Source organism: Streptomyces sp. NPDC110618, from assembly GCF_055657065.1.
On sequence record NZ_JBVKBN010000016.1, the window covers coordinates 1 to 111,704 of the forward strand.

The 111,704-nt window shown below is 71.5% G+C and carries 113 protein-coding genes, 2 tRNA genes and 4 pseudogenes (1 of these 119 running past the window's edge); 40 read left to right on the forward strand and 79 right to left on the reverse strand.

The window, feature by feature from the left end:
• Nucleotides 1-88: 88 nt before the first annotated feature.
• Nucleotides 89-2,044 (reverse strand): acetate--CoA ligase, encoded by a 1,956-nt coding sequence (gene acs, locus ACZ7L7_RS25195; RefSeq protein WP_453605346.1) that lies wholly within the window; start codon nt 2,042-2,044, stop codon nt 89-91.
• 228 nt (nt 2,045-2,272) lie between these two features.
• The gene (locus ACZ7L7_RS25200) at nt 2,273-4,723 is read right to left on the reverse strand and encodes a SulP family inorganic anion transporter (protein WP_472077237.1); all 2,451 of its coding nucleotides are present in this window, start codon (nt 4,721-4,723) and stop codon (nt 2,273-2,275) included.
• Nucleotides 4,724-5,064: 341 nt separating this feature from the next.
• Between ACZ7L7_RS25200 and ACZ7L7_RS25205 the strand changes: the two genes are divergently transcribed.
• The gene (locus ACZ7L7_RS25205; RefSeq protein ID WP_285514249.1) at nt 5,065-6,339 is read left to right on the forward strand and encodes a polysaccharide deacetylase family protein; all 1,275 of its coding nucleotides are present in this window, start codon (nt 5,065-5,067) and stop codon (nt 6,337-6,339) included.
• A gap of 19 nt (nt 6,340-6,358) precedes the next feature.
• Here ACZ7L7_RS25205 and ACZ7L7_RS25210 read toward each other — a convergent pair whose 3' ends face one another.
• A complete protein-coding gene (locus ACZ7L7_RS25210; RefSeq protein WP_471431097.1) occupies nt 6,359-7,339 on the reverse strand; it encodes an ATP-binding protein in 981 nt (326 codons plus the stop codon).
• Nucleotides 7,340-7,439: 100 nt separating this feature from the next.
• On the opposite strand from ACZ7L7_RS25210, the gene ACZ7L7_RS25215 reads away from it, so the two are divergent.
• On the forward strand, nt 7,440-8,264 hold the full coding sequence (locus tag ACZ7L7_RS25215) for a Fic family protein (RefSeq protein ID WP_285514247.1): 825 nt from the start codon (nt 7,440-7,442) through the stop codon (nt 8,262-8,264).
• Nucleotides 8,265-8,656: 392 nt separating this feature from the next.
• Here the strand turns inward: ACZ7L7_RS25215 and ACZ7L7_RS25220 are convergent, their stop codons facing one another.
• A complete protein-coding gene (locus tag ACZ7L7_RS25220; RefSeq protein ID WP_471431100.1) occupies nt 8,657-9,490 on the reverse strand; it encodes an HAD family hydrolase in 834 nt (277 codons plus the stop codon).
• Nucleotides 9,491-10,070: 580 nt separating this feature from the next.
• Between ACZ7L7_RS25220 and ssd the strand changes: the two genes are divergently transcribed.
• Entirely contained in the window at nt 10,071-11,162 is a 1,092-nt protein-coding gene (ssd, locus tag ACZ7L7_RS25225; RefSeq protein ID WP_472077240.1) for a septum site-determining protein Ssd, read from the forward strand.
• Nucleotides 11,159-11,770: pseudogene (locus ACZ7L7_RS25230) on the forward strand (ATPase, T2SS/T4P/T4SS family); the annotation flags it as partial. The gene ssd and the pseudogene ACZ7L7_RS25230, both read left to right, overlap by 4 nt.
• Before the next feature lie 223 nt (nt 11,771-11,993).
• Here ACZ7L7_RS25230 and ACZ7L7_RS25235 read toward each other — a convergent pair.
• Both ACZ7L7_RS25235 and ACZ7L7_RS25240 read right to left on the reverse strand, forming a co-directional pair.
• Nucleotides 11,994-12,380, reverse strand: a complete 387-nt coding sequence (locus ACZ7L7_RS25235) for a hypothetical protein (protein ID WP_472077242.1) — start codon at nt 12,378-12,380, stop codon at nt 11,994-11,996.
• Nucleotides 12,377-12,715, reverse strand: coding sequence for a hypothetical protein (locus tag ACZ7L7_RS25240; protein ID WP_472077244.1), 339 nt, complete (start codon nt 12,713-12,715; stop codon nt 12,377-12,379). Before ACZ7L7_RS25240 ends, ACZ7L7_RS25235 begins: the two co-directional genes overlap by 4 nt.
• A 142-nt stretch (nt 12,716-12,857) precedes the next feature.
• On the opposite strand from ACZ7L7_RS25240, the gene ACZ7L7_RS25245 reads away from it, so the two are divergent.
• Nucleotides 12,858-13,613: a GntR family transcriptional regulator gene (locus ACZ7L7_RS25245; protein ID WP_472077246.1), complete on the forward strand. Its 756-nt coding sequence runs from the start codon at nt 12,858-12,860 to the stop codon at nt 13,611-13,613.
• A 78-nt stretch (nt 13,614-13,691) separates the two neighbouring features.
• Here ACZ7L7_RS25245 and ACZ7L7_RS25250 read toward each other — a convergent pair whose 3' ends face one another.
• The 35 genes from ACZ7L7_RS25250 to ACZ7L7_RS25420 all read right to left on the reverse strand — a co-directional run bounded on the left by ACZ7L7_RS25250 (nt 13,692) and on the right by ACZ7L7_RS25420 (nt 40,103).
• On the reverse strand, nt 13,692-14,951 hold the full coding sequence (locus tag ACZ7L7_RS25250; RefSeq protein WP_472077247.1) for a hypothetical protein: 1,260 nt from the start codon (nt 14,949-14,951) through the stop codon (nt 13,692-13,694).
• A 12-nt stretch (nt 14,952-14,963) separates the two neighbouring features.
• On the reverse strand, nt 14,964-15,224 hold the full coding sequence (locus ACZ7L7_RS25255) for a hypothetical protein (protein WP_472077249.1): 261 nt from the start codon (nt 15,222-15,224) through the stop codon (nt 14,964-14,966).
• Nucleotides 15,221-15,406, reverse strand: coding sequence for a hypothetical protein (locus tag ACZ7L7_RS25260; protein ID WP_472077250.1), 186 nt, complete (start codon nt 15,404-15,406; stop codon nt 15,221-15,223). The genes ACZ7L7_RS25255 and ACZ7L7_RS25260 overlap by 4 nt, the downstream gene beginning before the upstream one ends.
• Before the next feature lies 1 nt (nt 15,407).
• Nucleotides 15,408-16,124 carry a peptidoglycan recognition protein family protein gene (locus tag ACZ7L7_RS25265; RefSeq protein ID WP_472077252.1) on the reverse strand — a complete coding sequence of 239 codons (717 nt, stop codon included), beginning with the start codon at nt 16,122-16,124 and terminating at the stop codon, nt 15,408-15,410.
• A gap of 64 nt (nt 16,125-16,188) precedes the next feature.
• Nucleotides 16,189-16,692 (reverse strand): hypothetical protein, encoded by a 504-nt coding sequence (locus ACZ7L7_RS25270; RefSeq protein WP_472077254.1) that lies wholly within the window; start codon nt 16,690-16,692, stop codon nt 16,189-16,191.
• An 11-nt stretch (nt 16,693-16,703) separates the two neighbouring features.
• The gene (locus ACZ7L7_RS25275) at nt 16,704-17,981 is read right to left on the reverse strand and encodes an alkaline phosphatase D family protein (RefSeq protein WP_472077255.1); all 1,278 of its coding nucleotides are present in this window, start codon (nt 17,979-17,981) and stop codon (nt 16,704-16,706) included.
• 11 nt (nt 17,982-17,992) lie between these two features.
• Entirely contained in the window at nt 17,993-20,623 is a 2,631-nt protein-coding gene (locus ACZ7L7_RS25280; RefSeq protein ID WP_472077257.1) for a hypothetical protein, read from the reverse strand.
• Between the two features lie 147 nt (nt 20,624-20,770).
• On the reverse strand, nt 20,771-22,660 hold the full coding sequence (locus ACZ7L7_RS25285; protein WP_472077259.1) for a phage tail tape measure protein: 1,890 nt from the start codon (nt 22,658-22,660) through the stop codon (nt 20,771-20,773).
• Nucleotides 22,644-22,967: a phage tail assembly protein T gene (locus tag ACZ7L7_RS25290; RefSeq protein ID WP_472077261.1), complete on the reverse strand. Its 324-nt coding sequence runs from the start codon at nt 22,965-22,967 to the stop codon at nt 22,644-22,646. Before ACZ7L7_RS25290 ends, ACZ7L7_RS25285 begins: the two co-directional genes overlap by 17 nt.
• Nucleotides 22,968-23,017: 50 nt before the next feature.
• The gene (locus ACZ7L7_RS25295; protein ID WP_472077263.1) at nt 23,018-23,428 is read right to left on the reverse strand and encodes a hypothetical protein; all 411 of its coding nucleotides are present in this window, start codon (nt 23,426-23,428) and stop codon (nt 23,018-23,020) included.
• A 14-nt stretch (nt 23,429-23,442) separates the two neighbouring features.
• Nucleotides 23,443-23,877 (reverse strand): phage tail tube protein, encoded by a 435-nt coding sequence (locus ACZ7L7_RS25300; RefSeq protein ID WP_472077265.1) that lies wholly within the window; start codon nt 23,875-23,877, stop codon nt 23,443-23,445.
• 28 nt (nt 23,878-23,905) lie between these two features.
• Complete coding sequence (locus tag ACZ7L7_RS25305; RefSeq protein WP_472077410.1) at nt 23,906-24,325, reverse strand: DUF3168 domain-containing protein; 420 nt, start codon at nt 24,323-24,325, stop codon at nt 23,906-23,908.
• Between the two features lie 2 nt (nt 24,326-24,327).
• Nucleotides 24,328-24,705 carry an HK97-gp10 family putative phage morphogenesis protein gene (locus tag ACZ7L7_RS25310; protein ID WP_472077267.1) on the reverse strand — a complete coding sequence of 126 codons (378 nt, stop codon included), beginning with the start codon at nt 24,703-24,705 and terminating at the stop codon, nt 24,328-24,330.
• 3 nt (nt 24,706-24,708) lie between these two features.
• Nucleotides 24,709-24,882, reverse strand: coding sequence for a hypothetical protein (locus ACZ7L7_RS25315; protein ID WP_472077269.1), 174 nt, complete (start codon nt 24,880-24,882; stop codon nt 24,709-24,711).
• The gene (locus ACZ7L7_RS25320) at nt 24,882-25,220 is read right to left on the reverse strand and encodes a hypothetical protein (protein ID WP_472077271.1); all 339 of its coding nucleotides are present in this window, start codon (nt 25,218-25,220) and stop codon (nt 24,882-24,884) included. Before ACZ7L7_RS25320 ends, ACZ7L7_RS25315 begins: the two co-directional genes overlap by 1 nt.
• Complete coding sequence (locus ACZ7L7_RS25325; RefSeq protein ID WP_472077273.1) at nt 25,213-25,578, reverse strand: phage head completion protein; 366 nt, start codon at nt 25,576-25,578, stop codon at nt 25,213-25,215. Before ACZ7L7_RS25325 ends, ACZ7L7_RS25320 begins: the two co-directional genes overlap by 8 nt.
• Nucleotides 25,575-26,171: a head-tail connector protein gene (locus ACZ7L7_RS25330; RefSeq protein WP_472077275.1), complete on the reverse strand. Its 597-nt coding sequence runs from the start codon at nt 26,169-26,171 to the stop codon at nt 25,575-25,577. Before ACZ7L7_RS25330 ends, ACZ7L7_RS25325 begins: the two co-directional genes overlap by 4 nt.
• 19 nt (nt 26,172-26,190) lie before the next feature.
• Nucleotides 26,191-26,784 carry a hypothetical protein gene (locus ACZ7L7_RS25335; RefSeq protein WP_472077277.1) on the reverse strand — a complete coding sequence of 198 codons (594 nt, stop codon included), beginning with the start codon at nt 26,782-26,784 and terminating at the stop codon, nt 26,191-26,193.
• Nucleotides 26,784-27,155: a hypothetical protein gene (locus tag ACZ7L7_RS25340; RefSeq protein WP_250754004.1), complete on the reverse strand. Its 372-nt coding sequence runs from the start codon at nt 27,153-27,155 to the stop codon at nt 26,784-26,786. The genes ACZ7L7_RS25335 and ACZ7L7_RS25340 overlap by 1 nt, the downstream gene beginning before the upstream one ends.
• Before the next feature lie 16 nt (nt 27,156-27,171).
• Nucleotides 27,172-28,023: a major capsid protein gene (locus ACZ7L7_RS25345; protein ID WP_250754002.1), complete on the reverse strand. Its 852-nt coding sequence runs from the start codon at nt 28,021-28,023 to the stop codon at nt 27,172-27,174.
• A gap of 19 nt (nt 28,024-28,042) precedes the next feature.
• Nucleotides 28,043-28,837, reverse strand: a complete 795-nt coding sequence (locus ACZ7L7_RS25350; protein WP_472077279.1) for a hypothetical protein — start codon at nt 28,835-28,837, stop codon at nt 28,043-28,045.
• Nucleotides 28,838-28,883: 46 nt separating this feature from the next.
• On the reverse strand, nt 28,884-29,849 hold the full coding sequence (locus tag ACZ7L7_RS25355) for a hypothetical protein (protein WP_472077281.1): 966 nt from the start codon (nt 29,847-29,849) through the stop codon (nt 28,884-28,886).
• Nucleotides 29,846-31,345, reverse strand: a complete 1,500-nt coding sequence (locus ACZ7L7_RS25360; RefSeq protein ID WP_250753996.1) for a phage portal protein — start codon at nt 31,343-31,345, stop codon at nt 29,846-29,848. Before ACZ7L7_RS25360 ends, ACZ7L7_RS25355 begins: the two co-directional genes overlap by 4 nt.
• Nucleotides 31,346-31,360: 15 nt before the next feature.
• Entirely contained in the window at nt 31,361-32,998 is a 1,638-nt protein-coding gene (locus ACZ7L7_RS25365) for a hypothetical protein (RefSeq protein ID WP_472077283.1), read from the reverse strand.
• Nucleotides 32,982-33,473, reverse strand: a complete 492-nt coding sequence (locus ACZ7L7_RS25370) for a hypothetical protein (protein WP_472077285.1) — start codon at nt 33,471-33,473, stop codon at nt 32,982-32,984. Before ACZ7L7_RS25370 ends, ACZ7L7_RS25365 begins: the two co-directional genes overlap by 17 nt.
• Nucleotides 33,474-34,196: 723 nt before the next feature.
• Nucleotides 34,197-34,397, reverse strand: coding sequence for a hypothetical protein (locus ACZ7L7_RS25375; RefSeq protein ID WP_472077287.1), 201 nt, complete (start codon nt 34,395-34,397; stop codon nt 34,197-34,199).
• A 20-nt stretch (nt 34,398-34,417) separates the two neighbouring features.
• Nucleotides 34,418-34,876: a hypothetical protein gene (locus tag ACZ7L7_RS25380; RefSeq protein WP_472077288.1), complete on the reverse strand. Its 459-nt coding sequence runs from the start codon at nt 34,874-34,876 to the stop codon at nt 34,418-34,420.
• A gap of 16 nt (nt 34,877-34,892) precedes the next feature.
• Nucleotides 34,893-35,354 carry a Panacea domain-containing protein gene (locus ACZ7L7_RS25385; RefSeq protein WP_472077290.1) on the reverse strand — a complete coding sequence of 154 codons (462 nt, stop codon included), beginning with the start codon at nt 35,352-35,354 and terminating at the stop codon, nt 34,893-34,895.
• Nucleotides 35,355-35,728: 374 nt separating this feature from the next.
• Nucleotides 35,729-37,813 (reverse strand): FtsK/SpoIIIE domain-containing protein, encoded by a 2,085-nt coding sequence (locus tag ACZ7L7_RS25390; RefSeq protein WP_472077292.1) that lies wholly within the window; start codon nt 37,811-37,813, stop codon nt 35,729-35,731.
• An 84-nt stretch (nt 37,814-37,897) separates the two neighbouring features.
• Entirely contained in the window at nt 37,898-38,074 is a 177-nt protein-coding gene (locus tag ACZ7L7_RS25395; RefSeq protein WP_472077294.1) for a hypothetical protein, read from the reverse strand.
• Between the two features lie 5 nt (nt 38,075-38,079).
• Nucleotides 38,080-38,403 carry a hypothetical protein gene (locus ACZ7L7_RS25400; protein ID WP_472077296.1) on the reverse strand — a complete coding sequence of 108 codons (324 nt, stop codon included), beginning with the start codon at nt 38,401-38,403 and terminating at the stop codon, nt 38,080-38,082.
• Nucleotides 38,400-38,576: a hypothetical protein gene (locus ACZ7L7_RS25405; RefSeq protein WP_472077298.1), complete on the reverse strand. Its 177-nt coding sequence runs from the start codon at nt 38,574-38,576 to the stop codon at nt 38,400-38,402. The genes ACZ7L7_RS25400 and ACZ7L7_RS25405 overlap by 4 nt, the downstream gene beginning before the upstream one ends.
• Nucleotides 38,577-38,581: 5 nt before the next feature.
• The gene (locus tag ACZ7L7_RS25410) at nt 38,582-39,523 is read right to left on the reverse strand and encodes a hypothetical protein (RefSeq protein WP_472077300.1); all 942 of its coding nucleotides are present in this window, start codon (nt 39,521-39,523) and stop codon (nt 38,582-38,584) included.
• On the reverse strand, nt 39,520-39,945 hold the full coding sequence (locus ACZ7L7_RS25415; protein WP_472077302.1) for a hypothetical protein: 426 nt from the start codon (nt 39,943-39,945) through the stop codon (nt 39,520-39,522). Before ACZ7L7_RS25415 ends, ACZ7L7_RS25410 begins: the two co-directional genes overlap by 4 nt.
• Entirely contained in the window at nt 39,942-40,103 is a 162-nt protein-coding gene (locus tag ACZ7L7_RS25420; RefSeq protein ID WP_472077304.1) for a hypothetical protein, read from the reverse strand. Before ACZ7L7_RS25420 ends, ACZ7L7_RS25415 begins: the two co-directional genes overlap by 4 nt.
• A 160-nt stretch (nt 40,104-40,263) precedes the next feature.
• Between ACZ7L7_RS25420 and ACZ7L7_RS25425 the strand changes: the two genes are divergently transcribed.
• Entirely contained in the window at nt 40,264-40,446 is a 183-nt protein-coding gene (locus tag ACZ7L7_RS25425; protein WP_472077306.1) for a hypothetical protein, read from the forward strand.
• Nucleotides 40,447-40,451: 5 nt separating this feature from the next.
• On the opposite strand, the gene ACZ7L7_RS25430 is transcribed toward ACZ7L7_RS25425, so the two are convergent.
• The 12 genes from ACZ7L7_RS25430 to ACZ7L7_RS25485 form a co-directional block, all read right to left on the reverse strand.
• Nucleotides 40,452-41,081, reverse strand: coding sequence for a hypothetical protein (locus ACZ7L7_RS25430; protein WP_472077308.1), 630 nt, complete (start codon nt 41,079-41,081; stop codon nt 40,452-40,454).
• Nucleotides 41,078-41,338, reverse strand: coding sequence for a hypothetical protein (locus ACZ7L7_RS25435; RefSeq protein WP_472077310.1), 261 nt, complete (start codon nt 41,336-41,338; stop codon nt 41,078-41,080). The genes ACZ7L7_RS25430 and ACZ7L7_RS25435 overlap by 4 nt, the downstream gene beginning before the upstream one ends.
• Nucleotides 41,338-42,603, reverse strand: a complete 1,266-nt coding sequence (gene dnaB / locus ACZ7L7_RS25440) for a replicative DNA helicase (protein WP_472077412.1) — start codon at nt 42,601-42,603, stop codon at nt 41,338-41,340. The genes ACZ7L7_RS25435 and dnaB overlap by 1 nt, the downstream gene beginning before the upstream one ends.
• 68 nt (nt 42,604-42,671) lie before the next feature.
• Nucleotides 42,672-43,448, reverse strand: a complete 777-nt coding sequence (locus tag ACZ7L7_RS25445) for an ATP-binding protein (RefSeq protein WP_472077312.1) — start codon at nt 43,446-43,448, stop codon at nt 42,672-42,674.
• Nucleotides 43,448-44,440 (reverse strand): hypothetical protein, encoded by a 993-nt coding sequence (locus ACZ7L7_RS25450; RefSeq protein WP_472077313.1) that lies wholly within the window; start codon nt 44,438-44,440, stop codon nt 43,448-43,450. Before ACZ7L7_RS25450 ends, ACZ7L7_RS25445 begins: the two co-directional genes overlap by 1 nt.
• Nucleotides 44,441-44,596: 156 nt before the next feature.
• Entirely contained in the window at nt 44,597-44,965 is a 369-nt protein-coding gene (locus tag ACZ7L7_RS25455; protein WP_472077315.1) for a hypothetical protein, read from the reverse strand.
• Nucleotides 44,962-45,279 (reverse strand): hypothetical protein, encoded by a 318-nt coding sequence (locus tag ACZ7L7_RS25460; protein WP_472077317.1) that lies wholly within the window; start codon nt 45,277-45,279, stop codon nt 44,962-44,964. Before ACZ7L7_RS25460 ends, ACZ7L7_RS25455 begins: the two co-directional genes overlap by 4 nt.
• Nucleotides 45,276-45,584, reverse strand: a complete 309-nt coding sequence (locus ACZ7L7_RS25465; protein WP_472077319.1) for a hypothetical protein — start codon at nt 45,582-45,584, stop codon at nt 45,276-45,278. The genes ACZ7L7_RS25460 and ACZ7L7_RS25465 overlap by 4 nt, the downstream gene beginning before the upstream one ends.
• A complete protein-coding gene (locus ACZ7L7_RS25470; protein WP_472077321.1) occupies nt 45,581-45,790 on the reverse strand; it encodes a hypothetical protein in 210 nt (69 codons plus the stop codon). Before ACZ7L7_RS25470 ends, ACZ7L7_RS25465 begins: the two co-directional genes overlap by 4 nt.
• Entirely contained in the window at nt 45,783-46,181 is a 399-nt protein-coding gene (locus ACZ7L7_RS25475) for a hypothetical protein (RefSeq protein WP_472077323.1), read from the reverse strand. The genes ACZ7L7_RS25470 and ACZ7L7_RS25475 overlap by 8 nt, the downstream gene beginning before the upstream one ends.
• Nucleotides 46,178-46,846, reverse strand: coding sequence for a DUF6907 domain-containing protein (locus tag ACZ7L7_RS25480; protein ID WP_472077325.1), 669 nt, complete (start codon nt 46,844-46,846; stop codon nt 46,178-46,180). The genes ACZ7L7_RS25475 and ACZ7L7_RS25480 overlap by 4 nt, the downstream gene beginning before the upstream one ends.
• 19 nt (nt 46,847-46,865) lie before the next feature.
• Nucleotides 46,866-47,168 carry a helix-turn-helix domain-containing protein gene (locus ACZ7L7_RS25485; protein ID WP_472077327.1) on the reverse strand — a complete coding sequence of 101 codons (303 nt, stop codon included), beginning with the start codon at nt 47,166-47,168 and terminating at the stop codon, nt 46,866-46,868.
• 172 nt (nt 47,169-47,340) lie between these two features.
• Between ACZ7L7_RS25485 and ACZ7L7_RS25490 the strand changes: the two genes are divergently transcribed.
• Entirely contained in the window at nt 47,341-48,210 is an 870-nt protein-coding gene (locus ACZ7L7_RS25490; protein ID WP_472077328.1) for a helix-turn-helix domain-containing protein, read from the forward strand.
• Here ACZ7L7_RS25490 and ACZ7L7_RS25495 read toward each other — a convergent pair.
• Nucleotides 48,205-49,704 carry a recombinase family protein gene (locus ACZ7L7_RS25495; protein ID WP_472077330.1) on the reverse strand — a complete coding sequence of 500 codons (1,500 nt, stop codon included), beginning with the start codon at nt 49,702-49,704 and terminating at the stop codon, nt 48,205-48,207. The two genes, ACZ7L7_RS25490 and ACZ7L7_RS25495, sit on opposite strands and share 6 nt — an antisense overlap.
• Nucleotides 49,705-49,740: 36 nt before the next feature.
• On the opposite strand from ACZ7L7_RS25495, the pseudogene ACZ7L7_RS25500 reads away from it, so the two are divergent.
• The 6 genes and pseudogenes from ACZ7L7_RS25500 to ACZ7L7_RS25525 form a co-directional block, all read left to right on the forward strand.
• A pseudogene (locus tag ACZ7L7_RS25500) lies at nt 49,741-50,355 on the forward strand (ATPase, T2SS/T4P/T4SS family); the annotation flags it as partial.
• Nucleotides 50,356-50,467: 112 nt separating this feature from the next.
• Nucleotides 50,468-51,334 (forward strand): type II secretion system F family protein, encoded by an 867-nt coding sequence (locus tag ACZ7L7_RS25505; protein WP_352230225.1) that lies wholly within the window; start codon nt 50,468-50,470, stop codon nt 51,332-51,334.
• Nucleotides 51,331-52,113, forward strand: a complete 783-nt coding sequence (locus ACZ7L7_RS25510; protein ID WP_285514242.1) for a type II secretion system F family protein — start codon at nt 51,331-51,333, stop codon at nt 52,111-52,113. The genes ACZ7L7_RS25505 and ACZ7L7_RS25510 overlap by 4 nt, the downstream gene beginning before the upstream one ends.
• Before the next feature lie 63 nt (nt 52,114-52,176).
• Nucleotides 52,177-52,395, forward strand: coding sequence for a DUF4244 domain-containing protein (locus tag ACZ7L7_RS25515; protein WP_471431104.1), 219 nt, complete (start codon nt 52,177-52,179; stop codon nt 52,393-52,395).
• Nucleotides 52,382-52,738: pseudogene (locus ACZ7L7_RS25520) on the forward strand (TadE family type IV pilus minor pilin); the annotation flags it as partial. The gene ACZ7L7_RS25515 and the pseudogene ACZ7L7_RS25520, both read left to right, overlap by 14 nt.
• Before the next feature lie 281 nt (nt 52,739-53,019).
• Nucleotides 53,020-53,220, forward strand: a pseudogene (locus ACZ7L7_RS25525) (Rv3654c family TadE-like protein); the annotation flags it as partial.
• A gap of 323 nt (nt 53,221-53,543) precedes the next feature.
• Here the strand turns inward: ACZ7L7_RS25525 and ACZ7L7_RS25530 are convergent.
• Nucleotides 53,544-56,069, reverse strand: coding sequence for a DEAD/DEAH box helicase (locus tag ACZ7L7_RS25530; protein ID WP_472077332.1), 2,526 nt, complete (start codon nt 56,067-56,069; stop codon nt 53,544-53,546).
• 82 nt (nt 56,070-56,151) lie between these two features.
• On the opposite strand from ACZ7L7_RS25530, the gene bldG reads away from it, so the two are divergent.
• The 13 genes from bldG to ACZ7L7_RS25595 all read left to right on the forward strand — a co-directional run bounded on the left by bldG (nt 56,152) and on the right by ACZ7L7_RS25595 (nt 73,700).
• Nucleotides 56,152-56,493: an anti-sigma factor antagonist BldG gene (gene bldG / locus ACZ7L7_RS25535; RefSeq protein ID WP_003975386.1), complete on the forward strand. Its 342-nt coding sequence runs from the start codon at nt 56,152-56,154 to the stop codon at nt 56,491-56,493.
• Between the two features lie 112 nt (nt 56,494-56,605).
• Nucleotides 56,606-57,037, forward strand: a complete 432-nt coding sequence (locus tag ACZ7L7_RS25540) for an ATP-binding protein (RefSeq protein WP_285514239.1) — start codon at nt 56,606-56,608, stop codon at nt 57,035-57,037.
• A gap of 498 nt (nt 57,038-57,535) precedes the next feature.
• Complete coding sequence (locus ACZ7L7_RS25545) at nt 57,536-59,950, forward strand: sodium-translocating pyrophosphatase (RefSeq protein WP_285514238.1); 2,415 nt, start codon at nt 57,536-57,538, stop codon at nt 59,948-59,950.
• A 197-nt stretch (nt 59,951-60,147) separates the two neighbouring features.
• Nucleotides 60,148-60,738 (forward strand): small secreted protein, encoded by a 591-nt coding sequence (locus tag ACZ7L7_RS25550; protein WP_285514237.1) that lies wholly within the window; start codon nt 60,148-60,150, stop codon nt 60,736-60,738.
• Between the two features lie 37 nt (nt 60,739-60,775).
• Entirely contained in the window at nt 60,776-62,302 is a 1,527-nt protein-coding gene (locus tag ACZ7L7_RS25555) for a DUF7059 domain-containing protein (RefSeq protein WP_472077334.1), read from the forward strand.
• 373 nt (nt 62,303-62,675) lie between these two features.
• Entirely contained in the window at nt 62,676-62,873 is a 198-nt protein-coding gene (locus ACZ7L7_RS25560) for a hypothetical protein (RefSeq protein WP_471592670.1), read from the forward strand.
• Nucleotides 62,874-63,119: 246 nt separating this feature from the next.
• On the forward strand, nt 63,120-65,939 hold the full coding sequence (gene topA / locus ACZ7L7_RS25565) for a type I DNA topoisomerase (protein ID WP_453605768.1): 2,820 nt from the start codon (nt 63,120-63,122) through the stop codon (nt 65,937-65,939).
• 111 nt (nt 65,940-66,050) lie between these two features.
• Nucleotides 66,051-69,386, forward strand: coding sequence for a dTMP kinase (tmk, locus tag ACZ7L7_RS25570; protein ID WP_472077337.1), 3,336 nt, complete (start codon nt 66,051-66,053; stop codon nt 69,384-69,386).
• A gap of 114 nt (nt 69,387-69,500) precedes the next feature.
• The gene (locus ACZ7L7_RS25575) at nt 69,501-70,706 is read left to right on the forward strand and encodes a DNA polymerase III subunit delta' (RefSeq protein WP_285514232.1); all 1,206 of its coding nucleotides are present in this window, start codon (nt 69,501-69,503) and stop codon (nt 70,704-70,706) included.
• A gap of 170 nt (nt 70,707-70,876) precedes the next feature.
• The gene (locus ACZ7L7_RS25580) at nt 70,877-72,490 is read left to right on the forward strand and encodes an alpha/beta hydrolase (protein ID WP_285514231.1); all 1,614 of its coding nucleotides are present in this window, start codon (nt 70,877-70,879) and stop codon (nt 72,488-72,490) included.
• A 107-nt stretch (nt 72,491-72,597) separates the two neighbouring features.
• Nucleotides 72,598-72,674: transfer RNA gene (locus tag ACZ7L7_RS25585), tRNA-Thr, on the forward strand.
• Nucleotides 72,675-73,113: 439 nt separating this feature from the next.
• Nucleotides 73,114-73,521, forward strand: coding sequence for a hypothetical protein (locus tag ACZ7L7_RS25590; RefSeq protein ID WP_285514230.1), 408 nt, complete (start codon nt 73,114-73,116; stop codon nt 73,519-73,521).
• A 93-nt stretch (nt 73,522-73,614) separates the two neighbouring features.
• Nucleotides 73,615-73,700 (forward strand) — tRNA-Ser (locus tag ACZ7L7_RS25595).
• A 44-nt stretch (nt 73,701-73,744) separates the two neighbouring features.
• Here ACZ7L7_RS25595 and ACZ7L7_RS25600 read toward each other — a convergent pair.
• From ACZ7L7_RS25600 to ACZ7L7_RS25655, 12 genes are read right to left on the reverse strand one after another with little or no spacing between them, the layout of a single operon-like run.
• A complete protein-coding gene (locus ACZ7L7_RS25600) occupies nt 73,745-75,013 on the reverse strand; it encodes an MFS transporter (protein WP_472077339.1) in 1,269 nt (422 codons plus the stop codon).
• The gene (locus ACZ7L7_RS25605; protein ID WP_472077341.1) at nt 75,010-76,167 is read right to left on the reverse strand and encodes an ATP-grasp domain-containing protein; all 1,158 of its coding nucleotides are present in this window, start codon (nt 76,165-76,167) and stop codon (nt 75,010-75,012) included. The genes ACZ7L7_RS25600 and ACZ7L7_RS25605 overlap by 4 nt, the downstream gene beginning before the upstream one ends.
• A 2-nt stretch (nt 76,168-76,169) precedes the next feature.
• Nucleotides 76,170-76,844, reverse strand: a complete 675-nt coding sequence (locus ACZ7L7_RS25610) for a metallophosphoesterase family protein (protein WP_453603120.1) — start codon at nt 76,842-76,844, stop codon at nt 76,170-76,172.
• The gene (locus tag ACZ7L7_RS25615; RefSeq protein WP_471431118.1) at nt 76,841-78,043 is read right to left on the reverse strand and encodes an ATP-grasp domain-containing protein; all 1,203 of its coding nucleotides are present in this window, start codon (nt 78,041-78,043) and stop codon (nt 76,841-76,843) included. Before ACZ7L7_RS25615 ends, ACZ7L7_RS25610 begins: the two co-directional genes overlap by 4 nt.
• On the reverse strand, nt 78,040-78,381 hold the full coding sequence (locus tag ACZ7L7_RS25620) for a glutaredoxin domain-containing protein (protein WP_285514225.1): 342 nt from the start codon (nt 78,379-78,381) through the stop codon (nt 78,040-78,042). Before ACZ7L7_RS25620 ends, ACZ7L7_RS25615 begins: the two co-directional genes overlap by 4 nt.
• Entirely contained in the window at nt 78,381-79,523 is a 1,143-nt protein-coding gene (locus ACZ7L7_RS25625; protein WP_285514224.1) for a pyridoxal-phosphate-dependent aminotransferase family protein, read from the reverse strand. Before ACZ7L7_RS25625 ends, ACZ7L7_RS25620 begins: the two co-directional genes overlap by 1 nt.
• A complete protein-coding gene (locus ACZ7L7_RS25630) occupies nt 79,520-79,984 on the reverse strand; it encodes a YjbQ family protein (RefSeq protein WP_285514223.1) in 465 nt (154 codons plus the stop codon). The genes ACZ7L7_RS25625 and ACZ7L7_RS25630 overlap by 4 nt, the downstream gene beginning before the upstream one ends.
• A complete protein-coding gene (locus ACZ7L7_RS25635; RefSeq protein ID WP_285514222.1) occupies nt 79,981-81,222 on the reverse strand; it encodes a hypothetical protein in 1,242 nt (413 codons plus the stop codon). Before ACZ7L7_RS25635 ends, ACZ7L7_RS25630 begins: the two co-directional genes overlap by 4 nt.
• A complete protein-coding gene (locus ACZ7L7_RS25640; protein WP_453603115.1) occupies nt 81,219-82,172 on the reverse strand; it encodes an isocitrate lyase/phosphoenolpyruvate mutase family protein in 954 nt (317 codons plus the stop codon). Before ACZ7L7_RS25640 ends, ACZ7L7_RS25635 begins: the two co-directional genes overlap by 4 nt.
• Complete coding sequence (locus ACZ7L7_RS25645) at nt 82,169-83,254, reverse strand: beta/alpha barrel domain-containing protein (protein ID WP_472077345.1); 1,086 nt, start codon at nt 83,252-83,254, stop codon at nt 82,169-82,171. The genes ACZ7L7_RS25640 and ACZ7L7_RS25645 overlap by 4 nt, the downstream gene beginning before the upstream one ends.
• The gene (locus ACZ7L7_RS25650; RefSeq protein ID WP_453603111.1) at nt 83,251-83,955 is read right to left on the reverse strand and encodes a thiamine pyrophosphate-dependent enzyme; all 705 of its coding nucleotides are present in this window, start codon (nt 83,953-83,955) and stop codon (nt 83,251-83,253) included. The genes ACZ7L7_RS25645 and ACZ7L7_RS25650 overlap by 4 nt, the downstream gene beginning before the upstream one ends.
• 2 nt (nt 83,956-83,957) lie before the next feature.
• Nucleotides 83,958-84,482, reverse strand: a complete 525-nt coding sequence (locus ACZ7L7_RS25655; protein WP_285514218.1) for a thiamine pyrophosphate-binding protein — start codon at nt 84,480-84,482, stop codon at nt 83,958-83,960.
• 905 nt (nt 84,483-85,387) lie between these two features.
• Here ACZ7L7_RS25655 and ACZ7L7_RS25660 point away from each other — a divergent pair.
• The 7 genes from ACZ7L7_RS25660 to ACZ7L7_RS25690 all read left to right on the forward strand — a co-directional run bounded on the left by ACZ7L7_RS25660 (nt 85,388) and on the right by ACZ7L7_RS25690 (nt 93,139).
• On the forward strand, nt 85,388-86,830 hold the full coding sequence (locus tag ACZ7L7_RS25660; RefSeq protein WP_472077348.1) for a PLP-dependent aminotransferase family protein: 1,443 nt from the start codon (nt 85,388-85,390) through the stop codon (nt 86,828-86,830).
• Between the two features lie 77 nt (nt 86,831-86,907).
• Nucleotides 86,908-88,692 carry a class II fructose-bisphosphate aldolase gene (locus tag ACZ7L7_RS25665; RefSeq protein WP_093722582.1) on the forward strand — a complete coding sequence of 595 codons (1,785 nt, stop codon included), beginning with the start codon at nt 86,908-86,910 and terminating at the stop codon, nt 88,690-88,692.
• Nucleotides 88,689-89,171, forward strand: coding sequence for a YbaK/EbsC family protein (locus tag ACZ7L7_RS25670; RefSeq protein WP_285514215.1), 483 nt, complete (start codon nt 88,689-88,691; stop codon nt 89,169-89,171). Before ACZ7L7_RS25665 ends, ACZ7L7_RS25670 begins: the two co-directional genes overlap by 4 nt.
• Before the next feature lie 31 nt (nt 89,172-89,202).
• Complete coding sequence (locus tag ACZ7L7_RS25675; protein WP_285514214.1) at nt 89,203-90,126, forward strand: DMT family transporter; 924 nt, start codon at nt 89,203-89,205, stop codon at nt 90,124-90,126.
• Nucleotides 90,127-90,231: 105 nt separating this feature from the next.
• Nucleotides 90,232-91,239 (forward strand): DUF389 domain-containing protein, encoded by a 1,008-nt coding sequence (locus ACZ7L7_RS25680; RefSeq protein ID WP_453603105.1) that lies wholly within the window; start codon nt 90,232-90,234, stop codon nt 91,237-91,239.
• 181 nt (nt 91,240-91,420) lie between these two features.
• Nucleotides 91,421-91,891: a cation:proton antiporter regulatory subunit gene (locus tag ACZ7L7_RS25685; RefSeq protein WP_471431126.1), complete on the forward strand. Its 471-nt coding sequence runs from the start codon at nt 91,421-91,423 to the stop codon at nt 91,889-91,891.
• A 6-nt stretch (nt 91,892-91,897) separates the two neighbouring features.
• Nucleotides 91,898-93,139 (forward strand): cation:proton antiporter, encoded by a 1,242-nt coding sequence (locus ACZ7L7_RS25690; protein ID WP_285514211.1) that lies wholly within the window; start codon nt 91,898-91,900, stop codon nt 93,137-93,139.
• A gap of 275 nt (nt 93,140-93,414) precedes the next feature.
• Here ACZ7L7_RS25690 and ACZ7L7_RS25695 read toward each other — a convergent pair whose 3' ends face one another.
• The 6 genes from ACZ7L7_RS25695 to ACZ7L7_RS25720 form a co-directional block, all read right to left on the reverse strand.
• Nucleotides 93,415-94,470, reverse strand: coding sequence for a PucR family transcriptional regulator (locus ACZ7L7_RS25695; protein ID WP_285514210.1), 1,056 nt, complete (start codon nt 94,468-94,470; stop codon nt 93,415-93,417).
• Nucleotides 94,471-94,525: 55 nt separating this feature from the next.
• Nucleotides 94,526-95,746, reverse strand: coding sequence for a cation:proton antiporter (locus tag ACZ7L7_RS25700; RefSeq protein WP_453603102.1), 1,221 nt, complete (start codon nt 95,744-95,746; stop codon nt 94,526-94,528).
• A gap of 537 nt (nt 95,747-96,283) precedes the next feature.
• A complete protein-coding gene (locus tag ACZ7L7_RS25705) occupies nt 96,284-97,816 on the reverse strand; it encodes a potassium/proton antiporter (RefSeq protein WP_453603100.1) in 1,533 nt (510 codons plus the stop codon).
• A 25-nt stretch (nt 97,817-97,841) separates the two neighbouring features.
• Complete coding sequence (locus ACZ7L7_RS25710) at nt 97,842-98,153, reverse strand: DUF3040 domain-containing protein (protein WP_453603098.1); 312 nt, start codon at nt 98,151-98,153, stop codon at nt 97,842-97,844.
• 162 nt (nt 98,154-98,315) lie between these two features.
• Entirely contained in the window at nt 98,316-99,614 is a 1,299-nt protein-coding gene (locus tag ACZ7L7_RS25715) for an ArsB/NhaD family transporter (RefSeq protein ID WP_285514206.1), read from the reverse strand.
• Nucleotides 99,611-99,793: a hypothetical protein gene (locus tag ACZ7L7_RS25720; protein WP_453603094.1), complete on the reverse strand. Its 183-nt coding sequence runs from the start codon at nt 99,791-99,793 to the stop codon at nt 99,611-99,613. The genes ACZ7L7_RS25715 and ACZ7L7_RS25720 overlap by 4 nt, the downstream gene beginning before the upstream one ends.
• A gap of 312 nt (nt 99,794-100,105) precedes the next feature.
• Between ACZ7L7_RS25720 and ACZ7L7_RS25725 the strand changes: the two genes are divergently transcribed.
• The 3 genes from ACZ7L7_RS25725 to ACZ7L7_RS25735 all read left to right on the forward strand — a co-directional run bounded on the left by ACZ7L7_RS25725 (nt 100,106) and on the right by ACZ7L7_RS25735 (nt 105,137).
• Complete coding sequence (locus ACZ7L7_RS25725; RefSeq protein ID WP_472077353.1) at nt 100,106-101,053, forward strand: HAMP domain-containing sensor histidine kinase; 948 nt, start codon at nt 100,106-100,108, stop codon at nt 101,051-101,053.
• A gap of 89 nt (nt 101,054-101,142) precedes the next feature.
• Nucleotides 101,143-101,802, forward strand: a complete 660-nt coding sequence (locus tag ACZ7L7_RS25730; protein ID WP_472077355.1) for a response regulator — start codon at nt 101,143-101,145, stop codon at nt 101,800-101,802.
• A gap of 380 nt (nt 101,803-102,182) precedes the next feature.
• Entirely contained in the window at nt 102,183-105,137 is a 2,955-nt protein-coding gene (locus ACZ7L7_RS25735) for an AfsR/SARP family transcriptional regulator (RefSeq protein ID WP_472077357.1), read from the forward strand.
• Here ACZ7L7_RS25735 and ACZ7L7_RS25740 read toward each other — a convergent pair.
• Together ACZ7L7_RS25740 and ACZ7L7_RS25745 are read right to left on the reverse strand one after the other, a co-directional pair.
• Nucleotides 105,119-106,810: a bifunctional 3'-5' exonuclease/DNA polymerase gene (locus ACZ7L7_RS25740; RefSeq protein WP_453603087.1), complete on the reverse strand. Its 1,692-nt coding sequence runs from the start codon at nt 106,808-106,810 to the stop codon at nt 105,119-105,121. The two genes, ACZ7L7_RS25735 and ACZ7L7_RS25740, sit on opposite strands and share 19 nt — an antisense overlap.
• A 48-nt stretch (nt 106,811-106,858) precedes the next feature.
• A complete protein-coding gene (locus ACZ7L7_RS25745; RefSeq protein WP_472077359.1) occupies nt 106,859-107,314 on the reverse strand; it encodes a DUF3515 family protein in 456 nt (151 codons plus the stop codon).
• A gap of 288 nt (nt 107,315-107,602) precedes the next feature.
• Between ACZ7L7_RS25745 and ACZ7L7_RS25750 the strand changes: the two genes are divergently transcribed.
• Complete coding sequence (locus ACZ7L7_RS25750) at nt 107,603-108,751, forward strand: DUF2786 domain-containing protein (protein ID WP_472077361.1); 1,149 nt, start codon at nt 107,603-107,605, stop codon at nt 108,749-108,751.
• Between the two features lie 102 nt (nt 108,752-108,853).
• Here ACZ7L7_RS25750 and ACZ7L7_RS25755 read toward each other — a convergent pair whose 3' ends face one another.
• The 4 genes from ACZ7L7_RS25755 to rpmB form a co-directional block, all read right to left on the reverse strand.
• The gene (locus ACZ7L7_RS25755; RefSeq protein WP_453603083.1) at nt 108,854-109,372 is read right to left on the reverse strand and encodes a DUF4232 domain-containing protein; all 519 of its coding nucleotides are present in this window, start codon (nt 109,370-109,372) and stop codon (nt 108,854-108,856) included.
• Between the two features lie 100 nt (nt 109,373-109,472).
• Nucleotides 109,473-109,958 carry a hypothetical protein gene (locus ACZ7L7_RS25760; RefSeq protein WP_453603081.1) on the reverse strand — a complete coding sequence of 162 codons (486 nt, stop codon included), beginning with the start codon at nt 109,956-109,958 and terminating at the stop codon, nt 109,473-109,475.
• A 93-nt stretch (nt 109,959-110,051) separates the two neighbouring features.
• On the reverse strand, nt 110,052-110,357 hold the full coding sequence (gene rpsN / locus ACZ7L7_RS25765) for a 30S ribosomal protein S14 (protein ID WP_453603079.1): 306 nt from the start codon (nt 110,355-110,357) through the stop codon (nt 110,052-110,054).
• The gene (gene rpmB / locus ACZ7L7_RS25770) at nt 110,357-110,593 is read right to left on the reverse strand and encodes a 50S ribosomal protein L28 (protein ID WP_285514196.1); all 237 of its coding nucleotides are present in this window, start codon (nt 110,591-110,593) and stop codon (nt 110,357-110,359) included. The genes rpsN and rpmB overlap by 1 nt, the downstream gene beginning before the upstream one ends.
• A gap of 61 nt (nt 110,594-110,654) precedes the next feature.
• Between rpmB and rpmG the strand changes: the two genes are divergently transcribed.
• The 3 genes in view from rpmG to ACZ7L7_RS25785 are tightly spaced (at most 5 nt apart) and all read left to right on the forward strand, a layout consistent with a single transcriptional unit that may run on beyond the window.
• Entirely contained in the window at nt 110,655-110,819 is a 165-nt protein-coding gene (gene rpmG / locus ACZ7L7_RS25775) for a 50S ribosomal protein L33 (RefSeq protein ID WP_044382365.1), read from the forward strand.
• A 5-nt stretch (nt 110,820-110,824) separates the two neighbouring features.
• On the forward strand, nt 110,825-111,082 hold the full coding sequence (locus ACZ7L7_RS25780; protein WP_285514195.1) for a type B 50S ribosomal protein L31: 258 nt from the start codon (nt 110,825-110,827) through the stop codon (nt 111,080-111,082).
• Nucleotides 111,082-111,704, forward strand: the 5' portion of a protein-coding gene (locus ACZ7L7_RS25785) for a CobW family GTP-binding protein (RefSeq protein WP_472077365.1). Its footprint extends 502 nt past the window's final position; only the first 623 of its 1,125 coding nucleotides appear in the window; its start codon is at nt 111,082-111,084; the stop codon falls past the right edge of the window. Before ACZ7L7_RS25780 ends, ACZ7L7_RS25785 begins: the two co-directional genes overlap by 1 nt.

The following is a 111,704-nucleotide window of genomic DNA, read 5'->3' on the forward strand; positions in this document are numbered from 1 at the left end:
GGCCGACGGATCCCCTTGAGGACAGCCAGTCGGCGTCGGTCAGTCCATGAGTCAGACCCACCCGGAGAAGCCACCAACATCCTCACTGTCAGTCCTCGCTCGGCGCGGCCGGCAGCTTGGCCTGGATGAGGTCCATCACCGTGGAGTCGGTCAGCGTGGTGACGTCACCCAGCTCACGGTTCTCGGCGATGTCCCGCAGCAGACGGCGCATGATCTTGCCGGAGCGGGTCTTGGGCAGCTCCGCGACCGGCAGGATCCGCTTGGGCTTGGCGATCGGGCCGAGGGTGGCGCCCACGTGGTTGCGCAGCTCCGCCACCAGGTCCTCGGTCTCCGCGGCGGTGCCCCGCAGGATCACGAAGGCGACGATCGCCTGACCGGTGGTCTCGTCCGTGGCGCCGACCACGGCCGCCTCGGCGACCGAGGGGTGCGAGACCAGCGCCGACTCGACCTCGGTGGTGGAGATGTTGTGGCCGGAGACGAGCATGACGTCGTCGACGCGGCCGAGCAGCCAGACATCGCCGTCGTCGTCCTTCTTGGCGCCGTCACCGGCGAAGTACTTGCCCTCGAAACGCGACCAGTAGGTGTCGAGGAACCGCTGGTCGTCGCCCCAGATGGTGCGCAGCATCGACGGCCACGGCTCGGTCAGCACCAGGTAGCCGCCACCGCCGTTGGGCACCTCGTTGGCCTCGTCGTCGACGACGGTCGCGGAGATACCGGGCAGCGGGGTCTGCGCGGAACCGGGCTTGGTGTGGGTGACACCGGGCAGCGGCGAGATCATCATCGCGCCGGTCTCGGTCTGCCACCAGGTGTCCACGATCGGGGTCCGGTCGGCGCCGATGTGCTTGCGGTACCAGATCCACGCCTCGGGGTTGATCGGCTCGCCCACCGAGCCCAGGATGCGCAGGCTGGACAGGTCGAACTTGGCGGGGATGTCGTCGCCCCACTTCATGAACGTACGGATCGCGGTGGGCGCCGTGTACAGGATCGTCACCCCGTACTTCTGGATGATCTCCCAGAACCGGCCCTGGTGCGGGGTGTCCGGGGTGCCCTCGTACATGACCTGGGTGGCGCCGTTGGCGAGCGGGCCGTAGACGATGTACGAGTGCCCGGTGACCCAGCCGACGTCGGCGGTGCACCAGTAGACGTCGGTCTCCGGCTTGAGGTCGAAGACGGCGTGGTGGGTGTAGGCCGCCTGGGTGAGGTAACCGCCGGAGGTGTGCAGGATGCCCTTCGGCTTACCCGTGGTGCCGGAGGTGTAGAGGATGAACAGCGGCTGCTCGGCCCCGAACGCCTCCGGGGTGTGCTCGGCGCTCTGCCGTTCGACCAGGTCGTGCCACCACACGTCCCGGCTGTCGTCCCAGGCGACCTCCTGACCGGTGCGGCGGACCACGAGGACGTGCTCGACGTTGTCCACCTTGGCGATGGCCTCGTCGACGGCCGGCTTGAGCGCGGACGGCTTGCCGCGCCGGTAGCCGCCGTCGGAGGTGATGACCACCTTGGCGTCGGCGTCCTGGATACGGGTGGCGAGCGCGTCGGCGGAGAAGCCGCCGAAGACGACGGAGTGGGCGGCGCCGATCCGGGCGCAGGCGAGCATGGCCACGGCCGTCTCGGGGATCATCGGCATGTAGACGGCGACCCGGTCGCCCTTGCGGACACCCAGTTCCAGCAGTGCGTTCGCCGCCTTGGAGACCTCGTCCTTGAGCTCGGCGTAGGTGATCGCGCGGCTGTCGCCGGGCTCCCCCTCGAAGTGGATGGCGACCCGGTCGCCGAGCCCGGCCTCCACATGGCGGTCCACGCAGTTGTACGCGACGTTGAGCTCGCCGTCCTTGAACCACTTGGCGAACGGCGGGTTCGACCAGTCCAGCGTCTCGGTCGGCTCCTTGGCCCAGGTCAGCCGACGGGCCTGCTCGGCCCAGAAGCCGAGCCGGTCAGCCTTGGCCTGTTCGTACGCCTCAGCCGTGACGTTGGCGTTGGCGGCCAGGTCAGCGGGCGGCGCGAAGCGTCGCTCCTCTTTCAAGAGGTTGGCCAGGCTTTCGTTGCTCACGACATCTCCCTTTCCCAGGGTGTCCGTTGTGTCCCAGGCCACAGCTCATCAGACCCGGGGGCCCGATGACAAGGGCCGACGGGAAATTGGTTTAGACCTATCTGTGGACCTGTCCACGGCCCTGTCACGGCTGTTGTCCGGTAGGCGGCGTCACACCTACCCACGGACGCTGACCAGGGAGAGTTCAGGGCCTGTGTCGCCTTTCACACCTATGGTCCAGGGCCGCCCTCAGGCGGGCAGCTCCGCCGCGCGCACATGGTCGAAGAGCTGGTCCTCGCCGTGGCCGGTGAGCAGGTACGCCTGAGCCTCACCCACATGGAAGTACATCCCGTGCAGCTCCAGCGCCCCGTCCCGCAGTGCCCGCGCCACCGACTCGTGCGCGCGCAGGTGCTCCAGCTGCTGGACCACATTGGTCAGGCAGAGCTGTTCCGCGGCGTCGGCGGGCGCCCGCCCGGCGAGCCTCGGGCACGGTCTGCTCCCGTCGGCCATGCGCTCCAGGCTCGGCATGCCGTGCCGCAGCCACCGCCCGAGCGGGGTCCGCGCCCGGCCCGGCTCGGAGCTGAGCAGCGCCTGCATCGCCCCGCATCCGGAGTGCCCGCACACCGTGATGGACCGGACCTTCAGCACGTCCACCGCGTACTCGATCGCGGCGGCCACCGAGTCGTCCCCGCTCTCCTCGCCGGACCGGGAGGTCGCCCCGCCGGGCAGCGGAGGCGGGACCAGGTTGCCCACATTGCGCACCACGAACAGATCACCGGGACCACTGGAGGTGATCATCGAGGTGACCAGTCGCGAGTCGGCGCAGGTGAGGAAGAGCTGGGAGGGCCGCTGTCCCTCCCGCGCCAGCCGGGCCAGCTCACCGCGCACCAGCGGCGCGGTGTTGCGCTGGAACGCGCTGATGCCACGCGCCAGTTCATGCCCGCTCGGCCCGTGGGTGTGCCGAGCCGTGCCCGTCGGCACGCCGTTTCCGGAACCGGCGCGGCCGGGGCCGTCCGGTCGGGCGTCCGGTGAGGGCTTCTCGCACTGGTGGTTGCGCCAGGGCGTCCAGGGGCGGCACCGGCAGCCGGCCTGCGCGCCCGCCGGTGCGGCGGCCCCGGATGCCGTCGTCGCGGTGTCGGGGACCTGGGGCTCGGAGATCCGCAGCCCCGCCCGGCGGCCGTTCAGCTCGACCGAACCGCCCCGCGCGGTATGGGTGTTCTGCCAGTCCTGGAGCGTCTCGTACGCCGCGTGGTCCATGAAGGAGCCGTCCAACTCCACGACGGTGCGGGCCCCTCGGGGCACGAGGTGCAGGGTCCGGCTGAGCCGGGGTACGGCGAGGAACGTCAACTGGCCTCGGACATGGACGTAATGGACTCCTTCCTTCTCGTCGTGGGTGATACGGGTGCGGGCGAGGCGGTGCAGGGAGACGGTGACGGCGACGGCGATCCCCAGCGTCACGCCCTCCAGGACGCCGAGGAAGACCACGCCGGCGGTGGTGACGGCGTAGACGAGCACCTCGCGGTGGCGGGTCACCGTGCGGATGTGGTGCAGGGACACCATGCGGATACCGACGGCCATCACCAGGGCGGCGAGCGAGGCGAGCGGGATGAGCTCCAGGATCGGGACCATCAGCAGCGCGGCGACTACTACCAGAACGCCATGCAGCATCGTGGAGTTCCGGCTGACGGCACCGGCGTTCACATTCGCCGAACTGCGCACCGCGACCCCGGCCACCGGCAGTCCGCCGAGGCCTCCGGAGACGATGTTGGCGGCGCCCTGGGCGAGCAGTTCGCGGTCCAGGTCGGAGCGGCCGACGCTCTCGGGCAGGCCGGGGCGGGCGGCGGCCAGCTTGTCCACGGCGACCGCGCCGAGCAGCGACTGCACGCTGCACACCAGGGTGGTGGTCAGCACGGCCGCCAGGATGCCGAGCACCGGTCCTTCGGGGAGCCCGGCCAGGGCATGGCTGCGCCAGGACGGCAGGTCGACCTTGGGCAGTTCCAGCGCGGCGAGCGAGGCGGCGGCGGTGGCCCCGGCGACGGCGATCAGGGCGGCGGGCACCTGGCGCAGCAGGCGTCCGGCGCGGCCGGGCAGGCGCGGCCAGAGCAGCAGCAGGGCGAGGGTGAGGCCGCTGACCGAGACGGCGGCCGGGTGCAGGTCGGCGAGCTGGGTGGGCAGGGCGCGCAGATTGTCGGGGACGGAGCTCTGCGGGGTGCCGCCGAGGACGATGTGCAGCTGGGCGACGGCGATGGTGACGCCGATGCCCGCGAGCATGCCGTGCACGATGGCGGGGCTGACGGCGAGCGCGGTGCGCGCCACCCGCAGGCAGCCGAGGCCCAGTTGGGCGGCGCCGGCCAGGACGGTGATGGCGCAGGTGGTGCGCCAGCCGTAGCGCTGGATGAGGTCGGCGGTGACCACGGTGAGACCGGCGGCGGGGCCGCTGACCTGGAGCGGGGCCCCGCCGAGCCGGCCGGCGACGAGCCCTCCGACCGCCGCGGCGACGAGCCCGGCCTGGAGCGGGGCGCCGGTGGCGAGGGCGATGCCGAGGGAGAGCGGCAGGGCGATCAGGAAGACCGCGACCGAGGCGGAGACATCGGCGCCGTCGAGGCGGAAGCGGCGGGGACGGGTGGGGGGCGGGCTGTGCGAGGGGTGGGGGTGCTCGGCCAGGGGGTCGGTGGTGCGGGTGGGGACGCAGGCGGACATGGTTCCCGTCTCCTCCGGGGCGGCGCGGTCGCGGATCTGGGGCCCCCGTCGCGGTGCGGGGGGTCGGGTCGGCGGCCGTGGGTCACGGCATGCAGCGGCGGGATGAATTCAACGCTCAGTAAACGGATCGTAATGCAGAGTAAAGGGCGAGCATAGTGTTTCCGGGCAAATGGGCGAATACCTCACCTGAATGAGTGAAGTGGCCGTTTCGTCGGCTTGTCCTACTAATTCCTTTTCGGGTCCGTGCGATCTTGGCGGCGCTGTCGTCGCTTTTCCGGCAGAACGCCAGAAAACGCCCCCGTCGGCGTTGGCCCCGAGAGAAGGAAGTAGGTGGGCGGAACATGGCCGCCACCCAGAAGATCGCCGCGGGCGCCGTGGTCGCCGCGGTTTGTGTCGCGTCCCTTGCCGGCTGCACGAGCGGCAGTGAGGGCACCAAGAGCGGAGTCCCGGGTCCGCCGAAGGAGAAGCCGGCCCAGGCGGCGCCCAAGAGCCCGGTCCGGCTGATCGGCGACGGGTCCACCGCGTACACCGGGGCCCAGCCGCACCTGCCGCGACCGGAGCGCCTGAAGCAGGGTCAGAAACCGCCGCAGTTCGTGGTGTTCTCCTGGGACGGCGCGGGCGAGGACGGCCAACGCCTGTTCTCCCACTTCCGCAAGGTCGCCAAAGCCAACAACGCGACCATGACGTACTTTCTGAGCGGCGTGTACATGCTTCCCGAGGACAAGCGGGACCTGTACCGCCCGCCGCAGCACTCGCCGGGCCGCTCCGACATCGGCTTCAACGACGCGGAGGGCATCGCCGACACCGTCGAGCAGCTGCGCGGCGCCTGGCTGGAGGGCAACGAGATCGGCACCCACTTCAACGGCCACTTCTGCGGCAAGGGCGGCGGGGTCGGCGAGTGGTCCGTGGAGGAGTGGAAGGACGAGATCGCCCAGGCGAAGCAGTTCGTGAAGTCCTGGAAGACCAACACCGGGATGAGCAAGGCCTCGCCGCTGCCCTTCGACTACGACAAGGAGCTCATCGGCGCCCGCACGCCCTGCCTGGAGGGCCGCGCCAACTTCATGCAGGCCGCCCGGGAGTTGGGCTTCCGCTACGACACCAGCGGCGTCAACAACCAGGTCTGGCCCAAGAAGAAGGAAGGCCTGTGGGACCTGTCGATGCAGCTGGTGCCCTTCCCCGGCCGCACCTTCGAGCAGCTGACCATGGACTACAACTTCATGGTCAACCAGTCCGGCACCACCAGCCAGGGCGACCCGGACAAGTACGAGTTCTGGGGCGACCAGATGCGTGACGGCCTCCTGATGGGCTTCCAGCGCGCCTACGACGGCAACCGCGCGCCGCTGATCATCGGCAACCACTTCGAGTCCTGGAACGGCGGCACCTACATGCGCGCCGTCGAGGAGGTCATCGAGGCCGTCTGCACCAAGCCCGAGGTGCGCTGTGTCTCCTTCCGCCAGCTCGCGGACTGGCTGGACGCCCAGGACCCGCAGGTGCTGGAGAAGCTGGCCACGCTGGGCGTCGGCGAGGCCCCGAAGGAGGGCTGGGCCGCCTTCCTGTCGGACCGCCCGGCCCCGGCCCCCAAGGGTGTGCCCGGGGCCCCGGCGGCCCGGCAGTAGCGGCGGCGTCCGCGTCCGCTCAGGCGGGAGCGGCGACGCTCTCGTCGAGTACGAACGAGGGGTCGACCTGCGCGGCCAGGCCGGCCCCCGTCCGCTCGTTCCCCCACGCCTGGGCGTTCTTCAGATGGAAGTGCACCATCTGGCGGGTGTAGCGCTCCCAGTCGCGGTGCGCGTAGGTGGCGTCCACGGCCTCCCGCATCCGGTGCAGGGCGCGGTGGTTGGCCTCCTCCAGCAGCGCGAACCGGGGCGGGCGGCCCTTCTCCATGGCGCGCACCCAGTCCGAGTGCCCCACCGTGACGAGCAGGTCGTCCCCCACTTCCGCGCGCAGGAAGTCGAGGTCCTCCTCGCCGTGCACCTTGTTGCCGACGACCTTCAGCCCGACGCCGAAGTCCCGGGCGTACTCCTTGTACTGGCGATAGACGGAGACCCCCTTCCGGGTCGGCTCGGCGACGAGGAACGTCATGTCGAAGCGGGTGAACATGCCGGAGGCGAAGGAGTCCGAGCCCGCCGTCATGTCGACCACGACGTACTCGTCGGGGCCGTCGACGAGGTGGTTCAGGCACAGCTCCACCGCTCCGGTCTTGGAGTGGTAGCAGGCGACCCCCAGGTCGGCGTCGGTGAAGGGGCCGGTGACCATCAAACGGACGGCACCGCCGTCGAGTTCCACCGGCCGCGCGCAGGCGTCGTAGACCGGGTTCGGCTCGCACACCCGGAGCAGCCGGGAGCCCTCGCCGGGCGGGGTCGTCTTGATCATGGTCTCGGCGGAGGTGATCCGCGGGTTGGAGCCGCGCAGATAGTTCTTGATCAGCGTCAGCCGGTCACCCATCGCGGGCAGCGCGGCCGCCTCGGACTCCTCCAGGCCGAGCGCGGCCCCGAGGTGCTGGTTGATGTCGGCGTCGATGGCGACCACCGGCGCGCCGGCCGCCGCCAGATGCCGGATGAACAGGGAGGACAGGGTCGTCTTGCCGCTGCCGCCCTTCCCGACGAAAGCAATTTTCATGTTCAGTAAGCGTAGTGACGCGGGCCGCGCGGAGGCGGCTGGACGTGAAGATGGCCACTCGATCGTGGGGTGGGGGCCCGAGGTGCGTAATGTCGTACTCATGAGTACGACAGGCGCGACCGCCGATCCGTTCGCGGCCCTGGGCGCGCTGCCCGGTGTGCCCGAGTCCGTGGAGTCCGTGCGCAAGGCCGTGGACCGGGTCTACGGACACCGGATCATGCGCCGCCGCAGCAACGAGATCACCTCCGAGGCGGCGCTGCGCGGCGCCCGCGGCTCGGCGGCGCTGGCCGGCGCCGACTGGGCGCTGGAGGAGGTCCGCCGGCGCACCGACTTCAGCGGTGACGACGAGGCGCGCGTGATGGGCGCCGCTCTGCGGCTGACCGCCGAGGCGGGGCAACTGCTGTCCATCTGGCGGCAGTCGCCGCTGCGCGTGCTGGCCCGGCTGCACCTGGTGGCCGCGGCGACCAACGGCCCCGAGGTGGGGCGCCCGCGCCAGGCGGGTGAGGCGGTCGACGAGCCGCTCGTCGAGCTGCCGCTGCCGAGCGCCGCCGAGGTCAACGGCCGGCTGGAGGGCCTGTCCGAGCTGATCATCGCGGGCGGCTCCGCCCCGGCGCTGGTGACGGCCGCCGTGGTGCACGGCGAGCTGCTGGCGCTGCGGCCCTTCGCCTCCCACAACGGCCTGGTCGCGCGCGCGGCCGAGCGGATCGTGCTGGTGGGCAGCGGCCTCGACCCGAAATCCGTGTGCCCGTCGGAGGTCGGTTACGCCGAACTCGGCGGCGAGGCCTATCTGACGGCCCTCGACGGCTATGTCTCCGGCACTCCGGAGGGGATGGCGGCCTGGATCGCGCACTGCGGCAGGGCGGTCGAGCTGGGGGCGCGCGAGTCCACGGCGGTGTGCGAGGCGCTGCAGCGCGGAGCGGCGTAGGCGGGGACCCCCGACCCAGGAAAGACCCCCCGAACAGGGTTGCGGCGGTACGAGAATTCGTACCGCCGCTGGCATGTCCACCGGGTTACCAAGCGTCCTCGATATGTTGCCCATCAGGTCGGGGACTTTGCCCGTCACCTGGTGTGGCTGGCCCGTAATCGACGGGTCGACGTCGCGTGGGTGCCCGATGTTCATGCTCGGTCCGTGGGGCCAATTGCGTTTTAAAGGTGATCCTCTCGGATGTCCTTTGGTCTCGCGGGCCGTTGACTCCTTTCTACTCCAGCTCCGGAGCAAGCGGAAGCCCTGACTGCGGTTCTTTACTTTTGGGTTCAAATGCGAGCCAAACGGGCACCGGTGAGGCGCGCCAGCCCCGCCGACGGCGTCGGCGCAGGTCAGGCCAGGGCCGCACGGCGCCGGCTGGCGTACCAGACGAGGCCCGCGGTGGCCGCCGCGGCTCCTATGGCGGCGGCCACGACGAGGGCCGGTCGGGTGGAAACCGAGAACGCGGGCAGCCGCTGCTTGAGCCGGACCGGACGGTGGAAATCGAGAATCGGCCACCCGCGCGCGAGGGCCTCGCGGCGCAGGGCCCGGTCCGGATTCACGGCGTGCGGATGGCCGACGGACTGGAGCATCGGAAGGTCGGTCGCCGAGTCGCTGTAGGCGAAGCAGCGCGCGAGGTCGTACCCCTCGGACGCGGCCAGCTCCTTGATGGCCTCGGCCTTCGTCGGACCGTACGCGTAGTACTCCACCTCTCCGGTGAAGCAGCCGTCCTCGCCCACGACCATCCGGGTGGCCACCACCCGGTCGGCGCCCAGCAGTTCGCCGATCGGCTCGACCACCTCGGCGCCCGAGGTGGACACGATCACCACGTCGCGGCCGGCGGTGTGGTGCTCCTCGATGAGGGAGGCGGCCTCGTCGTAGATGATCGGGTCGATCAGGTCGTGCAGGGTCTCGGCGACGATCTCCTTGACCTGCTGGACGTTCCAGCCGCGGACGAGCGCCGAGAGATACTCCCGAGTGCGCTCCATCTGGTCATGGTCCATACCCCCGACGCGGAAGACGAACTGGGCGTATGCGGTCCGCAAGGCGGCCCTGCGGTTGATCAGACCGCCTTGGTAGAAGGACTTGCTGAACGTGAGCGTGCTCGACTTCGCAATGACCGTCTTGTCCAGGTCAAAGAAGGCCGCTGTGCGGGGCAAGGAGTGGTTTTCCACGACCCCGAGCATATGCGCAGCCCATTCGGCGTAAGGTGGGGCGTGTGGGTTTGCCTGAGAGGGCTCTCGGGTACACCATGGAAGTCACGGATCGTTCGCGACCGTGCTAACCCGGTCCGACTCCTCCCCCCCCCGAGTCGGCCGTGGGGACGACCCCCGCTCTCCCCCCCGGCGGGGGTCGTCGCATGTCCGAACGGCTTTTCTCCCTTTTCCTCCGGCCTTGAGGCCAGAACGAGGCGGCTCCGGCCGCCTCTTCGCCATGCCCATGATCCCTCACTGTGTGTAGCTGTCGCGCTGCTCTGCGGATGTCGCACGGGGGTTGGTACAACGCTCACCGGTTTGGGTGACGGCGATATTCACATTCGCTGGGCCGTCCACAGTTTTTGACCAAGATCCACACGATTTCCGGCATCGCTGCACCGTGATTCCGACGCGCCCCGCCGGAGCCGACTTCACGACCGGTTCCGGATAGTCGGGCGAGTTTGGCCGGTTCGTATCGGCCGCTCATATGGAGACCGGTTGCCCGTTCTTCACACGTTTGGGAATCGCGAGGCCTCAGGGGCACCGCGAGAGATGCAGCAAGGGGGAGATCGTGGCCTCAACCGTCACACAGGAACCATCGCCCGCCGCTTCCGGCCGGCCGGGCGCACCGCTGATCGTCACCGAGGACGCCGTCCTGCTGGACGACCTGCTGCGCCTGTGCGCGGCGGCCGGGGCGACACCCGAGGTCCAGCACGGCATCCCGGAACCCCGCGGCAGCTGGGAGGCGGCACCGCTCGTTCTCGTCGGCGACGACGCGGCACGCCGGGTGCGCGGCGCCGCCCGCAGGCGCGGGGTGGTGCTGGTCGGCCGGGATCCGGACGACTCCGGCGTCTGGCGCCGGGCCGTCGAGATCGGCGCCGACCACGTCCTGGTGCTCCCCGACGGCGAACAGTGGCTGGTCGACCGCATCGCCGACGTGGCCGAGGGAGTCGGCAGACCCGCCCTCACCGTCGGCGTCATCGGCGGACGGGGCGGCGCGGGGGCGTCCACGCTCGCGTGCGCCCTCGCCGTCACCTCCGCGCGGGAGGGACTGCGCACCCTGCTCGTGGACGCCGATCCGCTGGGCGGCGGACTCGACGTGGTCCTCGGCGGGGAGACGGCCGAGGGACTGCGCTGGCCGGCGTTCGCCGCCTCGCGCGGGCGGGTCGGCGGCGGCGCCCTGGAGGAGTCACTGCCCCGGCTGCACGACCTCAGGGTGCTCAGCTGGGACCGCGGCGACTGCGTCGCCGTACCGCCCCAGGCCGTACGGGCCGTCCTGGCCGCAGCCCGGCGGCGCGGCGGCACGGTCGTCGTCGATCTGCCGCGCCGGATCGACGACGGCGTCGCCGAGGTGCTCGCACAGCTCGACCTGTGCCTCCTCGTGGTCCCGGCCGAACTGCGCGCCGTCGCGGCGGCCGCACGCGTGGCCTCCGCCGTCTCCATGGTCCTCGGCGACCTGCGCCTCGCGGTGCGCGGACCGTACGCGTCCGGCCTCGACGGCGGCGAAGTGTCCCGCCTCCTCGGCCTGCCCCTCGCGGGCGAGGTCCCGAACGAACCCGCCCTGCGCCGCCGCGACGCCCCGCCGGGAGCGGCAGGCCGCGGACCGCTGGCGCGGTTCTGCCGGGACTTCTGGGAGCGGACGCTGGTGGAGGTGGGGACATGAACACCGTGGTGGGCGAGCCGACGCCCGCTCTGCTCGACGGGGTACGGCGCAGGCTCGCCGAGAGCGGGGCCGAGCCGACGCCCGCGCGCGTGGCACAGGCGCTGCGCGAGCAGGGACGGGTGCTCGGCGACGCCGAAGTGCTGGGCGCCGCCGAGCGGTTGCGCTCCGAACTGGTCGGCAGCGGGCCGCTGGAACCCCTGCTCGCCGATCCCTCGGTGACCGATGTGCTGGTCTCCGCCCCCGACCGGGTGTGGGTCGACCGCGGCGGCGGACTCGAGCTGACCGGCGTCCGGTTCCCCGACGCGGCGGCCGTACGACGCCTCGCGCAAAGGCTCGCCGCGGTGGCGGGGCGGCGCCTGGACGACGCACGGCCCTGGGCCGACGCCCGCCTGCCCGACGGCACCCGCCTGCACGCGGTCCTGCCGCCGGTGGCGGTCGGCTGCACCTGCCTGTCGCTGCGGGTCGTACGGCCGCGGGCGTTCACGCTCGACGAACTCGTGGCCGCCGGCACCGTGCCGCCGGGCGGCGACCGGGTGCTGCGGGCGCTGATCGAGGCGCGGCTGTCCTTCCTCATCAGCGGCGGCACCGGAAGCGGCAACCCAAATCTTCGGTTGCGACACCCCTCAATGGATCATGAACGGCAGCTCCCGAGGATCCCCTCATTTGAGCCTCTGACCTGCGGCTTTGTTGCCGGATTCCACAGGGTGTGGACGACCCTTCGAATCGAAGGTGAGGGCATGGAGCGGCCCCGGTCGGCGTCGGGGGGCACCTGACCGGGGCCGCGGGGAGGCCCGCCCCCAGGATCAGCGAGGGGGTGAGGGCGGGCGTGGTTCAGCGGCGGCGCGTCACCTGACGGGTCTCGGTCGGCACCGGCGCGCATGGCTTCGCGTGCCGGTACAGGACCGTTCCGGCGCCGGACGGGGACATCTTGTCGATCGTGGTGTAGGCCTCGCCGTCCTTGATGGACCGGTCACAGGCCAAGCAGATCTTGATCACGTCGTGCCCTTTCGTGGCTGAGTCGTCGGGGTCCGCCGTCCAGGCCGGACAGTTCGGGCTGCACTCGAACACCTCCACGTCCAGGACATGCGCGCCGACGCGGCCGCGGGCGATACCCGCGCTGCGGACGCCCGCCCACAGCGGGGCGCCGCACCGACAGCACGCCCACCCGTCGTACTGCGCGCGCGTCAGCTCGGCCGCGGGCGGCAGCTCGGGCCTCACGACCGGGCCCCTAACTGCGCCCACACGCCGCACTCGTCGGTGGTGAGCCCGGCGAGCATGGTCAGACCGGCGATGATGCGCCAGCCGGGCCCGTGGCTGCTGCCCACCGGCAGCGGGTCCGGGCCGCGCGCGGTGATCCGGATACGGGCTCCGGCGGTGGAGAGCGTCACCTCGACGACCGGGGCGCCGGCGCCGAGGACGGCGAGGTACAGCTCGTGCGCGATCAGCGGGGCGTCGGGGTGCAGGACGCGGCCTGCGGTCCAGAGTCGGACGTGGCGCGCCTCGATGGGCTCCCCCTTGAAGGCCTTCTGCCACGTTTGGCCCGACTCAGGCATGGCTGTCCCCCGGATTCACGGTTTCCGGATACGGATAGTGTTTATCCGTATCCAGATTGTCGGGGTGATTGGCGCTGGTCAAGCGGGACGGGACAGTATGTGTATCCGGATTGACATGACCGCTCGATGTGGGGGGCGCTCGGTGGCACAGCCTGAGTACCTGCGGATCGCCGCCGACCTGCGGCGCCGCATCAACAGCGGCGAGTACGCGCCAGGCAGCCGGATCCCCACGATTCCCGAGCTGTGCACCGAGTACGACGTCTCCGAGGCCCCCGTCCGCCAGGCGCTGCGCCTGCTCGCCGCAGAAGGGCTCACCGAGAGCCGGGCCCGCGCGGGCACCCGGGTCCGGCAGCGTCCGCCCGTCCACCGCATGGCCGCCGACCGCTACCGCTCCACCCCCGGCGCCAAGACCACGCCGTACACGCGGGATCAGGGCATCGGCTGGTCCGAGTACCGCTTGGACAAGAGGTTCGAGCGCGTCCAGGCCGACACGGAACTGGCGGCCCTGTTCGAGTGCGAGGTGGGCGAGGAGCTGCTGGCCCGGCACTTCGTGTTCTACGACAACGACCAGCCCACCCAGATGAGCACCTCTTACGTGCGCTGGTCCGACGTGGCTGGCACTCCGGTTGCCGACCCCATCCACGAGCCGTGGCCGGGCGGCACGAGGGCGCAGATGGCGTCCCTCGGCATCCGCGTCACGAGGATCACGGAGTCGTTCACGGCGGGCATGCCCACCGAGGTGGAGGCGGCGACGCTCCGGATCGGCTCCGGCGTGCCCGTCCTGCGGTACTCGCGGCGGCACATCGCCGACACCGGCCGCGTCGTCGAGGTCGCGCACCCGATTGTCCGACGCGGCGACACCACGGTCGTGGATTTCCGCATCGACCTCGACGACTGACGAGCCCTCACACAGCCCCTGGACGCGCGAAAGCGGCCCCGCCCTCCCGGAGGAGAGCGGGGCCGCTTTCGTTGCGTGTCAGGTCCAGGTGCCGGGCGTTCCGGCCTCGGTGCACAGGTGCCAGGCGCCGGCGGAGTCGAGGACGATGTCCCCGGCCTCCCACGTGCCCGCTGCCGGTGCGCCCGAGCTGTTCTTGAATCCGGCTAGGCGCAGGGCTGTGAGCCCGTTCTTCCCGCCGAGGGAGGCGACCCCGGTGGTCGGGTCGAGGGTGTGCACGGCCGCCCCGTACAGGGCGGCGACCGATTCGAACCGTCCGGCCCACTGGGTGTTGTGGGCGTCGGCGGACAGGCGGGCGTAGGAGCGCTGGTCGCCGTTGAATCCGGTCCCGGACCAGTTGGAGATGATCAGGTCGGTTCCGGTGGCCTCCAGGTCGAGGGCGCTGCCGTCGACGCGGAAACGGTAGCCCTTCACGAAGTCGGTGACGGTGAGATTGCCTTCGGCGACCTGCGCGTCCCCGGCCACATTCAGTGCGGACAGGAACGCGGTGCCTTGCTCGATCGCCGCGACCCGGGTGAGGCAGTCCTGCACGAACCCGTCCAGGGTGGTCACGTCGCCGCTCAGCGCGGTGACCACCAAGATTGTCGCGAACTTGCCGTCGGCCCACGCCCGGTCGCCGTGCGGGTCGGTGGCGCCCGCGTGCGCGGCAACGGCCGTGTCTGCGGTGCCGGACGGTTCGGCGCCGATGCTGGCCGGGGTGACCGGGTCATCCCCATCGCTGGCGTGGGAGTCGGCGTGCGCGGTGGGTGTGCGGGCGTCCGACAGCCGTCCGTCGTCCCCGGCTACGACGGTGCCCGCCGTGGTGCCCACGTCGAGGACGGCCGCGCCGCCCAGCCCCAAGTTCGTGCGGGCCGCGGACGCGCTGGGCAGGTCGTCGAGGTTCTCGGCCTTGGCGAGGAACTGGTCGACGGGGGCGAGCGTCGCATACTCCCCGGCCACCGGGTCGGGAACGAGGATGTCGGCGAGGACCACGTTCGGGCTCGCCTTGGGCAGGCTGATGTAGCGGATCCAGTTCGGGGCGTTGGAGAACGCGGACGTGACCCGGTACGTCCAGCCGGTCGGCGACATGCCGGTGGCGTCGGTGGCGAGCAGCGTAACCGTGAACTCGCCGTCGACGACCCGGGCCTCGACAGTGCCGCCGAGGACCAGGTCGTCGCCGCCGATCGTCACCAGGTCGGGCCCGGTGAAGACGAGGCGCCCCTGATAGGGGGTGCCGTCGGGGAGCGTCATCGGTTCGCCGGCCGAAACCGTGACTGCGTCCACTCCTTCGGGCAGCGGCATGACGCTCTCCTCTCAGCGGGCGAACAGGGAGACGGCGCCGGTCGCGGCCCCGGCGACACCGGCGAGGACGCCGATGGTGGGCAGGGGCCAGCGGGCGCGTTCGAGGGTGCGGATCCTGAGCTCGTGGTCCTGGACGTCCGAGCGGATGTCCTTGGCCTCGTCGAGGAAGCTGTCCACCTTGGACTCGATGCGGCCGACCGTCTGAGCCAGGTCCCTCACCTCCTGATACATCTGGGCGTTGCTGATGTAGACGCCCGCGTCCGGGCTTGTCACCGCGGCTCCTCGCCGGGCTTGTTGGGCACCGCCCACGTGAAGCCGAGGGCGGCGAGCACAGCGCACAGCGCCGCCCACCCCTCGGCGGCGGTAACGGTGTCGTCGGTGACCGCGACGGACAGGGAGCCCGCGCCCGCGGCGACCGCGGCGACGACGGCCTTCCACATCTTCGAGATCTGCATGTCAGGACTCCTTTTTCTCCAGCGCGGTGACGCGCTTCTCCAGGGCGGTCAGCCGCTCCTCCACAGTGGGCGGCTGAGGCTTCGGCGCCGGCGGCGTCGTGGTGGACGGCGACCACGACGCCGGGTGCTTGAGCCGCTCGGCGACCCGAGCACGGAATTTGCCCATGTTGACCCCGGCCGGGTCCGGTTTCCCGGGCTGCCACTCCTTGTGGGCGATGACGGACTCGGCGTTCCAGCCGTGGGCGCGGCAGAGCGCGGCGGACACCCGGACCATGGCCTCGACCTGGGCGTCCGGCCAGTTCTGGCCGTCGCCCTTGTTGATCGCCTCGAAGCCGTAGAAGCGGGCGTTGCCGTCGGTGTTGGCCTCGTTGTCGGCGGGCAGCTTCTTGTCCTCGCGGATGACGGCGGCGAGCACGTCGTCGTCTCCCGACCCGGCATGGTTGGCGCGGCCGTAGCCGACCAGGTGGACGGTGCCGGAGCGGTCGATGACACCGTGGCACAGCGGGCCGGGCAGGCCGGTGTAGCCGGTGCGGCACAGCTCGACCATGGCGGCCTCGGAGGAGTACGCGCCGGTGTGGTGCTGCATGACACCGTGAACCGGCCCCCACGCCCCCTTGTGGTTGCGGTTGTGCGTGGTCCAGTTGCCGACCTGGACGACGTTGACGCCTTCGGCGCGCAGCGCGGCGAGGAACTTCGACGCTGAAAGGGGTGTGGCCATTCGTGCTCCAGACGTGCGGATGCCCCGCACCAGGGTGGTGGCGGGGCGGGCGTGCAGCGGAGGGTCAGGGTTCGAGGCGCAGGTACCGGGCGTAGGTGGTGGCGGCCAGGGTGGTGGCGTTGGCGTTGCTGGACTGCTGCGCGAACCTCAGGGTGATCTCCCCGCTGCCGGTGACGGAGAGGTCCTCGCGCATGGCGTTGGGGGACTGGCTGGTGAAGTGCGCCACGGAGCGGTCGGTGGTCAGGCCGCTGCGGTGCATCTGCATCGCCGTCGACGTGAGCACGTCGCCAGTGGTGGCCTGGCCGTGGCCCCACACCCACCGGCCGTCCGCGTCGGACACCGAGCCTGCGGAGACGTCCCAGTCCCACGTGATACCGCCGCCGAGGGACGTGTAGTGCATGAACAGCTCGATCACGGTGAGGCCCTCGACGGGGACGATGATCGCGGTGTCCGTGAGGGTGGTGGAGCTGACCACCTGCTGAGCAGCACCCTGCGACACACGGTGCCACTGGATGTTCATCAGGTCGTCGGGGTACAGGATCTGCCCGGCATAGAACGGCAGCGCCATCAGCACTCTCCTTACAGGGCGAGGACGTGGGAGGCGGGGCCCGCAGCGGCCGGGGTGATTCCGCCGGCGGCGGCGTAGGTCCAGCCGAGGGGGCGGGAGCCGCGCCACGCGGTCATCGACAGGGTGAGCTGCTCGCCGGTGTCGTAGACGTCGACGGTGCCGTACTGGCCTCGGCCGGGCCACATGCCGCCGTCGTACTGGGTGGTGTAGGAGCCGGGGGTGGCGTCCAGCGAGGCGCACACCATGTTCGGGAAGCCGCCCAGCAGTTCCCCGCCCGAGCCTGCGCGGCCGGAGTCGATGGCGTTGACGTGCTTGTCGGCGGAGACCATGACCATGCGGTCGAGCCAGCCGTGCCCGTCGAGCATGTCGATGATTGTGGCCTGCTCCGCCTGGAAGCCGCCCCACGCGTCGCTGGAGGGTCCGAGCCAGGGGTTGGGCATGAGCCACACCAGTCCGGCCGCCGTCGACGAGCCGAGCAGGGTGTCGAGCCAGGCGAGTTGGGCGGCGCCGAGGAGAGTGGTGTCGGGCACCCGGTCGGAGCGGGAGTCGGAGGCGACGAACAGCACCCGGCCGATCTGGAAGGAATGGTAGATCGGGTTGTTTCCGGTCCCGGCAGGCAGGGTGTAGGAGGGCACGCGCTCGCGGTAGACGGTGCGGGCGTTGGCCCGGCCCGGGCTGGTGGAGTCGGCGTTGTTGGGGCCGTAGTCGTGGTCGTCCCACACGTACACCCACGGCACCTCGCGGTACAGCTGGTGCTGCCGTGGCTGGGCATAAATGTCGTCCCACATCGTCCGGTACTGCGCGGCCGTCGCCGAGGCGGACAGGCCGTGGTTGCCGGAGCCGAGGTCGTAGTAGCAGATATCCCCGATGTGGCAGAACCTGCGCCACCCCTCGTCCAGGGCCCGCAGCCTGATCGTGTCGTGGATGTGGTGGTTGGACAGGCGGGAGGTCGCCGACCCCGACACCCCGGGGACTTGCGGGGTGAGTCCGGCGTCCCCGCCCACCCCGACCGTGAACGAGGCGGGCTGGCCGAGCGGCGGGTCCGTCAGGAACTGCCCCGTCACCGACGTGTCGAGGGTGCTGTTGTCCTCGACCTGCCAGTAGTAGCGGGTATCCGCCGCCAGGCCGGTTACGTCGACGATCGCCGTCCCGGACGTGGTGACCGCCGTCGACGCACTGAACGCGGGGCTCGTCATCGACGGGCTCGTCGACACCGCGACCCGGACCGGGCCGGTCGTCACCCGCACCGCGAAGCGTGCACTGTTTTCGGTGACGGCGCCGACGCTCATCCACACCATGCTCACGAGCCCACCGCCACCCTCGCGTACTGGACCCGAGTGCCGGCCGGATGCGGTTTGACGACCCCGTTGCGGGAGCGGACCACGGTGAACAGCTGCGGGGACGTGGCCCCGCTGATGGCGGTCACTTCCACGACCTCCCCTCCGAGCCGTACAGCGAACGGGAACATGGACGCGTGGTCCGTGCTGTTGATCCACGGGCGGCGGCCGGTGTCGGTGGCGATCAGCAGCTCGGTGTCCGTCTCGCCGACATCGGCGGCGAGTTCGGAGCCCAGGCTGTGCAGGCGTCCGCGGACCCGGTCGCCGAGCACGAACACCTCCCACGGGGAGGCGGGCACGCACACGAAGGTGATGGGCCAGCCTCGGGCGCTGGCGCCGTCCTTGATCCCCCACACCAGCAGGTCCACGTCGTCGGGCGTGTAGTCCGGCGGCAGGTTCGTGAGGCGGATCTTGTCGCCGATGTCCGTGCGGAGGATCGCATCGGCCAGCTGGTGCACGCGCGGGTTGGCCAGGTTCAGGGTGATCGCCGGGTAGCGCATCTCGTCGACGGTGGCGACGTGGACCCGCCACGCGGCATGGTCGGCGAGGACGTCGTCGGACGACAGGGACAGGTCGACGCTGGTCGTTTTGCGGCCGATGCCGTCCGGCGGGTCCTGCACCGACTGCGGGCCCTCGGTGAGTTCGTAGGTGTACTCGGAGCCGTCGACGCGTTTGGCGGTGAGCACGTTGAACGGGGCGCGGTCGTCGTCGCGGGGCCGGATCGAGTCGAACAAGCCCCCAGAGAAGTCCAGGGTGAGCACGGGCTCCTGGTTCAGCAGTGACGACCCGGACCGGTAGGCCAGTTCGGGGGCGTCCCTGCGCTCGAAGAGGATGCCCATGTCGGTGCGTTCGATCTCCGCGAGCAGCGACAGGAACGCGTCGGCTTTCTGCGCGCCGAGGCGTGGCTGGCGGTTGCCGTCCATGGCCACCGACAGGGGCACGCCCTCCTCGGCGGCCAGGCGCAGCAGCCGGTCGCGGGCGTTCTCGCCGTTCCAGGCGAGGTTGGCGGCGCCGGTGGAGGCGTAGCCGGTCAGGGCGTTGGCGACGGCCAGATGCCCCATGACGGTGCCGCCGAGGTCCCCGACAATCGAGCCGAGGGTGAGGCGGGTGCAGCGGCCCACGGACGTACCCGAAAACGTGGCGCCGCTGCTGGGGTTGGACAGCGGGGTGTCGATGGTCAGGCCCGGCTCGAAGCGGGTCGTGCGGCACGTCATCGTCACGGTGCCGCCGCTCACCGACAGCTCCAGCAGCACCGCCACGGTGCGGCCGTTGACGTCGAAGGCGACGGTGTTGTCGCTGAGGGCGGCGCCGTCGCTGTCGAACGCGGCGAACCGCAGGTTCCCGGAAGGGTCGATCCAGATGTCCACCTGGCTGGCGGTGCCGGTGAAGAACGCCCGCAGCAGGTGCACCGTCGCCGACACCCCGCCCGACGGGGGCGCGCACAGGAAACGGATCGAGCACTCGCCGGTATCGGTGTACGGGGGCAGCGTGAAGTCCAGGCGGCCGACCGCGAACGTGGGCAGCGCCTCGGAGGCCAGCCATTTCGCGGAGTTCGCGGCCATGGACACCGCGCCGCGGACGATTCCGGCGGGGCCGTTGGGCAGGCCGCTCGCCACCCGCAGGGCCGCGGAGGAGTCCTCGCACGGCCAGTACGCGACGATGCTCTCCCGGGTCGGGCTGGACAGCTCCCTGAACAGCGGTGAGCGGAGCTTCTTCGTGCCGGAGGACAGGCGGCGGGTGATCCCCGCGGGGGCGATGGCCAGGGTACGCAGGGACCCGCTCTTGTCCCGCTCGGGCGTCCAGTCCGGGACCTCGCCGTGCATGCGCACATGCCGGTTGCTGAACGTCGTCTGGTTCGCGGTCCACGTCCGACCGGCCGCGTCCTCGAAGCCGGCGGCGCCGACCGCAGCAAGGGCGGTGTCGGCGTCCGCGAGGACGGGGCCGTTGATGCCGTCACGCAGCTGCATCCGGAACAGGCGCCCGGCGATACCGGGGTTGGCGGAGGTGGGGCGGGCGCCGAACGCGACGGCCGTGTCCGGGTTGTTGATGCTGGTCGTGCCCGAGCCCACGACCGGCTCGCCGAGCAGCCGCCAGGCCGACTCGTCCGTGGCCGAGGCGTCGATGCCGGTGTAGAAACGGACCTCGTACCCGCCCGCCCCGTTGTCGACGTCGAGGACAGCCCGCAGGGCCATGCGCTGCCCGTTGTGGGCGGGCAGGCGGCCTGCGGCCGTGACGATCGTCTCCGCCGTTCCGTCGGTGCTCCACAGCAGGATGGGTGCCCCCTGCGTGCTGATCTGCAGGGACCAGCCGCGCTCGTTGACGGTGTGGTCCCACCGGTTGGCGATGTTCACGTTCGTGCCGGTGTGCCACTGCTCGGGCGCGATATCGACCCGCACGTCCAGGTCCCCGGACAGGTCCAGCCCGGCCGACGACGGGGTGGACAGGTGTGAGGCAGACACCCCGCTGGTCTCCGCCCACACCGAGCCGACGCCGTCGTAGCCGTAGCGGATCGGCGTGAACAGGCCGACCTCCCCGTACAGGGGACTGTTGGGGTTGCGGCGGGAGAACATGCTGTTCGTGTTGAACAGTCTCATCGTGCCCGAGCTGGGCCCGGCGGTGTCCCGCTCCCCGCTGCGTCCGCGGTTCACCGTGAACCCGGACTCAACTTCCATACTGAGCGGGTTCCACGTCCCCGCATAGTGCAGGTCGGCCCACACCGGGGGAGGCAGGCTCGGCATGGTTCACCCCTCGTTGAGGTTCAGGACGTTGCCGTCGAAGTCGATGCGGATGCGTTCCTTCAGCCAGTCCAGGAACGGGTCGCTGCCGTCGAGGCGGACCGTCATCACGGCGGGGCCGGCCATCGCCCCGGAGGCGACCGTGCTGCGGGTGTTGAGGAGCCGGTCCAGCGTGGACAGCGGCAGCACGGCCTCGTCCTCGCCGCCCTCACCGATCATCGCCAGGGTGGGCCGGGTGACGACGCCGCCGTCGGCGAGGAAGGGAATGTTCGGCGTGGACAGCGTGAAGCTTGGTACGTCCACGCCCATGAACGAGCCGCCGCCGATGGTGAAGCTGAGCCCGTTCCAGGCGCCGATCACCGAGTTGATCGCGCTGCGGAACGCCGCCGGGATGGCACTGAACAGCCCCGACACGGCGCGCGAGACGCGCCCCGGGAGGCCCTGCAGCCACGCCACCAGCTCCAGCGCTTTCGCGATCGCCCAGTCCTTGGCCTGACCGAACCAGCCGCCGATCTTGCCGGGCAGGGCGGCCAGCCAGCCGACGGCGGCCAGGATGCCGCTGACCGCGGCCTCGATGCCGCCGCGCACGGCCGCCCACACGCCGAGCACGATGTCCCGGAACGTCTCCGACCGCTGCCACAGGGCGATGACCCACACGATCAGCGCCATGATCGCGAGGATCACGATGAAGATCGGGTTGGCCAGCAGCGCGGAGTTCATCGCCCACACGGCGATCGCGGCGATGCTCAGGGCCGCGGCCAGGGCGAGGACGACGGGGATCAGGACTTGCAGCAGCCCGGGGTGCTCGCGGAACAGCTCCGACACGAACGACAGGACGGGCAGCAGGGCCTGACCCAGCGTCGTCGACAGCGTCCGCATGATCGAGTCGAACTGCTGGCCCGGCGACTGCTCCATGTTCTCGGTGACCGTCTTCGCGGCCCCGGCGGCCTCGTCCAGGCCGGTCGCGGCGGCCGCTCCGGACGCGTCGAGGTTGAGCAGGGTGTTGCCGAGGTCCTCGCCCGGGCCGCCGAACAGGGCGGCCTGCAGCGCGGTGCGCTCGGTCTGGTCCTCGACACCCTTGAGCGCGGTCACGACCTTGTCGAACGCCTCAGTGCCGCGGCCCTTGTTGACGAGGTCCTGGATCTCGCCCACGTCCAGCTTCAGCTTTTTCAGCGGCTCGCTGACGGCCTCGGTGTCGGCGAGCTTGAGGGTGAACTCCTTGACCGCGTCGCCGAGCTTGTCGAGCTCGAAGGTGGGGTCCTGTGCGGCCTGCGCGAGCAGCCCGAACATCTCCGGGCCCGTGAACCCCAGCTGGGCGAAGAACTCGGAGTACTCCTTGGAGACCTCGGGGAGTTCCTCGCGCATCGCCGCCGGCACCTTCTGCGCGGTCGCCGCGAGCAGGTCGAGGGCCTCAGCGCCGTCCTTGACCAGCCCGGCCTTGATCAGGTTGCCTGCGGCGGCCGTCGCCGTCCCGACGTCGAACTCGAACGTCTTCGCCAGCGCCAGGGCTTCCTTGGTGAGCTGGGCCATCTCGGCGTCGGACACCGACCCGAACTCCTGCATGGACGACGACACCGCCGACAGGGCTTCGCCGACCTCGCCGACCGACTCGCCGAACCCCGCCGAGAACACATCGCCCGCGATCTCACCCGCCCGGCCGGCCTCCTCGTCGGTGAGGGCAAGCTGGTTCTGCAGCTTGGTCGTCACCTCGGAGATGTCCATGGCGGCCCCGAGCCCGGCGACGAACGCCGCCCCCAGACCCGCGGCCGCCACCCCGCCCGCCACGGAAAGCCCGCTCAGGCGGTTCTCGATGCCCTGCGCGCCCTGGTCGACCTCGGCCTCGGCCTCGGACATGTCGACACCGAGCCGCACCAGCAGCTCATCCAGAACCGCCATGCGCCACCGCCTTCCTGCGCGTGCGCCTGATCCGCTCGGCGCGCTGCTCGTCTGCGCGGTCGAACTGCCGCTGCAGGTCCTTGACGATGGCGAGCATCTCCCGGCCTGTCTGGCGCGGCCGGTCCGCATGCGACCACGTCATCAGGTGGTCGCGCAGCATCGTGGACCGCCCCCGCTTCAGGTGCGGCTTGATCAGGTCCATCCCGAGCCGGGCCAGCACGATGTCCAGGCGGCGCGGGGTGATCGGCCCGTACAGGTTCTGGTAGGCGACCAGATGCACGAACTGTTCGTCGCTGAACCGGGCCATGACCTCGTCCGGCGGCAGCTGGTAGGCGACGGACAGGTCGTACAGGAGCCTCAGCTCTGGTCGCCGCCGGAGTTTCCCTCCGCGTCCTTCACCTTCTGCTCGAAGTCGCGGTCCTCACCGGACAGGTGCCGGCACAGCTTGAAGAGGCCGTCGACGGTGCCGGGCGCCTTCTTCGACAGGATCGCGATGCCCTCGCGCAGGTCGGGGAAGACCAGCAGTTCGGTGCCCGGCTCGTACAGGCACTTGGCGACGATCTCGGCGCGGTTGGACTTGACCGCCATCTCCGCGCCGCCCTTGCCGTCCTGCTGGAAGCGCAGCTTGTTCAGCTTGTTCTGGTACGCCTCCCAGTCCCCGGACGGCAGGCCCCACACGTCGACGGTGACGCCCCACTCGGGGATGTCGACACCCTTCTCGACCTTGATGTCCTGCGCGGCGCGGATGGCGTCCTTGATGCTGCCCATCGTGGTGGGTCTCCTTACGCGCCGGTCGCGGTGAGCACAGGCTTACCGCTGATCTTGAAGGTGACCTCTCGGGCCATCTTGTCGTCGAGGGGGAACTCGTCGCTGATGTCGGAGATCCCGGCGGAGAACTCCCAGGTGTGCTCGTCCGCGTCCCCCGGCAGCAAGACCAGCTGGTAGTCGCGCAGGCCGTCCTCTTCGAAGTCGGCGTCGAGGGCCTGGTGGGTGGTCTCGCCGGGCCGGTAGTTGATGGTGGCGGTGACCTCCCCGCCGTCCTTCATGCCCTTGACGAACTCCCGGTACTTGTCCGGGGAGTCGTGCGCGGACACGTCGATCATGTTGCGGGTCCGGGACGGCCCCGACAGGGACTCCACCGACGCGATCGTCACGAAGCTCCCGGAGCCCGTGCTGTCGCGCTTGAGCTGGGTCCCGGTTGCGTCCTCACCTGCCATGGCGGGTCACTTCCTTTCTGCTGCTGGTTCAGGTGCTGACTTCGGTCAGGACCCGGAAGCTGATGGGTACGTGCCGGATGTCGCCCGGCGGTTCGGGATCGGTGATCGTCTGCTGCGACACGTAGTAGGTGGCCACGTGCCGGTGCCCGGCGACCGTGAGCGGCCGGTGCTCCAGCAGCGCCCGCACCCGGGAGGCGATCGTCAGGGCTTGCGCGTAGCCGCGGTACTTCGACCACACGTGCAGCGTGATCACCAGGTTGGAACCGTGGCTGTCGTGGGTGTTGTCGGGGGTCTCGATGGCCTCACCGATGCGGATGTACGGGTACTCCTGGCCCTCCTCGACCCAGTCGAAAACACCCCGGACCAGACCCATCAGCATGGTGTCGGCCTTGAGCACGGTGAGGACGGCATCCTGCACCGGAAGAACCGCCGAGGAGGAGACGGGCATGCTCACCGGATGTGCCTCCTCACCTCGTCCTTGAGCCGCTCCACGAACTGCGTGCCCGCCCGCTCCAGCGCGGGAATCAGCGTGGGGTTCGCGGGCAGGCGGGTGGTGCCGCGCTCGTGGAACACGGCGTACAGGTCGTCCATGTCGCGCCAGCCGACGGACGTTTGCAGGCCGTCCTTCTCAAAGGTGGCCTTGGCGCTGGTGCGCAGGTTGCTCGTATCGACGCGCACGTTGCGGCGCACGTCGGCGACCATCATCGACGCGGAGTTCTCGACCTCCGCCCGCGCGGCCTGCTCCAGCTGCTCGGGCAGCTCGGCCAGCCGCCGCTGCAGCCGGTCCAGGCCGACGATCTCCACGCGTGCCCGGCGGCGCCTGGCCATGGGTCACCGCCGCCTGCTGAGGAGCAGCCGGATCTCGTGGAGTTCACCGGCCACGGCCAGCAGGCCGAACGCCAGCGCGCGCGGCACGTCGACGTCCGTCTCGCCGAGCCCAAGGCACTCCTCCGCGCGGCGCCGGCACTCCTGCGGCCCTGCCTGCGGCAGGTCCTCGCCGGGCATCAGGAGCCCAGCTCGAACGCGGCGACGGTCAGGTCGGTCACGCCCGAGTAGGTGATCGCCGCCCGGCCGTTCGTGCCGCGGTGGACGCTGGCGAGGGGGATCAGCGCGATGTCCCCGGCCGCGACAGCAACCGCCGTGTCGGCGATGGCCAGCCCGGACACCGAGCCCGGCGTCGCCACGGTCACCGTGATCGACCCGCCCGAGCCGTTGTTGACGTACAGGAAGCGGCCGGGCCCGACCGGAGCGGTGTCCCCGCCCCCGGCCGCGGCGACCGCCACCGCGGCTACATCGGCGACACCGGTCGCGACCGGCACCGCGGTGAGGCTGAGATCAGCCATGTCCTTCTCCTTCTGACTGGATCAGCTCGACAAGAGCCTTGGAGTAGACGGGCGTCGACGGCTGCACCACGGACTGCACCCGGAACACCTGCTGATTGCCGAGAGCGTCGGTGCCGCGCAGCTCGTCGCCGCGCCGCACGTCCGCCCGGGGCAGCAGATAGATGTCGTGGCTGTGCCGGGACTGGGTCTGTGCCGCGACCATCCGCTCGGTCGGGGAGGGCTGGTCGACCTTGGCCCGCACCGAGCCCTTGAGGACCATGCTGCTGGTCTGCCCGCCGTGCCCGTCGTCGGCCGTCTCCAGCCGGTACACCTGCAGCTGGCGGTTGAGGTAGCGGCCGACGCCCGCGCGGCCCCTCACCGCGACCTCACCACCGCGACACCGCCGCCGAAGCGGGCGGCGAGCCGCTCACGCAGATAGTCCGGCAGCTCCATGCTGGTGATCAGCCCCGAACTGCCGTAGGTGACGGAGTAGTCGCCGATCCGCTCGGCACGGATGTCGACGGCCGCCAGCCCGGCGCCCTCGGGGTCGGACCGGTAGTCGGCGAACGCGGTCGCCGCGATACGGCACACCAGGTCCACGATGTCCGACGGCACCACGGCCAGGCCGTGCGTCTGCACGACCTCGACCTCCGACGGGCCGCAGCCCGCCGCCCACCCGCACGCCCGCCACAGCCGGTGGTTACGCAGCCGCCAGTCCGTCACCGTCTCCCCGTCCACCTCGACCGAGGCGACCGACAGGATCGGCGGGCCCGGCAGGGTCAGCCATTCGCCGGCCCCGCCCTCCAGGCTGACGGTCGAGGTGGCCTGAGAGATCGGCACCCCGGCCGCCTCCCGGACCGCGGTGGACGCCACGTCGAGGTAGGTCGTGGCGACGGTGGTTTCCGTTCCGGCCTCGACCGTCAGGCCGCGGTTGGCGAGGTCGGCGAGGGTCGCCAGGGGATCCAGCGCCATGGCCATCCCCCTTTCCTGGTCAGCTGACCATGGCGATCAGGTCGTCCTTCGTGTACGCCTCGGCGTCCTCGCGGGACAGCAGCCCCTGCTTGACGATGTGGGCGATCCACGCGGACTTCGGGGTGTCCTCGGCAGGGCGTCCGTCAGCGGGCGTTGCGCCTGCTGCGGCACCGGGAGTCGGGCCCTGATGCCGGGCATGGTCGGTCGGGAGGTCGATGAGCTCCTGGCGGGTCATGCCCTCGGCGGCCTCGGGGTCCAGGCCGAGCACGGTGACCGCGTACAGCACCCAGTCCCGCTTCGGCGCGGACTTCGCAGGCCGCGGCACCTGCCCCTCGGTGAGCGCGCTGCCGCCTGCCGGTGCGGCGGGCGCGGACGGGTCCCGCAGGGGAGAGCCGTCCGCGTTGACCTGCCTCAGATAGCCCAGTTGCATGCGGCGCCGTAGCTCCGGGCTCATCTTCGACGGGGTCATCTCGAACACGGCCCCGCCCTCACCGCGGACGAAGATGGTCCCCTCGTCCCGGACGGGAGGCCGCGCGGGCGCCCTGCGGCTGCGCAGGAGCCGCAGGGCGGCAGCCAGTTCCTCTTCCGTGATGCCGTCGGGCAGTTGCGCCATCACACGCTCCGGGGGATACGCAGGGCGGTGATCGCGCCGGTCGTCGTCTCGGACTCGATCAGCATCGAGCCGTCCGACTGCAGGAACCGGCCCGACTCGAACGGGCCGATGAACCGCACCGTGCCGAACGCGACGGTGACGACCAGGTCGCCCTGACCGGCCGCGAGAGCCGGAGGGTTGTCGCCCGCCTTGACGGTGATGTCGAGGTCGGTGTCGTCGTCGGTGTTCGTCACCCGCAGCACCGTGTACTCCGGGACGGCATCGACGATGCGCATGTTGTTGGTCGGCGCGGCGACCAGGTTCGTGCCGGCGGGCTGCGCCAGGCTGCTGTTGGCGACGAGGTTGCTGTACGCAACATCGGTGGTTGCCATGAGCGGGTCTCCTTGCTCAGGTCTGGGAGGCGGTGGCGATCGCGATGCCGTCGGGGCGCACGAGCTTCGCCCCGTACAGGGCCAGGCCCTTCACGGCATCCGAGAAGCTGGACTCGGGCCGGTACGCCTCGGTCTTGTTGATCTGCTCGGCGAAGGAGATCGCCGCGCTGACGCCGGCCTGCACGACGTTGTCGTCGCCGGTCGGGTTCGGGCAGTTGTTGGACTGCATGATGTTGAAGCCCGCGGCTCGGCCCACGAAACCGTTGCGCAGGGCGTCGGTGGTGCCGGATGCGTCCGCGCGGACGAACCGGTCGTCGCGCAGCAGGCGCCCGGTGAACCACGGCGGGACCACGCAGTAGCGGCCCTCGGTGGGGACGTCGGCCTCGTCGAGCGTGACCTTCAGCGGGATCAGCACGTCGTCGTAGGCGTCCGTCGGGGTGGCCGCGACGACGGAGATCGTGCCGAGGTTGTTGCCCGCGGCAACGCCCGTGTACAGGCCCGCGATGTACTGGTCTGCGACATCAGCCAGCTTGTACGCGGCGCGGCTCATCGCCTCGGGCATGACGTTGCCCTTGGCCTGCCGCTTGTCGACGTCGTCGACCTTGAAAGCCCAGTACTTCGACTGGTCGATGACCAGGTTCCGCTGAGCGTCGTTGAGCTCTTCTGGCGTGATGACCGTCGAGTTCGGCACGTAGTCCGCGATCGTCGGGTCACTGATGGAGGTGATCTTGACGACGTCTCCGGCCTCGGAGATCTCGCCCTCGTAGTCCCGGTTGACCACCATGGGCCCGCCGTAGACGAGTGCCTTGCGCCACGCGACCAGGAGCCGGGCGCTCCAGATCTGCGGCTTGAAGTTGGTGATAGCCACGACGGGCCCTCCCTATCGGTCAGCCGCCGCCCAGCAGATCGTCGAACCGGCCCTCCTTGTGGGCCTTGTCGATCTCCTCGGGCGACATGGTCTTGAGGTCTTGCTCAGTGAGCTGCTTGGGCCGGGACGCCTTGCGCGCTGCCCCGCCGTCTCCGGTGCCCTGGAACCTCGGTTTGGCCGTTGCGGCTGCCAGGTAGGGCTTGCTCTTCAGCAGGTCGTCGATCGCGTCGGAGATCTCCTCCGCGTCGACTTCGCCGTCCTCGTTCACCTCGAACTGGCTGAGGTCGAGGAACGTGAGCGCGTCCTTGGGATCGGCTAGCTTGCCGGTCGCCGCGGCGCGCACCTCTGAACGGACGATGCGGGCGTTGGCCTTGACCGTTGCGGCCGCCTCCGCCTGCTTGCGGATCGTGTCCGCGTCGTCCTTCCCGCCGCCCGAAGCGGCGGAATCCTTCTCCGCGAGCATCCGTTCCAGCTCGCGGCGCTTGTCGCGCTCGGTGCGCCACTTGCCCTTCATGGACGCCAGCGCGCGTTTGCCCTTGTCGCCGAGCTGGTCGGCGCCCTCGGGGTCCGCGTCGTCGGTGTCGTCGTCCCCGCCGTCGTCCTGCCCGGCGTCGCTGTCGGTGTCGGCGTCCTCGCCGTCGTCGCTGTCGCCGGTGTCGTCGTCCTGGCCGCCGTCACCGTCGTCGTCGGATGCGGAGCCGTCTCCGCCCCCGCCGTCGGCGTACAGGTACGGGTCGAAAGGGCCGGTGGCGTAGGGGTGGGCCCAGCCGGGCGCGTGCACGCGGGCATGGCGAGGCAGGGTGATGCGGTTCATGAGCGCTCCCATTGCGGAGTGAGGGGCCGGGCGTTGCGCGCGGCCATTAGGCGATGTAGCCGTGCTGGGTCAGCAGCCGCACAGCGTGGTCACGGTCGTCGGCCAGCCTCATGATCTCCTCCGGCATGAGCCGCGGAGTCTGCGAGACGCGGTAGCGCTGGCCCTTGACCTTCTTCAGGTTCTTCAGCCGCTGCCCCGCGAACCCGCGCGAGGTGATGCCTTCTGAGGTGGCCTGCACCTTCCGGCCGAACACCGTCGCGCTGGTCATGCCGCGGCGGGCATTGACGACCTGCGCGATGTCCGCGCCTTCCTCGATCGCCTTCGCCCCCGCCTCACCGAACGTCCGGCGGCGCTGCGCCGGGGACATGGCGTTGAACACGGCGTCAGGGCTGGTGGCGGTCGGCCGGTGGTCGGCGGTGACCGGCTCCACCCCGCACTTGCACTTCGGGTGCCGCTGGAACGCGCGCGACACCGACGACTCGGTCCCGGCGAGGATGATGCACCGTGCGCAGGCCCCGCCCTCCACCACCCGCACATACATCTGCACTTGCGGCCGGGACACCATCGCGACCTGGTCGGCGGCCCTCCCGGCGTCCGCCACCGCGGTCTGCACGACCACGTCGAGCAGGGCCTGGCCGTGCGCCATCGACTGCACGACCGGGCGGCCCGCGGTGACCTGGCGGAGCGCGGCCCACATCGGCGCCATGAGCACGCTCGCCAGAGGCCGGCCGCCGCCGTCGACCCCGACCAGCGCCCCGGGTACGAGCCGCCCGGACACGGGCCGGTCCGGGTCGTCGCCGAGCAGTTCTTCAAGCCAGGCCTCGGCGCCCCGCGCGGCCGCCAGCTGCCCGGCCGCCACGATCGCGACCAGACGGGCCAGCAGCGCCACCCACGACGTGTAGATGTGATCGCGGTCGATGTCCCGCCACACGTCCCGGGCGGCCCGGCCGGTCGCCTCGGCGAGCCGCGCACGGGCCTCCATGTGCGCGACCGCCTCGGGGCTCGGGCTCATGCCGCAACCTCCGGCTCCTCCACCCCGTCCTCGTCCCCGCTGTCGGGTTCGGGCTCGGCGTCCGGGTCGTCGGGCTCGGGCGCTCCGGCGGTCAGAGTGCGGGTGATCTCCGCGACCGGATCCATCTCCATCTCCCGCTCCCGCATCGCGGCGACCTCAGCGACCTCGGTCGGGGTCAGCCCGTAGCGCAGGGCAAGCCACTCAAACGGGAAGCCGAGCTGCTTCAGCTTCAGCAGGGCGTCCGCCATCTGCGCATGGCTGCGGGACTCGGTGTCCGCCCACAGCACCCGGCCCGCGCGCATCGCCTCGGCCTTGCGGTCCTCGCCCTTGGCCAGCGCGATCAGCCGCGCCACCTCCCGCAGACCCTGCCCGTACCACAACGTCTTCTCGTCGCACCGCTTCACCAGGCCGGTCTCCGCGGCGAGGAGCGCACCCTCGGCGAGGTTGGCCATCTTCCCGATCAGGTAGTGCTGCGGGGTCCGGGTCTGCGCGGCGAGGTGCCCGACAGCGACCTCGATGATGCCGGTGTACGCGGCGAGGTTCGCGGCCTGCCACTCGGCGATCTTCGCGTCCTTGCCGGTGATCCACGCAACCCGGTCGACCATGAACTTGTCCAGGTCGACAGGCTGCTTCCCGACAATCTCCCCGGCCGAGTTCAGCTTGGGGATCATCGGCCGCTCGGCGCCCAGGACGACACGCTGCGGGAACGACGCGTAGTCGGAGGCGGTGAACAGCTGCGCCCACAGCAGGTTGATGGCGTCCTGCATCGCCACCACACCGGTCACATCGCTGATCGGGTCCTCGACCAGCATCGGCTTGTTCGGCAGCTCCACCATCGGAACGACACCCATGGGGTTCGGCTGAGGGTTCGGCTCGTCCATCAGCTCCCGGGGCCGCCACCGCTTCAGCTCCTCGTCCACGTCCGCCATCTGCGGGGACTTGTCCTGCTGCTGCAGCGGACGAGAGAACTTCCACACCTCGGTGGGCAGGTACAGGGTGGCGAAGTCCTCGTTGCCGTCCTGCCACCGCTTCAGCGCCGCCCTACGGTGCCGGCGCGAGCCGGGCTCGTAGGCGACGATCGACTGCGACGCGTCCTCGAACGTGACGACCGGCATGTCCGGGTCGTCCGGGTCACCCCACACCAGCACGAAACACCGCGCGCCCGTGACCGCGCCGAGGAACCCGAGCTGGGAGTCGGCGTCGAGGCCGTTGACCTGCCACACCCGCCACAGATCCCTGTCGGCCTGCGTCTCCCCGTCGGCCAGGAACCCCGTCACCGTCAGCCGCTCCACCGGGGAATCAGCGACGACCTGGACCCAGTTGTCGCTGAAGTCCTTGTAACGGTCGCCGTGGTACTTGGCGAACTCCTGACTCGCGAACTTCAGCGGGTGCTTGCCCCGGTAGTAGGCGTTGTGCCGGTCGATCGGGCCGCGCCGCCGGACCAGCTCGTTCTCCAGCAGCGCCACCAGATGCAGCGCCTGAGCCTCCGTCGCCACCGGCCCACCCCCGTCTCATTTGCCGTAGTAGTAGGACGTCTCCGGCTCGGCCAGGCCCGCCGCGATCACATCGCCGAGCGCTTCATGCGCGAGGATCGACGTAACGGCCGCGTCGATCTTCTGCGAGGGGCTCGCCTTCTTCAGGACGTACCGGTCAGCCGGGCGCGCGGCCGCCCGCGTGTGCCCGACGTGCTCGTAGGTGATCGGACAGCCGTCGTGCGTGAACGCCGCACCATCCGCGTTCCGCTTGAGGACGTCCGTCTTCAGCCGCTCAGCCGCGGCGTGCATCGCGATGATCCGCCGGGTGTGCCAGCGGATCACACGCTCCTCCCCGTACCGGTCAACCCACTCGTCAACCTCGGTCTCCCAGTACGGCGGGTCCGCGTACATGCGGACCACGTCGTAGCGGCGCATCAGCTGGTCGACGGCCGCCCGCACCTCGGCGCGCGGGACCTGGCCGTCGTGGTCCTCGGGGTTCCAGATCGTCGGCTCGTCGTTCGGCCCGTACAACGGCGTGAACTGGTAGCCGTCCATCGTCTCCGCGCGGATCGCCGTCCAGTCATCCACGTCCGAGCCGTCGAAGCCGAGCACGATCCGCGTCCCCGGCGGCACGCGCCGCTTCTTCGCCTTCGACGCCCACTTCGCAACGTCCAGCCAGCTGTCGGAGCCCGCCACACACCGGTTGCCGTAGAACCGCTCGGCCTGCGCCGGGTCCAACTCCATGATCTCGGCGCACTCGGCCTCAATGGCGTCGAGGTCGACGTGCGCCGAGCCCGCGTACACATGCCGGAAGATCCGCCGGCGCTGCCGCTTGTCCTTGAAGGACAGCGACTTCGGGGCCTGCGGGTGGTACTTGAAGATGTCCCGCCGCTTCGACTCCGACGTCGTCTGCGCGACCGACTTCTCGCCCGGGTCCCACGCGTTCGTGGTCTCCATCGACCGGCCGCCCATACCCGCCGCGCCGCGGCGCTGCGTCTCGGCGACCCGCCGGAGCTTGTTCTCCTTCGTGTACAGGCCGGTCTCGTCCTGCAGCGCGAAGATGATCGGGTTGCCCAGCCGGGACATGGCCGACGACGTGACCGTGTCGATCAGGCCGTCCTCGCCGATGCGGGTGAACTCCTCACCGACCCGCATCCGCTCCGACAGCGGCCCCTTCTTCACCATCGCCTGCAGCGGCCGGTACACGTTGGCGACCTGGTCCTCGGACGTCGCCGTCAACTGGATCAGCGGGGTCGGCCACGGCCGGCCCATCGGCTCGCCCGGCTCGTACTGGTACCACCAGCCGCACCCGCACCCGTGGTCGGCGCACACGAACCGCTCGCCACCGCTGGCCCAGCCGTTGAAGACGACCGGCCCCACCGCCTCGGCGAGGACGATCGTCGCCGACCACGGGCCCTTGCCGGTCTTCTGCGGTGCCACGACCTGCGAGCGCCGGTAGTGGAACGCGGGCGCCAGCTGCCCGGCCCGGGCCTCGGGCCGCACCCGGTAGTGGTTGACCGTGCACCACAGCTGCCACGGGTACAACTCCAGGTCCTCACCCGCGCGGAAGCCGTCCGGGACCGGGCAGTGAGCCTCGATCCAGTCCGGGACGACCCACAGCGTGGGGAAGTCGACGACGAACTCGGCGGCCTCCGGCTCACGCCCCCGGGCCACGGAACGGAACCACCTTCATGCGGTCGCGCGCGGTCTTCCGCGGCGGCGCCGGCACCTCCGGCCCGCCATCCACGACGACCGCAGGAGCAGGCTCGACGCCCGGCGAGATCTTCCACCGGTTGCGGAGCATCCCCTGCACGGACAGGCCCAGGCTGTCGAGGTACTGCCGCACCAGCTTGCGGACGTCCACCTTCGCCTCGCGCTGCTCGGCCTCAACCAGAGAGCGGACGAACAACGCCACCTCGAAGTGCTGGCCCAGCTCCTCCCACATCACTGCCTGCGGCCGCCCCCACAGCTCGAACCACAGGTCCCACTCCCGGGGCGTGGCATCGGTCAGCGGCCACTCGGGCGGCTCACCCTGCCGACCCTCGGCGGGCAGCAGCGTCCACCCGGCCTTGTCCGAGGGCCGGTTGCGGCGCAGCGCGAGCGGATCGGGGGCCGGTCCGGAGACGACTCGGGCTCCTCCACGGGCCATGACGGTTCCCTCCTCCGAGCCGCGTTGCGCGGCACCAGATGCCGTCACGTTGCGTGACGACGGTGGACCCTTTGAACCTGACGCACTTTCCAGCGCCCTCCCCCGCGCTGTCGGCCCCCCAGCCGGCTGGGGGTCACCCCCCTGGGTCCGGTCACATTCCGTGATCAGGTTCCCCAGGTTTCAGCCGCGGTCTTGCGGGAGTGGTGGCGTTTGGACATGGCTTGCCAGTTGCTGGGGTCGAAGCCTCGGGGTCCGAGTGGTCCGAGGCCGTCGATGTGGTCGACCTCGGTGGCCAGGTCCCGTTGCAGGAGGGGCAGGGCAGTGCACTCGGGGCATTCGCACCAGGGATGGTCACGCAGGTATGCGGCGCTGGCCTTGCGCCAGGCTGTGTTGTAGCCGCGTGTGCTGGGCGCCGGCCTGGCTGCTCTGGCCTTGGCCTGGCAGGTGGGGCAGCGTCCGCTGGGGGTGAGTGTGGGGCAGCCTGGTGTGGGGCACACCTGCATCGCTTTGCGCGGCATGGCTTCTCCCCAGAGTTGTGTGACGTTGTGGCCGCGCAGGGCGGAGCGCCAGCAGCAACCCGCACGGTGTGAGCGATGGGTTGGCCCTGCGCGGAGTCTGAGGGGGTACGGCGAAGCCCCAGCCGTTCCTAGGTCGGCTGGGGCCTCGGGGCTGTGTGTGGGCACAGTGGTGCACGGCGATCGTCACACAGGCTCTGACCTGGGGTCAAGCGGACTGGCGTTCGCGGCGTTTCGCGGCGATGGCGGCGACGTCGCGGGCGGCGTAGGTGGGGCGGCGTTCGGTGCCGCCGGAGCGCGTGAGCTGTCCTCGGTAGACGAGGTTGCGGAGGGCTCCGGCGCTGATGCCGAGGGCCTGGCGGGCCTGGGCGGCGGTGAGGTGGCCGGGCGGGGCGTAGAGCTGCTCCATGTGGTCAGTGTGGCTGGTGTTCAGGTGTTGCGCGGTTCCCAGGGGTAGATCTCGTGCTCTGGGTCCCACCACAGGACGTGGAAGACGTTGCCCTCCATGAAGCCGTACAGGCGGGGCTTCTTCCAGACGCGGAAGCGGCCGATCTTCGTCATGTCGCCGAGCCTCAGTTCTTCCAGCCGGCGCATTGCTTCGGGGAGCAGGCCGCTGGGGAGGTCGTACTCGGTGTAGATGCTCGATTCCCGGACTTCCTGCACCGTCATGGTCTCGAAGTTGGCGAGCCGCCCAAGGACGGCATTCCAAGTCTCGGTGGCCATGTGCTGCAGCCCCCAGCGCCCCTCCATGTCGGCGTGGGTGAAGCGCCAGCAGACCCGCTCATGCGAACTGCCCGCCCCGGGGAGTTTGCCCTGAGCGGGCAGCACGATCTGCTTGCCCTGGGTCGGCTTGCCTGGCGTGGCCAGGCGTTTTTTCGGTTTTGCCACCCCGCCCCGGTTCTTCTTAGTCGTCGGCGCTCGTCGAGATCAGTCGAGAAAAGTACTCGAACATGTCGACGTCACTGAGTTCCTCGTTCGACCGCTCCAGCTCACGAGCACCAGCTCGACGGCGAGCCATGTCCCAGGGTCCTTCGGTCTGGTGGCTCATCTCGGACAGCTGGTGAGCGGTGTACTGGTCGAAGTTCTCCAGCACGATGTCGACTGACTCCCGCTGCCCCACGGTCAGCGCCTCCGGGTTGCCGGAGATGTCTCCCTTGTTGAGGGTGAACCGGCCTCGGTGGCAGGCGTAGAGAGCGGGGGCCACTGGGCCGTTGGCCCAGGCTTCGAAGCGCTCAGGAAACATCTGCTCGTCTTCCCACGCAAGGTGGTAGCCGTAGGCGTAGTAGCAGAGCTTCTGCAGCTTCATGGCCGACATTGGGGCGGCCTTGGACAGAATGTATGCCGCCACGTCGTGGACAGTTCCCATGGTCGCCCCCTTTCGTCTCGTCTCCCTCCACGTTAGCCCAGCCTTCTTTGCGGCGTGCGACCGAGTGGTGTGGCGAGCGAGACAGTCCCCCAGACAGTCCCAGCGTATCGGGCTGTTCTGACACCCGTAAGAGGGTGGGTGAAGGTCTGGACGAGTGGTGACCATTCGAACAATTGGGCGGACGTATGGCTGTGTGACCTTCCCCGACTTCAAGCCCGGCGGAGGCCGGGCAACCTCGGACAGGCTCCCTCCGTGGGCTCTGACGGACGAGCCGAAACCCGAAACTTCGCAGGTCAGGCCCGATATCGGGGGCGAAACCGGTTTCGGATCGGGGTGAAACCACAGGGGTGATCCGAAACCGGTTCGCGGGGGGTTTACGCGTCGTCGTCGGTGGGGGCGATGTCGGTCCAGCGCAGGCCCTTGGCGCCGCCGCAGCAGTCGCGGATGGTCAGCTGCCGGGTGGAGATCTTGAAGGGCTTGAGGGCGGCGGACAGGGCCGTGGACGATCCGGCGGCGTCCATCTCGGTCCACGGCCCGTACAGGTCGGCCCGGTAGGCGGCGAGGGCCTCCACGAGGCGGTGGGAGTGCACGGAGTCGGTTCCGTCGGGCCAGATGGCGCGCAGGTGGTCGAGGACGGTCTCGGCGTCGTGTTCCTCGACGGCCGCGCCGACGGCCTGTCCGGTGAGCGTGCCGGCCGCGGTGCGCAGGGCCAGGGCGCGCGCGGCGATGTCTTCGGCTTCGGTCTGCTTGATGAACGCGGCGCGGACGGTGATGCCTTCGCGGCCGCGGGCGAGGATGCCGGTTCCCTGTTCGTCGACGCTGATGTCGGTGGCGCGCAGGCCGCGGTCGTAGGCGCCGGTGCCGAGGACGTTGTTGTTGGCGCGCCAGTCCATGACGGCCAGGCACAGGCGGGTGCCGACGCTGCTGGACACGGAGGTGGGCAGGCTGGGGGCGTCGGGGTTCTGGGTGAGGAGGATCAGGATGATGCCGTAGGCGCGGGCCTTCTTGATGAGCCGGGTGGCCAGGGCTGCGGCTTCGTCCTTGTAGTCGGGGTGGGTGAACAGTTCCTGGACCTCGTCGACGACGATGACGCGCGGGCCGAGCTGCTGCTCGGGGTACTTCTCGGCGAGGGCGCGGGTGACCTTGCGGCCCTCGGGAACCTCCGAGGCCGGGAGGGAGCGCACGAACGCGGCGCGGCGCTGGTATTCGGCGATGCCGGAGCGCATGCCGGCGAGGGCGGCTTCGAGGTCTTCGTCTTCGTCGCCGGAGACGTAGCGGTGGCAGATCGGCTTGACGGAGTCGAGGTCTCCGGAGCCTTTCAGTTCGTAGATCCACAGTTCGGCGGTGGGGTCGAGGGCGACGCCGAGGACGATGGCGAGGGCGCAGGAGGTCTTGCCGGAGCCGGGGATGCCTCCGACCAGGAGGTTGGAGTACATGAGGGTGATCTCGACGAGGTTGCCGCGCGGGTCGAAGCCGAAGGGGAGGGGCTGGTAGACGTCGGCCTGGCCCTCCTTCATGAGCGGCCACAGCTTGCGGCCGGCCTTTGCGGGGTCGCGTTGTGCGACCCACAGGACGAGGCGGCCGGGGTGGGCGGTGCGGTCGGCTTCGGGCCACACGGTGGAGATGGGGCGGCGCATGGCGGCGGCGAGGGCGGCGCGCTTCTCCAGGACGGCGGTGGCTTCGACGCCCGGGGGGAGGTCGATCTCGGCGCGCCAGCCGGGGCCGTCGCGCATGACCTCGGAGGCGAACTCGACGCCCTTGCGGCCCTTCTTGCCCTCGAAGCCGATGGCGGCGAGCGCGTCGAAGATCTCGGTGGAGTCCAGGCGGCGCATCACGTTGGTGGCGACGTAGCGGGTGATCAGGGGCTTGTCGCCCTTCTTCCCTGCGAGGCCCGTCAGGGCGGCGGCGCCGATGGCGGCGGTGAGGGTCCAGCCGGGTACGAGGAAGCCCGCGATGAGGGTGGTGATCCCAGTGGCGGTGGCGACGGCCAGGGAGGCGATGCGGCGGGGGCGGACGCGGCGGGAGTGCTCGCGGGACAGGGCCAGCCATGCCTCGATGTCCGCAGAGGCGGCGGCTTTGGCCTCGACGGGGCGGGCCTCGGTGTCGGCGACCCACTTGCCCCAGCGGATGATGAGCCGTCCGGCGCCGCGCGGGGAGCGCAGCAGGAGACGGGCGAGGTAGACGGGGGCGCGCAGGGCGTGGAAGCCGGTGAGGTGCGCATAGTAGGACACGGTCCAGCGGGCGGTGTCCTTGAAGGTGTCCCAGCGGCGCAGGGCCGGGGGGATCACGGGCGGGGCGTCGGCGAGGTAGGCCTGCTTGTCGGCGATCCATGTGCCGGGGTCGGGGGCCTGCTCGGGCGGGTCGACGGGCCGGGGCGTGGCGGATTCGACGACGTCGATGACGGTGGCGGACAGGGTGTCGGGAAGCTCTTTGTGGAGCTGTACGACGTTGTCGGTCATGCTGGGGTTTCCTGCCTCTGTTTGGGGTTCAGGGGCCCGGGGACGGCGGCTGCTTGCCGGTATGGCGCCGTCCCCGGGGCGGGGTCACTTCTTGCGGCGGGCGTTCTCGCGGGCCTGCGCCTTCTCGCGGATCGCGTCGACGCGGTTCTCCAGCCGCTTGGTGCCCTTGCCGCGGGCTCGGCGGTGCTCGATGCGGACGCCGAGCGCGATCACGCGGGCCAACTCGCTGAGGTTGTGGGGGTCCTTGTCGGTGAACGCCATGACGGTCACTTCCTCTTCTGGTTCTGGTAGTCGGCCCACAGGCCGCGCAGGACGAGCAGGCAGACGGTGGCGCAGACACCCCCGATGGCGACGGCGACCGCGAGGAGCGCGGCGGCCATGGCCAGGAACGAGAGGGCGACCGCTCCGCCGATGCCGGCCGCGACGTACAGGCCGACCGGGCGGCGGGCGGGCGCCGGGGCCGGTGCCGGGGTGGGCTGCTGGTTGTGGAGCTGCTGGGCGGCCAGGACGGCGGCCACGAGCCGGGTCATCTCGGTGCTCTCGGCGGCCTCGCGTGCCGCCTGCTCGGCTTTCTGCAGGGCGTCGCTCACCGCGTCCACCATCCCTTCGGGGTGCGCATGTGCGGGCGGGTGAGCGCGCCGAGCGTGAACGCCACGAGGACGGGCTGGGAGACCGCAGCCGCGGCGACCGTGACCACGGCGGCGAGGGCCTGCGGGACGAGGAGCAGCACGGCGAGCGCCGCGCCGAGGAGGATCCACTTCACGGCGATCACTCCCCACCCTCGGCGAGCTGCTTCTCACGGTCGTACAGGGCATCGATCACGTCCCAGCCACCGGTCAGTTGCCGCTCGTTCATCGCGGCCCGCATCGCCTCCCTGAACTTCCGCTTCGACGGCGGCGGATCGGTGGCGTACAGCTCGGCGGCGAGCATGGCCACGGCCCGGCTGTTCGCCTCGCGGGGGCCTTCCAGCGGGGGCGTGCCGGAAACGTGACCGCCGGGCGTGCCGGGGAGGTCGGAACCCCCCGTGCCATCTGCGGTTTCGCTGTCTGGCACGCCCCCGGCGAGGAGGGCTTCCAGCTCGCGGTCGGAGACGAGGGCGGGCAGGGGGGTGTGCCAGTCCGGCACGGGGTGCCGGTCGAGGGTCTCGGCGTAGGTTTCGAATGCCTCGAACGTCGTGACCGCGGCGTCCGCTTCGGCCTTCCTCGACCGCTTCGCAATGTCGGCGGCGGCCCGGGTTTCGTCGGCGCGGGCTTGGGCGACGGCGCGGGAGACGGCGATGCGGTCACGGGTGACGGCACGCGCACGGTCGATGGCGGCCTGGGCGCGCGGGCTGATCCGTGTGGTGTCGCGGTCGACGGCCATGACGAGCGTCACCTTCGCCAGCACCGGGATCAGGGCGCCGACGGTGGCGGCGAGCCAGTCGGCGGCGAGGATGCCGTGCGCGGCGAGGATCGCGACGGTGAGGGGCAGGAACGTCCAGCCGATCGCCTGGGGGAGTCGGGCGCTGGAGCCCTGCCGGCGGTGGGCGGTCTCCTGGGCGAGGGCGTACAGCCAGACGGCGTCGTAGAGGACGGCGACGGAGTAGGCGAACGCGGGGTGTGCCTGCGCGGTGAGGATGTCGCCGATGGCGGCGACGGCCCATACGACGGCGATGACGGTGAGCAGCACGGGGAGCGCCCACGTGCCGGTCTTCTTCAGGCCGGTCTTCACTGTGCACCTCCGTGGCGGGTGGGGTCGCATACGGGGCAGGCGTGCGCGGTGTCGGTGGATTCGTGGCAGCGGTCGACGCAGGCGCAGCACCAGGGCGTGGTGCTGTAGCGGGCGTGGCCGTCGGACCTGGTGTCGGTGGGGTCGAAGCGGCGGTGGCAGCGGCGGCAGCGGTTCTTGGCGCGTTCGGCGGCCTCGGTCTCCTCGGCGGTGAGCTTGTGGCGGAGCCAGTCCGTGTTCCAGCCGATGCGGTCGGGGCCGTCGGCGAGCCCGTCACGGAGGACGACCAGGGCGATGCGCGCACGCTCCTTGAGCCGCTCGTCGTAGTCGGGGGCGCCGTAGTCGACGGTGAGGGCGTCGGCGACGACGTCGAGGAGTGCGCGCAGGTCGCGGGCTTCGGTGGACGGGGTGGGCTTCTTCGTCATCGCGCGTCCACCGCCTTGCGGATGGTGCCGGTGACGCCTGCCTGGGTGACGCGCACGGTGAGGGTGCGGCCGGGGCTGCGGCGGATGACGCCCGCGGCGATCAGGCGCCGGGCGGGGGTGGTGCCGCGGGTGTCCGCGGGCATGGCAAGATCGGCCATAGCCGGATCTCCTCCTGGTTGGTCAGGATGGGGTTTCGGTCAGGCCCTCGGTCGGTGTTCCAGCACCGCCGGGGGTCGTTTGTTTCCACCGTTCAAGGTGGCTAGCCACCACCGTAGCAGGACGGTAGACCGGTGGCTAGCCGCCGTGCGAAGATGCGGTATGCCCTCAGTCCACAAGCACCCCGCCAAGGCATTCCGCCCCGACCCCGAGCTGTACGAGCGGGCCAAGGGCGCCGTGGCTGAGGTCGGGTCGGACATGCAGTCGCATCTCGTCGGCTTCCTGCGTTGGCTCACGCACGAGACGGACGAGCTGCCCGAGCGCCCCGCCAAACCGCAGCAATAGCCGCCTCACGCGCTTTGCCGCGGCTGGTAGTGCCGCAGCAGCAGCAGGTCCTGCTCGGTGCGGTACTCGGTCCCGCAGGACCGGCACCGCACCGGTTCACCGGGCAGCCGGGACAGCACGGCGCCGCACACGGTGCCCGCGTGGTCGGTGACGGCGACGCACCTGCCGATGTGCTGCCGCCTCGGCGGGGGATCTCCGACGATGGCGAGCATGCCGGCCTCCAGGTCCCGCACCTCCCGAGCCAGGTCGCCGGCGGCCGGGTAGTGGGCGGCGATCCACTCCAGCTCCATGCCGAGCCATCGGCAGGCGGTCGCGAGACGCTGGTCCATGCCGCCCTCGGTGGGGGGCGGGCTGTGCTGAGGCCAGCGCACGCGCTGCACGTCCGCCCGCCACGACTCCACGATCAGGACGACGCCGCCCTGCCGCAGGTCGATGACGTCCTCGTTCACGGGGGAGCAGGGGCCCGGTGTGCCGCCGACCTCGACGAGGCCGGTACGGCGCGGCACCAGGTGCTCGGCGAGCTCGGCGAACAGAGCGGGCAGCCGCTCGAGGCGCTCGGCGAGGGCGAGGGCGTGCCGGTGGCAGAGGTAGCCGCGCTCCAGCTGCTCGCCGCACAGTCCGCATGCGGCCGTCACTGTGCACCTGCCCCGGGTGCCGGGTAGCGGTCGGGCCACAGCTGGTGGAGGTAGGCGGCGGCCTCGGGGGTGAGGCCGGGGGAGCGGGTGCCGTCCGGCCACGCGCCCGGCCGGGACCGGGGCGGCACGGGGGCGGGCTTCTTCGCGCGCGGCTGCGGGACGGCGGTGACGGGAAGCCCCGACGCCATCAGCAGCAGCGCGGCCAGGTCGCCCTGGGCTCGGGCGGCGGCAATGTCCTGCTCGGTGAGTGCGCTCATCACATCCTCGCCATGTCGACGAACCGGGAGTAGTGCAGCTGCGCGGCGACGGTGACGGTCGAGGTCGGCCCGTTGCGGTGCTTGCCGACGATCAGGTCGGCCTCACCGGCGCGCGGGGAGTCCTTGTCGTAGGCGTCCTCGCGGTGCAGCAGGATCACCATGTCGGCGTCCTGCTCCAGGGAGCCGGACTCCCGCAGATCGGACACCTGCGGCTTCTTGTCGGCGCGCTGCTCGGGCCCGCGGTTGAGCTGTGCGAGGACGACCACGGGCACGTCGAGCTCCTTCGCCATGAGCTTGATCGCGCGGCTCATGTCGGAGACCTCCTGCTGCCGGGTCTCGGTGCGGCGCGTACTGCCGGAGGAGAGCAGCTGCAGGTAGTCGATGACGACCAGGTCGAGGCCGCCGCGCTGCTTCAGGCGCCGGCAGCGGGCCTTGATCTGGGTAACGGTCTGGTTCGGGGTCGCGTCGATCGTCAGCGGTGCCTTGGTGATGCGCGGCATGTGCTGGGCGAAGCGCACCCAGTCGGAGTCGCTCATGCTGCCGCCGCGGATGTGGTGCAGGCCGATACGGGCCTCGGCGGAGATGATGCGGTGCTGTACCTCGCGGCGGGACATCTCCAGGCTGAAGAACGCGCACGGGCGGCCGTCGTGGATCGCGGCCTGGCGGGCCATGTCCACGCCGACGGTGGACTTCCCGAGGGCGGGCCTGCCCGCGATGATGACCATCTGGCCGGGGTGAAGGCCGTGGGTGAGGCCGTCGAGGTCGGTGTAGCCGGTCAGGACGCCGGTGGCGTGTCCGTCGCGCTGGAGGGTCTCCAGTTCGTGGATGAGGTCGCCGAGGTCGTCGCCGATGAGGGCCGAGTCGGGGTCCTCGCGGATCTGCGCGGCGTCGTTGAGTTCGGCCTGGGCCGCGTCCATGGACTCGGTGGGGTCCGCGCCGTCGTAGCCGAGCTGCACGATCCGGGTCCCGGCTTTGATCAGGCGGCGGCGGACGGCGCAGTCGCGGACGATGCCCGCGTAGTACTCGGCGTTCGCGGCGGTGGGAACGGCCTTGACCAGGGAGTGCAGGTAGGGCGCGCCGCCGACCCGGGCCAGCAGGCCTTGCTCGCGCAGCCGGTTCGTGACGGTGATCGGGTCGGCGGGCTGTCCGGCCGCGTGCAGGGCGAGGATCGAGCTGTAGATGGTCTCGTGTCCGGGGGCGTGGAAGTCGCCGGCGCCCGAGAGGACTTCGACGACGTCGCCGATCGCGTCCTCGGACAGCAGCATGCCGCCGAGCACGGACTGTTCCGCGGCCTTGTCGAACGGCAGCGGGCGGGTCAACTCCTCGGTCTCGGTCACGCCTGGCCCTCCTTCGACAGGCGCCGGTCGTCGCCCTTGAGAGCGATCCGGTCGCACATCTGCGTCAGCCGGGAGGCCACCCGCGCGCCGAGGGCGTCGGGGAGGGACTTCGGCGGGAGGTTGCTGGCGAACAGCGACGGCAGGCACTCGTCGTACCGGTGGTTGACCAGCCGGTAGATGACCTCTTCCGCCCACTCCGAGGGCTTGGCGGCGCCGAGGTCGTCGAGGAACAGCAGCGGCGTGCGGGCGATCTTCCGGAACTCGGCTTCCGAGTCGTGGCCGGGGCGCGGCCGGAGCAGGGAGTACAGGTCCGCCTCCGTCATGGCCTTCCAGGGCATCCAGGCCCCCGCGCTGGCGACGGCCTGGAGTGCGCCGTAGCCCCAGTGGGTCTTGCCGGTGCCGGTCGGCCCGAGGAGCAGGACCGACCGGGCGGCCGTCGGGTCGGCCGCTACCTGCTGCGCCCAGGCGGTGGCTCGCTCGTCGGGAGCCGCGTCCCGGAACCGCAGCGGCACGTTGCGGCTGAAGTAGTCCAGGGCGTGCTGGCGTCGGTCGGCGAACTGGTCGAAGAAGTATTCCCGCAGGAACGCGGTCTCGGCGGCCGTCAGCGCCGAGACCGGCAGGCGCCCTGCGAAGTGCTCGGCGAACCGGTCCGCGGTGTCCTCGCCGAGGTGGCCGACTGCGCTGCGGGTGGGCAGCGCGTAGGAGCCGGCGGGGATGCCCAGGGCGGCGTGGTCGATGGTCAGGCGGGTGGTGCGGGTCTGGTCAGCGGGCATCAGAACATGTCCTCGTCGTAGACGTCGTGGTCATCGGGGTTGGCGTAGGGCTGGTGCCCGGTACGGCCGGGGGCCGGGGCGGCGGGCTCGTCGTCGTAGCAGCCCGCGTTCAGCCACCTGGCCGGGTGCTTGGTGAACTTCGGCGGTTCCTCGCGGCGCTCGATGGCGTAGGCCCTGGCGGCCTCGACGATCCGCTCGGGCGGCACGCCGTCGCCGATGGCCCGGTTCCAGGCGCGGACGGCGTCCCGCTTCTCGGTGCGGCGGGGGTATGCCTTCCAGAAGTCGGCGAAGGCGTCGGGGTTCACCGGCTCGGCCGGGTTGCTGGAGGCGGACCGGCGCTTGGGTGCCTTCGCAGCGGGGGGAGCGGGTGCCGGTTCGTCGAAGAGCGCGGCGTCGCGGCTGTCGGTGTCTCCGGCGACAGCCGGAGATGTAGTTGTAGTTGTTGAGGTTGTTCTTTGAGGGATAAGGGTCCCCCCAGCGGGGGACCATTCCGGCTCTTTGGTCTCCCCAGCGGGGGACCTTTCGTCGCGGATGGTCTCCCCAGCGGAGGACCTTTTGGTCTCCCTGCGGGGGGACCTTTCCTGATCGATGGTCTCCCTGGCGGGGGACCTTTCAGGGGCGGAATGGTCCCCCGCCAGGGAGACCATCAGTGCGCTGCATTCGTCCTCTTTGGGCACCCGGAACGTGGTCCGGTGTCCCGCACACGCGAACACCGTCCGCCCCGCTTTGTCCTTCAGAGGCTGACCGAGGTGGTCCTTCAGCGGGACGCGCAGCTCGATGCCGTTGGAGGCCAGCTTGCCGAGTACCTTGCCGACCTGCTTGACCCCGGCCAGCCCGGCACGGCGTGCCACGGTCTCCAGCACCTCGGGCGCGCTCGCCACGCGGGTCTTGTCACTGGCCTGGTCGGCGATCTCCAGCGCGACCAGGCGCTCGCCGGAGGACAGGCCGACCGGGAGCCGGTCAGCGAGCCAGCGGCGCAGTTGGTATCCCATCAGCGGCCTGCCGAGGGCAGAGAGACCCGTGCGCTGTAGGGCGCTGTCGTCGGGCCTGTGTTGTTCAAGGTGTTGCTCTTTTCGTGCGTGGCCGACGGGTGACGTGTGGGGCGTGTGGGGCTCCAGACGGCTGCTGGAGCCCCACACGCGGCCGGGTCAGCCCGGCGGGTGCCCGGCGGGCTGTTCGGTCGTCTGGGAGCCCGTCTGACGGGCGTAGTCGGCCGTGAACAGGCGCACGTACCGGGCGACCTCGGCGTGGATGATCGGGCCGAGGACGTTCCCCGCCGGCGCGTGGACCTCGATGTGCCGGGCGGTCAGGAAGAACTCGGCCGCGATCGACCGGCCAAGGTCGATGTGGTGGCGGACCGCGTCCGCCCCCAGGCGCACAATCACCGTGTCGCAGTCGATGCTGCGGCGGCACTGCTCGCGCAGGTGGCGTGCCACGTCCCGGTGGCTGCTGTAGGGGCCGGTGAGGTCCACGGTGAGGACCAGGCGCACCCCCGCTTCGGGGAGGGCATCCGTCACCGGAACCCCCCGGCGGCGACGACGGAGGCGATGAACCGGATGGCGTCGCCCTGGTGGCCGGGACACACTTGGATGGCCCGTTCACGCTGGCCGTTGCGGGCGCTGTAGATGTGCAGGACCATGTCCGCTTCGCGTGGGCAGCCGGCGCAGAACCGGGCGTCGTGGTTGTCGGCGGTCACGGTGCAGTCGCACCAGTCGCAGGCGCCCCCGTCGAGGGGGAGGGCCACGACCGCGGGGGTGCCGTGTACGGCGAGGTCGCGGGCGTGGGCGTGGGCCTGGTCGGACCAGAACGTGTCGAGCGGGGTGCGCGTCACGATGCCCTCCTTTGGGCTTCAGCGGCCTGGGCCGCGCGGTACGTGTGCGGGTTGGAGCGGCGCTTTCCGGAGGCGATGGCGCGGTCGTCGATGACGGCGGCCACGGAGTCCGGGGTGGGCGTCGTCCAGGCGCGGGCCGGCCAGCCGGGTCCCGGTGGGATCTCGGGCAGGCCCTGGAGGGCGCGCGGGGTGTGCTCTGGGCAGCGCAGGCCGGGGAGGAAACGGCGGACGCCGTCGGCCTTCCGGCAGTGGCGGTGTTCGGCGCCGATCCAGTGGGCGCATTCGGGGCGCATCTGCTCGCTCATGCCGCCTCCCGCGCTGCGGACTGGAATGCGGTTCTGATCACGGCCCGCTGCTCGTCGGTGAGGGGCGGGGCGGCGTCGACGATCGCGTCGATGCGCGCCCAGTACGCCTCGTTGCGGGCGTCGTCCTTGAAACGACGGGGCCGGTCGGTTCGGGCCGGGCGGCCGGAGGTGTCTCCGGCCGCCGCGGCGTTGATCGCCTCAGCCATGGCAGGCTCCGGCGCGCTCCTCGGCCAGGTCCCGGAACACGGCGCCAATGGCGGCCTTCGGGTCCTGCGCCAGCGACGCGATCAGGACCGCCGTGTTCATGAAGTCCTCGACCTGCTCGGTGAGGTGGCCGGCCTCCCGCTTCTCGGCGCGGAACGCCTCCATGGCCTCGGCGGCGGCTTGGAGGCGGCTCTCCGAGTCGTGGCAGCTGGCGCACAGGCCGTACCGGTTGCCGATCCGGCCGGTGCTGACGGTGACGGACGGGGTGCCGTCGTAGGCGCAGACGGCGGTCGGCTTGGTCAGCAGGGGCTCCAGGCCGGGGTGCTGCTGGAGGAGCCGCAGGTTGATGACGCGGTCCTCGGCGGTCGACTTGACGAGAGTGACGGCCCTCATTCCGGCCTCCCCGGCTTCGCCTTCGTGGCGGTCGCGTCGACGAAGTCCCGCAGCCCCTTACGCGTCAGCTCGGCGTCCTGAGAGGCGGCGAAGACGGCCTCGATGGCGTCCCAGGCCCGCATCACCGGCGACGCCTCCGCCTTGTCGCAGGGGGCGTGCTCGGGGGCCAGCTGGCCGAGGTACGCGGCGCGCAGCTGCACCAGGTCCGCGTGGGTGCGGCGCAGGGCTTCCACGCGCTCGGCGAGGACGCTGATGACCACGGCGAGGCTGTCGGGGGCGAGGCCGGTGATGTGCTGGTCCTCGACGAACTCCAGGGAGACGTGGGGGAGCCGGTCTGCCATGGAGGTGGCGAGGGGGTTCACCTGGATCTGCGCGGACAGGACGATGCTGTTCTCGGGGATGCCGCGCGAGTCGATGGGCAGGCGCGACGTTCCGTTGGGCGCGGTCCAGCACATGATCTCGTCCGGGTTGCGCTTCTTGTCCTCGTCGGTGATGTCGTGGCGGATGACGCAGCCCGGCATGCAGGTGAAGGAGACCGGGTCTCCCGAGTCCTTGTCGAGGAACGTCCACCTGCGCGGCTGTGCGGCCAGGACGGGCGCGGCGTGGGTGCGGTGCTGGTCACTCGGAGTCGACGGCAGGGCCGACGACGTGGTTCTCTGGTGCATAGAGCTGTTCCGATCTCTTCTAGCTGGGGAGTGGGGATTGCTCGACTGGAGAGGCCGCCTCGCACGCGGCCTCTTCGTCGTTTCCAGCAGCCGGTCCCGCCTCGCACGCGGGACCGGCGCCGTTCGTCTCGGCGACGACCTCTTGGATCTGGCAGCCGAGCGCGTCGGTGATCTTCTTGAGCGTCTCGGGGCGCGGCTGTCGCTGGCCGTTCTCAATGCGACTGAGCGCTGCCCCGCTGATCCCCGCCAGCGCAGCGAACCGGTTCATGCCATACCCCAGCTCGATGCGTCGGCGACGGATCAAGAGTCCGTTCGTCTTCACGCCCCAGAAGCTACATCCCGTGTGGCATTGATGCCAAGTGTTGACGCCAGAAACTGTGGTCTCGTTGCCTAGATCGTGAGGTAACGACACCGGGCGCGGGTGGACACGATGCCTACTCGATGCCAGAGTCTTAGGCTGTACCTGTTGCCAACCGTTGACAGGAGGCCGTGCCGTGGCCGACGTAACCCGGGACCCGGAAGCCTGGGCCAGGCTTGGAGAGAAGATTCGCGAGCGGCGGGAAGCGATGGGTATGAGCCGTCGACAGCTCAGTGAGCGTGCCGGCGTATCTGAGAAGAGCATTCAGGTCGCGGAGGATGGGCGTACTCCACGTGCTCGCTGGCCCCAGTCGCTGCGCCTGATTGAGAGGGCTCTCCGTTGGGAGCCGGGCAGCATGCTGCGGATCCTTGAGGGCGCAGAGCCTGAATTGATTCCCGATCTCTTCTCAATGTCAGCCGAGGAGGCGACTGATAGGGGGGAGGACCGGGATAATCAGATCCATTTGTTTACCAGTGAATCTGTGGACGAAGCACTTCCTTTGCAGATCTCTACGCAACCCTCCAACCACACTCGGTCTGTGGCCCTGGCTGTACTTCCGAAAGGGCTGCGCGAGTCGCTTGCCCAGGTACTTCAGTTCGGCGTGAAGGCTCGAAGCTATGGCGCCGATGCTGACCTTGCGGAGGAGTACGAGCGCGCCGTTGAACGGCTGCTGCTTGATCTGCTTAAGCATGTTCCGCTGGTCTATCAAGGGTCCGAGGACCCCGGGCGCCTTGCTGCATGGAATACGGCGATGCGCATGGACCCTGTCCTCCGGAAGAAGAAGGAGGAGCGCGATCGCGCGAGGGGCCGAGCGGTGCGATACGAATCGCCCTACTACTACGCTGATCGCGTCAACGCGGTCGGTGACATGGATTTGCTGGCGGTTATGCGAGCGTTTCGGGAGCTGTCCGAAGAGGTCTCCCGACTGTCGGCTATTGTCGGTGTATCGAAAGTGTCCGACGAGGACGATGATTCAGGTGAGCCCACGCCGCCGAAGGGCTCATGAATTCGGCGCCTTCCCCCGCAGCCAGCGGAACACCACGGCGGAGTAGTCGAAGTAGCTGCCGTCCGGCATCCGCCCCGGCCGTGGTGTCTTCAGCGTCACCTCGACCAGCGACCGCAGCACGTTCCGCTGCCGCTCCAACCCCAGCGCCTTCCACGCCTTCCGCACATCCGGCGCCCCCACCAGACCCGCCAGCGGATCCCGCGTCGCCGCCCGCGCCAGCTGCTGCGTCACACCCTCCAACTGCGCGCGAGCCGTATCCGTGCCCGTCGTGAACGCCTCCATACCGATCTGCCCCGACCCGAACAGGCCCGCCAGATCGGTCATGCGCCGGCGGATCGCCTCGCTCTCCGCCTGCAACGCCGCCACGTCCACCCCGTCCGGCGCGGGCTCCAGCAGCTCGTGCGCGTCCGGCCGTGACAGCCGCTCCACGACCGTGTCCTCGACGTACTGGTCGACGACCTCGGCGCGCCGCCCGCCGCCGTGCCCGGTCTGGCACCGGTAGGACGGGTAGGAGCGCCCGCCGGACTGGGTGACGTACACGAAGTGCGTGCACGCCGCGCGCCCGCACCGGTACAGCAGCGACCCCAGCCACTTCGGCTGAGCCCCCGGGGTCGTCGTCCGCGCCGGATCCTTGAGGATCGCGCAGACGGCCCTGTACTTCGCCTCGTCGACGATCGGCTCCCACAGGCCGCGGCCGACCTCCTCACCCCGGTACACGGCGATCCCGGCGTTGCGGGGCCGCAGCAGCATGTCCCTGAGGTCGGTGTGGGTCATCGGGTTGCCCCGAGTCGTGGTGATGCCCTTGTCACGGCACCACTTCACCAGCGACCGGATCGACCCACCCGAGAGGATCTCGTCCGTGAAGTAGCGCAGCGCCTCCGCCTCCTCGGGCACCACCTTGAGCATGTCCAGCTCGGGCACCTGGACCTCTTCGCCAGTCTTCCGGTCGACCTTGGCGCGCATCTCACCGGTGGGCACGCCCCAGCCGAACGGGCGGATACCGCCCATCCACTCGCCCTTCAGCGCCTTCTGGCGGCGGGCGCGGGCGACGCGCTCGCCCTTGTGCTCGGACTCCTGGCGGGCGACGGCGCCGAGGATCCGCGCGGTCATCCGCCCCGACGGGGTGGCGAGGTCGACGGTCCCGGCCTGCACGGTGTGGGTGGCGATGCCCCGCCGGTCGGACAGCTCGATGTACTCCTCCAGCTCGACGATCGAGCGGGTGAGCCGGTCGGTGTGCCAGACGATGACGACGGTGGCCTTGCCCTCGTCGAGGTCGGCGAGCATGCGCCGGTAGTCCTTGCGGAGCTTGCCGGAGAAGGCGGACACGTCGTTGTCGACGTAGGTCTCGACGACGTCCCAGCCCATGCGTTCGGCGAGGGCTTCACAGTCCTCGCGCTGCCGCTCGACGCCGAGGCCGGCGCCCGTGCGGTCCTGCGAAATTCGGACATAAATCACGGCGCGCGTCCGGGCGCCCCCCGTCTGGGTGGTCTTCATGACGTGAGTGTGCCTCAGCAGTGGTGTCTTTGTCCGGGGTTCGGGAAGACCACCCTGCTCAGCGCGCTGCTCGGGCTCGTAGGACCGGGTGAACGCATCGTGCTCGCCGAGGACTCCGCGGAGCTGCGCCCCGACCACCCGCATGTCGTCGGACTGGAGAGCAGACCCGCCAACCAGGAGGGCGCCGGGCTCGTCACGCTCCAGGACCTGGTCCGCCAGGCCTTGCGGATGCGGCCGGACCGGCTGGCCGTCGGCGAGGTGCGCGGACCGGAGGTGGTGCATCTGCTGGCCGCGCTGAACACCGGCCACGCCGGCTGCGGCACGGTCCACGCCAACGCGGCGGCCGACGTCCCCGCCCGCCTGGAGGCGCTCGGCACGGCGGCGGGCCTCGACCGGGCGGCCCTGCACAGCCAGGTGGCGGCGGCGTTGTCGGTGGTCCTGCATCTCGTGCGGGGGCGGGACGGCCTGCGGCGGATCGCCGAGGTGCATGTCCTGGAGCGGGACGAGGCCGGTCTGGTGCGGACGGTGCCGGCGCTGCGGTGGGGGACGGGGGCGTTCGTGGCCGAGCGGGGGTGGGAGTGGTTGCGGGGGGTGCTGCGGGAGCGGGGCGTGCTGTTGGCGGGTGACGGGTGTGGGGCGAGGTGTGGGTGAGCGCGAGGGGTGACGGGTGTGGGGCGAGGTGTGGGTGAGCGCGAGGGGTGACGGGTGTGGGGCGAGGTGTGGGTGAGCGCGAGGGGTGACGGCGGAATGAGCGGGGAGTGCGATGGGTGACGTTGGGATGAGTGGGGCCGCGGCCTGTGCCGGGGCGGCGGCGTTGTGGCTGATGAGCGGGCGGAACGCCGGGGTGCGGCGGGCGCGGTTGCTGCTCGCCGGGGGCGGGGCCGTGGGAGCCGGGCCGCCGGACTGGCGGGCGGTCGCCTTCGGGCGGGTGCGGTGGGTTCGAGGGCGGTTAAGGGGCGAGTGGTGGGCCGCCGTGGGCGGGGTTCTCCTCGCCGTGCTCGGGGCCTCCGTACTGCCGCTGGTCGCCGGGGCGGTCGCGGTGCCGTTGCTGCGCCGGGCGCGGGTGGCCGGTCAGGCGCGGGGCGCCCGTGAGCGGCGGGGCGACGCGGTGATCGCGCTGTGCGCCGCGCTCGCCGGGGAGGTGCGCGCGGGACGGCAGCCGGGCGAGGCGCTGCTCGTCGCGGCGCGGGAGTCCGGCGGGCTCGGGGACGCGCAGGCCGCCGTGCTGGCCGCCGCGCGGTTCGGCGGGGACGTGCCCGCAGCCGTCGCGGTGGCGGCGCGGCAACCCGGTGCCGAAGGACTGCGGGGACTCGCCGCGTGCTGGCGAGTGGCCGTGGACCAGGGGGCCGGCCTCGCGGACGGACTCCACCGGCTGGAAGCGGCGTTGCGGGCCGAGCGGGATCAACGGGCCGATCTGCGAGCGCAGTTGGCGGGGGCGAAGTCCACGGCGCTGATGCTCGCCGGACTGCCGGTGCTGGGACTGCTCCTGGGCGCGGTCATGGGCGCTGATCCCTTGCGGGTGCTGCTGCACACCGGTGCCGGGCTCGGGTGCCTGGTCGCCGGTGGGGTGCTGGAGGGGCTGGGCGTGTGGTGGGCGCTGCGGATCGTGCGCGGGGCGGAGGCGGTGTGAGTACGGAAGTTGTCCACAGGCTGGGGGTAGTCGTGGGGATCGGGCTGGGGCTGGGCTGGCTCGTGCGCTGGGCCGGGGCCGTGCGCAGGGAGCGCAGGGCGCGGAGGCGGCTCACGGAGCTCCTGGTGGGAGTGGAGGCATCGGCCGCGCCAGCGGTCGATGTGGGCGGGGCGGTGCGGCGATGGGCGCCTGTCGTGGCGGTGGGGTGTGCCGGGTGGGTGCTCGTCGGGGGCCTCGCGGGGGTGGTGGTCGGGCTGGTCGGCGCTGTCGGCCTGCATCGGTGGCGGGTGCGGCGGGGCGCGGCCGAGGAGGCGGAGTACGACGCCGCCGAGGCGGCCCGGCAACTTCCGCTCGCCGCCGATCTGTTGGCGGCCTGCATCGCCGCCGGTGCGGGGCCCGTGGTCGCGGCCCAGGCCGTGGGAGAGGCGCTGGGCGGTCCGGTGGGCGACGGGCTGGCCCGGGGCGCCGCCGAGGTGCGGCTGGGCGGGGAACCGGGGGACGCCTGGCGGAAGTTGGCCGCGCTGCCCGGCGCCGGAGGGCTCGCGCGGTTGCTGGAGCGGGCCGATGTGTCGGGGCTTCCGGCGGCCGGACCGGTCGCCCGGCTCGCCGCCGACGCCCGTGCCGAATGGGCGCGGGCCGCCACGGCCCGGGCACGCAGGGCGGCGGTGCTGGTCACGGCGCCGGTGGGGCTGTGCTTCCTGCCCGCCTTCATCGCGGTGGGCGTGCTGCCCGTCGTGATCGGGCTGGCCGACGGGGTGCTGGGAGGGGGTGGTGGATGAGCGGGGTTCGGCACTGACCGGTCGTAGTCGATGTCAAGGGAACTGATTCTTACGGGGGTTGCGATGAAGAAGGCAGTACTCAGCAGGGCAGTGCGCGTCGTGCGGGCGCGGATGCGGGCGCTCGTCGCCCGGCGGGACTCGGGGATGGTGACCTCCGAGTACGCGATGGGGATCATCGCGGCGGTGGCGTTCGCCGTGGTGCTCTACAAGGTCGTCACCAGCGGGCAGGTCAGCGCGGAGCTGCAGGCCATCGTGAAGCGGGCCCTCAGTGCGCGGATGTGAGCGGCGCGGCGCGCGCGGGGCCGACCGGGGGTTCGTGACGGCGGAGACGGCCCTGGTGCTGCCCGTGCTGGTCATGTTCACGATGGCGCTGGTGTGGGGGCTGCTGGTGGTCGCCGCCCAGATCCAGTGCGTGGACGCGGCCCGCACGGGCGCCCGCGCCGCGGCCCGCCAGGACCCGCCCGACCAGGTCGTCGCGGTGACCCGCGAGGCGGCGCCGTCCGGCGCGAGGGTCACCGTCAGCCGGTCCGCGGGCAAGGTCCGGGTGCTGGTCGTGGCCGAGCCACCGGTGCTCGGGGGACTGCCGTTCGAGGTACGGGAGGAAGCGGTGGCGGTGGCCGAGGAGGCGTCGGCCCAGGTACCGGCGCCCGCGTCGGCGTCGGGGGAAGTGCTGGGGCGGGTATCGGCGCCCGCGTCGGTGGCGGGAGAGGGGCCGGCCCAGGTACCGGCGCCCGCGTCGGCCGCGGCAAGGTCCCGGAGGCTGCCGTGACCGGCACGGGGCGCCCCACGCCCACGCTTGGGGCCGTGGCGGGCGGTGGGCCTTCGACTCCGCCCCGCCCGAACCGCCCCTGCGCCGACCGCGGCTCCGCCACCGTATGGACCGTCTGCGCCGTGGCCGTCCTCTGCGTGGTCTTCGGAGTGGTGCTCGCCCTCGGACAGGCCGTGGTCGCCCGGCACCGTGCGGCGGGCGGCGCCGATCTCGCCGCGCTCGCGGCGGCGGACCACTGGACGCAGGGCGCGACGGCGGCCTGCGCCCGCGCGGAGGAGGCGGCCCGGGCCCAGGGCACCCGGCTCGTGCGGTGCGCCCTCGTCGGGGATGTGTCGGACGTGACGGCGGCGGCGGGGCGGGAACCGTTCGCGGCGGAGGTCCGGGCGCGGGCGGGTCCCCCGGACGGCCTATCGGCGGCTCAGGAATATCCGAAGGCGGCTCCCGCGTCCCGGCCGGACCCGAAGGCGGCTCCCGCGTCCCGGCCGGACCCGAAGGCGGCTCCCGCGTCCCGGCCGGACGCGATGGGGGCTGCGGCGTCCCGGCAGGACCCGAAGGCGGCTCCGGTGTCCCGGCAGGACCCGACGGGGGGTCTGGCGGCGCCCCTGCGGAGCTTGACGGCGAGTCCGTCGCCCCGGCACGACCCGCTGGCGGGGGGGGGCTCTTACGCCCCCGGAGAACCGGAAGGCGCCTCTGACGCCTCTGGAGGACCCGTCGGCCGCTCCAGCACCCCCGGAGGATCCGACGGCGCCCCCCGCAGCAGCTCCGTGAGGAGTCGTACCGCCCCCCTCTTGTGCAGTGGGTCGTTGCCGTTGCCGCACTTGGGGGACTGGATGCAGGACGGGCAGCCGGAGTCGCACTCGCAGGAGGCGATGGCCTCACGGGTGGCGGTGAGCCAGGCGCGGGCGGTGTGGAAGGCGCGCTCCGCGAAGCCCGCGCCGCCGGGGTGGCCGTCGTAGACGAAGACCGTGGGCAGGAGCGTGTCGGGGTGCAGCGGGACCGAGACGCCGCCGATGTCCCAGCGGTCGCAGGTGGCGAAGAGGGGCAGCAGGCCGATCGAGGCGTGCTCGGCGGCGTGCAGGGCGCCGCCGAGGATCTCCGGGTTGATCCGGGCCGCGTCGAGCTGGTCCTCGGTGACCGTCCACCACACCGCGCGGGTGCGCAGCTTACGAGGAGGGAGGTCGAGTTTCGTCTCGCCCAGGACCTCGCCGGTGATCAGCCGGCGGCGCAGGAAGGAGACCACTTGGTTGGTGACCTCGACGGAGCCGTAGCACAGGCGGCCGTCGCCCCACGGGATCTCGGTGTCCGTCTCCAGGACGGCGATGGAGGTGGTGTCGCGGGCGACCGTGGAGTAGGAGGGGTTGGCCTGCTCGACCAGGGCCACGGAGTCCTCCAGGTCCAGCGAGCGCACCAGATAGGTGCGGCCTTGGTGGAGGTGGACCGCGCCCTCGTGGACGGTGGTGTGCGCGGCGCCCGCGTCGACCGTGCCGAGCAGACGGCCCGTACCGGACTCGACGATCTGGACCGGGCGTCCGCCGCCGCCGCGGATGTCGGTGAGGTCGGCGGCCCGTTCCCGGCGCGTCCAGTGCCAGGCCTTGGTGCGGCGGCGCAGCAGCTTCGCCGCCTCCAGCTGCGGGAGGAGGTCCGCGCAGGCGGGGCCGAAGAGGTCCAGGTCCTCCTCGGTCAGGGGCAGCTCCTCGGCCGCCGCGCACAGGTGCGGGGCGAGGACGTAGGGGTTGTCGGGGTCGAGGACCGTGGATTCGACGGGCTGGTCGAACAGGGCCTCGGGGTGGTGGACGAGGTAGGTGTCCAGGGGATCGTCGCGGGCGACCAGGACGGCGAGCGCGCCCTGGCCGGAGCGGCCCGCCCGGCCCGCCTGCTGCCACAGCGAGGCACGGGTGCCCGGATATCCGGCGATCACCACCGCGTCCAGGCCGGAGACGTCGATGCCGAGTTCCAGGGCGGTGGTGGCGGACAGGCCGAGGAGTTCGCCGGAGTGCAGGGCCTGCTCCAGGGCGCGCCGCTCCTCGGGGAGGTAGCCGCCGCGGTAGGCGGCGACCCGGCGGGCGAGGGAGCGGTCGACCTCGGCGAGGCGTTCCTGGGCGATCACCGAGATCAGTTCGGCGCCGCGCCGGGAGCGTACGAAGGCCACCGAGCGCACGCCCTGCACGGCGAGGTCGGTGAGCAGGTCGGCGGTCTCGGCGGTGGCGGTACGGCGGACGGGTGCGCCCTTCTCGCCCTGGAGTTCGGTGAGCGGGGGCTCCCAGAGGGCGAACACCAGTTCACCGCGCGGTGAGGCGTCGTCGGCCACCTCGACGACCGGCACGCCGGTCAGGCGGCGGGCGGCCACCGCGGGGTCGGCGGCGGTCGCGGAGGCCAGCAGGAAGACCGGGGAGGCGCCGTAGCGGGCGCACAGGCGGCGCAGCCGGCGCAGTACCTGGGCGACGTGCGAGCCGAAGACGCCGCGGTAGGTGTGGCACTCGTCGACGACGACGTACTTCAGGGCCTTGAGGAAGGAGGACCAGCGGGGGTGGGAGGGCAGGACGCCGCGGTGCAGCATGTCCGGGTTGGTCAGGACGTAGTTGGCGTACTGGCGGATCCACTCGCGTTCCTCGAACGGCGTGTCGCCGTCGTACACCGCCGGCCGGACAGAATGGCCGAGAGGTTGTGAAAGTTCTTTCACCGATCGGCACTGGTCTGCCGCGAGGGCTTTTGTCGGCGCCAGGTAGAGCGCGGTGGCGCCGCGGCCGTTGGGGGCCTCGGAGCCGTCCAGGAGGGCGGAGAGCACGGGCATCAGGTAGGCGAGCGACTTGCCCGAGGCGGTGCCAGTGGCGACCACCACCGACTCGCCGTCCAGGGCGTGCTCGGCGGCCCGTGCCTGGTGGGCCCAGGGGTGTTCGACCCCGGCGGCCTGGACGGCGGCGATCACCTCGGCGCGGATCCGGTCGGGCCAGACGGCATGGCGGCCCTCACGCGGGGGCACATGCTCCGTATGAGTGATGCGCGAAGCCCGGTTCGGCCCGGAGGCGAGCCGGCCCAGCACCGTACCCGGGTCCACCCGGGAAACGGGGTCCGTCAGGGAACGAAAGGATCGGTGATTCTCGGCCATCGGCACCGAGTGTGTCACTGGCGTGACGGACAATGGGACCAAGGCGTCGTGCACGCCCGCCGGTAAGTGATTGAATGCCATCGCGGCTGGCGAACCGTCCTGGGGGCTGCAAGCCGAGGTGTCCCGAGGGACGACCGCTCGATAGCAAGGTGCTGGAGGATCCGTGGACCTGTCCCTGTCGACCCGTACCGTCGGCGATCGTACGGTCGTCGAGGTCGGTGGCGAAATCGACGTATATACCGCGCCCAAGCTGCGCGAGCAGCTGGTCGAGCTGGTGAACGACGGGAGTTTCCACCTCGTCGTCGACATGGAGGGCGTGGACTTCCTCGACTCCACCGGACTCGGCGTGCTGGTCGGCGGACTGAAGCGGGTGCGTGCCCATGAGGGCTCGCTGCGCCTGGTCTGCAACCAGGAGCGCATTCTCAAGATCTTCCGTATCACCGGCCTCACCAAGGTGTTCCCGATCCACACCTCGGTCGAGGAAGCGGTGGCGGCCACCGACTGATCTCCGCTCCGGGGCGCTCTCGGCCCCGGGACGGACGACGTTCCAGAAGGGGGACCGGGCGCTCGGCGGCCCGGTCCTCCGGACAGCACGCCCGTAGTTGCGAGGGGGATGCATGGCCACCGTTGAACTCCGCTTCAGTGCGCTGCCCGAGCACGTCAGGACCGCACGACTGGTCGCGGCGGCGGTGGCGCGCAGGGCCGGAGTGGACGAGGCCGTCCTGGACGAGGTGCGCCTCGCGGTCGGTGAGGCGTGCTCCCGGGCCGTGGGTCTGCATCAGCTCGGCGCGGTCTCGGCACCGGTGAAGGTGGTGCTGATCGAGGAGGAGAAGCAGTTCTCCATCGAGGTCGGCGACGAGGCTCCGCGCTCCGCCCCGGGTGACCGGGCGCCGGGCGCGGCGGGCGAGGACGCGGAGACCGAGGAGGACGAGATGGGCCTCGCGGTCATCAGCGGCCTTGTCGACGACGTGGAGGTCACCGCCGGCGAGCACGGCGGACTGATCCGTATGACCTGGCCGACCACTCCGGCGGTCGCGGAGCTCCCCTGACCTTCCCGCGCGACGCGCGCAGAGCTTCCGGCCGTCGACGAGTCGATCCCGGAGCCGGAGCGTCGCGCGCAACGCGCGCGGAGCTTCCCTGACTTCCCGGGCAACCCGCGCGGAACAGTTCCCCGGCGCCCCCCGCGCCCCGGGGCACAGCTCCCTCGACCTCTCAGCCCGACCCGCGCGGAGGCCCCTGACCGCACGTGCGGCCCCCGTTTTTCAGACTTGATCACTCGAAGGGCCCTACCCCGGTAGGGCCCTTTCGCTATTTCGTGAATTTCTTCACGATCAATCTCCCGATAATTCGATCAAGTTCCCGCCGAGGTCAATGCGGGTGTCAATGCTTTTGAGGCATTACCTCTTTCGGGTTCCATGGTCGAGGGGCGATCATTTGCTGAAGAGCAGGTGAAGACCAATTTCGTTTACCGCGCACTGTTTTGATCAGGTTCCGGTACCTACAATCCGTCCACATCTTGAGCTCAGCCCAAGCGTCAAGGAGGACGAATGGCGGGGCTTTCTACCCCTCATCAGTTGGATCACCCCACAACCCTCGCAGCCGCGGTCCTGACCGACGGAAACCGCGCCATGGTGATCGTCATCGGCCTGGTGGCCCTGGCGGCGCTGGTGGTCGCCGGTGTCCTGGTGCGTCAGGTGCTCGCGGCGGACGAGGGCACGGACAGCATGAAGAAGATCGCGGCGGCGGTCCAGGAAGGCGCCAATGCCTATCTGGCCCGGCAGTTGCGCACGCTCGGTGTATTCGCCGTGGTCGTCTTCTTCCTGCTCATGCTGCTGCCTGCGGACGACTGGAATCAGCGCATCGGCCGATCGCTGTTCTTCTTGATCGGCGCGGCGTTCTCGGCGGCCACCGGTTATATCGGCATGTGGCTCGCCGTGCGCAGCAATGTGCGCGTCGCCGCCGCGGCCAGGGAAGCGACCCCGGCGGAGGGTGAGCCGGAAAAGGATCTCACCGCCGTCTCGCACAAAGCCATGAAGATCGCTTTCCGTACGGGCGGCGTGGTCGGCATGTTCACAGTGGGGCTCGGTCTGCTGGGCGCCTCCTGTGTGGTGCTGGTGTACGCGGCCGACGCGCCGAAGGTGCTGGAGGGCTTCGGTCTCGGGGCCGCTCTCATCGCCATGTTCATGCGTGTCGGTGGCGGCATCTTCACCAAGGCCGCCGACGTCGGCGCCGACCTGGTCGGCAAGGTCGAGCAGGGCATTCCGGAGGACGACCCGCGCAATGCCGCGACCATCGCCGACAACGTGGGCGACAACGTCGGCGACTGCGCGGGCATGGCGGCCGACCTCTTCGAGTCCTACGCGGTGACCCTGGTCGCCGCGCTCATCCTGGGCAAGGTGGCCTTCGGCGACGCCGGACTCGCCTTCCCGCTGCTGGTCCCCGCGATCGGCGTGATCACGGCCATGATCGGCATCTTCGCCGTGGCCCCGCGGCGCAGTGACCGCAGCGGCATGACGGCGATCAACCGCGGCTTCTTCATCTCCGCGGTGATCTCGCTGGTCCTGGTGGCCATCGCGGTCTTCACCTACCTGCCCTCGACCTACGCCGACCTCGACGGGGTCACCGACGAGGCGATCCTGGGCAAGAGCGGCGACCCGCGGATCCTCGCCGTCGTCGCCGTGGCGATCGGCATCGTGCTGGCGGCTGTCATCCAGCAGCTGACCGGCTACTTCACCGAGACCGACCGGCGTCCGGTCCGGGACATCGGCAAGAGCTCGCTGACCGGCCCGGCCACCGTCGTCCTGGCCGGTATCTCCGTCGGTCTGGAATCGGCCGTCTACACCGCCCTGTTGATCGGCCTCGGCGTCTACGGGGCCTTCCTGCTCGGCGGCACGTCGATCATGCTGGCGCTGTTCGCGGTGGCGCTGGCCGGTACCGGTCTGCTCACCACGGTCGGTGTGATCGTCGCGATGGACACCTTCGGGCCGGTCTCCGACAACGCCCAGGGCATCGCCGAGATGTCCGGCGACGTCGAGGGCGCGGGCGCCCAGGTGCTCACCGACCTGGACGCGGTCGGCAACACCACCAAGGCCATCACCAAGGGCATCGCCATCGCCACCGCGGTGCTCGCGGCGTCGGCGCTCTTCGGCTCGTACCGCGACGCCATCACCACCGGCGCCGCGGAGGTGGGCGAGAAGCTCTCCGGCGACGACGCCCCGCTGAGCCTGATGATGGACATCTCGCAGCCCAACAACCTCGTCGGCCTGATCGCCGGCGCGGCGGTCGTCTTCCTCTTCTCCGGACTCGCCATCAACGCCGTCTCCCGGTCGGCCGGTTCGGTGGTCTACGAGGTGCGGCGGCAGTTCCGCGAGAAGCCCGGGATCATGGACTACAGCGAGAAGCCGGAGTACGGCAAGGTCGTCGACATCTGCACCCGGGACGCGCTCAGGGAACTGGCGACACCCGGTCTGCTCGCGGTCATGGCCCCGATCTTCATCGGGTTCACGCTCGGGGTCGGCGCACTCGGCGCGTTCCTGGCCGGGGCGATCGGCGCGGGCACGCTGATGGCGGTGTTCCTCGCCAATTCCGGCGGCTCCTGGGACAACGCCAAGAAGCTGGTCGAGGACGGCCACCACGGCGGCAAGGGCAGCGAGGCCCACGCCGCCACGGTGATCGGCGACACCGTCGGCGACCCCTTCAAGGACACCGCGGGTCCCGCGATCAACCCGCTGCTGAAGGTGATGAACCTGGTGGCGCTCCTGATCGCACCCGCGGTGATCGACTTCTCGTACGGCGACGACAAGAACATCGGTGCCCGCGTACTGATCGCGGTGCTGGCGTTCCTGGTGATCGCCGGTGCCGTGTACGTGTCCAAGCGGCGCGGGATCGCGATGGGTGACGAGGGCAACGCCGAAAGGTCGGCCAACTCGCCCGATACGGCGGTGGTTTCGCAGACCTCCTGACGGGACTGTGACGGGACCGCAGCTCAAGGGGCGGGCGGTCGGCGCGCATTGACGCGCCGACCGCCCGCTCCTTGTCCGTGTGCGCCCCCGCCGTGAGGCTTCTCTCCCGTGGTGCAAATGCTGAGGTACAGGCCCATATCGGTCATCCGGTATGCGGTCGTACGCCATCCGGCGTGTATGTTCCGGGGCCGAGAGCCATGGAAGGGACCAATCCGGTGAACAAGAAGCTCGTGGCCGCACTGTCCGGCGGTGCGGTACTGGTACTGGCGCTGTCGGGATGCAGCAGCGACGACGGCAACGACAAGCTGGATGCCTGGGCGAAGCAGGTCTGCGACGACGTACAGCCGCAGGCGAAGAAGATCGCGTCGGCGAACGACGCGATCCAGAAGGAGACCTCGGACAACAGCACGCCGGAGGAGGTCCAGAAGACCGACTCCCAGGCGTTCCAGGACATGTCCGACGCCTACAAGGCGATCGGCACGGCCGTGAGCAAGGCGGGGGCGCCGGACGTCGAGGACGGCGCGAAGAAGCAGCAGGACGCGGTCAAGGAGCTCAACGGCATCTCCGCCTCCTACGCCGACCTGAAGAAGCAGATCGACGACCTCGACACCAAGGACCAGGGCAAGTTCGCCAAGGGGCTCAAGGACATCGCCACCGAGCTGAACAAGCTGAGCACCAGCGGCAGCAACGCCCTCAAGGCACTGGAGGAGGGCGACGTCGGCCAGGCCATGGCCAAGCAGTCCAGCTGCAAGTCGTCCACCGCCGCGGCGACGGCCGCGGCCAGCTGACCCCGAGGGGCCGCGTGGGGGCGGCGGGGCGGTCACAATGGGGGGCGTGAGTACCTCCAGGCTGCCCGTACTGCCCGCCTCCGACCGCCCCGATGTCGCCGCCCGCCTGCGGGACGCCCTGCTCGGGGCCTCCTTCACCGCCGACGGGCTGCTCGAACTGCTCGGCGCCCCCGCGTACGCCGCGCTCGCCCGCAGCGAGACCGTGCCCGCGCTCCGGGCCACCCGCGGGGACACGCCGCTGGAGACCGTCGTACGGCTCTTCCTGCTCCAGCAGCCCGTGCCGCACGCGCGCGTGGCGGACGTCCTGCCCGTCGAGGAGTGCCTGGAGAGCGGGTGGCTGACCCGCGCGGGCGGCGACGAGCTGGCCGCGGCCGTGGACGTACGGCCCTACGGCGGACCCGGCGGCGAGGACTGGTACATCGTGTCCGACCTGGGCTGCGCCGTCGGCGGCGCCGGGGGAATCGGCGTCAAGGACGAGGGCGTGGTGCTCGGCGTCGGCGGCGCCTCCACCACGCTGGCCGGCATCACCGTCCGTACGCCCGTCTCCACCGCCCTCGACGTCGGCACCGGTTCCGGCATCCAGGCGCTGCACGCCGCCCAGCACGCCACCCGCGTGACGGCGACCGACCTCAACCCCCGCGCGCTGCACATCACCGCGCTCACGCTCGCCCTGTCCGGGGCGCCGGCCGCCGATCTGCGCGAGGGCTCACTGTTCGAGCCCGTCCGGGAGGGCGAGAAGTTCGACCTGATCGTCTCCAACCCGCCCTTCGTGATCTCGCCGGGCGCGCGGCTGACCTACCGGGACGGCGGGATGGGCGGGGACGATCTGTGCCGCTCGCTCGTTCAGGGGGCGGGGGAACTGCTGAACGAGGGCGGGTTCGCGCAGTTCCTCGCGAACTGGCAGCACGTGGCGGGGGAGGACTGGCAGGACAGACTCAGGTCATGGGTGCCGCGCGGGTGCGACGCGTGGATCGTCCAGCGCGAGGTGCAGGACACCACGCAGTACGCCGAGCTGTGGCTGCGGGACGCCGGGGACCACCGGGGCGATCCCGCCGAGTACCAGGCGCGCTACGACGCCTGGCTGGACGAGTTCGAGGCGCGCAAGGTCAAGGCCGTCGGCTTCGGCTGGATCACCCTGCGCAGGACGGGCTCGGCCGTGCCCTCGATCACCGTCGAGGAGTGGCCGCACCCGGTCGAGCAGCCGCTCGGCGAGACGGTGCGGGCGCACTTCGACCGGCTCGACTACCTGCGCGCGCACGACGACGCCGCCCTGCTCGAAGGGCACTTCCGGCTCGTCGGGGAGGTCGTGCAGGAGCAGGTCGGGCTGCCCGGAGCCGAGGACCCCGAGCACGTCGTGCTGCGCCAGAACCGCGGGATGCGCCGGGCGACCAAGGTGGACACCGTCGGCGCCGGTTTCGCGGGCGTCTGCGACGGCACGCTGAGCGCCGGACGCATCCTCGACGCCATCGCCCAGCTCGTCGGCGAGGACCCGGTCCTGCTGCGCGACCGCACGCCCGCGCAGATCCGGCTGCTGGTGGAGCAGGGATTCCTGGAACCCGCGTGATCAGAACCGCGTGATCCCGTGCGCTCATCCGGGGCGGTGTGCTCATCCGGGGCGGCGCGATCATCTCGACCGGAGCGATCAGAACCCGGTGATCACAAAGCGCCGAGCGATCAGCGGAAGATCAATCCCTTTCCCCAACGGCCAATTCGCGCTGCCCGCGAGAAGTTGACCGGAAACGCTCCGTGCGGCCGCTGGGATGCCGCTCGGGCGCGGGCGGGCGGGCCGGGGCGCCCCGCGCTTTCCCCGGCGCCCCGGACCGCCCGCCGACGCGCCGCCCGCGCGTTCATCCGGGGTTCGCCCCGCCGTCGCCCGCGCGTGCCAGCCTCACTGGGCCGGGACGCGCGCGGAGCGGGGCGAAAGGGGCAATACGATCATGGAGACCGGGTCGGCGATCTTCTCGGGGTCGGTGTTCGGACTGTTCGGAGCCGGGCTCCTGGCATGGACGGCGGCCCGCGCACGCCACCGCGAACCGGTGGCCCCCGGTGTGAACCCCGTCGCATCGGCGACGCTCGCGGGCCTCGCCGCCGTGATCGCGCTCGCTCTCGCCGCATGGTGCTTCACCCGCCTGTGAGAACCGCGCCGGAGCTGGGATTCCGATAATTGGGAGGCGCTCCTCCGGAAAGGCTCGAAAAGGCCGCTGGGCACTCCGGGCGGCAGGAATGGCGGTAGTCGGGTTACCGTTCGAGTGGCCGTTGCGGGCTTTTCCCGTTTGACACGGGGGCGGGATGTACCGTCACACTCCGCAGCGTCACCACCACCCGACCCCGGGAGCCAGGCCGGGGAGGTCACCCAGCGTCGACCGGAGAGAAGAGCGAAGTTGTCCCCGACCAGCGAGACCGCGAAGGGCGGCCGCCGACTCGTCATCGTCGAGTCGCCTGCCAAGGCGAAGACGATCAAGGGCTATCTCGGCCCCGGATACGTTGTCGAGGCGAGCGTCGGGCACATCCGCGACCTCCCCAACGGCGCCGCGGAGGTCCCCGAGAAGTACACCGGCGAGGTCCGCCGCCTCGGGGTGGACGTCGAACACGACTTCGAGCCGATCTATGTCGTCAACGCGGACAAGAAGGCACAGGTCAAGAAGCTCAAGGACCTGCTGAAGGAGTCGGACGAGCTCTACCTCGCCACCGATGAGGACCGCGAGGGCGAGGCCATCGCCTGGCACCTGCAGGAAGTCCTGAAGCCCAAGGTCCCGGTCAAGCGGATGGTCTTCCACGAGATCACCAAGTCCGCGATCCAGGCCGCCGTCGCCAACCCGCGCCAGCTCAACCAGAAGCTGGTCGACGCCCAGGAGACCCGCCGCATCCTCGACCGCCTCTACGGCTACGAGGTCTCGCCGGTGCTGTGGAAGAAGGTCATGCCGCGGCTGTCGGCGGGCCGCGTCCAGTCCGTCGCGACCCGGCTCGTGGTCGAGCGGGAACGCGAGCGCATCGCGTTCCGTTCGGCTGAGTACTGGGACCTGACGGGCACCTTCTCGACCGGCCGCGCGGGGGACCCCTCGGACCCGTCGTCGCTGGTCGCCCGCCTCCAGAGCGTCGACGGCAGGCGGGTCGCGCAGGGCCGAGACTTCGACTCCCTGGGACAGCTCAAGAGCGCCAACACCCTCCACCTCGACGAGGCGAACGCCCGCGCGCTGGCCGCCGCCCTGGAGCAGACGCGGTTCGCCGTGCGCTCGGTCGAGTCCAAGCCGTACCGCCGCTCTCCCTACGCCCCCTTCCGTACGACGACCCTCCAGCAGGAGGCGTCCCGCAAGCTCGGCTTCGGGGCCAAGGCGACCATGCAGATCGCCCAGAAGCTGTACGAGAACGGCTACATCACCTATATGCGTACGGACTCCACGACGCTCAGCGACACCGCTGTCGCCGCGGCCCGTGCGCAGGTCACCCAGCTGTACGGCGCCAACTACCTGCCGGACGCCCCGCGCACCTACGCGGGCAAGGTCAAGAACGCGCAGGAGGCGCACGAGGCGATCCGCCCCTCGGGTGATCGTTTCCGCACGCCCGCCGAGACCGGTCTGACCGGCGACCAGTTCAAGCTCTACGAGCTGATCTGGAAGCGCACCGTCGCCTCCCAGATGAAGGACGCGACCGGCAACAGCGTGACCGTGAAGATCGGCGGCACCGCCGCCGACGGCCGGGACGTCGAGTTCACCGCCTCCGGCAAGACGATCACCTTCCACGGCTTCCTCAAGGCCTACGTGGAGGGCGCCGACGACCCGAACGCCGAGCTGGACGACCGCGAGCGCCGACTGCCGCAGGTCAGCGAGGGCGACGCGCTCGGCGCCGAGGAGATCACGGTCGACGGGCACGCCACCAAGCCCCCGGCCCGCTACACCGAGGCCAGCCTGGTCAAGGAGCTCGAAGAGCGCGAGATCGGCCGCCCGTCGACGTACGCGTCGATCATCGGCACGATCCTCGACCGCGGCTATGTGTTCAAGAAGGGCACGGCCCTGGTGCCGTCCTTCCTGTCCTTCGCCGTGGTCAACCTCCTGGAGAAGCACTTCGGGCGGCTCGTCGACTACGACTTCACCGCCAGGATGGAGGACGACCTCGACCGCATCGCCCGCGGTGAGGCGCAGTCCGTGCCGTGGCTGAAGCGCTTCTACTTCGGCGAGGGTGAGGGCGCGGGCTCCGGCGCGGCCGAGGCCGGCAACGGTGACGGGGACCACCTGGGCGGTCTCAAGGAGCTGGTGACCGACCTGGGCGCGATCGACGCGCGCGAGGTGTCCTCCTTCCCCGTCGGCAACGGCATCGTGCTGCGGGTCGGCCGCTACGGCCCGTACATCGAGCGCGGCGAGAAGGACTCCGAGAACCACCAGCGCGCCGACATCCCGGACGACCTGGCTCCCGACGAGCTGTCCGTGGAGCTGGCCGAGGAGCTGCTGGCCAAGCCGAGCGGTGACTTCGAGCTGGGCACCGACCCGGTCACCGGCCACCAGATCGTCGCCAAGGACGGCCGCTACGGCCCGTACGTCACCGAGATCCTGCCCGAGGGCACCCCGAAGACCGGCAAGAACGCCGTGAAGCCGCGGACGGCCTCGCTGTTCAAGTCGATGTCGCTGGACACGGTGACCCTGGAGGACGCGCTCAAGCTGATGTCCCTCCCGCGCGTGGTCGGCACCGACACCGACGGCCAGGAGATCACCGCGCAGAACGGCCGCTACGGCCCGTACCTGAAGAAGGGCACGGACTCGCGGTCGCTGCAGAGCGAGGAGCAGCTGTTCACGATCACGCTGGAGGAGGCGCAGGCGATCTACGCCCAGCCCAAGCAGCGTGGCCGGGCCGCCGCCAAGCCGCCGCTGAAGGAGCTGGGCACCGACCCGGTCAGCGAGAAGCCGGTCGTGGTCAAGGACGGCCGCTTCGGCCCGTACGTCACCGACGGGGAGACCAACGCGACCCTGCGCTCCGGCGACAGCGTCGAGACGATCACCCCGGAGCGCGGCTTCGAACTGCTCGCCGAGAAGCGGGCCAAGGGGCCCGCCAAGAAGACGGCGAAGAAGACGGCCGCGAAGAAGACGACCGCCAAGAAGGCCCCGGCCAAGAAGACGGCCGCCAAGAAGACCGCGGCGAAGAAGACGACGACGGCCAAGAAGACGGCCGCGAAGAAGACGGCCGCCGCGAAGCCCTCCTCGGAGGACTGAGAGGCTCGCGCTTCGCGAAACGAACGCCCCGGCATCACTCTTTGGTGTCGGGGCGGGCGTACGTTCGGGCGCCCGCCCCGGGCTGTCGGCGCCTGCCGATAGGCTGAAAGCATGACGCGTGCCGAGCAGCCAACGGCCCCCCACACGGCCCCCGACGAAGCCCTCGCGGCGGACTCCCGCGAACGCGCCGTCCGTGCGCTGCTGCGCCGACCCCAGCTCAGGCGGCTGTGGAGCGCACAGCTCGTCGGCGGCGTCGGCGACGTCCTGGCCTTCCTCGTACTCGTCCTGCTGGCGCTTCAGGCGGCCATCGCCGAGGGCTCGTTCGGCGGCGGCTACCGGGGCGTGGCGTTCGCAGTGGCGACGGTCTTCGGTACGCGCATCCTCGCGACGCTGCTGTTCGGGGCCGTTCTGCTCGGCCCGCTCACCTCGCTGACCTCCCAGGAGGGCCCGCTCGACCGCCGCTGGACGATGGTCGGCGCGGACGGCGTACGCGCCGCCCTGCTGCTGGTCGCCCCGCTGTGGATCGACTGGACGCCCCAGAACGCGCTCGCGCTGCTCCTGGTGACCGTCTTCCTCACCGGGGTCGCCGAACGCTTCTGGACCGTCTGCCGGGAGAGCGCGGCGCCCGCGCTGCTGCCCGCCCCGCCCCTGGAGGGCGCGACGGTACGGCCGCTGCCGGACCACATGGACGCGCTGCGCCGCCTGTCGCTGCGCACCGGCTTCCTGGCGATCCCGCTCGGCGCCGCCGCGCTCGTCGTCGCGGCCCTGGGCAACAACCTGCTGGCCACCGGCATCGACTGGTTCGGCGAGCACCAGGCCGCGCTCGCCTCCTACGTCGCCGCCGGACTGTTCGCCGCGTCCCTGTCCGTGGTGACCTTCCTGGAGCTGCCCGACACCCGCACACCACGCGCGCGTTCCCCGCTGGAGGGCCTGCGCCGCCCCAAGACCGGCACCGGCGTCGACAAGGGCCGCACCGGCGCGGTCCCGCTGCTGGTCACGGCCTGCGCCGCCGTGGCGGGCGCGGTGTCGGCCTCCGTCGCCGTGGCGGTGCTGCACGCCAAGGACCTGGGCGGCGGCCCGGTGCTGTACGGCCTGATGACGCTGGTGCTGACCGGTGGGGTCGTCGTCGGCATCCGTACGGCGCCCAAGGTGCTGGTGTCGCTGTCGCGGCGCCGCCTGCTGGCGCTGGCCATCGCGCTCACCGGCCTCGCGCTGCTGGCCGCCGGGCTGGTCCCGGACGTCACCACCGTGCTGCTGGTCCTCGCCCTCGCGGGCGTCGCCGCGGGCATCGCCGCCAACACCGGGCACACCCTGCTGGACCAGGAGACCGAGGACTTCCGCCGCCCGCGCACCACCGAGCATCTGCACGCGGTCGTACGGGTCTTCGTCGGACTCGGCGCGCTGATCGCGCCCCTGGTGGCGGCCGGGATCGGCCCGCACCGGCTGGAGAGCGGGCGGTTCGTGTTCGCGCACGGCGGTGCCGCGTTCACGCTGATGCTGGTCGGCGCCCTGCTGCTGCCGGTCGCCGCGCTGGTGCTGGCCAAGGTCGACGACCGGTCCGGGGTGCCGCTGCGGCACGATCTGCGCGACGCGCTGCTCGGCGGCGACGACCCGGAGCAGGCGCCCGCCGCGACCGGCTTCTTCATCGCCCTGGAGGGCGGCGACGGCGCGGGCAAGTCCACCCAGGCCGAGGCGCTCGCCGAGTGGATCCGGGCCAAGGGCCACGAGGTCGTCGTGACCCGCGAGCCGGGCGCGACGCCGGTCGGCAAGCGGCTGCGCTCGATCCTGCTGGACGTCTCCAGCGCCGGACTGTCGCACCGCGCGGAGGCGCTGCTGTACGCGGCGGACCGCGCGGAACACGTCGACACCGTGGTGCGGCCCGCGCTGGAGCGCGGCGCGGTGGTCATCTCCGACCGCTACATCGACTCCTCGGTGGCCTACCAGGGCGCGGGCCGCGACCTGTCGCCCACCGAGATCGCCCGCATCAACCGCTGGGCCACCAACGGACTGGTGCCGCATCTGACCGTGCTGCTGGACGTCGACCCGGAGACCGCGCGCGAGCGCTTCACCGAGGCGCCGGACCGGCTGGAGTCGGAGCCCGCGGAGTTCCACGCGCGCGTGCGCTCCGGTTTCCTCACCCTGGCCGCCGCCGACCCCGGCCGCTACCTGGTGGTGGACGCGGGCCAGGAGCCCGAGGCCGTCACCACCGTCGTCCGGCACCGGCTCGACCAGGTGCTGCCGCTGTCGGAGCAGGAGATCCGGGAGCGGGAGGAGGCGCGGCGCCGGGCCGAGGAGGAGGCCCGCCGGAAGGCCGAGGAGGAGGCCGCCCGCAAGGCCGAGGAGGAGCGGCTGGAGCGTGAGCGCCAGGAACAGCTCGCCCGGCTGCGCGCCGAGGAGGAGGAACGCAAGCGCCGCGAGTTGGAGGAGGCGCAGCGTCGCGAGGCCGAACGGCAGGCGGAGGAGGCCCGGTTGCGCGCCGAGGAGGCCGCCCGCCGCGCGGAGGAGGAGCGTCAGCGGCTCCTGGCCGAGGAGAAGGCCCGCGCGGAGGAGGAGGCCCGCCGCAAGGCCGAGGAGGAACGCCGTCGCAAGCAGGCCGAGGAGGAGGCCCGGCTGCGCGCCGAGGCCGAGGCGCGGCGCCTGGAGAAGCAGCGCAAGGCGGAGGAGGCCCTGCTCCGTGCGGAGGAGGCACGCCGGCTCGCCGAGCAGGCGGCGGCCGCGGCGGAGGCGGGACCCGCGCCTACGCCTCCCGCGCCGGTGGCCGAGCCGCCGGAGGCGCAGACCGTGCCCACGCCGGTGGTGACGGCGGCGGACGCCGCTGCCGCGCGGCGGGGGGACCGGACGGATCGCACGACGGTGCTGCGGAAGGTGGAGGAGGAGCGGCGGGATGACCCGTCCGCGTCTTCCGGCGCCTCTTCCCACGCCGCTTCCGGCGTCTCGGAGGCGGAGGTGACGGCGGAGCTGCCGCAGCCGTCGGCCGCGCCCGGGGCGGCGGACGAGACGGCCGTACTGCCTCCGGTGGGTGCCGCGGATGAGACGGCCGTACTGCCTTCGGCGGGAGCGGCGGACCAGACGGCGGTGCTGCCGCCGGTTCCCCCGGGTGCCGCCGACGAGACGGCCGTGCTGCCGCCCGTGGCGCCGGGCGCGGCGGACGAGACCGCGGTGCTGCCCCCGGTACGGGGCGGGAGCCCCGCGGACCGGGTTCCGCCCGGGATCTTCCGCGACGAGGCACAGCCGGAGCGGGCGGAGGAGCGCACCCGCGAGCTGCCCCAGGTCGACGCGCAGGCCGCCGCCGAGCCGAAGTCCCGCCGGCGCAGGCGGCCCCGCTCGGACTGGGCCGAGGAGACCCCGCTGGACGACCTGCCGTCGCTCGCGGACGAGCTGCTGGGTCCGCGGGAGGACGGTCACGGGGACGAGGACCAGGGGCGGGGCAGGCGCGGCGGGCGCTGAGCCCCGTACAGCTGCGCGGACGGCGGCCCCGGGCTGGGGCCGCCGTCGTTGTCAGTGGGGCCCTCCACAATGGAGGGCGTACCGCGTCACGTGGACGAAAGGGCGGCGTACGTCATGACCGTGTGGGACGACCTGGTGGGGCAGGAGAAGGTGAGCGAGCAGCTCGCCGCCGCTGCCCGGGACGCCGACGCCCTGGTCACCGCCGCGGCGGCGGACGCCCCGCCCCCGGAGGCGTCGAAGATGACGCACGCCTGGCTGTTCACGGGCCCGCCCGGCGCCGGCCACACCCAGGCCGCGCGTGCCTTCGCCGCCGCGCTGCAGTGCGTCAGCCCCGACCGCGCCCTCGGCGGGGCGCCCGGCTGCGGCTTCTGCGACGGCTGCCATACGGCGCTGATCGGCACGCATGCCGACGTCACCACCGTCGCCGCCGTGGGCACCCAGATCCTCGCCGAAGACATGCGGGACACGGTCCGCAAGTCGTTCACCTCGCCCGCCAACGGCCGCTGGCAGGTCATCCTCGTCGAGGACGCCGAGCGCCTGAACGAGAAGTCGGCCAACGCCGTCCTGAAGGCCGTGGAGGAACCGGCTCCGCGCACGGTGTGGCTGCTGTGCGCCCCCTCCATTGAGGACGTCCTGCCCACCATCCGCTCCCGCTGCCGCCACCTGAACCTGCGTACGCCCTCGGTCGACGCCATCGCCGACATGCTCGTACGGCGCGAGGGCATCGAGCCGGACGTCGCCGCGGCGGCGGCCCGCGCCACCCAGGGCCACGTCGACCGGGCCCGACGGCTGGCCACGGATCCGGCAGCCCGTGAGCGCAGAGCGGCCGTACTGAAGCTGCCGTTGCGCGTCGAGGACATCGGCGGCTGCCTCAGAGCGGCGCAGGAGCTGGTGGACGCGGCGGCCGAGGACGCCAAGCAGCTCGCGGAGGAGAGGGACGGCAAGGAGACCGAGGAGCTGAAGGCGGCGCTCGGCGCGGCCCAGGGCGGCCGGCTGCCGCGCGGCACGGCGGGCGTGATGAAGGACCTGGAGGACAAGCAGAAGCGCCGCCGCACCCGCACCCAGCGCGACAGCCTCGACCTCGCCCTGACCGACCTCACCGCCTTCTACCGCGACGTCCTCGCCCTCCAGCTCGGCTCCCGCGTCGCCATCGCCAACGCCGACGCCGAGGACGTCCTCGACCGCCTGGCGCGCAGCAGCACCCCGGAGGCCACCCTGCGCCGTATCGAGGCCATCGCCGCCTGCCGGGACGCCCTGGACCGCAATGTGGCGCCGCTGCTGGCGGTGGAGGCGATGACGATGGCACTGAGAGCGGGCTGAGGAGGGGCCGTCCCGCTGGTGCGGCGAGCGGGCTGAGGAGGCCGTGCCGGTGCTACGGCTCGACGGGCCGACCGGGTGAAGCGACGGACGGACGGTTGACCGCGTAACCCGTACGAGCCGCGCTCCGCACGGAGGGCATCCATTCGGCTGCACAGAGTTACGCTCGCTGGATGCACATCAGGCGCCCCCACCCGACTCCCACCCCCGGCACCGGGACCCCTCGGCACGCCCGGACCCGCAGAGCCCGCGCGGCGGGAGCCCTTCTCGCCGTCGCCGCGCTGGTGGTCTCGGCGTGCTCCACCGGCGGCTCGTCGACTTCGGCGAGCTCGGCGGCCGAGGCGGCACTGGCCGCGCTGCCGCGGGCGACACCGGACACGCTGGCGCCGTACTACGGCCAGAAGCTGAGCTGGCGGGCCTGCGGAGTCCCCGGATTCCAGTGCGCCACGCTCAAGGCGCCGCTCGACTACGCGCAGCCGCAGAAGGGCGACGTGCGGCTGGCGGTGGCCCGCAAGAAGGCCACCGGACCGGGCAAGCGGATCGGATCGCTGCTGGTCAACCCGGGCGGGCCGGGCGGTTCGGCGATCGGCTACCTCCAGGCGTACGCCGGTATCGGCTACCCGGCCGAGGTGCGCGCCCGCTACGACATGGTCGCCGTCGACCCGCGGGGCGTCGCCCGCAGCGAGCCGATCGAATGCCTGTCCGGTCCGCAGATGGACACGTACACCCAGACCGACATCACCCCCGACGACGGGGCCGAGCGCTCGGAGCTGGTGGACGCCTTCAAGACCTTCGCCGAAGGCTGCGGCGCCGACTCGCCGCAACTGCTGCGCCATGTGTCCACCGTCGAGGCGGCGCGGGACATGGACATCCTGCGCGCGGTGCTGGGGGACGAACGACTGCACTACGTGGGGGCGTCGTACGGCACCTTCCTCGGCGCGACGTACGCGGGACTGTTCCCGCAGCGGGCCGGGCGGCTGGTGCTGGACGGCGCGATGGACCCCTCGCTGCCCGCCCGCCGGCTGAACCTGGACCAGACGGCCGGGTTCGAGACGGCGTTCCGGGCGTTCACGCGGGACTGCGTCCAGCAGCCGGACTGCCCGCTGGGCACGGACGCCGAGAAGGTGGGCCCCAACCTGAAGGCCTTCTTCGAGGAGCTCGACGCCCGCCCGATCCCCACGGGCGACGCGGACGGACGCAAGCTGGGCGAGTCCCTCGCCACGATCGGCGTGATCGCGGCGATGTACGACGAGGCGGCGTGGGCGCAGCTCCGCGAGGCGCTGACCATGGCGATGGAGGAGAACGACGGCGCCGGCCTGCTGGTCCTCGCGGACAGCTACTACGAGCGGGACGCGAACGGCAGCTACTCGAACCTGATGTTCGCGAACGCGGCCGTGAACTGCCTGGACCTGCCCGCGGCCTTCGACACACCCGAGCAGGTCGAGGCCGCCCTGCCCGCCTTCGAAAAGGCGTCCCCGGTCTTCGGCGAGGGCCTGGCCTGGGCCTCCCTGACCTGCGCGTACTGGCCGGTGGCCGCGACGGGCGAGCCGCACCGCATCACGGCGGAGGGCGCGGCCCCGATCGTCGTGGTCGGCACCACCCGCGACCCGGCGACCCCCTACCGCTGGGCCCGCGCCCTGGCCTCCCAGCTCTCCTCCGCCCGCCTCCTCACCTACGAGGGCGACGGCCACACCGCGTACGGCCGCGGCAGCGACTGCGTCGACCGCACGATCAACGCGTACCTGCTGGACGGCACCCCGCCCCCGGACAAAAAGCGCTGCTCATAACGTCCGCCGTCGGCCCCGGCCAGGGCGGGCCGGGGCTGGTGCGGAGCACCCCCGGAAACTGTGTAGACTTACCGACGTTGCTGATCGCACCATAGTGCGGGCAGTGCGCCGCCTTAGCTCAGATGGCCAGAGCAACGCACTCGTAATGCGTAGGTCTCGGGTTCGAATCCCGAAGGCGGCTCCATCCGAAGCCCAGCTCAGATTCTCTCTGAGCTGGGCTTTTTCGTTCGGCGGATGTGGCGACGACGGCGTGCGCGCGGGGTGCGTCGGTCCGTGGTCTCCCTTCCGGTCTCCAGTTGACGGTTCCGGCCGCGGCTCCGGGACGGCTTCCGGGCGAGGCTGTGCGTCGCGCAGTCCGGTGGGCACGGCTCGAACCGGTGGAGTCCGGGGCCGCACGTGTGAGGGTCCTCGCGTCCGTGCCGTCACGCGAGGCGTTGACCGGGGGCGACTGACCGCTGAGCGAAGAGGCGACTGAACGGTGCACAAGTGAGCCGTGAGAAGGGCGAGTTGTGCAGCGTTGAACCTTCCGTGGCTCTGTATCCGAGCATAGGCTCCTCGGCACTTGGGCTGTTGCTCACTCACCGAGGGCCCAACTGCTCGAACTCGTCGCTTAAGGAATCCGTGTGAAACTCAGGAAGACAGCCCTGGCCGTCCTCGCCGCTTCCGCACTCTTTGCGGGCGCCGGCACGTCCCACGCCGCTGCGGGGTGGCAGTACGTTGGCGGTTCAGAATTCACCAAGCGGGACGACACCATCATCAGTAACTGGTTTACCGCGCACTACGTCTACTCCGGCGGCGGTGATTTTCAGGCCTGTGTTGCTCATGACAACGATTCCTATACTCACGGGTACACGCTCTGGGAGCAGGACAGCAGCACCATGAAGAAGGTGGCGACCAAGTACGGAAAGCAAGGGGACTGCTTCATATTTCGGGACATCGGAGCCTATGTTGACGGCGACAACAACAAGGCCGAGTTCCGCCTCTCGACGGATGACCCCGAGGGCGGTTACGAAGTTCTGTTCTGGGACTAGAACCAAGGCTGTGGTTGGTCAGGCCCGCCCCGCCTGAATAGGACCGGCCCGGGCGGAAGGCGCCGGGCGGAATGGGGTACCGTCCCGGTTCGCGCGGTCTGAATTGTGGTCCCGATCAACGCCAATTCTGATGTGGTCCGCCGCGTAGGTCTCGGGTTCGAATCCCGAAGGCGGCTCCATCCGAAGCCCAGCTCGGAGTCTCTCCGGGCTGGGCTTTCTTGGTTCAGATAAATGGTGCCTGTCCCGACGTCCCCCTCACCCGCAGCGCCAGTGGTGCCGCCGCCCCTGCCGCCGCGAACAGTGCGCCGAGCACCAGCCACCCCGCGCGTGGATGGTCGCCCAGGCAGAGGGTGGCGATCAGGGCCGGGGCCAGGGCTGTGGCTGCGCCGCGGCCCAGGGAGAAGAAGCCCTGGTACTGGCCGTGCATGTCGTCCGGGGCGAGGTTGAAGCTGAGGCCGAAGGAGCCTGCGGACAGCCAGAGTTCGCCCAGCGTCAGGGCCGCCGCGAAGAGCAGGAGGAGGGTGCCGGCCTGCCAGCCGGAGAGACCGGCGGTGAAGGACACCAGCGCGCAGGCCGCGAGGAGGGCGAGGCCTGCGGCTCGGCACATCGCCGCCGCCCGGGCGTTGTCCTCCGCTCCTCTGCTGAAGCGGATCTGGAGGCAGATCACCATCACCGTGTTGACGGTGACCATCGCCGACACCAGCACCCGCGGGGCTTCCGTGTGTTCCAGGACCCACAGCGGGACCGCGAAGGACAGCACCTGGGCCTGCAGGGACAGGACTCCGCAGATCAGAGTGATCGCGGCGTAGCGGCGGTCCCGCAGGACCTGCCAGCCCGCGCCGGGGTGCGACGACGGCTTCTCGGCCGGGCCGGGCTCGCGGGCTCGCAGGCCGCGCAGCGGTAGCGCCGCTGCCGGGTACGTCAGTGCCGTGCACCCCAGCAGGACCATGTAGCCCGTCTTCGAGTCCGCCTGGATGACCAGGGCCGAGGCCGCCGCGCCGAGCGTGATGCCGATGTTGGTCACCACGCGCAGGTAGGCCCGCAGGCGGACGCGTTCGGCGCCCTCTCCCGCCGTGGCCACCAGTGCGCCCCGGGCCGCCGTGCTGCCCTGTTCGGCCAGGAGGAAGACCAGGATCAGGGCCGCGAAGGCAGGGAATGTGCGGGCGAAGATCAGGGCGGCCATCGTGGCGAACTGGACGGCCAGGAGGGCGGTGTAGGTCCGGCGCGGGCCGTAGCGGTCCGCCAGTTTGCCCAGGGGGACCGCTCCTGCCAGCGCCGCGATTCCGGCGACCGTGAGGCCCGTGGCCACCTGGTGGACGGGCAGGCCGACGACCCGGGTGAAGAACAGGGTGCTCGTCGTCAGGTACAGGCCGCTGCCCACCGTTTTGACCAGCCAGGACAGGGCCAGGAGGCGGGGCGCGCCCGGGGCGGGGAGCGCCGCCGTGAGCAGGGCTCGTGTCCGGCGGGGGGTGGGGGGTGCCGTTGTCGTCATGCGGGGGGCACCGCCAGGCTGTGCAGCTCCGCTATGACACGCTCCGCGGATTCCTCGTCCTGCGCCTCGAAGTACGCCTCCAGGTGTGCCGGGCTCGCGCACTCCTCCGGTGTCAGGACCTCCAGGACCCCGGGCCTGGTCAGCACCTGTTCGCGGAGGCCGGGGAGGGCCGGCAGGCGGGTGCGGCCCACTGTCGCGGGTCGGGGAGTGAGGGGTGCGGGGCTGGGGGGTTCGCCGGTCGAGACGCGGACGAACTCCTCCCACAGGTCCAGGCCGAACGCGTGCCACCACATGCGGGAGATGCCCATGCCGCCCGGCCGGACCGCCACTTCGCCGATCACCGGGCCCGTCCCGGTGCGGAAGACCTCCAGGTGGGTGACCCCGGCGGGCAGGGAGAGTGCTGAGACCACCTGGGCGTGCAATTCCAGCACCTGCCGCGAGAACGGGTCCTTCCGGTCCGCGATGTAGCCGCTGTTCAGGTTCGGCGTGATGCGCAGGGGCGGGAGGTAGTAGCGGGAGACCGCCGCGTGCGCTACCTTGCCCTCATGGACGACTCCGTCGCAGTGGTATTCGTGTGTGAAGCGCACCAGGCGTTCGACCTGGATCGGTAGTCGCCCGGCCGCCAGGTCGGCGAAGTCGCCTGAACCGTGGCGTTCCGTGAACTCCTCCTCGGAGTCCACGCGGTACGTGCACTTGGACGCCGCGCCGAACACCGGCTTGATCATGATCGGCCAGCCGGTCCGCTCCGCCGCCCCGGGTACGTCGAAGAGCGTGGCGGCCTGGGCGTGGTCCGTCACCGGGAGTCCCGCCGCCCGCAGCCTGTCCTTCATCGCCCGCTTGTGGGCCGCCCAGAGGGACTGGTCCACGCCCGGACCCGGTACACCGAGCAGGGCGCGGACCAGGCCCGCCGCCACCACGCTCTTCTCCGTCGCCGCGATGACGTGGTCGACGGGGCCGTGGGCGGCGAGTTCGTACGCGGCCTGCTCGACCTGGGTCAGGTCGGCGAAGCTGTCGACGTACGCCGTCTCGTGGTCGCGGTACAGGTCGGCGTAGACCTTGCGGGTCATGACGCGGACGGTGACGTCGGGGCGGCGGGTCAGGGCCCTGAGGACCTCGGGCTTGTCCGAGTTGAGCAGGAGTACCTGCCGGGTCACTGCTACTCCGTAGTTTGAGGGTTGTGGTAGGTGACGGTGGCCGCCGCTTCGTCGATCACGGCCCAGGCGGGGGAGGGGCCCCGGTCCGGGGCGCAGGGGGCCACCGAGCCCACGTTGACGATGTAGCGGGCGTCCGGGGCCAGGGGGACCGGCTCCCCGAAACGTACGGGCACGTGGTCCACGTGCGTCGGTCCGCCCGGCCGCAGCCGGTACAGGGCACTGCGGTGGTGGTGGCCGTGCACCAGGGCCCGGCCGGGGAAGTCCGCCTCGGCGGGGCACCACCGACCCGGCTCCAACTCCCGCCAGGGCAATGAGTGGCCGTGGCAGTACCGGGCGAAGTCGGTGCGGTGCTCCAAGGGGGCGTCGAGCAGGGGGCGCGCCCAGTCGGGAAGATGGGTGTCGGGCACCAGTGCGCGGATCCGTTCCTCCTGGTTGCCGCGCACCAGCCGTACGCCGTCCAGGAGGCTGGCGAGTTCGGGGTCCGGGTCGAAGACGTCCGTCAGGCTGCCCTTGAACTCGTACGCGGGCGCGTCCCGTTTGCCTATCCGGCACTCGAAGACGTCGCCCAGGCAGAGCACTTCGTCCACACCCTGTGTGCGGATCCGCGAAAGGACCGCGCGCAGGCGTGCCGGGTCCCCGTGGATGTCGGTCACCACGGCACGGCGCACTGCTCTCACCCGCTCGTCCTGATCCGCACGCGGGACGCCAACTCCTCGCACACCCGGGCTGCTTCGGCCGCGTCGGTGCCATCAGCGATGACGTATCCGGCGCGGTCCCCCGAGGCACGTACCGGGCGGACCGGGGCGCCTGCCTCGACGTCCAGGTGGATCTCGGCGGTGGTGCCGGTGGTGTCCGGCAGGGTGATGTGGTCCACCTTTCCGGGGGGTGGGGTGAGGAAGCGGATGGCCGCTCCCCGGCGGGCCACCGGCGGGGCGGTGGGTGCGCTCAGCAGGCCGAACGGGCAGGCCGCGGTCAGGGTTACCACGTCCAGGCCGTAGGCGCGGCGCAGGAGTTCGCGGATCTTGTCGCCGCCGATGCGGTTGTGCGACTCCAGGACGCGCGGGCCCTTCGCGGTGACCTTGACCTCGGTGTGGGCGGGGCCCTCCACCAGGCCCACGGCGTCGAGGAAGGCGTGGACCAGGCCGGTCACCTCCGCCAGGACAGGCGCGGGGAGGGCGCTCGGCTGGGTGTGGCCCGTCTCCACGAACGCCGTGCCGACCAGCTTGTCGGTGACCGCCAGTACCGTGTGCTTCCCCTCGTGGGAGAAGCTCTCCACGCTGATCTCCGGGCCGTCCAGGTACTCCTCGGCGATCGGCTCGGTGCCGCCCGCCGCCTCGAAGGCCCGCCAAGTCTCCTCGGCCGCCCGCGCGTCGGGCACCTTGAAGACCGCCTGGCTGCCGGTGCCGGCCGCCGGTTTGAGGACGACCGGACCGTCCGTCGCACGGCAGAACTCGGCCAGGTCCGCCGCGTCGCGCGGTGCGGCGGTGTGCACCGGGCCGATGCCCCGGGCGTTGAGCAGTTCCCGCATGCGCTGCTTGTCCTGGAGCAGGCGCACGGTGCGCAGGGAGTTCCCGGGCAGGCCGAGCCGTTCGGCGAGCGCGGCCGTGGGCAGCAGGCCGCGCTCGGTGAGCGACAGCACCCGGCCGAAGGGGTGCTCGGCGTGCAGCGGGGCCAGGGCCGCGTGCAGCGCCCCGGTGTCCGCCAGGTCCGCCGCGAGGGCCGTGTCGGCCTCCGCGGCGACGGGCGGCGCCGGTTCCGAGGCGTCGTGCACGAAGACCGTGGCGATCCCCAACGCTTGTGCTGCGCGCACCAGTTGCGGGGTGCCCGCGAGCACCGCGAGACGCGGTGTCGCGGGCACCTGGCGACCGGAGGTCATGCCGCGGGCTCCGACCCGCCGGCACCGGTCTCGGCGGCGGTCTTGGCGGCCACCTCGTCGCGCGCGTCGGCGGTCTTGGCTGCCACCTCGTCCGGGTCGCCGAAGCGCTCCTTGAGGTACGCGATGATGTCCGCGTTCTCCCGCAGCTTGCCCGGGATCACGGTGGCGCCGTCCACCAGGGCCGGGATGAACTTGCTGCCCGTGGTGCGGATCAGCTCGTGCCGCTCCTCGCGCGGCTTGGGCACGTTGACGTTGATGTAGGAGACCTGGAGCCGGGTGAGCAGTTCGCGCACCGGCTTGCAGTCGGGGCAGGTCTCCCGCTGGAACAGGACGAGCATCAGCGGCCCTCCTCGTGGAACGTACGGATGATCTCGCCGACGCCGGAGCCCGGCGTGAAGCTGTGGCCCAGGTCGAGCAGGGCCATCTCCAGGGCGCCGAAGATCCCGCACAGGTCGAGGGAGTCGGCGGCGCCCACGTGCCCGACCCGGATGAGCTTGCCCTTGAGGTGGGCCTGGCCGCCGGTCATCGTGACGCCGTAGGACGTGGACAGCGTCTTCAGCAGGCGGCCGGTGTCGATGCCCTCGGGGGCGAGGGCCGAGGTGATGACGTGGCTGCGCCGGTGCGGGGCCTGGACGAAGGTGCTGAACCCCAGCTTGAGCAGGGCGCGTTCGGCCGCCCTGCCGAGGACGGCGTGGCGGGCGCGGAAGGCGTCCGTGCCCTCCTCGTCCAGCATCCGCAGCGACTCGTGCAGGGCGAGCAGCAGGGACACCGCGGGGGAGGAGGACGACATCGGGTAGAAGTGGCGCAGGCGCTCGAACGACCAGTAGTAGTTCGGGCCGGTGGCCTTCTCCACCGCCGTCCACGCCTTCTCGGAGAGGGCGACGAAGGCGAGCCCGGGCGGAAGCATGAACCCCTTGTGGGAGGCGGCGAGGACCACGTCCAGGCCCCAGGCGTCCATCTCCAGCGGGTGCACCAGCAGACCGCTGATGGCGTCCACGACCACTACCACATCGGTGTTGCGGAAGATCCGCCCGATCGCCTCGACATCGTTGAGCGCACCTGTGGAGGTCTCGCTGTAGACGACGAACGCGCCCTTGATCCCGGGGTGTTCGCGGTACGTGGCCGCCACCCGCTCGGGGTCGGCGCTGGTGCCCCAGTCGCTCTGGACGACGTGCACGGTGAGCCCGTACGACCGGCAGATCGCCTGGAAGCGTTCGCCGAAGTAGCCGTTGGAGACGACCAGGACCTCGTCGCCGGGCGAGAAGCAGTTGGCGACCGCGGCCTCCATCGCGCCGGTCCCGGAGGAGGCGATGGTGTACACGGGGGCACTGGTGCCGAACAGCGGGGGCAGGGCGCCGCTGATCTCGTGGATCAGCTGCTCCATCTCGGTGGAGCGGTGGTGGATGATCTCGCGGGCCCCGGCCAGCAGCAGCCGCTGCGGAACTTCGGTGGGGCCGGGGGTGGCCAGCCGCAGCTTCACCGGCTGTTCTCCTTGATCTCGTGGGGGCGGTGGGCGGGCGCCGCGGGCCGGGGCGCGTCCAGGAAGACGCGGCGGGTGGCGGGCTTCAGGTCGAAGTCGAAGAGCACCACGCGGTGGCTCGGCGACATGGCGAGGCGGCCGTCCCGGAAGGGGACGAGCAGACTGGTGCCGAGCAGCGACGACTTCAGGTGCGAGAAGCCGTTGGGGTCGGCGGTGGTCAGCTCGTGCAGATAGCGGCCGCCGTCGGCGGGCGACTCCGGCGCGATCCGTTCCAGGGTGCGCAGCAGGTCCTGCACGGCGCCCGGTTCGTAGCGCATCACGGTGAGCCCGATGGTGCTGCCGTGGGCGAACACCCCGGCCAGGCCGTCGCCGGTGCCGTGCTCCTGGAGAGCGGTGGCGATCCGGTCGGTGAGGTCGTAGTGGGAGTTGAGGCCGGTGCTCTCCACCGTCAGTTCGATCACCGGGCCTCCCCCGCGGGTCCGGCGATCGCGGGCGGCACGTTCTCGGCGGTCAGGTCGCCCGGGCCGGTCACCGTCCAGGCGGGCACCCCGGACAGGATGGCGGTGATGCGGTCGCGCTGGGCGGCGTGGGCGGCGCGGTTGTCGTCGAGGTAGTGGTGCCAGCCCGCGTTGGCGCCGTCGAACGCCGACTCCACGTTGGCGCGCAGCACTTCGGCGTGCTCCTCGCGGCTGCCGGTGAGCGGCTCGACGGCCGTGCGCTCGCCGGGGCCGATAGCGGGGTGCAGGATCGCCGCGACCGGCACGCGCACCCCGACCGGGGCGCTCGGGAAGCGGTCCCGGAACGGCAGCGGGTCCACCGCGAACTTACCCAGCGGCGAGAACGCGTGGCCCTCGGCGGGCGTGTAGTCGTCGCCGATGCCCGCGATCTCCTTCAGGCCCGGGTACTTGGCGATGGTGCCGTAGCCAAGGTGCGGGTAGTCGGGCCAGCCCGCGGCGACGACCGAGCCGTCCGGCAGTTCGTGCAGGACCGTCTTGTCGCCGCTGAGCACCTGGTAGCCGAAGTGCTCCACCAGCTCCATGAGCACGGTGCTCTTGCCGGCCCCCTTCGCGCCGGTGACCAGGACGACCTCGCCGTCCCGGTAGGCGGCGGTGGCGTGCAGCACCGCGGCGCCGGTGTTCTCCTGGTGCTTGAGCACCAGGTCGCGCACCAGCTCCACGAGGTCCATGTGCCCGCCGGCGCCGAGCGTCACGTCGATCACGCGGGCGGCGCGGTCGAAGCGGAAGCGGCTGCCGGTCTTGGTGCACTCCAGGTACTCGCGGCCGTCCACGGCCGCCCGCCGCGCCGGGACGGTGAAGAACTCGCTCGCGCTCTTGCGCAGGTAGATGTCCTCCGTCGCGGTCCCGGCCGGGGGCGCCAGGCGCTCCGGGTCCGGGGCGTGGACGCGCAGGGTCGCGACCGGGTCGCGGTCGCTCTCGCCGGGCTTGGCCTCCTCGGCGACGAGGTGGGTGGAGAGGAAGGCGAGCGCGCCGTCGATGTCGGCGCCGGGCGCCACCTCCAGGTCGAGGTGGGTGCCGTGGAAGTCCAGCCGCAGGGCGGAGTGCTCGGTCGTGGCGGTCGCTGTGGTGGCGTGGTCGGGTGTGGCGGTCACGGTGGTGCCGTGGTCGGGTGTGGCGGTCACGGTGGTGCCGTGGTCGGGTGTGGCGGTCACGGTGGTGCCGTGGTCGGGTGTGGCGGTCACTGTGCTGCCTCCGCGAGTTCGCGTCCGAGGGACTCGTAGCGCTCCTGCTGCGCCAGCATCTGCGGCATGCGCTGGAGGTCGAAGACCTCCTTGAGCGGGGCGAGTTCGGGCTCCACGTTCAGCGTGGTGCCGTCCCGCATGATCCGGGTGAGGGTCTCCCGCATGGCCCGGATCGAGCTGCGCAGCGCCTGGTTGGCGTAGATCGCCATGGCGAAGCCGCGCTGCTCCAGCTCCTCGACGGTGACCTGGTTGTACGTGGTCGGCACCACGATCACCGGGAGGTCGCCGCGGTAGGACTCGCGGAAGGCGAACACCTCCTCGGGGTCCTTGCGCTTGGAGTGGATCAGCAGGGCGTCCGCCCCGGCCCGCTCGTACACCTCGGCCCGGCGCAGCGCCTCCGCCATGCCCTGCCCGGAGATCAGCGCCTCCAGCCGGGCGACCACCACCATGTCGGTACGGGTCTCGGCGGCGGCCCGGATCTTGGCCGCGAAGTCGTCCAGCGGGGCGAGGTCCTGGTTGCCCTCGACGAAGCTGTTGAGCTTGGGGAACTGCTTGTCCTCGATGCACACGCCGGCCACGCCGCGCGCCTCGTAGGAGCGCACCATGTGGATGACGTTGTTGACGTTGCCGAACCCGGAGTCGCAGTCGGCGAGGACCGGGATGTCCACGGCGGCGGCGAGGTCGGCGGCCGCGTCCAGGCATTCGCCCATGGCGAGGATGTTGGCGTCGGGCACCCCGGCCGCCGCCGAGATCTCCAGTCCGCTGGACCAGACGACGTCGAAACCGGCCTCCTCGGCGAGGCGGGCGCTGAGCGGGCTGTGCGCGCCCATGGCACGGGCCAGCCGCGGCGCGGCCAGCGCGGCGCGCAGCCGCCGGGCGGGGCTTGCCGGCGGGGCCGGCGGGGCCTGCAGGTCGTTCGGTTGCTGCTGGGGCGGTCGGCTCCCGGTCATGCGTCCCCTCCGTTGGTCGGTTCGGTGTCCTCGGTGCGGCCGGTGGTTGCTTCGGATGGTTCCGGGCGTACGTCGCTCACGGCCGTCGCCCCCGCCAGTTCCCGGCACACGTCCTCGACCGTCTCGTCGAGGACCTTGCGCGGGCGGGCCGCGCCGATCCGGCGTCCGACCTCCCACGGATCGAGACCGTGGCGGGCGCTGATCTTGTCGATGCGGTCCTGGAAGTAGAAGTGGTGGTCGTTGATCCCGGCGGCGATCTCGGCCCGGCGCACCGTCATGGGGCGCGGCAGCACCTGCTCGGCCACGTACTCGGCGGCCTCGCAGACCAGCGGCAGATCGGCGTGGGTGTCGTACTTGGGCCACGCGGTGAGGAAGGCCGCGGCCTGCTCGGTGGCGAGGTTCCCGGCGCCGCGCGCCATGGCGCACAGCGAGGCGTCCAGCCAGGTCACGCCCGCGTCCAGGCCGGCGAGCGCGTTGGCGGCGGCGAGGCCCAGGTTGTTGTGGGCGTGGATGCCGAGCGGAGTCGGCAGCCGCTCGGCCAGCAGCTCGACGCGCCCGCGCACGTCGTCCGGGGTGAGCGCGCCGAAGGAGTCGGCGATGTAGAAGACGTCCGGTGTCTCGGCCGCCACGATCCCGGCGATCTCGGCGAGTTGTTCCTCGGTGGTGTAGCTGACGGCCATCAGATTGACGCCGACCTTGAGGCCGAGGGCGCGCACGGCGCGGACGTACTCCGGGACCCCGTCGATGTTCCACGGGTAGGCGGCGACGCGCACCATGGACACGGGACTGTCGGGCAGGTCGTCCATGGCCCGGACCGGACACACGGTGGGGACGACCATCACGGCCAGCTCGGCGTGCGACACCTCCGGCAGCGCGGCGAGGTACTCGGGTGTGCAGTGCGCCGAAGGGCCCGCGGTGGCGCTGGCCTTGCTGCCGGAGCCGCCGCGGTAGCCGACCTCGATGACGTCGACGCGGGCGGCGTCCAGGGCGCTGACGATGGTGCGGACGTCGGTGGCGGTGAACTGCCAGTCGTTCTGGTTCCCGCCGTCGCGCAGGGTGCAGTCGAGCAGGGTGGGCTTCACACGGCTCCTTCCAGGTGCGACGTCGGATCGGGGAGGGCGGCGGGACCCTCGGGGAGGGCGGCGGAACCTTCGGGGAGGGCGTGGGCGGGGGCACCTCCGGCGAGGGCGGGGGCACCTCCGGCGAGCGCCGGGGCACCGTCGGCGACGGCGGGGGCGCCCTCGGCCAGGTGGGTGCGGAAACGTTCCACCAGTTCCTGCGGCGACTGCTCCACCCGCTTGCCCGCCGGGTGCTCGCGCGGCTTGCAGCGGATCCGCACCAGCGTGGGTGTGCCGGTCAGGTCCAGGGCGGCCAGCTCGTCGAGGTCCGCCACGGTGTGGGCGGCGGCGTAACCCGCCGCGAGCGCCATGGCCGCCGGGTCGCCGAGGGCGGCGGTGCGCTGGCCGCCGGTGCTCTCGTGGGCGCCGTTGTCGAGGACGACGTGCAGCAGGTTCGGCCGGTGCTCGGCGATCATCGGCAGACAGCCCGGGTTCATCGCGAACGAGCCGTCGCCGTCCAGCACCAGCACCCGGCGCTCAGGGTGGGCCAGCGCGATGCCGAGCCCGATCGGAGCGGCCATGCCCATGGAGCCGACGAGGTAGAAGTGGTTGGCGCGGTCGCGGATGTTGTACACGTCGCGCGTGATGTAGCCGCAGGTGCTCACCGTCAGGGCGGCCGGCTCCCGCTCCAGCAGCGCGCCCAGGGCGTCACGGATGTCCAGCAACGCTAGATCCCCTCCCGGACGATCAGTACGGCGGTGCTCCGGCCGTCGTCGTACTGCTTGAGGAACGCCTCCACCGAGTCCTCGGGACGCTCGTTGTCCAGCACCGTCCAGGGCAGCCCGAACACATCGAGCAGCCGGGTGAGCTCACGTCCGATGACGTCGTGCTCGACGGCGTCGTTGCCGCCGTGTCCGCGCCAGCTGACCACGAGCGGCAGATGGACGTCGTAGATGAGGTTGAACGAGGTGAGGACGTTCAGCGAGTAGCCGAGGCCGGAGTTCTGCATCAGCACCACGGGCCTGGCGCCCGCCACGGCGAGTCCGGAGGCGACTCCCAGGGCGCTGTCCTCACGCGGCGCGGGGATGTACGTGGCCGGACAGCCGGGGTCCTCCAGTAACCGGAAGAAACCCTTCAGCAGGGAACACGGGACGCCGGTGAAGTGGGAATGCCCGCGGGTTACGAAGGCGTTCAGCAGGGTTTCTGCGACTTCGGTCCCGGGTCCTGCCGCCAACGATGACTTGGGCAGCACGGATGACCTTTCTTTTGCGAAGCACGGACGCGGTCACGCCCGGAGGGGAGCGTCTGTGTGCCCCCCCGACCGAGCGGATCCTGCATGACGCCCATGTGAATCCGCAATGACATTCCAGTATGCGAGCAGGCGAATTCAAGAACGGGCGATTCGGGTATGTCAGGCGTTCAGTGATCTTGTGGGTGGTCGCCGATGGTATTTGAGCCCCGCAATGACTGAATATCGATGTTTGAAGTGGTGGGCGTGAGGATCCGGTGCCGAAATCCGATGGTCGTCGACACAAGTGGGGGTGGCTGCTTCCGGTGCCGCGGAGGGCTGCGCCGCTGGTCACGCGGGCGTACGTGCGTGACGCGCCCGCGCGCGCGTGTCCGGCCGCGAAAGCCCGGGATCACCCGGGCCCCGCCGGGCCGGCTGCGCGTTTTCGCCCGTCGGAGAGGGTGCGGGGCGCGCGAGAGGCCGGAATCCGGCGTTCGGTGCATCGGGTTTGAGTCAGATCGAGGGTGCGGTGGCCGGTGTTCTCCCCGCGGCCCGTACGTACGGGATTGCCGGTGCCTATGCGCGTAATCCGGGCGTTGCGCGGAGTGTCGTTGGCGCGTCTTGTCTGTATTGCTCCATTCCTGGGACCGGGTGACCGCAGGTAAGGTAAGGATTCGGGGTGGCCGAATTTTGATGAGCTGAATTTGATCTTCCTCGTGTACATTCGGCGCCATCGGCGTGTCGATGCCTCAAGGGGCCCGAAGAATCGGGGAGGCTCGCTCAAGAGCATTGATGGCGGCGTTCGGCTCGGTCCGGCGCATAACCCCGCACAGTGTCGTGCGCGGGAGCCGACTCCTCACTTCGTTCATTTCTCAAGTTCCTTTCTTTATTTCTTTTGAGCTCTTTCCGACATGCAACGGGGTTGATTCATGCGCGCGGCAGAACAGGACAGTGGTGTCGGCCTTGTCGACGACGGAGCGCAGGCCGCGGTCGAGGCGGCCGAGGGGATCATCGAGGAGGCGTCCGGCGGCGACGGCGGGGTGTTCGCGCCGGCCTGGTCGGACGACCGGGTGGCGCACCTGCTGGAGCGGCTCACCTCGGACTTCGTGCTCGACAACACCTACCGCGAGCAGCACCTGAGCCTCACGGCCAGCGAGAACTACCCGAGCAAACTGGTACGGATGCTCGGCAGCGCACTGCAGGGCGGCTTCTACGAGTTCGCGCCGCCGTACCCGACCGAGGCGGGCGAGTGGGCCTCCCCGGACTCCGGCGCCAACGCCTCCCTGGTGGGCAAGCTGACCGGGATCGGGCGGCAGCTCTTCGAGGCGGCCACCTTCGACTGGCGGCCCAACGGCGGCTCGGTCGCCGAGCAGGCGGTCCTGCTGGGCACCTGCGGGCGCGGTGACGGGTTCGTGCACTTCGCGCACAAGGACGGGGGCCACTTCGCGCTGGAGTCGCTGGCCGCGGCGGCGGGCGTCAACACCTACCACCTGCCGATGGTCGACCGGACCCTGCTCATCGACGTGGACCGGCTGGCCACGCTGTGCGCCGAGCACCCGGAGATCAAACTCGTCATCCTCGACCAGTCGTTCAAGCTGCGCTGGCAGCCGCTCGCCCAGATCCGGGCCGCGCTGCCCGAGGGCGTCTTCCTCGCCTACGACGCCAGCCACGACGGTGCGCTGATCGCGGGCGGGGTGCTGCCGCAGCCGACGCTGCTCGGCGCCGACGCCGTGCACGGCAACACCCACAAGACCATCGCCGGGCCGCAGAAGGCGTACGTCGCCTTCCGGGACGCCGACCACCCGAGGCTCAGGGCGGTGTCGGACTGGGTCTGCCCGCAGATGCAGAGCAATTCCCACGCCGAGCTGATCGCGCCGATGTACGTGGCCCTCTCCGAGATCGCCCTGTACGGCCACGACTACGCCCGCCAGATCCTCGCCAACGCCAAGGCCCTCGCGCACGCCCTGCACGAGGAGGGCGTGCGGGTCTCCGGGGAGTCCTTCGGCTTCACCGAGACCCACCAGGTGCACGTCGTCACCGGCTCGGCCGCCGACGCCCTGCGCCTGGCCCTCGGCGACCTGGCACACGCCGGCATCCGCACCACCAACATCGAGGTACCGGGCGCCAACGGCCTGCACGGCCTGCGCCTCGGCGTCCAGGCGATGACCAGGCGCGGGCTGCGCGAGACGGAGATGCGCGAGGTGGCACGCCTGGTGGCCAAGGTCGTCCTGCGCCGCGCCGAGCCCACGGCGGTACGCGCCGAGGTGGCCGACCTCCTCCAGTCCCACCCCTTGGACCGGCTCGCGTTCTCCTTCGACTCCTACGTCGAGTCCCCGGCGGCGGCCCGGCTGCTGGGGGAGGTGTTCCGGTGAGCGTCACGAGTACACGGGACACGGGACGCACCCGGACCCTGATCCCTCGGCCTCCCCTCCCACCCGGAGTGCCCGGCGTGCTGAGCGCGGCCGTGCGCCCCCGCCGGAACGACGTACCGCACGCCGTCATCAGCGCGGAGGTCTGGCACACCGAGTGGGCGAGGGACCTGGTCGAGCGGCTGGCGCTGCGGACGGTCATCGCCGACGAGCGGCTGTCCTGCGAGCGGGTGCTGGACACGCTCGCCGCGCAGTCCGTGGCGTTCGTCTGCGAGGAACTGCCGGTCAGCGGACTGGCCGCGATGACCTGGGCGGCGCGCCGCACCGAGGCGCTGCGCCGGGACGACCCGCTGCTCGGCGTGGTGTTCATGGTCGAGGACCCCCGGGCCCTGGACCCCCGCGCCCTCGGCCCGCTGGTACGCACCCTGTCACCCGGCGACACGGACCTGCCCGGCTTCCTCGCCGAAGTGCAGCGCGTGCGGCGCGAGTTCCACTGGGAGGCACGCAACCGGCGCCCCGCTTCCCGGCCGGCCGGGGAGGCCGCGGCGCGCCCCGCCCGGTGGGCCGGGACCGTACCGAACTTCAATGTGAAGCACCCGTCCATGCTGCTGCCGTACGCCCTGCTCTCGGCGCGCACGCGGCGGGAGGTCTACTGCGAGGTCTCGCCGCAGGAGGCCCTGCTGTTCGTCGCGGACAGCGTGGGCCGGGGCCCGGCCGCCGCCGTCGCCGAGGTCTTCCGCACCCTGCGGCAGGACGTCGACCGGCTCAACTCCGCGCTCGGCTCCCGGCTTCGGCTGCACCTCGACCACGCCGACGACTACGAGGTGGTCCAGGCCGCCTGCGAGGCCGGGTTCGACTCCGTCATGGTCGACGGGTCCGGCCGTACGCTCCACCAGAACGTGCTGTTCACCAACGCGGCCACCGAACTGGCCCGCCGCTACGGCGTCCTCGTCGAGGGCGAGATCGGCTCCATCGACGGCGCGGGTCTGCGCAAGTGGAACAAGACGACACCGGGCGACTTCACCCGGTTCGCCGAGGACACCGACCTCGATCTGATCGGGGCGCACGTGGGCCAGTTCCACAGCTTCGACTACGGCTTCGCCGCCACCCGCCGCTCGCTCGCCGAGGTCGGACTGCTGGACGACCGCGCCACCGGCGACGACCTGCACGCCTTCACCGAGGCGTGCGCGAGCGTCGAGAAGGAGCTCAACGACGCCGGACTGCCCGGCTACTCGGCCGAGCACCGGCTGCTCGCGGCGCTGGCCCGCCGGGCCACCACCGAGGGGGACGGGCCGCGCCTGGACGCCGTGTTCCAGGAGATGCGCGCCCGGGTCCCGGTGTACCAACGGCCGCTGCTGGACGCCCTGGAGAAGGAGTGGCTGGAGCGGCGGCTGGCCAAGGCGCGCCGCAAGACCGAGCTGTGGGACGAGGTCTTCGCCACCGAGCCCGCGCGCGAGCACCGGTACGCGGCGATCGACCACGGACTCGTCCAGACCCTCACCAAAGTGCTGGACGGCACCGGCCGCGCCCTGGTCGTGCACGGCGGCACCTCGCTCTCCCGCGTCGACCTCGCCTCCCTCCCCGCGCACGGCGTCGCCCGGGTGAACTTCGGCAGCGGCGTCTACGCCGACTATCTGGAGGCCCTGCGCGCACACCTCCCCGTTGACGTCAACGCGGCAACGGGCGAGGGAACTTGGAAGCACCTGCGGCGCATGTCGTACCTTGCGGAGGCGACACGGGACTGGCGGTCCTGGACCGACGCTCCGCCGTCCTTCGTCGACACCTTCGTCAGCCGGCTGGAGCGGTGCTACGCGGCCCCGCTCCGTGGCCGTACGCCCGAACAGGCCCAGGGAGGCCGCAGTTGAGTCCCTTTGAGCAGATCGTCGACCTTCTCGACCGGGAGAAGGCCAGCTACCGCGTGGTCGAGCACCCGGCCGAGGGGCGCTCCGAAGAGGTCGCCTCGGTGCGCGGCACGACCGTGTCGCAGGGTGCGAAGGCGCTCGTGTGCCGGGTGAAGGGCATCGAGGCACCGGCGGTGCTGGCCGTGCTCGCGGGCGACCGGCGCGCGGACCTGAAGAAGGTCGTCGCCGCGGTCGAGGGCAAGAAGGGCGGGTTCGCGCCCTCGGACCTGGCCGAGCAGCTCACCGGGTGCGCGGTCGGCGCCATCCCGCCGCTGTCGCTGACCGGCACGCTGCCCGTCGTCGCGGACGAGGAGTTCCTCGCGGCCCACGAGGAGATCGCCTTCAACGCGGGGCGGCTGGACCGTTCGGTGGTCATGGCCACCGAGGACTACGTACGGATCGTGGCGCCCTCGGTGGCGCCCATCGCGGCGCCGGCTCAGTAGGGACCGAAGCGAAAAAAAGGGGGTGCGTCGGGTGCGGGTGCGCGTCGGGGCACAGTTCGTCGCGCTGGCGTGCGCGTGGGGCTCCAGTTTCCTGTTCATCAAGGTCGCCCTGGACGGGCTGACCCCCGCGCAGGTCGTCTGGGGGCGGCTGGTGCTGGGCGCGCTGGCGCTGTGCGCGGTCATGGCGGTTACCCGCAGCCGGATCCCCCGCGACCTGGGGCTCTGGCTGCGGCTGTCCGTGGTCTCCGTCCTGCTGTGCGTCGTCCCCTTCCTCCTGTTCTCCTGGGCCGAACAGCACCTCGACTCCGGCATGGCGAGCATCCTCAACGCCACCACCCCGCTGCTGACCCTCGCGGTCAGTACGGCGGCCCTGGCGGACGAACGGCTCGACCGGCGCCGTACGACCGGCCTGCTCGCCGGGTTCGCCGGGGTCCTGGTGCTGATCGGCCCCGGGGGCCTGACCGGCGGGGGCGGCCACCTCCTGGCCCGGCTCGCCTGTCTCGGGGCCACCGCCTGCTACGGCGTCGCCTTCGTCTACCTGCGCCGTTTCATCACCCCGCGCGGACTCCCGGCGGTCGGCGTCGCCTTCGTGCAGGTCACCATCGGCGCGGCCATCATGCTGGCGGCCACCCCCTGGCTCGCCGGGCCCGCGCCCCGTATCGACGCGCCGATCGCGCTGAGCATGCTGGCGCTGGGCGGGCTGAGCACCGGCCTGGCCTACCTGTGGAACAACAACATCGTCCAGGCATGGGGCGCGGTGAACGCCTCCGCGGTCACCTACCTCACTCCGGTCGTCGGCGTCACCGCGGGCGTCCTCCTGCTGGGCGAGCGCCTGAGCTGGAACCAGCCGCTCGGCGCGGCACTGATCATCGCCGGAATCATGGCGGCGCACGGTACGCCCCGGGCGGTCGCGGTGCCGGACGCCGCACCGGAGAAGGAGCGCGTGGCCGGTTGAGCGGCCCTTCGGCGAGTCGATCAGCCCAGGTGCGGGGCTGGTTCATGACCGACTGAGCACGTGTCCTGCCCGCTGGATATGCGCGGGTCGTGGTTGTTTGGGTGAATGATCAGCAAGGTTCGCGCCCGGGTCCTGCCGGCCTCCCAGCGCCGCACGCTGGACGAACTCACCGAGGACCTGATCCTCTCCGCCGGGGACACGACCGCCAAGCGCTCGGCGTTCTGGACGATGCTGACGCTGTCCGCGGTCATCGCGGCGGGCGGGGTGCTCACCGACTCCACGGCCACCGTGATCGGCGCCATGATCATCGCCCCGCTCTCCACCCCGATCATGGGCATCGCCCTCGGCTCGGTGCAGCGACGCCGCACCGGGTCGATCACGGTCGTCCTGCTGGCGTGTCTGCTGGTGATCGCGACCGGGATGCTCATGTCGCTGGTCCTGCCCGCCGACTACGACCTGCTGTCCAACAGCCAGATCTCCTCGCGCACGGCACCCACCCTCATGGACCTGGTCGCGGCCCTCGCGACCGGTCTGGCCGGAGCGGTGGCGCTCGCCCGCCGGGACGTGGCCGCCGTACTGCCCGGTGTCGCGATCGCCATCTCGCTCGTCCCGCCCCTGGTGGTGACCGGGGTATGCCTGGGCCAGTTGGCGGGCTGGCAGGCACTGGGCGCGTTGGCGCTCTTCGTGTCCAACCTCTTCGCCCTGGTCTGCGCCGGGATGCTGGTCTTCGCCGCGCTCGGCTACGCGGGGGAGGCGGAGGCGGACAGGGCCGCGGGTCGCCCGGGGCGTAGGGCCTACGCGGCGATGGCCCTGCTGTTCGCCGTCTCGGTCGTCCCGCTCGCCGCCGACACGACGGCCACCGTGCTGCTCAACGTATGGACCGGCCGGGCCAGGAACGCCGCCCAGCAGTGGCTCGCGGACGAACCGAACGCGACCGTCACCGGCGTCGACGCCCAGTCCCGGACCCTGCACATCCATGTCCGCGTACCGGGAGAACTTCCTCCGGTACGGGCCCTGCTCGACCGCCTCGACGGGCAGCTCCCCGACGGCATCCCCGTCGTGGTGGATGTCCAGCGCGGCCGGCGTGTCGACGCCGGGAAGGTGGGCGACTGAGCCTCCCGACTGCGCGGCGACTCAGCCTCTCACCTGCGGCGACCTGTGTTTTTCTTTCATTTTTCTTACTTTCGGGGGAGGGTGCTGCCGACGGGCCGGGGGGCGTCGCTAGGGTGTCGTTAAAGAATTGGCCAAAGAAACGTGTGATGGAGACAGGGGGGCAGCCGTGGGTGCTGCGCGGATGAGCAGTACGCCGTTGCCGGGCATCGGGGTGCGGTACGACCTGGTGACGCGGGAGCAGCGGCCCCTGTCGGTGGTGGCGCATCGGGACGGGTCGCGGACGCTGTCTGCGTACCGCAAGGACGATCCGGATGCGTGTGCGTTGTCGGTGCGGCTGACGTCCGGTGAGGCGGAGGCGCTGATCGATGCGTTGATGCCGGCGCATCACAGTCCGAGTCTGCTGTCGACGACCGAGCTGGGTCTGGTGGCGGAACGGATCGAGCTGGCGGCGACCTCGCACTGGAACGGCCGTCATCTGGGGGAGACGCGGATGCGGACCGAGACCGGGGTGTCGATCGTGGCGGTGCTGCGGCGGGCGGAGGCGATTCCCTCGCCGGGGCCGGACTTCCGGCTCGCGGGCGGGGACACGCTGATCGTGATCGGGACCCGTGAGGGTGTGGACGCGGCCGCGGCCATCCTCGGCCGGGAGTAGACGAACGTGCACTCCTCCGCCATCTTCCTGATTGAGTTCGGTGCGATCATCCTCGGCCTGGGGTTGCTGGGGCGGTTCGCCGGACGGTTCCAGTTCTCCCCTATTCCGCTGTATCTGCTGGCCGGGCTTGCCTTCGGGCAGGGCGGCATCCTTCCGCTGGATACCAGTGAGGAGTTCGTCGCGATCGGTGCCGAGATCGGGGTGATACTCCTGCTGCTGATGCTGGGGCTGGAGTACACGGCCAGTGATCTTGTCTCCAATCTGAAGACGCAGTATCCGGCGGGGCTGGTCGATGCCACGCTGAATGCCCTTCCTGGGGCGGCGATGGCGCTGCTGCTGGGGTGGGGGCCGGTTGCGGCCGTTGTGCTGGCCGGGGTCACCTGGATTTCGTCGTCCGGGGTCATCGCAAAGGTCCTCGGGGACTTGGGGCGGCTCGGTAACCGGGAGACGCCCGTCATCCTGAGCATCCTGGTCTTGGAAGACCTCTCCATGGCCGTGTATCTGCCGATCATTACCGCTCTGCTGGCGGGGACGGGGCTTGCGGCGGGCAGTGCGACGCTGGCGATCGCGCTGGGTGTTGCCGGGCTCGTGCTGTTCCTTGCCGTGCGTTACGGGCGGCACATCTCCCGGTTCGTCTCCAGTGACGATCCCGAGAAGCTGCTGCTGGTGGTGCTGGGGCTGACGCTGCTGGTTGCGGGTGTCGCTCAGCAGTTGCAGGTGTCCGCGGCCGTGGGGGCGTTCCTGGTCGGTATTGCCCTGTCCGGTGAAGTGGCCGAGGGCGCGCACAATCTGCTTGCGCCGTTGCGGGATCTGTTCGCGGCCGTGTTCTTTGTCTTCTTCGGGCTGCACACCGATCCGTCCAGCATTCCGCCGGTGCTGCTGCCCGCGCTGGTGCTGGCCGTGGTTACCGCGCTGACGAAGATTGCCACCGGGTACTGGGCCGCGAAGCGGGCCGGGGTGTCCGTCAAGGGGCGCTGGCGGGCGGGCGGCACGCTCGTCGCGCGCGGGGAGTTCTCCATCGTGATCGCCGGGCTTGCGGTCACCGCGGGGATCGAGCCGTCGTTGGGGCCGCTGGCCACCGCGTATGTGCTGATCCTGGTGATCCTCGGGCCGCTCACCGCCCGCTGGACCGAGCCGATTGGGACCCGGCTGCAGGCGCGCTTCGGCAAAACCGCCCCAGCCCCGGCTGCTGGTGAGGTTCCGGCTCCCCGTGCCGTCGAGGATCAGGACGCCGTGGACCAGGCCTGATGGCGCCCCGCGCGTGGGGGCGGGATGCTTTTCGCCCCCACGCGCGATGCTTTTCGCCCCCGCCGCCCCTTCCCGTTCCCGTCCCTGGGGGCTGCGCCCCCAGCCCCCCATCGGCCCTGGACGGGCCTCGTCCTCAAACGCCGGACGGGCTGAAAAGACCGGGCAGGCTGAAAAGGACCCACGGGCTGAAGGCCGGGCAAGCTGAAAAGGACCCACGGGCTGCAGGCCCGGACAGGCTGAAAAGACCGGGCAGGCTGTGAAGGGACCGGAGTGGTCTACAACGGTCGTCCCGGCCAAGCCAGCAGGCGGGCTCCGATGACCGCCGTCTGCAGGGTGTACCGGTGGGACGGGTCCGTGGGGTCGATGCCGGTCAGGGAGTGGATGCGTTCCAGGCGGTAGGTCAGGGCGCGGACGCTCAGGGAGAGTTGGCGGGCCGTTTCCGCGGCTACGCAGCCGGTGTCGAAGTAGGCGGTCAGGGTGTCCAGGAGGGGCTGGGCGCCGCCGCGGGCCTGCTGGAGGGGGCTGAGGGTGCTGCTGACCAGGTCCACCAGGGCCTGGCGGTCGCGGGCCAGGACGGGGAAGACCAGGAGGTCGGCCGCGCGGAGCAGGGGGTCTTCGTAGCCCATGCGCTGGGCGACGTCGAGGGCGTTGAGGGCTTCCTCGTAGCTGTGGCCGATGCCGACGACGCCGGGGCGCGGGCGCCCGATGGCCACCTGGCCGCCCTCGGTGGCGGCGTGGGCCTGCTTGGCGAAGTGGGTCAGGACCTCGTCCTGGTCGCCGGGGGCGATGCAGAGCATCCGTCCGTCCTTGGTGGTGAACAGGATGCGGCGGTTCTCGAAGCGGGCGAAGACGGCGTCCGCCACCTGGCGGGGCACGGGGTCGGTCTCGTCGTACTTGGCGGGGCCCTCGGCGACGGCGACCGCGTGGGAGCGGGACAGGCGCAGCCCGAACCTTTCGGCACGGGCGGCGAGGTGTCCGGGGTCGCCGCCGCCGTGCAGCAGGTCGTCGATGAACTCCCGGCGGGCGGCCTCCTCCTGCCGTATGACCATGCGCTGGGCGCGCTCGTAGCCGTCGGTGAAGGCGTCGATGGCCTGTTCCATGACGGCGACAACGCTGTCCGGGGAGGCCGGGGCGGGCCAGGCGGCGCGGCTGGCCGCCAGGTGCTCGCGCACCAGTGCGCGCCAGCCGAAGCCCGACCCCGCGGCCTTCGCGCCGAGTTCCCGGCGGGACTCCAGTTCCTGCCGGGTGAGGCGGCGACCGGTGGCGGCGGCGTCCGCGAGGATCTCGGTGTATCCGTCGAGGAACTCGTCCAGTGTGTACTGCCCGGTCACGTACGCCTCCTGCCCCACTTGCCAGTGTCGGTCGTCGATTCTGCCCCCTGCGGGCTCAGACGCGGGCCGGGGCGGACTCGGTCGACTCCGCGTCGGCGCTCTCCTCGGCGGGAGCCGTCGCCGCGGGGCGGCCCGTGACACGGCGGGCCAGTGGCTCGGTCCAACGGGCGGTCAGCGGGCCGACGATGACCAGGATCAGGACGTACGCCGTGGCCAGCGGGCCGATGCGGGGTTCCACGCCGACCGCCAGACCCGCGATGACGATGGAGAACTCGCCGCGTGCCACCAGCGTGCCGCCCGCCCGCCAGCGGCCCCCGCCCTGGATTCCGGCCCGGCGTGCCGCGTACCAGCCGGTGGCGACCTTGGTGAGCGCGGTGACGACGGCCAGGATCAGCGCGGGGATCAGGACCGGCGGGATGTCCGCCGGGTTCGTGGACAGGCCGAAGAAGACGAAGAACACGGCTGCGAAGAGGTCCCGCAGGGGGGTGAGCAGGTTGCTCGCTCCCTCTGCCACCTCGCCGGAGAGCGCGATGCCGACCAGGAAGGCACCGACGGCCGCGGAGACCTGGAGCTGCTGGGCGATGCCCGCGACCAGCAGGGTCAGGCCCAGCACCACCAGAAGCAGCATCTCGGCGTTGTCCGAGGAGACCGCGCGGCTGATCAGGCGGCCGTGGCGCAGGGCGACGTAGAGGACGCCGCCGACGGTGCCCAGGGAGATCAGCAGGGTGACCGTGCCGCCGGCGAGGCTGACGCCGGCCAGCAGGGCGGTGAGGATGGGCAGGTAGACCGCCATGGCCAGGTCCTCGATGACGAGGACGCCGAGGATGACCGGGGTCTCGCGGTTGCCGAGCCGCCGCAGGTCGCCGAGGACCTTGGCGATCACGCCCGAGGACGAGATCCAGGTGACGCCCGCCAGCGCGACGGCGGCCACCGGACCCCAGCCCAGGACGAGCGCGGCGACGGCACCCGGTACGGCGTTGAGGACGAAGTCGACGGCACCGGACGGGTACTGGGTCTTGAGGTTGGTGACCAGCTCGCTGGCGCTGTACTCCAGGCCGAGCAGGAGCAGCAGCAGGATGACGCCGATCTCGGCGCCGGTCGCGGTGAACTCCTCGCTGGCCTGCAGCGGCAGGATGCCGCCGTGGCCGAAGGCGAGCCCGGCGAGCAGGTAGAGGGGGATGGGGGAGAAGCCCATGCGGCCGGCGAGGCGGCCCAGCAGTCCCAGGGCGAGAATGATGGCCCCCAGCTCGATGAGCATGGCGGTCGTGTTGTGCACGGGCGTCTCCTCCGGTTCGGTTCGGCGACGGCGTCAGTGCCTTTGGTGGCTACGGGCGGCGCGCGGGCGCCGCCGGTGAGGCCGGCGGTGCGCCCGGGGTAGGCGGGGGCGGTCAGCCGGGCGGGCGTGACCGGGTGGGTTCGGCGCACTCGGGTTCACCGGAGAACGGTCGGGTCGGTGCCCGGTCGCGCGGCGGTGCGCGGTCGGTCGGGTGACTCCGGGTGCGTGCGTCGGACCTGGAACTCAGGCGCCGGGGACGGCGCGGCCGGGTTCAGGCACGCTGTCGCGAGCGGTTGCGGGCACGTCAACGGCCCGGACGACTCGATCCATGTCATGCCCCCCTCGCGCCGAGATCCGGAGAACTCCTCCGGAAAAACCAACCTCACAGATTGAGCGATCAGCCGCTCAATGGAGCGTCAAGGCTCGGTAAAGAAGCATACCGTACGACTATTTGCGCATAGTGGTTCATCGGCTCGCATAGCCACAGAAAGGGATTGGCAAACGCGGCGATTTACTAAGCGATATGCCCGTAATGCGTTATTCGCTCCGTGCGGGCGTAAGAGGATGTTCCGGTTCGGGCGCTCCATTCTCGCCGAGCCAGCGGGCGAGTTTGCCGCCTCTGCCGATGGCGCGCAGCCTGCGTTCCGCGGCCTCGCGGGTGCCCGGGGTCGTGATGAGAAGCAGCTCGTCGTCGGCGCGCAGCACCGTCTCCCGGTCGGGAACGAGGGTCGTGCCGTCGCGGACGATCAGGGTGACGACCGTCGGGGGCGGCAGCCGCAGTTCGAAGACGGCGACGCCGTGCAGCCGGGAGCCCTTCGGGATGGCGACGGTGAGCAGGTCGGCGTCGAGGACGTCGAGGGGGGCGCTCTCCACCTGGACGTCGCGCAGCGCGTCGGCGCGGGTCAGGCCAAGCCGGCGGGCGACGGCGGGCAGGGTGGGGCCCTGGATCAGAGTGAACAGGACCACGAGTACGAACACGATGTTCAGCGCGTCGCGGGCGCCGGTGATCCCCTCCACGATGGGGAACGTGGTCAGCACGATGGGCACCGCGCCGCGCAGACCGGCCCAGGAGATGAACGTCTGCTCGCGCCAGGGGACGCGGAAGGGCAGCAGACAGAGCAGGACCGAGACCGGGCGGGCGGCCAGCAGCAGGACCAGGCCGATGACGAGGGCCGGGACGATCGCCGACGGCAGTTCACTGGGGTCGACGAGCAGACCGAGCATGACGAACAGGCCGATCTGGGCCAGCCAGGCGGCGCCCTCGGCGAACGACCGGGTGGCGGCGCGGTGGGGCAGCCTGGAGTTGCCGAGGACCAGGCCGGACAGGTAGGCGGCGATGATCCCGCTGGCGTTCACCGCGCCCGCGGCGGCGAAGGCGATGATGCCGAAGCCGACCGTGGCCAGCGGGTACAGACCGGTGGCGGGCAGTGCGATACGGCGCAGGGCGAGCGCGCCGAGCCGGCCGATCAGCACGCCCAGGGTGCCGCCGACGGCGAGCTGGTAGACCAGGTTGCCGACCAGGGGGAGCGGGCCGGGCAGGTCGGCCGAGGCGGTGGAGAAGACCAGGACCAGGATGATCGTCGGGGCGTCGTTGAAGCCGGACTCGGCCTCCACCAGCGCGGTCACCTTCTGCGGCAGCGGCAGCGCGCGCAGGACGGCGAAGACGGCGGCGGCGTCGGTGGAGGAGACGATCGCGCCGATCAGCAGGGCGAGGTGCCAGTCCATGCCGAGCAGGTAGTGCGCGCCGGTGGCGGTCACCACGACCGAGATCGCCACCCCCGCGGTGGCGAGCACGGCGGCGGGGGCCAGCACCCGCCGCACGTTGGTCCACTGGGTGGTCAGACCGCCCTCGACCAGGATGACGCCGAGGGCGGCGGTGCCCAGGGCCTGGGCGAGCTGGGCGTCGTCGAACTTCAGCCCGAGGCCGTCCTCACCGGCGACGACGCCGACCGCGAGGAACAGCAGCAGGCTGGGCAGGCCGACACGGTGCGCGGTACGCGCGGCGGCGATGCTGGCCAGCAGCACGGTGCCGCCGATCAGCAGGGTCAGATACAGCTCGGGCAGGGTCATCGGGCTGTCCTTTTGTCGTCAGGCATCAGTCCGAGGGCCGCTGGGGTCGGGACCGGGGCGGAAAGTTGCGGTGTCTGCGGGCGGGGCGCTGGGGGTCGAACAGCTCCCCGGCCATCCCGGCGAGGACCAGCCCGGCGGAGATGAGCAGCCCGTGCGCCAGCACGATGCCGGCGGCCAGTACGGCGAGGGCGGTGCCGAGCAGCAGCCAGGCCCGGGTGTGCCGGTACTCGCGCGGCCGGCAGGGGTGCCCGTCCCCGAGGCCCCGCGCGAACCGGGGGTCCTCCCGGTGCAGCCGGGACTCGATCTCGGCGAGCCGTTTGTCAGGGAAGCGGTCCATGTCCTCCTCCTCCCGGCGCGGGGTGATGGGCAGGCGGGGGAACCAGGGGGAGAGGCGACCATGCGGCCTCCTTTCGGGGTGGGGCGGGTGCGGGCGGGGGCACGAGGGGCACACCGGCCACCCGCCCCCCGACCCCGACCGCGGCGGACGCATCCATGGCGATCACGCCAGAGCGAAGTACCGCAGCCACACATAGGCGCCCGCGATCGAGACAGTGACGGCTGTGACGAGCAGTCCGTACCGGCTGAACTGCCAGAACGAGATGTGGTGGCCCTCGCGCTGGGCGATGCCGATGACGACGACGTTGGCCGAGGACGCGATGATCGTGGCGTTGCCGCCGAGGTCCGCACCGAGGGCGAAGGCCCACCAGAGCATCCCCGCCTCGTCGGGCCCGCCCGCGGCGGTGACGATCTCCGAGACGATCGGACTGACGGAGGCGACGAAGGGGATGTTGTCGATGACCGCGGACGGTACGACCGAGCCGAATACCAGCGCCATCGACGTACCGAGGAGGTTGCCCTCGGTGGCGTCGGCCGCCATCCGGCCGAGGTCGCCGATCACCCCGGTCCGCACCATCGCGCCGACCATGACGAACAGCCCCGCGAAGAAGGCGAGGGTCTCCCACTCCACGTCCTTGACCACGGCACCAGGGCTCAGCCTGGAGGCCGCGAGCAGGATCAGCCCGCCGCTGATGGCCACCACCGAGGGCTCCAGATGCAGCACGGTGTGCAGCACGAAGCAGGCCATCACCACCGTGATCACCACGCCGGACACGGCCAGCAGCCGGGCGTCCTTGATCTCGTCCTTGGGGTTCAGTTCCATGACGGACCTGGCGCGCTCGGGGTCGTAGCGGAACGCGTCGCGGAACATCACCCGGCACATCAGGACGAACACGATCATCAGCAGGACGACGACGGGCGCCATGTGGATCAGGAAGTCGTTGAAGGACAGGTCCGCACGAGAACCGATCATGATGTTCGGCGGGTCCCCGATGAGGGTCGCCGCGCCGCCGATGTTGCAGGCCATCACCTCGGCGATCAGATACGGGATCACCGGCAGCGCGAGCCGCCGGCAGACCAGGATCGTCACCGGGGCGATCAGCAGCACGGTGGTGACGTTGTCCAGCCACGCGGACAGGAAGCCGGTCGCGACCGTCAGCAGCACCATCAGCCGGTACGGTCTGCCGCGCGCCCGCCGCGCCGCCCAGATGGCGATGAACTCGAAGACGCCGGTACGTTTCAGCACCGCGACGATCAGCATCATCCCGAGCAGCAGGAAGATGACGTTCCAGTCGATGCCGGCGTCCTCGGAGAAGAAGGCGTGCTCGGGGTCGGTCGCCCCGATCAGCAGCATCACCACCGCTCCGCCCAGCGCGGCGGCGACCCGGTGCACCCACTCCGTGGCGATCAGCACGTAGACGGCGGCGAACACCGCCACCGCCAGCCATGCCGTCAGGCTCACCGGGGGCCCTCCTGCACGCCGTTCGGACCCTGCCCGGCCGTGTCGGCGCCCGCGCACCGGCGCACCCGCGCCGCCGCCTCGCGGCGCGACAGGCGGACCCACGGAACCGGGTCCCCCAATGCCGGGGCAGCGCCGTACAGGGCTTTCGTGTGGTCGGACCGCTCCGGCAGTGCGTACATCGGTGCGAGCTCCCCTCTCGTGATGCGACAGAGCCGCCACCCCGTACGCCCCTCGCAGGGGACGGCGCCCCCGCGCACACCCGGCGGGCATGGCGGTGCGGCCGTGGCCATCGGGCCGGGGGACGGTGGACTGCCTCCACCCTCACTCCCGCACCGCGAGGCGCACTATCGGGTCCTCCACCCAAAAAGGGGTGGGCCGGACCTGTAGACGGGGGAAAGGGGAATGGGTGCCAGACCCGATGGACGCGCGGCCCGCCCGGCGCCCAGGCTTGTCGGTGGGTGCGAGGACCAGCTCAGGAAGGCGGTACGCGGGTGCCCTTGTTCTGGAGGATCTTCCTGCTCAACGCGGTCGTGCTGGTCACCGCCACCGCCCTGCTGCTGGGCCCGGTCACCGTGTCGACACCCGTCCTGCTCACCGAGGCCGCGATCCTCACCGTGGGCCTCGCCGCGATGCTGATCGCCAACGCCCTGCTGCTGCGCATCGGCCTGGCCCCGCTCCAGCGCCTCGCCCGCGCCATGATCACCACCGACCTGCTGCGCCCCGGCGCCCGCCCCGCCGTCGGCGGACACGGCGAGGTCGCCGACCTGATCACCACGTTCAACACCATGCTCGACCGGCTGGAGGCCGAACGCGCCTCCAGCGCCGCCCGTGCCCTGACCGCCCAGGAGGCCGAACGCCACCGCATCGCCCAGGAGCTGCACGACGAGATCGGCCAGACCCTCACCGCCGTCCTGCTCGACCTCAAGCGCGTCGCCAACCAGGCGCCGGAACCGGTGCGCGAGCAACTGCACCAGGTCCAGGAGACCACCCGCGCCAGCCTGGACGAGATCCGCCGCATCGCCCGCCGGCTGCGCCCCGGAGTCCTGGAGGAACTGGGCCTGACCAGCGCTCTGAAGTCCCTGGCCACCGAGTTCACCGGCCCCACCCTGTCCGTACGGCACGACATCGCCACCGACCTGCCGCCGCTGGGCGACAACGCCGAACTCGTCCTCTACCGCGTCGCCCAGGAGAGCCTGACCAACACCGCCCGGCACGCCGCGGCCACCCGCGTCGGCCTCACCCTGAAACGGACCTCCGACGCCGTGGAACTGCGGGTGCGCGACAACGGCAAGGGCATCGGCGGCGCCCCCGAAGGCGCCGGGATCAGCGGAATGCGCGAACGCGCCCTGCTCATCAGCGCCGACCTCGGCCTCGGACCCGCTCCCGGCGGCGGCACCGAGGTCCGACTGACCGTCCCCGTCCGCCACCGGAGTCAGTGACCATGACCGACCGCCACCGGAGTCAGTGACCATGACCGACCGCCACCGGAGTCAGTGACCATGACCGACCGCCACCGGAGTCAGTGACCATGACCGAGGCGACGCCCACCCGCATCCTGCTGGCCGACGACCATCACCTGGTGCGCCGCGGGGTGCGCCTGATCCTCGACAGCGAACCGGACCTGACCGTGGTGGCCGAGGCGGGCGACGGGGCGGAGGCCATCGAGGCGGCCCGCAGACACCGGCTCGACCTCGCCATCCTCGACATCGCGATGCCGCGCCTGACCGGTCTGCAGGCCGCCCGCGAACTCTCCCGCAGCCAGCCCGAGCTGCGCATCCTGATGCTGACGATGTACGACAACGAGCAGTACTTCTTCGAGGCGCTGGCGGCCGGGGCCTCCGGGTACGTGCTGAAGTCGGTCGCCGACCGCGACCTCGTCGAGGCCTGCCGGGCCACCATGCGCGGGGAGCCGTTCCTCTACCCCGGCGCCGTCAACGCCCTGGTCCGCAACTACCTCGACCGCATCCGCGAGGGGCAGTCACCGCCCGCGCGGGCCATCACCGACCGCGAGGAGGAGATCCTCAAGCTCGTCGCGGAGGGGCACACCTCGCAGGAGATCGCCGACATCCTCGTCATCAGCGTCAAGACCGTCGAACGCCACCGCGCCAACCTGCTGCAGAAGCTCGGCCTGAAGGACCGGCTGGAACTCACCCGGTACGCCATCCGCGTCGGCCTGATCGAGCCCTGACCGCGGTGACGGGTCAAGAGGTGGACGCGGGCCCCGGTCGTTCACCTCCGACGACCGGGACCCGTGTGCGTCCGCGGATCCGGCACGGCGGCAACACTCCCCCGAGCAACGCGTCTTACGCGCGCACCGTCGCTCCGGCTCCGATGAAGTGATCACATCAGACCGCACCAACGGATCGCTAACATGTGGCCAACGGTTTTCCGGGCCGGCGGCGGGCGGCTGACGCGAAGTCGCCGCGGCGGTCTTGCCGGACGGCCGGAACAGTAGCGGATCCCGGCGGACAGGCCGACGGGGCGTGATGGCGGAATCTGGCCGTCCACAGGCGGTATCCCGCCAGTGACGGCCGTGGTGCGCGGCGGGCGCGGAAGGGCAGTGGCGGCGTGAAGCGGTGCGAGCTGCGGTTCGGGCTGCTGGGACCGCCGGTCCTGTACGACCGTGGCGGCGACGGCCCCGTGGCCCGTCCCGTGGGCAGCCCCAAGGCGCGGCTGCTGCTGACCGCCCTGCTGCTCGAAGCGGGCCGTACCGTCTCCGTCGACGCGCTCAAGGACGCGCTGTGGGGCGACACCCCGCCCGCCTCCGCCCACGCCTCCCTGCACAACCACGTCACCCGGCTGCGCCGGCTCCTCGACGACCCCTCCCGGCTGCGGTCGGTGCCCCCCGGCTACCGGCTCCGGGTCGAGGACGGCGAACTCGACATCCACCTCTTCGACACCCACCTCGCCGCCGCGTGCGCCGCCCACGCCCGCCGCGACTGGCCCGGCACCCTGCGCGCCTGCGCCGCCGCCCTGTCCCTGTGGCGCGGCGACCCGCTCGCCGGGGTCCCCGCCGAACTCGGCGGCTACGCCCTCACCCAGCGCCTCGCAGAGGCCCGCCTGCTCCTGCTGGAGTGGCGCTACGACGCCGAACTGGCCCTCGCCGACGGCCGCCTCGACACCTTGCTGCCCGAACTGGCCGCGCTGGCCGCCGAGCACCCGCTGCGCGAGGCCTACCACCGTCAGCTCATGCTCGCCCTGCACCGCGACGGACGCCGCGCCGAGGCCCTCGCCGTCCACCGCGACCTGCGCCGACGGCTCGTCGAGGAGCTCGGCGTGGAGCCCGGCCCCGCCGTGCGCGAGGCCCACCTGGAGGTACTGCGCGAGCAGGAACCGTGTACACCGGCGCCTCGCCCCGCCCAGCTCCCGCCGCCCCCGGCCCACTTCACCGGCCGCACCCGTCTCGCCGGGGACCTGCGCGACGCGCTCACCGCCCCCGGCCCCGCCGTCACGGTCCTGACCGGCATGGCGGGCATCGGCAAGAGCGCCCTCGCCCTGCACGTCGCCCACGGCCTCACCGACCGCTTCCCCGACGGCCAGCTCTACGTCAACCTGCACGGCGCCACCCCGGGCATGCTCCCGCTCACCCCCGCCCAGGCCCTCGCCGCGCTGCTGCGGGACGTCGGCGCAGACCCCCGCTCCATCCCCGAACATCCGGACGCGGCAGCCGCGTTGCTCCGCTCCACGCTCGCGCCCACCCGTACCCTGCTGCTCCTCGACGACGCCGCCAGCGCCGCCCAGATACGCCATCTGCTCCCCGCCGGGCCGGGCTGCGCCGTGATCGTCACCAGCCGCTCCTCCCTCGCCGCCCTCGACGGCGCCCGGCGCTTCCCGCTCGCGCCCCTGTCCGACGAGGACAGCGCCGCACTGTTGCGGGCCGCCTCCGGACGCGACGACGGGATCGACGCCGCCCACCCGCTCGTCGAGCTGACCGGCCGCCTCCCGCTCGCCCTGCGGATCGTCGCCGCCCGGCTCGCCGCCCGCCGCGCCCTCACCCCGGACCTGCTGGCCGGCCAGCTCACCGCCACCGACCGGCGCCTGCACCACCTGGAGTACGACGACCTCAGCGTCCGTCGCTCCCTCGCCGTCGCGCACGACGCGCTCGCCGCCTCCGACCGCGCGGCCGACCGGGACGCCGCCCTCGTCCTGCGCCGTATCGGCGCCCTCGACCTGCCCGAGTACGGCGCACCCCTGCTCGCCCACCTCGGCGGCACCGGACCGCGGCGCGCCGAGGACGCCCTGGACCGGCTCGTCGACGTGGCCCTGCTGGAGGAGACCGCGCTCGGCCGCTACGTCCCGCACGACCTGGTCCGCGACTTCGCCCGCGAACTGGCCGCCACCGACGACGGCGACGCGGTCGCCGAGTCCGCCCTGGGCTGGTACGCGGCCCTCGCCGAGCACACCGTCATCGCGCTCGTCGAACCCGGCCTCGACCAGGACGACCGGCGCCGCCCGACCCCCAGCCAGCCGCCCGAGCACGCCGAACAGGTCGCCGCCACCTGCCCCTTCGACGGCCCCGAGGCCGCCTTCGCCTGGGGCGACGCGGAACTGGAGAACATCGTCGCGCTCGCCGAGCGGTACGCCGAGTCCCCCAACCACCGGATCGCCGCCCGCCTGTGCACCCTGCTGCGGCTGATCTTCCCCTACGTCCACCGCAGCGGCCGGGTCGCCGAGATGGAGGTCCTCGGCCGCGCCGCGCTGCGCAACACCCGGCGCCTGGCCGACGAGGCCGCGGAGGCGTACGCCCTCGGAGACCTGGCCGGGGTGCACTTCCTGTCCGGGCGGCACACCGAGGCCCTCGCCCTCAACGACCAGGCACTGGAGATCTGGGAGCGGCTCGGGGTGCTCTCCTGGATGCGCCGCTGCCTGAACAACCGGGGCCTGCTGCTCGAAGGGCTCGGCCACTACGAGGAGTCGGGGCTCGCCCTGCGCCAGAGCCTCGCCTACTCACGGCAGTTGAACGACCCGTACGGCGAGGCCGTCACCCACCAGCACCTCGGCAACCTCTACGAGCACACCGACCCGCGCGCCGCCATCGAGCAGCACCGGCTCTCCCTGGCCATCGGCGAGATGATCGGCAACGTCCTCATCCAGCTCTACGCGCGGTGCAACATCGGCTACGCCCACCTCACCCTCGGCGAACCCCGCGCCGCCGCCCGGCACTTCGACGAGAGCCTGCGCGATCTCGTCGGCCAGGGCGACTGGCACGGCGAGTCGCAGACCCGGCTCGGCCTGGTCCGCTCACTGCGGCTGCTGGGCCGGACCGAGCGGGCCGAGCGGGAGTGCGCCGAGCTGCTGCGCCGCGCCGACGCCCGTGCCGACCGCTACACCGGCGGCCTCGCCCGCCACCAGCACGGACTGCTGCTCAGCGCGGCGGGCCGCACCGAGGAGGCCCGCGTCTGCTGGCGGACCGCCCTGGACGCCCTGACCGGCACCGACGAGAAGGCGGTCGTCGCCGAACTCACCTCCCTGCTGACCGACACCGGCGAACCCCCGACGGCCGATCACTTCGCGTCGGCATAGCACTCCACCACCGCCGTGGTGAACGGGAACCGCACCGGCGTTTCCCCGAACGTCAGCCGCCCCGCCAGCTCCGCCGCCTCCCGGATCGCCGCGACCACCGCCTGCGCCTCCTCCTCGGGACAGTGCACGATCACCTCGTCGTGCTGGAAGAACACCAGTTCGGCCTTCATTCCGGCGCACGCCTGCCGCAGCGCGGCGAGCAGCAGCAGCGCCCAGTCGGCGGCGCTGCCCTGCACGACGAAGTTCCGCGCGAAGCGCCCGCGGGCGCGGGCGTCGGTCGAGGCGTAGCCGGGGACCCACTGCTGCTGTCCCTCGTCCGAACCCTCCGGCACGTCCATCGGGATGCCCGCCTCCTCCTCCGCGTCCTCGCCGCCCCGCGCGGGCGGGCAGGTACGCCCCAGGAAGGTGCGCACCAGTCGCCCCTCCTCCCCGGCCCGCGCCGCCTCGTCGACGTAGGCGACCGCCCGGGGGAACCGGCGTCTGAGCGCGGCGAGGTTCTTCAGGCCGTCGCCGGAGGTCTGGCCGTAGACGGCGCCGAGCACCGCGATCTTGGCCTGGTCCCGGTTCCCGGAGAAGGCGCGGTCGGAGACGGCCTGGTACAGGTCGCTCTCCCGCCCCGCCACCTCCATCAGACCGGGGTCCCGGGAGATCGCGGCGAGGACCCGCGGCTCCATCTGGTCGGCGTCGGCGACGACGAGCCGCCAGCCGGGGTCGGCGACGACGGCCCGCCGGATCACCTTGGGGATCTGCAGCGCGCCCCCGCCGTTGGTCACCCACCGCCCGGTGACGGTGCCGCCCGCGAGGAACTCCGGCCGGAACCGCCCGTCGCGCACCCAGTCCTGGAGCCAGGACCAGCCGTGGGCGACCCAGATCCGGTACAGCTTCTTGTACTCGATGAGCGGCTTCACGGCCGGATGATCGACGGACTCCAGCTCCCACCGCCGAGTGGACCGCACCTTGATACCGGCCCGCGCGAAGGCCTTGACGACCTCGGCGGGCAGATCGGGCCGCACCCGGTGCCCGAAGGCCGCGGACACCTCGTCGGCGAGCTCGGCCAGCCGGCGGGGCTCGCCGCCGCCCGCGTACCGCTCACCGAGCAGTTCGCGCAGGACCCGGCGGTGTATCTCGGCGCTCCAGGGCAGCCCGGAGCGGTTCATCTCGGCGGCGACCAGCATCCCCGCCGACTCGGCCGCCGTCAGCAGCCGCATCCGGTCCGGGTGCGCGGTCCTGTCGTGCCGCCGCTGCTGCTCGGCGTAGACCTCCAGCAGATCGGCGAGCGGCAGGTGGACGGCCCGCGGTTCGAACAGCGAGGGCTGCGCGCCCGGCTCGGCCGCCCGCTGGGGCGGATCGGGCGGTACGGGCCCACCGCGCAGCCGCGCCAGGGCGGCCGCCGCGGAACGGGGCTCCCCGTACCGCCCCTCGTGACCGAGCAGGAGGGTCTCGGCGTCCTCGATGTCGTAGCACCGCTCCACTCGCACCCCCGTGGCGAGCAGTCGCGGATAGACCTCGGCGGTGGAACGCCAGACCCATCTCCGTACTTCCGGCCTGCCGCGCACCGCAGCGACAAGATCCGGTTCCCGCACGACCGGCCCCACGGGCAGCCCGTCCGGACCGAGGGCGGCGAGCTCGACCCCACCACCCTCGGCCGGCGCGAGCGCCCACCGGTCGGTCATGGTCGTGAGTGTGACAGGGGGGTCTGACAATGGCCCCCAGCAGCAGGTTCAGAGGGTGTCCTCGTACCCGAGGCACTTCCTCCTCTGGGGGATGCCGGCGACGGACTCGTTCAGCTCGACCAGCACACCGCCCACCTCCTCGCGGCCTCCGGTGTAGGTGACCTCGACGGCGGGGGAGCGGCCGTAGGTGGTGAGCACGCTCACCCCCGTCTCCTTCAGCCGCTTCTCGTCCAGTACCCAGTCGACGCCGTCGGCCGAGACACAGAGATTGACGGTGGGCTGCAGCTCCTCGACCCCGCAGCGGAGCACGGTCGACCCGTCCCCCCAGGACGCGACACCCTCCCCGATCACCCAGTCACGGTCCCCGGAGGCGACCTTGTCGGGGGACCGGTCGACGACGTCGGAGCACTTCGGGTCCCCCGCCTTCGGCCCGGACTCGACCCTGAGGGAGTCCACGAAGAGAAGCCCCGAGGAGATCACGGCGGCCGCGGCGACGAAGCTCACGATCCATCGCGGCCGGAGAACGCGACGCCAGGACCGACCGTGGCTCTCTTCCACTTCTGCACTGTGATCCATGCTGACCGCGACCTTCGAAACGCCCGGGTGGAGCGGCGCCGGCTCCCTGTGATGACACCCCATGATTCCCCATGCCGAACCGGCACCGTGCGGCGCCTCCCCACCCGCGGAGACGAGCGCCGACCACAAGGGGCCCTGCGCCGGCCGCGAGGACAGCGACAACGGCATGGAGCTGGGCGTGAACCGGCCTCCAGGCCCCCATGGCACGATCACTGCGTGACCAGCAAGCCCCGCACCGTCGACCTCGCCTTCCAGGCCGCCCTGCACACCGACTCCGACACCGCCCTGGACACCGGCGCCTCGCTGCTCGCCGCCGACCCCGGAGCCGACGCGGAGCTGGAGCGCCGGGGCCTGGAGTTCGTCGCGGCGGCGTGGCGGCGGGGCTGGCAGCCCGCCGACGTCGCGCGGATGGTCCGGCGGGACCTGGACGACGTACATCTGCGGCTGCTCGGGGCGCTCGTGCACGCGCAGGCGCCGGACGACGTCCCGCGAGGACCGCGCTGGCGGGCGCAGCTCGACGAGCTGGACGCGGCGCCCACGCGCGCGGGGGACCGCTTCACGCACGCCACCGCCGTCCTGGAGCTGTACCGCCTGCTGCTGCGCCTGCCGCCCCTGGAGCCGCTCGACGAGCCTCAGCGGGCGCGCGGCCCGGAGTCGCGGATGCTGACCCGGATCCGCGCGCTGCTCGCCAAGGCGGAGGCGACCGGGTTCCCGGAGGAGGCCGAGGCGCTGTCCGCCAAGGCGCAGGAGCTGATGGCCCGGTACAGCGTGGACGAGGCTGTCCTGGCGGCACAGGCGCCCGCGCCCGACGCCCCCGGCGCCTGCCGGATCGGGGTCGAACCGCCGTACGAGCAGGCCAAGGCCGTACTGCTGGACGCGGTGGCCGGTGCCAACCACTGTCGCGCGGTGTGGAACGAACCCCTCGGTTTCTCCACCGTCGTCGGGTTCGAGGCGGACCTGGAGGTGGTCGAGCTGCTGTTCACCTCGCTGCTCGTCCAGGCGCAGACCGCGATGACGAGGGCGGAGGCCGCCCAGCGGGCCGGCGGACGCAAGCGGACCAAGACCTTCCGGCAGTCCTTCCTCGCCGCCTACGCCCACCGCATCGGCACCCGCCTCGCGCGGGCCGCCGAGACGCAGGTCAGCGACGACCTGCTGCCGGTCCTGGCCTCCCGCGAGGTCGCCGTCACCGCCCGCCTGGACCGGATGTTCCCGGACACCACGACCACCCGGTTGCGCGGTGTCAGCGACGCGGCGGGCTGGCACGAGGGGGCCGAGGCGGCCGACCGGGCCCAGGTACGGGCCCGGCGTCCGGTCGAAGGGGACCGACTCGGCTCCAGGGGGACTGCCTCGGATCGAAGGACCTGACTCGGATCGAGGGGGACTGAGTCGGATCGAGGGGAACTGACTCGGACCGAGGGGGACTGAGTCGGATCGAGGGGAACTGACTCGGACCGAGGGGGGACTGACTCAGTCGCCCTGCTGGAACCCGCTCACCGTCGCGTCCGGCTTGCCGTCCTTGAGGGCGACCACGCCGTACGACCAGGGGAAGTCGCGGGTGGCGTCCGCGCCCGGCAGCCCCAGCTCGGCCGACCGCGCGGCCGGCCCGCCGCCCTCCTCACCGCGCACGTACGTGATGATCACGGTCACCGAGCCGCCCTCGGCGAGCGTGCGCTTCTCCCCGGTGGCCGCCGGGTCGGGCGCGACCTCCGCGGACGTGCCGTCCGCCTTCAGAGTCACCGAGGGCAGGCCCTCCAAGGTGCACTTGGCGCCCTTGTTGGTGAGCGTGACGGGCACGTTGCCGCTGTCCCCGGCGGCCGGGGCGGCGTTCGCCGGACCGACCTTCATCTCCAGGCCGTCGAACGCGCAGGCGCCCGCGGCGGACTTCTTCGGGGCGGCCTCCTTCTCGCCGTCCCCGTCTCCGCAGGAGGTCAGCAGGAGCGCCGCGGTGAGGGCGGCGACGGGGGAGAGGAGGGCGGTGGCGCGCATGGGGTGTCCTTCGGGGCGTGCGTGACGGTTCGCGTGCATGGATCATCACGCGTACGGCGGGGTGGCGGTTGCGGATCGGCCGAGCCGCAGGACCGTACGGTCACTCCGGCGTCGGCAACCCGGAGGGCAGCTTGCCACCCTCGGCCTTCCGGTACGTCTCGGTGCCCAGTTCGCTGTCCCAGGTCACCTTCAGCGAGTCCTTGCCGACCGAGTCGACCTTCCCGCTCGCCCGGTCCGTGCTCTTGTCGGAGCACTTGAGCTCGATCGTGTCGCCCGCGGTACCGCTGCACACGGTTCCCCCGGTCGCGAACAGCCCCGCCTGCTCACCGGTGACCACCAGCGCCACCACCTTGCCGTCGGTCGTGGCGACCCAGCTGCCCTCCAGCTCACCGGCCGGCGAGGCGGCCCCGCCGTCGCCACCGCCGGTGTCGGCGGTCTCCGTGACCGACGGCGCGGCACTCGCGCTCGGCTCGCCCCCGTCGGAGTCGTCGTCACTGCATCCGCTCAGCACGAGCGCACCGGCCAGTCCCGCCGCCGCGCACCACATCCGCCTGCGCGCCACACGCGCGTACGTCGCCGAAGTCACTGCAAGCCCCCAGGATGAGCCGGTCGGTCGGTACGACCGCAGCAAGCTACCAGGAAGTAACCGCCACCAGAACGCCCCGCGGCGGGTGGCCGTTCACCACGACGACTTGCGCACCCCCGGCAGATACCCCGCGTGCGCCTGCTCCCGCAACGACACCCGCGACAGCCCGAACGCTCGGAAGTACCCGCGCGGCCGCCCGTCCACCTGGTCCCGGTTGCGCACGCGCGTGGCGCTCGCGTCCCGCGGCTGGCGCCGCAGCTCCCGCCGGGCCGCCACCTTCTCCTCCGGCGTCGACGAGGGCCGCCGGATGATCTCCTTCAGCTCGGCCCGCCGCCGGGCGTACCGCGCGACGGTCTCCCGCCGCTGCTCGTTCTTGGCGATCTTGCTCTTCTTGGCCATCAGACACGCACCCCACGCGCGCGGATACGCGCCACGGCGGCCTCGACCCCGATCGCGTCGACGGTCCGGATTCCCTTCGTACTGAGCCTCAGCCGTACGTACCGCCCCTCGCTCGGCAGCCAGTAGCGCTTGGTCTGGATGTTGGGGTCGAAGCGCCGGGAGGTGCGCCGGTGGGAGTGGGAAATGCGGTTGCCGAACCCCGGCCGGGCGCCGGTCAGCATGCAGTGGGCGGACATGGTGACGTACCTCTCCTCAAGCGCTGTCGTTAATGGAATTCATTTTCAGTAAGATAGCAGCATGGCTCGCAACGAACTCCGCCCGGTCATCAAGCTCCGCTCCACGGCGGGGACCGGCTTCACCTACGTCACCCGCAAGAACCGCCGCAACGACCCGGACCGGCTGACCCTGCGCAAGTACGACCCGGTCGCCGGCCGCCACGTCGACTTCCGAGAGGAGCGCTGACCGCCATGCGCAAGGGAATCCACCCCGCCTACGGCCCCGTCGTCTTCCGCGACCGCGCCGCGGGCCACGCCTTCCTCACCCGCTCGACGATGACCAGCGAGAAGACGATCGAGTGGGAGGACGGCCGCACCTACCCGGTCGTGGACGTCGAGATCTCCGACGTCAGCCACCCCTTCTACACCGGCACCGCGCGCGTCCTGGACACCGCGGGCCGCGTGGAGCGCTTCGAGCGCCGCTACGGAGCCCACGGGAAGAGGGGCTGATGCTCCCCGTCGTCATCGTCGGCGGACTGCACGCCGACGCCCGCAGGGCCGCCGTCGACCGGCTGCTCGCCGAGGTGCCCGGCAGCGTCGTGCTCCACCACGACCTCGCCACGGCCGCCGCCGGCACGGTCGTACGGACGATCCGCGACGCCACCGGCCTGCGCTCCGCCGCCCAGACCCCCCTCGTCAACGACTGCGCCTGCTGCGCCCTGCGCGAGGACCTGGTGCCGGAGCTGAGGCGGATCGAGGAGGCGGGCGGCACCCCGCTCGCCGTCGTGGAGCTGTGGGACTCAGTGGAGCCCAAGGCGATGGCGGAGGTCATCGCCTCCGGCGGTCTGCACCTCACCGGCGTGATCACCGCCGTCGACCCGGCGCTGGTCCTGCCGTACCTCGGCAACGGCGACGACCTCGCCGAACGGGGCCTGCAGGCCGCGCCCACCGATCAGCGCACCGTGGCCGACACCTTCGCGCGCCAACTGGAGTACGCGCCCGTCCTCGCCCTCGTGGAGTCCGAGGAGGCCGACGACGAGGACCGGGAACTGCTGGCGCAGCTGCATCCCACGGCCAGCCGGGTGGTGATCGGCGAGGGCGGCCTGGCGGGCGCCGCCCGCGCCGGGTTCGA

Coding starts and splice junctions, on each gene's coding strand:
- ACZ7L7_RS25200 (WP_472077237.1), bottom strand. CDS start 4,723: ATGTCCGCCTGCGTCCCCACCCGCACCACCGACCCCCTGGCCGAGCAC.
- ACZ7L7_RS25205 (WP_285514249.1), top strand. CDS start 5,065: ATGGCCGCCACCCAGAAGATCGCCGCGGGCGCCGTGGTCGCCGCGGTT.
- ACZ7L7_RS25210 (WP_471431097.1), bottom strand. CDS start 7,339: ATGAAAATTGCTTTCGTCGGGAAGGGCGGCAGCGGCAAGACGACCCTG.
- ACZ7L7_RS25215 (WP_285514247.1), top strand. CDS start 7,440: ATGAGTACGACAGGCGCGACCGCCGATCCGTTCGCGGCCCTGGGCGCG.
- ACZ7L7_RS25220 (WP_471431100.1), bottom strand. CDS start 9,490: ATGCTCGGGGTCGTGGAAAACCACTCCTTGCCCCGCACAGCGGCCTTC.
- ACZ7L7_RS25240 (WP_472077244.1), bottom strand. CDS start 12,715: ATGCCTGAGTCGGGCCAAACGTGGCAGAAGGCCTTCAAGGGGGAGCCC.
- ACZ7L7_RS25250 (WP_472077247.1), bottom strand. CDS start 14,951: ATGCCGCTGCCCGAAGGAGTGGACGCAGTCACGGTTTCGGCCGGCGAA.
- ACZ7L7_RS25260 (WP_472077250.1), bottom strand. CDS start 15,406: ATGCAGATCTCGAAGATGTGGAAGGCCGTCGTCGCCGCGGTCGCCGCG.
- ACZ7L7_RS25265 (WP_472077252.1), bottom strand. CDS start 16,124: ATGGCCACACCCCTTTCAGCGTCGAAGTTCCTCGCCGCGCTGCGCGCC.
- ACZ7L7_RS25270 (WP_472077254.1), bottom strand. CDS start 16,692: ATGGCGCTGCCGTTCTATGCCGGGCAGATCCTGTACCCCGACGACCTG.
- ACZ7L7_RS25275 (WP_472077255.1), bottom strand. CDS start 17,981: ATGAGCGTCGGCGCCGTCACCGAAAACAGTGCACGCTTCGCGGTGCGG.
- ACZ7L7_RS25280 (WP_472077257.1), bottom strand. CDS start 20,623: ATGAGACTGTTCAACACGAACAGCATGTTCTCCCGCCGCAACCCCAAC.
- ACZ7L7_RS25285 (WP_472077259.1), bottom strand. CDS start 22,660: ATGGCGGTTCTGGATGAGCTGCTGGTGCGGCTCGGTGTCGACATGTCC.
- ACZ7L7_RS25290 (WP_472077261.1), bottom strand. CDS start 22,967: ATGGCCCGGTTCAGCGACGAACAGTTCGTGCATCTGGTCGCCTACCAG.
- ACZ7L7_RS25295 (WP_472077263.1), bottom strand. CDS start 23,428: ATGGGCAGCATCAAGGACGCCATCCGCGCCGCGCAGGACATCAAGGTC.
- ACZ7L7_RS25300 (WP_472077265.1), bottom strand. CDS start 23,877: ATGGCAGGTGAGGACGCAACCGGGACCCAGCTCAAGCGCGACAGCACG.
- ACZ7L7_RS25305 (WP_472077410.1), bottom strand. CDS start 24,325: ATGCCCGTCTCCTCCTCGGCGGTTCTTCCGGTGCAGGATGCCGTCCTC.
- ACZ7L7_RS25310 (WP_472077267.1), bottom strand. CDS start 24,705: ATGGCCAGGCGCCGCCGGGCACGCGTGGAGATCGTCGGCCTGGACCGG.
- ACZ7L7_RS25315 (WP_472077269.1), bottom strand. CDS start 24,882: ATGCCCGGCGAGGACCTGCCGCAGGCAGGGCCGCAGGAGTGCCGGCGC.
- ACZ7L7_RS25320 (WP_472077271.1), bottom strand. CDS start 25,220: ATGGCTGATCTCAGCCTCACCGCGGTGCCGGTCGCGACCGGTGTCGCC.
- ACZ7L7_RS25330 (WP_472077275.1), bottom strand. CDS start 26,171: ATGGCGCTGGATCCCCTGGCGACCCTCGCCGACCTCGCCAACCGCGGC.
- ACZ7L7_RS25335 (WP_472077277.1), bottom strand. CDS start 26,784: ATGGCGCAACTGCCCGACGGCATCACGGAAGAGGAACTGGCTGCCGCC.
- ACZ7L7_RS25340 (WP_250754004.1), bottom strand. CDS start 27,155: ATGGCAACCACCGATGTTGCGTACAGCAACCTCGTCGCCAACAGCAGC.
- ACZ7L7_RS25350 (WP_472077279.1), bottom strand. CDS start 28,837: ATGAACCGCATCACCCTGCCTCGCCATGCCCGCGTGCACGCGCCCGGC.
- ACZ7L7_RS25355 (WP_472077281.1), bottom strand. CDS start 29,849: ATGAGCCCGAGCCCCGAGGCGGTCGCGCACATGGAGGCCCGTGCGCGG.
- ACZ7L7_RS25370 (WP_472077285.1), bottom strand. CDS start 33,473: ATGGCCCGTGGAGGAGCCCGAGTCGTCTCCGGACCGGCCCCCGATCCG.
- ACZ7L7_RS25375 (WP_472077287.1), bottom strand. CDS start 34,397: ATGGAGCAGCTCTACGCCCCGCCCGGCCACCTCACCGCCGCCCAGGCC.
- ACZ7L7_RS25385 (WP_472077290.1), bottom strand. CDS start 35,354: ATGGGAACTGTCCACGACGTGGCGGCATACATTCTGTCCAAGGCCGCC.
- ACZ7L7_RS25390 (WP_472077292.1), bottom strand. CDS start 37,813: ATGACCGACAACGTCGTACAGCTCCACAAAGAGCTTCCCGACACCCTG.
- ACZ7L7_RS25395 (WP_472077294.1), bottom strand. CDS start 38,074: ATGGCGTTCACCGACAAGGACCCCCACAACCTCAGCGAGTTGGCCCGC.
- ACZ7L7_RS25415 (WP_472077302.1), bottom strand. CDS start 39,945: ATGACGAAGAAGCCCACCCCGTCCACCGAAGCCCGCGACCTGCGCGCA.
- ACZ7L7_RS25420 (WP_472077304.1), bottom strand. CDS start 40,103: ATGGCCGATCTTGCCATGCCCGCGGACACCCGCGGCACCACCCCCGCC.
- ACZ7L7_RS25425 (WP_472077306.1), top strand. CDS start 40,264: ATGCCCTCAGTCCACAAGCACCCCGCCAAGGCATTCCGCCCCGACCCC.
- ACZ7L7_RS25435 (WP_472077310.1), bottom strand. CDS start 41,338: ATGAGCGCACTCACCGAGCAGGACATTGCCGCCGCCCGAGCCCAGGGC.
- dnaB (WP_472077412.1), bottom strand. CDS start 42,603: ATGCTGCTGTCCGAGGACGCGATCGGCGACGTCGTCGAAGTCCTCTCG.
- ACZ7L7_RS25445 (WP_472077312.1), bottom strand. CDS start 43,448: ATGCCCGCTGACCAGACCCGCACCACCCGCCTGACCATCGACCACGCC.
- ACZ7L7_RS25450 (WP_472077313.1), bottom strand. CDS start 44,440: ATGGGATACCAACTGCGCCGCTGGCTCGCTGACCGGCTCCCGGTCGGC.
- ACZ7L7_RS25465 (WP_472077319.1), bottom strand. CDS start 45,584: ATGAGCGAGCAGATGCGCCCCGAATGCGCCCACTGGATCGGCGCCGAA.
- ACZ7L7_RS25470 (WP_472077321.1), bottom strand. CDS start 45,790: ATGGCTGAGGCGATCAACGCCGCGGCGGCCGGAGACACCTCCGGCCGC.
- ACZ7L7_RS25475 (WP_472077323.1), bottom strand. CDS start 46,181: ATGAGGGCCGTCACTCTCGTCAAGTCGACCGCCGAGGACCGCGTCATC.
- ACZ7L7_RS25480 (WP_472077325.1), bottom strand. CDS start 46,846: ATGCACCAGAGAACCACGTCGTCGGCCCTGCCGTCGACTCCGAGTGAC.
- ACZ7L7_RS25495 (WP_472077330.1), bottom strand. CDS start 49,704: ATGAAGACCACCCAGACGGGGGGCGCCCGGACGCGCGCCGTGATTTAT.
- ACZ7L7_RS25505 (WP_352230225.1), top strand. CDS start 50,468: ATGGGTGACGTTGGGATGAGTGGGGCCGCGGCCTGTGCCGGGGCGGCG.
- ACZ7L7_RS25515 (WP_471431104.1), top strand. CDS start 52,177: ATGAAGAAGGCAGTACTCAGCAGGGCAGTGCGCGTCGTGCGGGCGCGG.
- ACZ7L7_RS25530 (WP_472077332.1), bottom strand. CDS start 56,069: ATGGCATTCAATCACTTACCGGCGGGCGTGCACGACGCCTTGGTCCCA.
- ACZ7L7_RS25540 (WP_285514239.1), top strand. CDS start 56,606: ATGGCCACCGTTGAACTCCGCTTCAGTGCGCTGCCCGAGCACGTCAGG.
- ACZ7L7_RS25545 (WP_285514238.1), top strand. CDS start 57,536: ATGGCGGGGCTTTCTACCCCTCATCAGTTGGATCACCCCACAACCCTC.
- ACZ7L7_RS25550 (WP_285514237.1), top strand. CDS start 60,148: ATGGAAGGGACCAATCCGGTGAACAAGAAGCTCGTGGCCGCACTGTCC.
- ACZ7L7_RS25555 (WP_472077334.1), top strand. CDS start 60,776: ATGGGGGGCGTGAGTACCTCCAGGCTGCCCGTACTGCCCGCCTCCGAC.
- ACZ7L7_RS25560 (WP_471592670.1), top strand. CDS start 62,676: ATGGAGACCGGGTCGGCGATCTTCTCGGGGTCGGTGTTCGGACTGTTC.
- tmk (WP_472077337.1), top strand. CDS start 66,051: ATGACGCGTGCCGAGCAGCCAACGGCCCCCCACACGGCCCCCGACGAA.
- ACZ7L7_RS25575 (WP_285514232.1), top strand. CDS start 69,501: ATGACCGTGTGGGACGACCTGGTGGGGCAGGAGAAGGTGAGCGAGCAG.
- ACZ7L7_RS25580 (WP_285514231.1), top strand. CDS start 70,877: ATGCACATCAGGCGCCCCCACCCGACTCCCACCCCCGGCACCGGGACC.
- ACZ7L7_RS25600 (WP_472077339.1), bottom strand. CDS start 75,013: ATGACGACAACGGCACCCCCCACCCCCCGCCGGACACGAGCCCTGCTC.
- ACZ7L7_RS25615 (WP_471431118.1), bottom strand. CDS start 78,043: ATGACCTCCGGTCGCCAGGTGCCCGCGACACCGCGTCTCGCGGTGCTC.
- ACZ7L7_RS25620 (WP_285514225.1), bottom strand. CDS start 78,381: ATGCTCGTCCTGTTCCAGCGGGAGACCTGCCCCGACTGCAAGCCGGTG.
- ACZ7L7_RS25640 (WP_453603115.1), bottom strand. CDS start 82,172: ATGACCGGGAGCCGACCGCCCCAGCAGCAACCGAACGACCTGCAGGCC.
- ACZ7L7_RS25660 (WP_472077348.1), top strand. CDS start 85,388: ATGCGCGCGGCAGAACAGGACAGTGGTGTCGGCCTTGTCGACGACGGA.
- ACZ7L7_RS25680 (WP_453603105.1), top strand. CDS start 90,232: ATGATCAGCAAGGTTCGCGCCCGGGTCCTGCCGGCCTCCCAGCGCCGC.
- ACZ7L7_RS25685 (WP_471431126.1), top strand. CDS start 91,421: ATGAGCAGTACGCCGTTGCCGGGCATCGGGGTGCGGTACGACCTGGTG.
- ACZ7L7_RS25705 (WP_453603100.1), bottom strand. CDS start 97,816: ATGACCCTGCCCGAGCTGTATCTGACCCTGCTGATCGGCGGCACCGTG.
- ACZ7L7_RS25710 (WP_453603098.1), bottom strand. CDS start 98,153: ATGGACCGCTTCCCTGACAAACGGCTCGCCGAGATCGAGTCCCGGCTG.
- ACZ7L7_RS25720 (WP_453603094.1), bottom strand. CDS start 99,793: ATGTACGCACTGCCGGAGCGGTCCGACCACACGAAAGCCCTGTACGGC.
- ACZ7L7_RS25730 (WP_472077355.1), top strand. CDS start 101,143: ATGACCGAGGCGACGCCCACCCGCATCCTGCTGGCCGACGACCATCAC.
- ACZ7L7_RS25740 (WP_453603087.1), bottom strand. CDS start 106,810: ATGACCGACCGGTGGGCGCTCGCGCCGGCCGAGGGTGGTGGGGTCGAG.
- ACZ7L7_RS25755 (WP_453603083.1), bottom strand. CDS start 109,372: ATGCGCGCCACCGCCCTCCTCTCCCCCGTCGCCGCCCTCACCGCGGCG.
- rpsN (WP_453603079.1), bottom strand. CDS start 110,357: ATGGCCAAGAAGAGCAAGATCGCCAAGAACGAGCAGCGGCGGGAGACC.
- rpmB (WP_285514196.1), bottom strand. CDS start 110,593: ATGTCCGCCCACTGCATGCTGACCGGCGCCCGGCCGGGGTTCGGCAAC.
- rpmG (WP_044382365.1), top strand. CDS start 110,655: ATGGCTCGCAACGAACTCCGCCCGGTCATCAAGCTCCGCTCCACGGCG.
- ACZ7L7_RS25780 (WP_285514195.1), top strand. CDS start 110,825: ATGCGCAAGGGAATCCACCCCGCCTACGGCCCCGTCGTCTTCCGCGAC.